General features: G+C 72.6%; 95 protein-coding genes, 3 tRNA genes and 1 pseudogene (1 of these 99 running past the window's edge). 33 read left to right on the top strand and 66 right to left on the bottom strand.

Annotated features, from left to right (window positions below; genetic code table 11):
• From HGB44_RS08170 to HGB44_RS08140, 7 genes are all read right to left on the bottom strand, one after another.
• Positions 1-353, bottom strand: the 5' portion of a protein-coding gene (locus HGB44_RS08170) for a proteasome assembly chaperone family protein (protein ID WP_061078389.1). The gene continues 565 nt to the left of window position 1, outside the view; the window shows 353 of its 918 coding nt (coding positions 1-353); it begins with the start codon at positions 351-353; its stop codon lies off the left edge, out of view.
• Positions 354-830: 477 nt separating this feature from the next.
• Positions 831-2582, bottom strand: coding sequence for an ABC-ATPase domain-containing protein (locus tag HGB44_RS08165; protein ID WP_061078388.1), 1752 nt, complete (start codon positions 2580-2582; stop codon positions 831-833).
• 560 nt (positions 2583-3142) lie between these two features.
• A complete protein-coding gene (locus tag HGB44_RS08160; protein WP_061078387.1) occupies positions 3143-3934 on the bottom strand; it encodes a PhzF family phenazine biosynthesis protein in 792 nt (263 codons plus the stop codon).
• Positions 3935-4012: 78 nt separating this feature from the next.
• A complete protein-coding gene (locus tag HGB44_RS08155; RefSeq protein ID WP_017565636.1) occupies positions 4013-4450 on the bottom strand; it encodes an Lrp/AsnC family transcriptional regulator in 438 nt (145 codons plus the stop codon).
• Between the two features lie 765 nt (positions 4451-5215).
• A complete protein-coding gene (locus tag HGB44_RS08150) occupies positions 5216-6106 on the bottom strand; it encodes a hypothetical protein (protein WP_061078385.1) in 891 nt (296 codons plus the stop codon).
• A gap of 745 nt (positions 6107-6851) precedes the next feature.
• Positions 6852-8090 carry a kynureninase gene (gene kynU / locus HGB44_RS08145; RefSeq protein WP_061078384.1) on the bottom strand — a complete coding sequence of 413 codons (1239 nt, stop codon included), beginning with the start codon at positions 8088-8090 and terminating at the stop codon, positions 6852-6854.
• A 37-nt stretch (positions 8091-8127) separates the two neighbouring features.
• Entirely contained in the window at positions 8128-9015 is an 888-nt protein-coding gene (locus HGB44_RS08140; protein ID WP_082768176.1) for a tryptophan 2,3-dioxygenase, read from the bottom strand.
• Between the two features lie 208 nt (positions 9016-9223).
• Between HGB44_RS08140 and HGB44_RS08135 the strand changes: the two genes are divergently transcribed.
• Complete coding sequence (locus tag HGB44_RS08135; RefSeq protein WP_061078383.1) at positions 9224-9697, top strand: Lrp/AsnC family transcriptional regulator; 474 nt, start codon at positions 9224-9226, stop codon at positions 9695-9697.
• Positions 9698-9863: 166 nt separating this feature from the next.
• Complete coding sequence (locus HGB44_RS08130) at positions 9864-10139, top strand: DUF4031 domain-containing protein (RefSeq protein ID WP_061078382.1); 276 nt, start codon at positions 9864-9866, stop codon at positions 10137-10139.
• 223 nt (positions 10140-10362) lie between these two features.
• Here the strand turns inward: HGB44_RS08130 and HGB44_RS08125 are convergent, their stop codons facing one another.
• From HGB44_RS08125 to HGB44_RS08115, 3 genes are read right to left on the bottom strand one after another with little or no spacing between them, the layout of a single operon-like run.
• Positions 10363-11019, bottom strand: coding sequence for an HD domain-containing protein (locus HGB44_RS08125; protein WP_061078381.1), 657 nt, complete (start codon positions 11017-11019; stop codon positions 10363-10365).
• Between the two features lie 44 nt (positions 11020-11063).
• On the bottom strand, positions 11064-11726 hold the full coding sequence (locus HGB44_RS08120) for a response regulator (protein ID WP_061078380.1): 663 nt from the start codon (positions 11724-11726) through the stop codon (positions 11064-11066).
• Between the two features lie 40 nt (positions 11727-11766).
• A complete protein-coding gene (locus tag HGB44_RS08115; RefSeq protein ID WP_061078379.1) occupies positions 11767-13386 on the bottom strand; it encodes a sensor histidine kinase in 1620 nt (539 codons plus the stop codon).
• 300 nt (positions 13387-13686) lie between these two features.
• Between HGB44_RS08115 and HGB44_RS08110 the strand changes: the two genes are divergently transcribed.
• On the top strand, positions 13687-14940 hold the full coding sequence (locus tag HGB44_RS08110; protein WP_061078378.1) for an MFS transporter: 1254 nt from the start codon (positions 13687-13689) through the stop codon (positions 14938-14940).
• 108 nt (positions 14941-15048) lie between these two features.
• Complete coding sequence (locus HGB44_RS08105) at positions 15049-15516, top strand: VOC family protein (RefSeq protein WP_061078377.1); 468 nt, start codon at positions 15049-15051, stop codon at positions 15514-15516.
• A gap of 96 nt (positions 15517-15612) precedes the next feature.
• Here HGB44_RS08105 and HGB44_RS08100 read toward each other — a convergent pair whose 3' ends face one another.
• Entirely contained in the window at positions 15613-16383 is a 771-nt protein-coding gene (locus tag HGB44_RS08100; protein WP_013151829.1) for a DeoR/GlpR family DNA-binding transcription regulator, read from the bottom strand.
• A 255-nt stretch (positions 16384-16638) separates the two neighbouring features.
• Between HGB44_RS08100 and HGB44_RS08095 the strand changes: the two genes are divergently transcribed.
• Both HGB44_RS08095 and HGB44_RS08090 read left to right on the top strand, forming a co-directional pair.
• Positions 16639-17358, top strand: a complete 720-nt coding sequence (locus tag HGB44_RS08095) for a glycerophosphodiester phosphodiesterase (protein WP_061078376.1) — start codon at positions 16639-16641, stop codon at positions 17356-17358.
• 83 nt (positions 17359-17441) lie between these two features.
• Positions 17442-18062, top strand: a complete 621-nt coding sequence (locus HGB44_RS08090) for a TetR/AcrR family transcriptional regulator (protein WP_061078375.1) — start codon at positions 17442-17444, stop codon at positions 18060-18062.
• Between the two features lie 33 nt (positions 18063-18095).
• Here the strand turns inward: HGB44_RS08090 and HGB44_RS08085 are convergent, their stop codons facing one another.
• Together HGB44_RS08085 and HGB44_RS08080 are read right to left on the bottom strand one after the other, a co-directional pair.
• Entirely contained in the window at positions 18096-20015 is a 1920-nt protein-coding gene (locus tag HGB44_RS08085; RefSeq protein ID WP_061078374.1) for an SGNH/GDSL hydrolase family protein, read from the bottom strand.
• Positions 20016-20672: 657 nt separating this feature from the next.
• Positions 20673-20746, bottom strand: a tRNA-Ile gene (locus HGB44_RS08080).
• 267 nt (positions 20747-21013) lie between these two features.
• Here HGB44_RS08080 and HGB44_RS08075 point away from each other — a divergent pair.
• The 3 genes from HGB44_RS08075 (at position 21014) to HGB44_RS08065 (ending at position 25322) form a co-directional block, all read left to right on the top strand.
• Positions 21014-22003, top strand: a complete 990-nt coding sequence (locus tag HGB44_RS08075) for a malate dehydrogenase (RefSeq protein WP_061078373.1) — start codon at positions 21014-21016, stop codon at positions 22001-22003.
• Between the two features lie 146 nt (positions 22004-22149).
• The gene (locus HGB44_RS08070) at positions 22150-24642 is read left to right on the top strand and encodes a DEAD/DEAH box helicase (RefSeq protein WP_061078372.1); all 2493 of its coding nucleotides are present in this window, start codon (positions 22150-22152) and stop codon (positions 24640-24642) included.
• A gap of 335 nt (positions 24643-24977) precedes the next feature.
• Positions 24978-25322, top strand: coding sequence for a hypothetical protein (locus HGB44_RS08065; RefSeq protein ID WP_061078371.1), 345 nt, complete (start codon positions 24978-24980; stop codon positions 25320-25322).
• Between the two features lie 25 nt (positions 25323-25347).
• On the opposite strand, the gene HGB44_RS31855 is transcribed toward HGB44_RS08065, so the two are convergent.
• Positions 25348-25818 carry a cytidine/deoxycytidylate deaminase family protein gene (locus tag HGB44_RS31855; RefSeq protein WP_231972208.1) on the bottom strand — a complete coding sequence of 157 codons (471 nt, stop codon included), beginning with the start codon at positions 25816-25818 and terminating at the stop codon, positions 25348-25350.
• Between the two features lie 15 nt (positions 25819-25833).
• Positions 25834-26517 (bottom strand): annotated as a pseudogene (locus HGB44_RS31850) (RibD family protein); the annotation flags it as partial.
• Between the two features lie 562 nt (positions 26518-27079).
• Here HGB44_RS31850 and HGB44_RS08055 point away from each other — a divergent pair.
• On the top strand, positions 27080-27967 hold the full coding sequence (locus tag HGB44_RS08055) for an SAM-dependent methyltransferase (RefSeq protein ID WP_061078369.1): 888 nt from the start codon (positions 27080-27082) through the stop codon (positions 27965-27967).
• 584 nt (positions 27968-28551) lie between these two features.
• Here HGB44_RS08055 and HGB44_RS08050 read toward each other — a convergent pair.
• The 3 genes from HGB44_RS08050 to HGB44_RS08040 all read right to left on the bottom strand — a co-directional run bounded on the left by HGB44_RS08050 (position 28552) and on the right by HGB44_RS08040 (position 31052).
• Complete coding sequence (locus tag HGB44_RS08050; protein WP_061078368.1) at positions 28552-30162, bottom strand: glucuronyl esterase domain-containing protein; 1611 nt, start codon at positions 30160-30162, stop codon at positions 28552-28554.
• Between the two features lie 553 nt (positions 30163-30715).
• Positions 30716-30788 (bottom strand) — tRNA-Asn (locus HGB44_RS08045).
• Positions 30789-30979: 191 nt separating this feature from the next.
• Positions 30980-31052, bottom strand: a tRNA-Asn gene (locus tag HGB44_RS08040).
• Positions 31053-31207: 155 nt separating this feature from the next.
• Between HGB44_RS08040 and HGB44_RS08035 the strand changes: the two genes are divergently transcribed.
• Both HGB44_RS08035 and HGB44_RS08030 read left to right on the top strand, forming a co-directional pair.
• A complete protein-coding gene (locus tag HGB44_RS08035; protein ID WP_061078367.1) occupies positions 31208-31549 on the top strand; it encodes a hypothetical protein in 342 nt (113 codons plus the stop codon).
• Positions 31549-32070 carry a hypothetical protein gene (locus HGB44_RS08030; RefSeq protein WP_061078366.1) on the top strand — a complete coding sequence of 174 codons (522 nt, stop codon included), beginning with the start codon at positions 31549-31551 and terminating at the stop codon, positions 32068-32070. The genes HGB44_RS08035 and HGB44_RS08030 overlap by 1 nt, the downstream gene beginning before the upstream one ends.
• Positions 32071-32158: 88 nt before the next feature.
• Here HGB44_RS08030 and HGB44_RS08025 read toward each other — a convergent pair whose 3' ends face one another.
• The 5 genes from HGB44_RS08025 to dnaG form a co-directional block, all read right to left on the bottom strand.
• Positions 32159-33052 carry an endo alpha-1,4 polygalactosaminidase gene (locus HGB44_RS08025; RefSeq protein WP_061078365.1) on the bottom strand — a complete coding sequence of 298 codons (894 nt, stop codon included), beginning with the start codon at positions 33050-33052 and terminating at the stop codon, positions 32159-32161.
• A 304-nt stretch (positions 33053-33356) separates the two neighbouring features.
• Positions 33357-36386, bottom strand: coding sequence for an FAD-binding and (Fe-S)-binding domain-containing protein (locus HGB44_RS08020; RefSeq protein WP_061078416.1), 3030 nt, complete (start codon positions 36384-36386; stop codon positions 33357-33359).
• A 181-nt stretch (positions 36387-36567) separates the two neighbouring features.
• Positions 36568-37887, bottom strand: a complete 1320-nt coding sequence (locus tag HGB44_RS08015) for a glycoside hydrolase family 18 protein (RefSeq protein ID WP_061078364.1) — start codon at positions 37885-37887, stop codon at positions 36568-36570.
• Positions 37888-38163: 276 nt separating this feature from the next.
• Entirely contained in the window at positions 38164-39258 is a 1095-nt protein-coding gene (gene rpoD, locus HGB44_RS08010) for an RNA polymerase sigma factor RpoD (RefSeq protein ID WP_061078363.1), read from the bottom strand.
• 119 nt (positions 39259-39377) lie between these two features.
• Positions 39378-41249: a DNA primase gene (gene dnaG, locus HGB44_RS08005; protein ID WP_061078362.1), complete on the bottom strand. Its 1872-nt coding sequence runs from the start codon at positions 41247-41249 to the stop codon at positions 39378-39380.
• 229 nt (positions 41250-41478) lie between these two features.
• Here dnaG and HGB44_RS08000 point away from each other — a divergent pair, with 229 nt between their 5' ends.
• On the top strand, positions 41479-42651 hold the full coding sequence (locus HGB44_RS08000) for a hypothetical protein (RefSeq protein WP_061078361.1): 1173 nt from the start codon (positions 41479-41481) through the stop codon (positions 42649-42651).
• 33 nt (positions 42652-42684) lie between these two features.
• On the top strand, positions 42685-44349 hold the full coding sequence (locus HGB44_RS07995) for a VWA domain-containing protein (RefSeq protein ID WP_061078360.1): 1665 nt from the start codon (positions 42685-42687) through the stop codon (positions 44347-44349).
• Positions 44350-44390: 41 nt separating this feature from the next.
• On the opposite strand, the gene mmsB is transcribed toward HGB44_RS07995, so the two are convergent.
• The 14 genes from mmsB to ppdK form a co-directional block, all read right to left on the bottom strand.
• Positions 44391-45689 (bottom strand): multiple monosaccharide ABC transporter permease, encoded by a 1299-nt coding sequence (mmsB, locus tag HGB44_RS07990; RefSeq protein WP_061078359.1) that lies wholly within the window; start codon positions 45687-45689, stop codon positions 44391-44393.
• The gene (locus tag HGB44_RS07985) at positions 45686-47266 is read right to left on the bottom strand and encodes a sugar ABC transporter ATP-binding protein (RefSeq protein ID WP_061078358.1); all 1581 of its coding nucleotides are present in this window, start codon (positions 47264-47266) and stop codon (positions 45686-45688) included. Before HGB44_RS07985 ends, mmsB begins: the two co-directional genes overlap by 4 nt.
• Positions 47263-48357 carry a multiple monosaccharide ABC transporter substrate-binding protein gene (gene chvE, locus HGB44_RS07980; RefSeq protein ID WP_061078357.1) on the bottom strand — a complete coding sequence of 365 codons (1095 nt, stop codon included), beginning with the start codon at positions 48355-48357 and terminating at the stop codon, positions 47263-47265. Before chvE ends, HGB44_RS07985 begins: the two co-directional genes overlap by 4 nt.
• Before the next feature lie 66 nt (positions 48358-48423).
• On the bottom strand, positions 48424-49947 hold the full coding sequence (gene arfA / locus HGB44_RS07975; protein ID WP_061078356.1) for an arabinosylfuranosidase ArfA: 1524 nt from the start codon (positions 49945-49947) through the stop codon (positions 48424-48426).
• A 34-nt stretch (positions 49948-49981) separates the two neighbouring features.
• Complete coding sequence (locus tag HGB44_RS07970; protein WP_061078355.1) at positions 49982-50875, bottom strand: carbohydrate ABC transporter permease; 894 nt, start codon at positions 50873-50875, stop codon at positions 49982-49984.
• A 6-nt stretch (positions 50876-50881) separates the two neighbouring features.
• Positions 50882-51820 (bottom strand): carbohydrate ABC transporter permease, encoded by a 939-nt coding sequence (locus tag HGB44_RS07965; protein ID WP_061078354.1) that lies wholly within the window; start codon positions 51818-51820, stop codon positions 50882-50884.
• Positions 51821-51831: 11 nt separating this feature from the next.
• Entirely contained in the window at positions 51832-53160 is a 1329-nt protein-coding gene (locus HGB44_RS07960; RefSeq protein ID WP_061078353.1) for an extracellular solute-binding protein, read from the bottom strand.
• A gap of 91 nt (positions 53161-53251) precedes the next feature.
• On the bottom strand, positions 53252-54688 hold the full coding sequence (locus tag HGB44_RS07955) for an L-fucose/L-arabinose isomerase family protein (RefSeq protein WP_061078352.1): 1437 nt from the start codon (positions 54686-54688) through the stop codon (positions 53252-53254).
• A gap of 12 nt (positions 54689-54700) precedes the next feature.
• Positions 54701-55393, bottom strand: a complete 693-nt coding sequence (locus HGB44_RS07950) for an L-ribulose-5-phosphate 4-epimerase (RefSeq protein WP_061078351.1) — start codon at positions 55391-55393, stop codon at positions 54701-54703.
• Positions 55393-57063, bottom strand: coding sequence for a ribulokinase (araB, locus tag HGB44_RS07945; RefSeq protein ID WP_061078350.1), 1671 nt, complete (start codon positions 57061-57063; stop codon positions 55393-55395). Before araB ends, HGB44_RS07950 begins: the two co-directional genes overlap by 1 nt.
• 91 nt (positions 57064-57154) lie before the next feature.
• Entirely contained in the window at positions 57155-58165 is a 1011-nt protein-coding gene (locus HGB44_RS07940; protein WP_061078349.1) for a LacI family DNA-binding transcriptional regulator, read from the bottom strand.
• 172 nt (positions 58166-58337) lie between these two features.
• Positions 58338-59588 (bottom strand): deoxyguanosinetriphosphate triphosphohydrolase, encoded by a 1251-nt coding sequence (locus tag HGB44_RS07935; protein WP_061078348.1) that lies wholly within the window; start codon positions 59586-59588, stop codon positions 58338-58340.
• 51 nt (positions 59589-59639) lie between these two features.
• A complete protein-coding gene (locus tag HGB44_RS07930; RefSeq protein WP_061078347.1) occupies positions 59640-60749 on the bottom strand; it encodes a YdcF family protein in 1110 nt (369 codons plus the stop codon).
• Between the two features lie 391 nt (positions 60750-61140).
• A complete protein-coding gene (gene ppdK / locus HGB44_RS07925) occupies positions 61141-63837 on the bottom strand; it encodes a pyruvate, phosphate dikinase (RefSeq protein WP_061078346.1) in 2697 nt (898 codons plus the stop codon).
• A gap of 420 nt (positions 63838-64257) precedes the next feature.
• Here ppdK and trhA point away from each other — a divergent pair, with 420 nt between their 5' ends.
• Complete coding sequence (gene trhA, locus HGB44_RS07920) at positions 64258-65070, top strand: PAQR family membrane homeostasis protein TrhA (RefSeq protein ID WP_061078345.1); 813 nt, start codon at positions 64258-64260, stop codon at positions 65068-65070.
• Between the two features lie 182 nt (positions 65071-65252).
• Here the strand turns inward: trhA and HGB44_RS07915 are convergent, their stop codons facing one another.
• The 6 genes from HGB44_RS07915 to HGB44_RS07890 form a co-directional block, all read right to left on the bottom strand.
• Entirely contained in the window at positions 65253-66635 is a 1383-nt protein-coding gene (locus HGB44_RS07915; RefSeq protein ID WP_061078344.1) for a permease prefix domain 1-containing protein, read from the bottom strand.
• Positions 66635-67009: a PadR family transcriptional regulator gene (locus tag HGB44_RS07910; RefSeq protein WP_061078415.1), complete on the bottom strand. Its 375-nt coding sequence runs from the start codon at positions 67007-67009 to the stop codon at positions 66635-66637. The genes HGB44_RS07915 and HGB44_RS07910 overlap by 1 nt, the downstream gene beginning before the upstream one ends.
• Positions 67010-67282: 273 nt before the next feature.
• Positions 67283-67843: a pyridoxamine 5'-phosphate oxidase family protein gene (locus HGB44_RS07905; RefSeq protein WP_061078343.1), complete on the bottom strand. Its 561-nt coding sequence runs from the start codon at positions 67841-67843 to the stop codon at positions 67283-67285.
• Positions 67844-67967: 124 nt separating this feature from the next.
• On the bottom strand, positions 67968-69356 hold the full coding sequence (locus HGB44_RS07900) for a glycine--tRNA ligase (protein ID WP_210751324.1): 1389 nt from the start codon (positions 69354-69356) through the stop codon (positions 67968-67970).
• Between the two features lie 222 nt (positions 69357-69578).
• Positions 69579-69875, bottom strand: coding sequence for an antibiotic biosynthesis monooxygenase (locus tag HGB44_RS07895; RefSeq protein ID WP_061078414.1), 297 nt, complete (start codon positions 69873-69875; stop codon positions 69579-69581).
• A 90-nt stretch (positions 69876-69965) separates the two neighbouring features.
• Complete coding sequence (locus tag HGB44_RS07890; protein WP_061078341.1) at positions 69966-73667, bottom strand: CDP-glycerol glycerophosphotransferase family protein; 3702 nt, start codon at positions 73665-73667, stop codon at positions 69966-69968.
• Positions 73668-73992: 325 nt separating this feature from the next.
• Between HGB44_RS07890 and HGB44_RS07885 the strand changes: the two genes are divergently transcribed.
• From HGB44_RS07885 to HGB44_RS07870, 4 genes are all read left to right on the top strand, one after another.
• Positions 73993-74364: a DUF6703 family protein gene (locus tag HGB44_RS07885; RefSeq protein WP_061078340.1), complete on the top strand. Its 372-nt coding sequence runs from the start codon at positions 73993-73995 to the stop codon at positions 74362-74364.
• Between the two features lie 72 nt (positions 74365-74436).
• Entirely contained in the window at positions 74437-75270 is an 834-nt protein-coding gene (locus tag HGB44_RS07880; RefSeq protein ID WP_061078339.1) for a metal ABC transporter ATP-binding protein, read from the top strand.
• Positions 75263-76165: a metal ABC transporter permease gene (locus HGB44_RS07875; protein ID WP_061078338.1), complete on the top strand. Its 903-nt coding sequence runs from the start codon at positions 75263-75265 to the stop codon at positions 76163-76165. Before HGB44_RS07880 ends, HGB44_RS07875 begins: the two co-directional genes overlap by 8 nt.
• Positions 76162-76533: a Fur family transcriptional regulator gene (locus HGB44_RS07870; protein WP_061078337.1), complete on the top strand. Its 372-nt coding sequence runs from the start codon at positions 76162-76164 to the stop codon at positions 76531-76533. Before HGB44_RS07875 ends, HGB44_RS07870 begins: the two co-directional genes overlap by 4 nt.
• A gap of 103 nt (positions 76534-76636) precedes the next feature.
• Here HGB44_RS07870 and HGB44_RS07865 read toward each other — a convergent pair whose 3' ends face one another.
• The 4 genes from HGB44_RS07865 to recO form a co-directional block, all read right to left on the bottom strand.
• A complete protein-coding gene (locus tag HGB44_RS07865; RefSeq protein WP_210751323.1) occupies positions 76637-77449 on the bottom strand; it encodes an SGNH/GDSL hydrolase family protein in 813 nt (270 codons plus the stop codon).
• Positions 77450-77541: 92 nt separating this feature from the next.
• On the bottom strand, positions 77542-78339 hold the full coding sequence (locus HGB44_RS07860; protein ID WP_061078335.1) for an SGNH/GDSL hydrolase family protein: 798 nt from the start codon (positions 78337-78339) through the stop codon (positions 77542-77544).
• Complete coding sequence (locus HGB44_RS07855; protein ID WP_061078334.1) at positions 78339-79160, bottom strand: isoprenyl transferase; 822 nt, start codon at positions 79158-79160, stop codon at positions 78339-78341. The genes HGB44_RS07860 and HGB44_RS07855 overlap by 1 nt, the downstream gene beginning before the upstream one ends.
• On the bottom strand, positions 79157-79888 hold the full coding sequence (gene recO / locus HGB44_RS07850) for a DNA repair protein RecO (protein WP_061078333.1): 732 nt from the start codon (positions 79886-79888) through the stop codon (positions 79157-79159). Before recO ends, HGB44_RS07855 begins: the two co-directional genes overlap by 4 nt.
• 320 nt (positions 79889-80208) lie before the next feature.
• Here recO and HGB44_RS07845 point away from each other — a divergent pair, with 320 nt between their 5' ends.
• On the top strand, positions 80209-81087 hold the full coding sequence (locus HGB44_RS07845) for a CAP domain-containing protein (protein ID WP_061078332.1): 879 nt from the start codon (positions 80209-80211) through the stop codon (positions 81085-81087).
• Positions 81088-81511: 424 nt separating this feature from the next.
• Here the strand turns inward: HGB44_RS07845 and HGB44_RS07840 are convergent, their stop codons facing one another.
• Positions 81512-83716, bottom strand: coding sequence for a TerD family protein (locus HGB44_RS07840; RefSeq protein WP_061078331.1), 2205 nt, complete (start codon positions 83714-83716; stop codon positions 81512-81514).
• Positions 83717-83910: 194 nt separating this feature from the next.
• On the opposite strand from HGB44_RS07840, the gene HGB44_RS07835 reads away from it, so the two are divergent.
• Complete coding sequence (locus HGB44_RS07835) at positions 83911-84621, top strand: DUF2625 family protein (protein ID WP_061078330.1); 711 nt, start codon at positions 83911-83913, stop codon at positions 84619-84621.
• A 79-nt stretch (positions 84622-84700) separates the two neighbouring features.
• Here the strand turns inward: HGB44_RS07835 and leuA are convergent, their stop codons facing one another.
• Both leuA and HGB44_RS07825 read right to left on the bottom strand, forming a co-directional pair.
• Complete coding sequence (gene leuA / locus HGB44_RS07830; protein ID WP_061078329.1) at positions 84701-86401, bottom strand: 2-isopropylmalate synthase; 1701 nt, start codon at positions 86399-86401, stop codon at positions 84701-84703.
• Between the two features lie 522 nt (positions 86402-86923).
• Complete coding sequence (locus HGB44_RS07825) at positions 86924-87985, bottom strand: alkene reductase (protein ID WP_061078328.1); 1062 nt, start codon at positions 87983-87985, stop codon at positions 86924-86926.
• Positions 87986-88208: 223 nt separating this feature from the next.
• Between HGB44_RS07825 and HGB44_RS32685 the strand changes: the two genes are divergently transcribed.
• Complete coding sequence (locus HGB44_RS32685; protein WP_061078327.1) at positions 88209-88424, top strand: type II toxin-antitoxin system VapB family antitoxin; 216 nt, start codon at positions 88209-88211, stop codon at positions 88422-88424.
• On the top strand, positions 88421-88840 hold the full coding sequence (locus tag HGB44_RS07815; protein WP_061078326.1) for a PIN domain nuclease: 420 nt from the start codon (positions 88421-88423) through the stop codon (positions 88838-88840). The genes HGB44_RS32685 and HGB44_RS07815 overlap by 4 nt, the downstream gene beginning before the upstream one ends.
• Before the next feature lie 102 nt (positions 88841-88942).
• Here HGB44_RS07815 and HGB44_RS07810 read toward each other — a convergent pair whose 3' ends face one another.
• The 4 genes from HGB44_RS07810 to HGB44_RS07795 form a co-directional block, all read right to left on the bottom strand.
• A complete protein-coding gene (locus HGB44_RS07810) occupies positions 88943-89293 on the bottom strand; it encodes a hypothetical protein (protein WP_061078325.1) in 351 nt (116 codons plus the stop codon).
• Positions 89294-89529: 236 nt separating this feature from the next.
• Positions 89530-91245: a glyoxylate carboligase gene (gene gcl, locus HGB44_RS07805; RefSeq protein WP_061078324.1), complete on the bottom strand. Its 1716-nt coding sequence runs from the start codon at positions 91243-91245 to the stop codon at positions 89530-89532.
• A gap of 270 nt (positions 91246-91515) precedes the next feature.
• On the bottom strand, positions 91516-92406 hold the full coding sequence (locus tag HGB44_RS07800; protein WP_082768172.1) for a 2-hydroxy-3-oxopropionate reductase: 891 nt from the start codon (positions 92404-92406) through the stop codon (positions 91516-91518).
• An 86-nt stretch (positions 92407-92492) separates the two neighbouring features.
• Positions 92493-93290: a hydroxypyruvate isomerase family protein gene (locus HGB44_RS07795; protein WP_061078323.1), complete on the bottom strand. Its 798-nt coding sequence runs from the start codon at positions 93288-93290 to the stop codon at positions 92493-92495.
• Positions 93291-93699: 409 nt separating this feature from the next.
• Between HGB44_RS07795 and uraD the strand changes: the two genes are divergently transcribed.
• The 6 genes from uraD (at position 93700) to alc (ending at position 99925) form a co-directional block, all read left to right on the top strand.
• The gene (gene uraD, locus HGB44_RS07790) at positions 93700-94251 is read left to right on the top strand and encodes a 2-oxo-4-hydroxy-4-carboxy-5-ureidoimidazoline decarboxylase (protein WP_061078322.1); all 552 of its coding nucleotides are present in this window, start codon (positions 93700-93702) and stop codon (positions 94249-94251) included.
• On the top strand, positions 94248-94586 hold the full coding sequence (gene uraH, locus HGB44_RS07785; protein ID WP_061078321.1) for a hydroxyisourate hydrolase: 339 nt from the start codon (positions 94248-94250) through the stop codon (positions 94584-94586). Before uraD ends, uraH begins: the two co-directional genes overlap by 4 nt.
• A gap of 260 nt (positions 94587-94846) precedes the next feature.
• Positions 94847-95743 carry a factor-independent urate hydroxylase gene (pucL, locus tag HGB44_RS07780; RefSeq protein WP_061078412.1) on the top strand — a complete coding sequence of 299 codons (897 nt, stop codon included), beginning with the start codon at positions 94847-94849 and terminating at the stop codon, positions 95741-95743.
• A gap of 426 nt (positions 95744-96169) precedes the next feature.
• A complete protein-coding gene (locus tag HGB44_RS07775) occupies positions 96170-97678 on the top strand; it encodes a nucleobase:cation symporter-2 family protein (protein ID WP_061078320.1) in 1509 nt (502 codons plus the stop codon).
• Positions 97679-97781: 103 nt separating this feature from the next.
• Positions 97782-98708, top strand: coding sequence for a LysR family transcriptional regulator (locus HGB44_RS07770; protein ID WP_061078319.1), 927 nt, complete (start codon positions 97782-97784; stop codon positions 98706-98708).
• An 89-nt stretch (positions 98709-98797) separates the two neighbouring features.
• Complete coding sequence (gene alc, locus HGB44_RS07765) at positions 98798-99925, top strand: allantoicase (RefSeq protein ID WP_061078318.1); 1128 nt, start codon at positions 98798-98800, stop codon at positions 99923-99925.
• A 99-nt stretch (positions 99926-100024) separates the two neighbouring features.
• On the opposite strand, the gene allB is transcribed toward alc, so the two are convergent.
• A complete protein-coding gene (gene allB, locus HGB44_RS07760; protein WP_061078317.1) occupies positions 100025-101374 on the bottom strand; it encodes an allantoinase AllB in 1350 nt (449 codons plus the stop codon).
• Between the two features lie 5 nt (positions 101375-101379).
• A complete protein-coding gene (locus HGB44_RS07755; protein WP_061078316.1) occupies positions 101380-102684 on the bottom strand; it encodes a DUF6986 family protein in 1305 nt (434 codons plus the stop codon).
• Between the two features lie 285 nt (positions 102685-102969).
• Here HGB44_RS07755 and HGB44_RS07750 point away from each other — a divergent pair, with 285 nt between their 5' ends.
• Complete coding sequence (locus tag HGB44_RS07750; protein ID WP_061078315.1) at positions 102970-103704, top strand: IclR family transcriptional regulator; 735 nt, start codon at positions 102970-102972, stop codon at positions 103702-103704.
• A 148-nt stretch (positions 103705-103852) separates the two neighbouring features.
• Here the strand turns inward: HGB44_RS07750 and era are convergent, their stop codons facing one another.
• The 6 genes from era to HGB44_RS07720 all read right to left on the bottom strand — a co-directional run bounded on the left by era (position 103853) and on the right by HGB44_RS07720 (position 108976).
• Positions 103853-104821, bottom strand: a complete 969-nt coding sequence (gene era, locus HGB44_RS07745; RefSeq protein ID WP_061078314.1) for a GTPase Era — start codon at positions 104819-104821, stop codon at positions 103853-103855.
• Between the two features lie 9 nt (positions 104822-104830).
• Positions 104831-105175, bottom strand: coding sequence for a hypothetical protein (locus tag HGB44_RS07740; RefSeq protein WP_017565543.1), 345 nt, complete (start codon positions 105173-105175; stop codon positions 104831-104833).
• Positions 105172-106569 (bottom strand): hemolysin family protein, encoded by a 1398-nt coding sequence (locus HGB44_RS07735; RefSeq protein ID WP_061078313.1) that lies wholly within the window; start codon positions 106567-106569, stop codon positions 105172-105174. Before HGB44_RS07735 ends, HGB44_RS07740 begins: the two co-directional genes overlap by 4 nt.
• Complete coding sequence (gene ybeY / locus HGB44_RS07730) at positions 106566-107054, bottom strand: rRNA maturation RNase YbeY (protein ID WP_061078312.1); 489 nt, start codon at positions 107052-107054, stop codon at positions 106566-106568. The genes HGB44_RS07735 and ybeY overlap by 4 nt, the downstream gene beginning before the upstream one ends.
• 144 nt (positions 107055-107198) lie before the next feature.
• A complete protein-coding gene (locus tag HGB44_RS07725) occupies positions 107199-108317 on the bottom strand; it encodes a PhoH family protein (protein ID WP_061078311.1) in 1119 nt (372 codons plus the stop codon).
• Between the two features lie 308 nt (positions 108318-108625).
• Positions 108626-108976: a histidine triad nucleotide-binding protein gene (locus HGB44_RS07720; RefSeq protein WP_061078310.1), complete on the bottom strand. Its 351-nt coding sequence runs from the start codon at positions 108974-108976 to the stop codon at positions 108626-108628.
• Positions 108977-109299: 323 nt separating this feature from the next.
• Between HGB44_RS07720 and HGB44_RS07715 the strand changes: the two genes are divergently transcribed.
• Both HGB44_RS07715 and HGB44_RS07710 read left to right on the top strand, forming a co-directional pair.
• Complete coding sequence (locus tag HGB44_RS07715; protein WP_013151757.1) at positions 109300-109830, top strand: SigE family RNA polymerase sigma factor; 531 nt, start codon at positions 109300-109302, stop codon at positions 109828-109830.
• Positions 109827-110594: a prolipoprotein diacylglyceryl transferase gene (locus HGB44_RS07710; RefSeq protein WP_061078309.1), complete on the top strand. Its 768-nt coding sequence runs from the start codon at positions 109827-109829 to the stop codon at positions 110592-110594. The genes HGB44_RS07715 and HGB44_RS07710 overlap by 4 nt, the downstream gene beginning before the upstream one ends.
• A gap of 142 nt (positions 110595-110736) precedes the next feature.
• Here the strand turns inward: HGB44_RS07710 and HGB44_RS07705 are convergent, their stop codons facing one another.
• Genes HGB44_RS07705 through hrcA form a run of 3 tightly spaced genes read right to left on the bottom strand, consistent with a single transcriptional unit; the run spans position 110737 to position 113631 of the window.
• The gene (locus tag HGB44_RS07705) at positions 110737-111474 is read right to left on the bottom strand and encodes a 16S rRNA (uracil(1498)-N(3))-methyltransferase (RefSeq protein WP_061078308.1); all 738 of its coding nucleotides are present in this window, start codon (positions 111472-111474) and stop codon (positions 110737-110739) included.
• Positions 111471-112613 (bottom strand): molecular chaperone DnaJ, encoded by a 1143-nt coding sequence (dnaJ, locus tag HGB44_RS07700; protein ID WP_061078307.1) that lies wholly within the window; start codon positions 112611-112613, stop codon positions 111471-111473. Before dnaJ ends, HGB44_RS07705 begins: the two co-directional genes overlap by 4 nt.
• Positions 112614-112617: 4 nt before the next feature.
• Positions 112618-113631: a heat-inducible transcriptional repressor HrcA gene (gene hrcA / locus HGB44_RS07695; RefSeq protein ID WP_061078306.1), complete on the bottom strand. Its 1014-nt coding sequence runs from the start codon at positions 113629-113631 to the stop codon at positions 112618-112620.
• A 169-nt stretch (positions 113632-113800) separates the two neighbouring features.
• On the opposite strand from hrcA, the gene HGB44_RS07690 reads away from it, so the two are divergent.
• Complete coding sequence (locus tag HGB44_RS07690; RefSeq protein WP_061078305.1) at positions 113801-114640, top strand: DUF3097 domain-containing protein; 840 nt, start codon at positions 113801-113803, stop codon at positions 114638-114640.
• Between the two features lie 142 nt (positions 114641-114782).
• Here the strand turns inward: HGB44_RS07690 and HGB44_RS32405 are convergent.
• On the bottom strand, positions 114783-115343 hold a 561-nt coding region (locus tag HGB44_RS32405), incomplete at its 5' end, for a hypothetical protein (RefSeq protein WP_210751319.1).

Genomic DNA, 115343 nt, shown 5'->3' with positions numbered 1-115343 from the left:
CCCACGGCGGCGACGAAGGCCTCCCACTCGCGGTCCGGCTCCGGGCCGTGCAGGACCAGGAAGGGGGCGCCCTCGTCGTCGTGCATCCGGTACAGGGCGAGCTTGGGCGCCTCGTAGGCGGTCCAGGTGTTCTCGACGAAGGTCATCGTCGGGCGGCGCGAGCGGTAGTCCACGAGGCGGTCGGCGTCGAAGGTCGCGACCTCCTCCGCGGTGAACCGCTCGAACAGCGACGTGATCATCTGGCGCCCGGCGTGTCCGGCGTCCACGAAGCCGTCCAGACAGACCAGCATCGCCAGTCCGGCGACATCCTCGAAGCCTGGGTGGAGTTCGTACAGATCTGCGGAATCGCGCACCGGGTTCTCGTCTCCAAAACTGGTCGGGATCACAGGGTCGCGCTCACGCGGCGGTCGGGCGCCGGGGTACGGCCGGAGAGGCCCGTTTCGCACCGCCTGGGAGGCTGTGCCCTGCTTCTCCACAATACCGACCGGGGCCGCATGTAGCTGAGCCATGAAAGGACGCCCACCCCACACGCCCCCAACAACCCCGGCCGGTGAGAGTGGGACCGCATGCAGCTGAGCCATGAAAGGACGCCCACCCCACACGCCCCCAACAACCCCGGCCGGTGAGAGTGGGACCGCATGTAGCTGAGCCATGAAAGGACGCCCACCCCACACGCCCCCAACAACCCCGGCCGGTGGGAGTGGGACCGCATGCAGCTGAGCCATGAGAGGACGCTCCCCCCATACCCCCTATCAACCCCGGCCGGTGGAGGGAGCTTCCTGCAACCGGGGCATGAGAGGACCACCACACCGCGGCCCCGTCCGGGTGGCTCAGCGCAGGTCGGCCACCAGCAGCGAACGCAACCGGTTGAGGACGGCGGCGACCTCGAACCGGCGCGGCAGGACGTAGTCACCGCCGAAGTCGGCGCCGAGCAGGGTGACGCCCCTTCTGTCCAGGGCCTCCTCCAGGGAGTCGAGCGCCTCGGCGAGGGTGCGGCTGCCGTCCAGGTGGCGTCCGGCGACCAGCTCGCGCAGGGCCAGCCCGGCACCGGTGATCTGTCCGGGGTCGACGAACTGCTCCACCGCGCGCACGTCGACGTCGTGGTCGCCGAACACCAGCACGTCCATGTCGCGGCGCTTGATCCGGCCCCGGCCCCGCGGGGTGCTGTCGTCCACGGAGCCGGGGTCGACCACACGGGGGCGCGGCAGGGCGAAGTCCGCGTCCACGCGCTCGCGGGCGAGTTCGCGCGCCCGCTCGGTGACGTCGTGCGGGTGGTAGGCGTCGAGCATGATGACGTGGTCGGCGACGTCGAAGTAGTCGCCGCTGCCGCCCATGACCAGGACCGTGGAAACCCCGTGGTCGCGGCGCAGGGGCCGGACGAGGTCGATGAAGGGGACCAGGGGCTCCCGGTCGCCGTGTACGAGGGCCTGCATGCGCTCGTCGCGGATCATCAGGTTGGTGGCGGTGGAGTCCTCGTCCACCAGCAGGGTGCGCGCCCCCGCCTCGACGGCCTCACAGATGTTGGCCGCCTGCGAGGTGGACCCCGAGGCGTTCTCGGTGCGGAAGTCGCTCGTGTCGGCGCCGGTGGGCAGGTTGCGCACGAAGGGGCTCACGTCCACGCGCTCGACCCTGCGGCCCTCCTCCGCGCGGATCTTGACGGCGTCGTTCCTGGTCACCACCAGTTCGCGCCCGTCGCCGGGCACGTGGTCGTAGACGCCGCGCTCCAGGGCGTGGAGCAGGGTGGACTTGCCGTGGAAGCCGCCGCCGACGATGAGGGTGATGCCCTCGGGGACGCCCATGCCGCTCACCGTGCCCCGGTGCGGCAGGTCGACGCTGACCCGCAGACCCTCGGGGGAGGTGAAGGGCACGGCGCCGCCGGTCATGGGTTCGTCGCTGACGCCGCTGCGCCGGGGCAGTACGGCGCCGTCCGCGACGAAGGCCACCAGGCCCCTCTCCCCCAGCTGGGCGCGCAGGGCGACCGTGTCGGCGACGGTGTCGGCGAAGGCCGCGGCCTCCTCGGTGTCGATCTCCTCCCAGTCCAGGTCGTCCACCAGGCCGGGCAGCGTGCGGCACAGCTCCCGCTCGGCGGTGCGGCCGTCGATGCGGCGGCCGTGTCCGGGCAGGTCGATGCCGATGCGCAGGTCGATGCCGCCGTCGGTGAGCTGGCAGGAGGAGCGTTCGATCACCTCCTGGCCGCCGGTGTCGATCTTGAGCAGCGATCCGCGCAGGAGTCGGCGTGCGCGCCGCCCCAGGTAGTCGGCGGTGGCGCGGCGGCGCACCGGGTCGCCCCAGGCGCTCTTGGGGATGCCTGCGTCCGGGATGAGCACGCGCACCCGCGAGGGCGGCGCGAAGGGGTCGGCCTGGACCCGCTGCACGGTCAGGGTGAAGTCGCCGAAGTCCCAGTCGCCCTTGAGGGACTTGTAGCGGCCGTAGGAGGCGCCGTCCATGCGCAGGAGCTCCTCGGAGAGCCGGGCCTCGTCGCGGACGCCGCGGATCGGCTCGGGCTCGGGTCTGCGCCCGCCGCCGCGGCCTCCGCCTCCGCCGTACCGGCGCCCCTGGCCGCCCCCGTACCGTCCCGTCATCGCTCTGTCCCCCAGACGTCGTTTCCTCTGCTCCGGCCAGGTTAGGCGTTTGGCGGATCCGTCGCGGAGGACCTGTGGACAACCGCGTCCGCCCTGTCCGGGGCGAGGGCTGGTGCGACTGGCTCGGCCCCCTCGACGGCGGGGTGCCGTGGCTGGGCCACGACCCGTCGCCGGGGGCGGAGGTCCACGGCCCCGGGGTCCGCCTGTGGGCCGGGTGGCCCGGGTGGGCCGGGTGGGCCGGGTGGGCCGGCTCCGCCGACAGTCCCGGAGACGGTGGCCGTCCGCCGGAGAGGACCGGCCCCGCTGGGGCGGCGGGGCCGGTCTTCCGGGGGGTGCGCCGCGGCCCCCGATACCAAGGGGGTGTGCCGGGGGGACCGCGGCGGGCACCTCCCCGGGAGGGGTGGGGAGGTGCCTCGGACCAGTTCTACCGGAACTCGGGGCCCGGTGAGGGGGAAACCCGGATTCCTCCTTCCCCGCGCCCGCATCCGGCGTCCGCCGGACACCGCGGCCCGCACGGTCGGCTCGGCGCTCCGGGGCGGCCCGCTGGGCCCGGTCGGAACCTAGAGGTACAGCGTGCCGGTGGCCACGGTGACCGCCTCACCGCCGATCAGCACGCGCCCGTTGCGCTCCTCCACCAGCAGGTCGCCGCCGCGCGCGGAGGCCTGGTGCGCGCTCAGCGCGCTGCGGCCCAGGCGGTCGGCCCAGAACGGGGTGAGCACGGTGTGCGCCCTGCCGGTGACCGGGTCCTCGGGCACGCCGACGTTGGGGCCGAAGACGCGGGAGACGAAGTCGGGGCCCTCGTCGGCCCGGGCGGTGACGATGACCAGGTGGTACGGCATCCGCCCCAGAGCGGCGATGTCGGGCAGCAGCCCGCGCACGGCGTCCTCGTCGGCGAGCTCGACCAGCAGGTCCTCTCCCCCGAGGCCCAGTCCGGTCCACAGGGGGCGCGAGCCCAGGGCCTCGGCCAGCCCCTCGGGTTCCTCGACGCGCTTGGGCCACGCGGCGGGGAAGTCCATCCACAGCCGTCCGTCCCGCTCGGTGACGGTGAGGACGCCGCTGTGGGTGGTGAAGCGGTAGGGGCCGGGAACGCCGAGTTCGGACAGGGTGTGCGCGGTGGCCAGGGTGGCGTGTCCGCACAGGTCGACCTCGACGGTGGGGGTGAACCAGCGCAGTTCGTAGTCGGCCCCGGACTCGTGCACGGGCCGGACGAAGGCGGTCTCGGACAGGTTGAACTCGGCGGCCACACCCTGGGCCCAGTCGTCGGAGTAGGTCTCGTCCAGGACCAGGACGGCGGCGGGGTTCCCGGCCAGGGGCCGGTCGGTGAAGGCGTCGACCACGCGGTACTCAGGCATGGGGCCAGAATAGGAGCCTTTCCCGCGCCGCCCCAAGGGCCGTTTCCCGGGGCGGCGGCCCTTTCCCGTCGGCCCCGTCTAGAGCGGCGGCTCGTCGAGGATGAACATGGTCTGCGTGCTCTTGACCTCGGGGATGCGCTGGAGGCGTTCGAGGACGAAGGTGCGCAGGGCCGCGGCGTCGGCGACGCGGACCAGCAGGAGCAGGTCCACGTCCCCGGAGACGAGGGCGGCGTGGTCGACCTCGGGGATGTCGCGCAGGTAGCCGCGGAAACGCTCCCAGGAGTGCTGCTCGATGCGCACGGACACGTAGGCCGACAGGGCGGTGCCGTACTTCTCGGGGTCGATGACGGCGGTGAAGCCGCGGATGACGCCCTCCGTGCGCAGGCGTTCGAGGCGCGAGTAGGCGTTGGCGCGGGAGATGTGCGCCTGTTCGGCGACCGCGCGGATGGACATGCGCCCGTCGTCGCGGAGCAGGGAGATGATGCGGCGGTCGGTGTCGTCCAACTGCACGGCCATGTGTCTTACCTCATACCGCTCACACGATCATCGACGGAGAACATCCGGGTCGCCGCACCGCACTACTGAGCAGTTCGTCCAGTATCCGGATGGACTTCTCGACAATATGGGGTAATTCACCTCATATTCAAGACATGAAGCACACCGATGAGCGATCCGACCCGGCTCCTCCACTCCCCCCGACGGAGCCGGTGCGCCTCGCGGACCGGCACGGCCGGCGTGTGGAACACCCGCGGTCCACCGCTCCCGACCGCACCCGGCTCGCCGGCCTCCACCGCGCCGGGGTCGTCGGCCGCCGCTTCGACCGACAGGACCGGCTGTTCCCCGTCCACCGCGACAGCTTCCGGTGCCCCGCCCCGGTCCCCGGACCGCGGGAGGCCTGAACAACGAGCATCCGATACGGACCTCCGTGCCGCGGACGCGGGAGGGCTCCGGATCCGCGGGCGGCGACGGCGCCGCCGGGACGGCGGACACGGACGCCGGACCGAGGGGCCACGGCACGGGACAGGGCGCGCGGACCCCGTGTCGGCGCGCCCGCGGGGCGGACGGGCCGACACGGTCAACGGCGACCGGCGGCCCGTCCACAACCCCGGGCAGGAGTCCCCGGCCCAGGGCCAGCACGTCCGCGGACCCGGACGGGGTTTCCCGCGGGGCGCGCCGGTTCGCACGGCGCCGCGGACGCGAACGGGGGCCGCGGCCGGTCGGCCGCGGCCCCCGCGGTGCACCGGGACCCGTGTCCCGGCTGGTGGGCTGCCCGGGTGCGGGTCAGCGCCCGCCGCGCAGCCGGTCGATCACGGAGTTCAGCCGCGAGCTCAGACCGTGGCGGCCGCTGCTCGCGTCCGTCAGGCTTCCGCCGTCGTCCTCGGCTCCGGCGTGGGCGCCGGACGGGCGGCGGGTCCAGGCGAAGAACACGGCGAGCAGGACGGCCGGGATGAGGGCCAGGGCCAGCAGCCCGGTGCCGCTGATGACGCCGTCGGAGCCCATGAGCTGGAAACCGGAGAGGTCGTTGGCCGCGGTCTCGGCGGTCACACCGCCGTCACCGTCCTCGCTCCCGTCCTCGGCGGCGCCCTCCTCGGGCTCCTCCTTGGCGCTCTGCTCGGCCTCGCCCTCGGCCTTCTTCGGGGCGGGCTCCTCGGACTCCTCGGTCCTCTGCGCGCCCTCCTCGGCGGACTCCTCCGGCTCCGAGGACTCCTCCTCGGGGAGAGCGTCCTCGGGGATCGGGGAGACCGCGTCCTCGCACTTGTTGCCGGGCTGCTGGAAGGGGTGCGGTGCGCCCTCGGTGCCCGCGCCGTCGCCCCACTTGGTGATGTAGTACTCCACCTCAAGGTGGCCGTTGCCACCGCTGACGGTGTAGTTGCTGTCGTTCCAGGTCTCGCCCGTGATCTCGGCGAAGGTCTTGCCGTCCATGTCGAGGAGGACGTCACAACCCTCGGAGGGGGCGCCCGGGCCGCGGTCTCCGATGAAGAACTCGGCTTTCTTGCCCTCGTGGACGACATAGCCCTCGGTGCCGAGCGGCCAGCTGGGGCTGGAGAAGAGCCCCTTCTGCATGGGTTCTCCGCCCGCGGGGGCTCCGGTGTCCCCGTTGATGCCGGAACCGTCGTCCCAGAAGTAGGTCGCGGTGACTTCGCCGTGCTGAATGGGAGTGTCGTTGCTCATAAGTAGGAAGCCAGGTTGACGACAGGGCCGAGAAGACCGTGGGCATGACTCACCCGGCGTGCGGGCACGCTCGGTGCGCCCCCGCGAGGGCGTGGTCAAGGCAGGGTTCTCCCGCGTCGCTGGCGGCGAGTGGCGGGCGGGAACGGGATGTACCGATGGGATTCGGCGTCTCCGCTGGCGCAGGCGCGTGGATTCGCGCGGCCCTGTTCCCGGGGAAAGAGGTCTCGACTCCCTTGCGGCTCTCAGCCGGTCAAGGGCTCGGCATCGGTTCGTCAAACAGCAATAACGAACCGATCACGAGGACACTAACCCACGTTTAGGCAAAGCGCGCAATCCCCGCAGGTAAAATGACCTTGCGTGTCTCTCGCAATACGTTACGAAACAGGGCGCACGAGGGGCCGAAAACGCGAAAGGCCCCGTTGGCAGGGGATTTACGGACCGACCTGAGGATGACGGACGGGCCTTCCGTGGCCCTCGTCATAGTTTCGGCCCCGCCCGGCCGAGGACGGCCGCGAAGCGGCACGGGTCCGTGCGGGGAGCCGCGGACCACGGGTCGCGGCGGCGGAGGCACCGGATACCGACGAATGTGGTCAGGACCACGCAATCCCCACACCCGGGAACGGTCAGCGGCGACCGGGGCGGCCCCGGGCGCGGGCAGGGGAACCCCGGAAGGCTGCCCGTCCGACGGCCGGGGCCGCGACCGGCCGGCGGTCCGGCCCCGGGGGGTGGGGCCGGACCGCCGGGCTCAGGTCACCTGGCCGCGACGGGCGAAGCGCTCCTGGCGCCACTCCCCCGTCTCCACGACCTCCAGCAGGGCCTGCGCGGCGTCCCACACGTCCGCGTAGCGCAGGTAGAGCGGGGTGAACCCGAACCGCATGACGTCGGGGGCTCGGAAGTCGCCGATCACACCGCGCGCGATGAGCGCCTGCACGATCGGGTACCCGGCGCCCTCCTCCGGCTGCACCAGGGCCACCTGGCTGCCGCGCCGCGCGTGCTCCGCCGGGGTGATCGAGGAGATGCCCGCCTGAGCCGCGCGCTCCAGGAACAGGTCGGTCATGGCCAGGCTCTTGGCGCGCACCAGGCCCATGTCCGCCCGGGCCCACACGTCCAGGCTCGCCTCCAGGGCGGCGTCGGCCACCAGCGGCTGCGAACCGCTCAGGAAGCGCGACACCCCCTCGGCGGGCTCGTAGTCCGCGGTGAAGTCGAAGGGGCGGGCGTGCCCGTGCCAGCCGCTCAGGGGCTGGTCGGCCACGGCGTGGTGGCGGCGGGCGGCGTACAGGAACGCGGGGGCGCCCGGCCCCGCGTTGAGGTACTTGTAGGTGCATCCCACCGCGAAGTCGGCGCCGCTGCCGGACAGGTCGATCGGGACCGCGCCCGCGCTGTGGCACAGGTCCCAGACCACCAGGGCGCCGTGCTCGTGGGCCAGGCGGGTGATGCCCGGCATGTCGCGCAGGGTGCCGCTGCGGTAGTCCACGTGGCTGAGCAGCAGGACCGCGACGTCGCCCCGCTCCAGGTCCCGGGCCAGCGCGGGACCGTCGGGGTCCACGCGCCTCTGGGTGGCGCCCGTCAGCGCGGCCGCGCCCTCGGCGACGTACAGGTCGGTGGGGAAGTTGCCCGCCTCGCCCAGTACCACCGAACGGTCGGACATGCGCAGCGCCGCGACCAGGGTCTTGAACAGGTTGGCCGAGGTGCCGTCGCCGACGACGACCTCGTCGGCCGCCGCGCCGACCAGCGGCGCGACCTTGGCGCCCAGGGTGCGCGGCTTGTCCCACCACCCGGCGTCGTTCCAGCTGCGGATGAGGTCGCGCCCCCACTCGCGTTCGATCATGTCGGCGACCCGGCCGGGGGTGGAGCGCGGAAGCGCGCCCAGCGAGTTGCCGTCCAGGTAGACCACGCCCTCGGGGAGGACGAACTCCTCCCTGAAGGGGGCGAGGGGGTCGGCCGCGTCGAGCGCGACGCATTCCGCGCGGGTGGCGGGGGTCATCGGGTCCTGCTTCCTCGTGGCAGCGGGTGGGAACGGGTCAGACGGTACTGCGGAGGGACCACAGCTCGGGGAAGACGTCCTGCTCGGCGTTGCGCGCCAGCCAGTTCAGGCCGTTGGAGCCGCCGCTGCCGGGCCTTCCGCCCAGGGTGCGCTTGACGGCGACCAGGTGGCGCTGGCGCCACCGGGTGACCCTCTCGGCGACGTCGAGCAGCGCCTCGGCCAGCAGGAACAGCTCGTTGCCGGGCACGTCGTCGGCGTAGACGGCCTTCCAGGCCTCCTCCACGCCGGGGCTGGCCTCGTAGGACAGGGTCCAGTCGCGCTCGACGCGGTCCTTGGGCACCGGCAGGCCGCGGCGGTGCAGCAGCCGCAGCGCCGCGTCGTAGAGCCCGGGACGCTCCAGCAGGGTGGTGAGGTCGTCGACGACGCCGTCCATGGCCTTGTGCGGGCGGATCATGGCGGCGGACTTGTTGCCGAGCAGGAACTCCAGCTTGCGGTAGCCGTAGGACTGGAAGCCCGAGGCCTCGCCGAAGGAGTCGCGGAAGCGGTTGAACTCGGTGGGCGTCATGTCGGCGAGCAGGCCCCAGGAGTCGTTGAGCACGTCCTGGGCGTTGCGGGCGCGGCGCAGCCAGGCCAGGGCGCCGGGCACGTCGTCGGACTCCAGCGCGTCGCGGGCGGCCTCCCAGCGCTCCTGCACCAGGGCGAACAGCAGCTCCATGACCTGGGTGGCGATGATGAACGAGGGCTCGGCGGGCTCGGCGGTGCGCGGCCTCTGGAGGGACAGCAGGGTGTCGATCCCGGCGTAGTCGACGTAGGGGGTCGCGCGCTCGAAGGACAGGGTCGGGCTGTCGGCCCCGGCGCTCCGGGCCGCCTCGGCCCCACCGGGGTCACCGGCGTACGGACACTGCTGGGCGGTGGTGGAGAGCATGCGGAACCCCTTGTCGGAATCGCGTGTACGGCAGGGCGTCAGCGGCGCCGCGGGCGGAGGGATCCGCCCCCGCGCACGGCCGCCGGGCGCGTGAGGTGACATCATCGGGCACCCGCACCCCGGACAGGAAGGGCTGACGGACACGCTAAGGGGACATTGGCCTAGCATTCGCAAGACATTGTGACTTTCGACTTTGGGAACGCAAAGCATGGCATCACGGTTGGCAACCCCGCTGGACAGCGTCGACCAGCGCATCCTCGCCGAGCTCCAACAGGACGGGCGCCTGTCCTTCAACGAACTGTCCCGCCGGGTGAACCTGTCGGCGCCCGCCGTCGCCGACCGCGTACGGCGCCTCACCGACCGCGGGGTGATCACCGGCTACCACGCGCACGTGGACCCGGCCGCGGCCGGACTTCCCGTCACCGCCCTGGTGCGCATGGAGTGCTTCGGCGCGCACTGCCTGCTTCGCGACGAGGCCTCGCTGGAGATGCCGGAGATCCTCCAGGTGCACCGGGTGACCGGCGACGACTGCTGTGTCCTGCTCATCGCGGTCCGCTCCATGGAGCACTTCGAGGAGGTCATCGACAGGCTCGCCGAGCACGGGCGCCCCTCCAGCACCATGGTGATGTCCAGCCCCGTGCCCTGGCGCCCGGTGAGCGCTCCGGTGACCGGACGGCCCTGACCGTGCGACCAGGTGCGGGGAGCCGTCGAGGGCAAACGGCTGAGAGCCGCACCCGCGGCCCCCCCGGGGGGATCGCCTCGCCGCGCGGAGCGCGGCAGGCCGCGCCTCACGCGCCGCTCCCCCACACGACCGAGAACCAGGACGGCAGGGGCTCTAGGCTTCTGGGATGAGCGTTCTCATCGACACCCCGGTCTGGCCGGGGCCGCGCGGCTGGCTGTTCGCGCACCTGGTCAGCGACAGCTCCTACGACGAGCTGCACGCCTTCGCCCGCGCGCTCGGGGCGGACCCGCGCGCGTTCGAGCGCGACCACTACGACATCCCCGAGCACCTGCACGCCCGGGCCCTGGAACTGGGCGCCGAGCACGTCAGCGGCCGCGAGCTGGTCACGCGCCTGCGCGCGTCCGGGCTGCGGCGGCCCAAGGCCGCCCGGCTGACCGGCTGACCGGCACCGCCCGACGGGACCCGCCAGGCCGGCAGGACTCGGTTCCACAGCCGCCGACAGGTGAGCACCGCCGCCGGAAGCAGTCGGGTTCCGGTGTCAGGCCGTGCCCCCGCCGGTCGGCCGGGAGGCCAGACCGCTGACGGGGCGGCGTGCCCGCCCCACCCGGCGTGAGCACCGGATCCATGAGGCCGCGCGTCGCTTGGTCCGCCGGGCGGCGGGCGGTTCAGGGCGGAGGCGGCTCCACCGGGGGCGGGGCGTTCAGCCGGTCGAGTTCGGCGAGCACGTTCACCCGCGCACGCGCCTCCCAGCGCGCCCGCCCGGACGGGGTGTGGAACAGGTGGGGCGCCTCCAGCAGCGACCGCAGCACCGCGGTCCGGCCCGTGCGGAAGTCCTCGTCGGGAACGTGCCGGTACTCGGCGCGCACCGCCGTGGTGTAGGCCAGGTACTCGTCGGCCGGGGCGGCCAGCACCGACAGGTCGGCGTCGCAGAGCACCGCGCCGTCGGCGTCCCACCTCCCCGGCCGGTGCGTCGCGGTCACCCCGACCAGGCGCACGACCTCGCGGACCCGCGCGGCCTCCATTCCCATCAGGGACAGCAGCCGCTCGGCGAGCCGAGCGCTCTCACGCTCGTCCCGCCCCGGGACCCCCTCGTAGACGGCGTCGTGGAACCAGACCGCGTGGCGCACGAGGTCGGCGTCGCGCACCCCCTCCTCGCGGAGCAGCAGGTCGACCGCGCGCAGTACGGCCTCCAGGTGGGCGAGCGTGTGGTAGCGGCGGTGCGGCTCGTTCCAGCGGACCAGGAGTTCGGTGCCGACCGCCACCGCCTCGGGGCCGTCCCCGGCGAGCCCGCGCCAGGCGGCGTCCAGCCACGCGTCGTTCATGACCCCCAGTCTTCCCCACCGGGACCGCTTCTCCCGGCACCGGGTCAGGTGGCGGAGGTGTCCACGAGTCCGGCCTCGTGGGCGAGGATGGCCGCCTGCACCCTGTTGCGCATCTCCAGCCGGTTGAGGATGGCGCTGACGTAGCTCTTGACGGTGCCCTCCACGAGGAACAGCCGCTCGGCGATGTCCGCGTTGGACAGGCCCGCCCCGACCAGGGCCAGCACCTCGCGCTCGCGCTGGGTGAGCTCCTCGACGCGGGCGACGGCCGCCGCCTCCCGGGCGGCCCGGGGACCGCCGAACCGGGCGATGACCTGGCGCGCCACCTGGGGGGACAGGTAGGCGCCGCCGTCGGCGACCGCGTGCACCCCGGCGATCAGCTCGCGGGGGTCGCCCGCCTTGAGCAGGAAGCCGCTGGCGCCGCCGCCGAGCGCCTGGGAGATGTAGCTGTCCTCCCCGAAGGTGGTGAGGATGACCACGGCGGTCTCGGGCGCGACCCTGCGGATCTCCGCCGTGGCCGCGAGGCCGTCCATCCGGGGCATCCGGATGTCCAGCAGCGCCACGTCGGGGCGGTGGGAGAGCACCAGGTCCACGGCCTCACGGCCGTCGGCGGCCTCGGTCACCACCTCGATCTCCGGGTCGCTGCTCACGATCGCCCGCACTCCGGCGCGGATCATCGCCTCGTCGTCGGCGAGCAGCACCCTGATCACGTCTGTCCCTCTTCCCTGTGTCCGTTCTGGGATCGCGTGGTCACCGTAGCGGCGCCTCCTCCTTGGTCAACAGGCGCCCCTCGGCGAAGCACAGCTGGTAGAACGTCATCTCACCGCCGAACAACACGCTGTCGCCGCGGTAGTAGCTGCACGCGGCGCCCGGGGGGACGGCGTCCTCCTCCAGCATGCCCGCGTCCATGTACACCGAGTCCTCGGGCAGCACCGCCTCGACCTCGGCCTGGGAGTCGCCGACGGTCAGGGCGGCGAACTCCTCGGGGGTCAGGGTGGCCCGCTCCATGTTCGTGACGCTGATCCAGCCCAGTGTGGACACCACCACCGCGGCCGCGACGACCGGGACCAGCGCCAGGGCCAGCGTCCAGCCGCGCACCCTGCGGCGGGCGGCGAGCTGGAGCTGGTCGATCTGGGCCGCCTCCCCGACCTCGTCGGGCTCCGCCCCCGCGGTGCCGTCCAGCGGCATGGTCGCGCAGACCTCCCAGCCGCCGTCGCCGTCCGGTCCGGCGGCGAAGGAGCCCCCGGTCAGGCGGACGCGCTCGCGCAGGCCGATGAGCCCGCGCCTGCCGCCCGGACCGGTGTCGGGGCACGGCCCCGAGGGCGCGGAGTTGGTGACCCTCGCCTCCACCCGTTCCCCGCTCGTGGTCAGCCACACCGTCACGTCGGCGCCGGGGGCGTACTTGGCGGCGTTGGTGAGCGACTCCTGGACGACCCGGTGGACCGCCCGGTCGACCATCGGCGGCAGGCCGCCGGTCTCCCCGTCGCGCACCAGCACGACCCGCATACCGGAGTCGCGGACGCGCTCGACCAGGGCGGGGACGCCCTCGCCCGCGGGGGACATGGGCGCGGGTTCGGTGTCGGCGCGCAGCACTCCGATGATCTCCCGCAGGCGGTGGGTGGCGTTGACGGCGGTGACCCGCAGCTCGGCCGCCGAGCGGCGGTGCTCCCCGTCCAGGTCGGGGCTGACCTCCAGGGCCCCGGCGCGCAGGGCGATGAGGCTGAGCTCGTGGCCGAGGGAGTCGTGCATGTCCTGGGCGATGCGGGAGCGCTCGCGGAGCCTGGCCTCGTCGACGGTGAGACGGTGCTCGCGCTGGAGCTGGCGGGCGTGCTCCCATCCGGCCTCGGCCAGGGCCACGTGCTGGCGCCTGTAGACGCCCACCAGCCAGGGGAGCACGACGCTGAACACCATGGTGCTCACGGTGGCGGTCATGGAGGTCCACCCCGCCGGTTCGTCGGGCCACAGCAGCGCCGCGACCACCGTCCACAGGACGGTGGCGGACGTGAAGAGCACCAGCGCCGCCCAGACCGTGGGGAGGCGGCGGCCCGCCAGGTAGGCGACGCACAGCAACAGGATGCCGAACCCGTACACCCAGAACGAGCCGAGCAGGGCCACGACCAGGGCGAGCAGCGGGTAGAGGCGGCCGAGCAGCACGGTCAGCGCGGTCAGCGCGACGGCGGCGCCCGCGGTGGCGAGCGCCTCGGCGGCGGGCATCCCCCCGGAGAGCCAGCGGACGGACACCTCCCCCAGGCACAGGGCGGCGATCGCGGCACCGAACAGCACGTCGCGCCAGACGGCGCCCCGGGTGGGCCAGCCCCCGAGCGGGGACAGCGCGCTCCGAAGGCCCGCGCGCGGTACGGAGAGGTCCATGCCGGGAAACCTACACACCGGGGGCGGGTCGGCGGCACCGACGAAAGTCAGGGTGGGGCCTCCCCCTCCGGGGAGCGGTGCGTGCGCGTGCGCCCGTCCGCCCTTGCCCGCGCGGCGCACCCGGTGCGGGCGCGGGGGCCCACCGGAACCCCGCGAGTCCCCGCACGGGTACCGGAAGGGCTTCCACCCGCGAACGCCAGCCATATCATGGGATGAATTTTGGCCCTTCCGCGATGACCCGAGCCGCACGGCCGTGCCGGGATCCGGGGGTCGGGAACCACGACCGCGGACAGGGGCCGGATGTCACCTTTGGACACGCTGCGACGCATGCACCACATCGCCGGGTGGCCGCTGCTCCTGAGCACCTTCCTCGCCCGCCTGCCCATCTCCATGTCCCTGATCGGCCTGCTCACCCTGGTCACCACCACGACCGGGAGCGTGGCCGCCGCCGGTGCGGTGACCGGGGCCTTCGCGCTCGGGGAGACCGTGGGCGGCCCCGTCATCGCCCGGTTCGCCGACCGGCGCGGGCAGCGGGTCCCGGTGCTGGTCACCTCGCTCGTGGACGCCGTGCTCGTCACCGTGCTCGTGTTCGCCGTCCTCGCGGAGGCCTCCGCCCCGGTCCTGGCCGCGCTGGCCGCCGTGGCGGGCCTGTGCATGCCCCAGATCGGCCCCATGGCGCGCACGCGCTGGGTGGTGCTCATCCGGAGGGGACCGCACAGGGGCGAGGAGCGCGAGCGCTCGGTGTCCGCGGCGATGTCGGTCGAGGGCGTGCTGGACGAGGCCGCGTTCGTCCTGGGCCCCGCCCTGGTGGGACTGCTCACCGTGACGCTCTCGCCGGCGGCGAGCGTGCTGGGCGCGGCCGTGCTCATCGGCGTGTTCGGGACCGTGTTCGCCCTGCACCCCACCGCTCCGCCCGGGACCCCTCCGGCGCGCGGCGCCGGGGGCCGCATCGCCACGCCCGCGCTGCTGGTGCTGGCCGTCCCCATGTTCTGCCAGGGCCTGTTCTTCGGCGGCATGTCCACCGGTGTGACCGCCTTCTCGGCCGCCTCCGGGCACGGGGACCTGTCCGGGCTGATGTACGCGGTGATGGGCACCAGCAGCGCCGTCGCGGGCCTGCTGATGGCCTCCGTCCCCGTGGGCTTCCCGCTCACGGCGCGGACCCGGATCGCGGCGGGCGCGCTGTTCCTGCTCACCCTGCCGCTGTACGCGGCCCACGGCGCGGCCGCTCTGGCGGTGGCCATCTTCGTCCTGGGCGCCGCGATCGGCCCGCACATCGTGAGCCTGTTCGGGCTGATCGAGAGGGCCGCCCCGGCGAGCCGCCTGTCCCAGTCGATGGCCGTCATCCTGAGCTGCCTGATCCTGGGCCAGGCGCTGGGGTCGACGGTCGCGGGCGTCCTCGCCGACGCCCACGGCCACCAGGGGGCGTTCGTGCTGGCCACCCTGGGCGGCCTGGTCTCCCTCGCGGTGACCGTCCTGGTGATGCGCACCCGCTGGTACGTCCGCGGCGAACCGTCCTCTCCTGCGGTGGTGACGCGCTCCACTCCGGGCCGCTGAGGGGCGCGACCGGGCAGGTCAGGGAGCGTGTTCGGGTGATTCGGGGAACATCAGGCGTTAAACCCGCGTTAAAGAGGGACCCATCATTCTGACTCCGACCTAGGCTCGATGATCGTGCTCGATCTACTGGCCACCATCGGCCCCCGCCGCAGAGAGGTGCCCGTGCCCCAGCTCAACGGGCTCGCCCGCGTCACCCTGTCGGTCCGCGACCGCGACGAGAGTGTGCGCTTCTACCGCACGGTCCTGGGTTTCCAGGTCCTCGGCAAGCGCGACCACGAGGGCACACGGCGCACCGAGTGCCAGCACCCGGCCACCGGGCTGCTGCTGGCGCTCATCCAGCACCGCGACAACTTCAAGGGCAGGTTCGACCGCAGGCACTGCGGCCTGGACCGCCTCACCCTGGGCGTCGAGAACCTGGGCGAACTGGAGGCATGGGAGGAGCGCTTCGCGGAGATGGACGTGGAGCACTCCCCGGTGATGCACGGCGAGGAGGGCTCCACCCTGCTCTTCTACGACCCGGACGGCACCGAACTGGCCCTGTTCGCCCACGCCGAGCTCGACGCCGGCGAGGACTGAGCCGCGTCAGGCCGCGACCGTGGCCTCCGCGGTCCGCGCCGCGGACCGGGCTCCGGCGGACCGGCGCCGTCGGAGGCGCCCGGCGGACGCGCGGCCCTACTCCACCTCGACCAGCTTCAGGCGCACGTCGCGCTCGGCGAGGTCGTCCACGGCCGAGCGCGGGAGCCGGTCGTCGGTGATGATCAGGTCGAACTCCTCCAGGCTCGCCACCCTGAAGGTGCCGAACTTGCCGTACTTGGTGCTGTCGACCGTGAGCACGCTCTTGGAGGCGATCCGCAGCAGCGCCTGCTTGGCGACCACCTTGGCCTCGGAGGGCGTGGTCGACCCGCGCTCGGCGTCCCAGGAGCTGCTGGCGATGAAGGCCAGGTCGACGTTCACCTGGCGCAGGAAGTCGGCGGTGAAGCGCCCGACCGAGGAGTGGTCGGAGTGCGAGACCACCCCGCCGGTGTGGATCAGCTCGATCCCCGGGTACTCCATCAGGTGGCCCACGACGTTGAAGTCGCTGGTGATGACCGTCAGGCCGACCTTGTCGGTGAGCAGGGGGACCATCTGCAGCGTGGTCGTGCCCGCGTCCAGGTAGATGGTGAAGTTCTCCCGGACCAGGTCGGCCGCCGCGCGCGCTATGGCCCGTTTGGCGGGTACCTCCAGCTGTGCCTTGGCCAGGTAGGAGGGCTCGCTCTTGAGCCGCGCCGCGAGCCGCACCCCCCCGGTGACCGACAGCACCTTGCCGTCGTTCTCCAGCGCCTGGATGTCACGCCGAACCGTCATGTGGGACACGGACAGCATCGACGTGAGCTCGTTGATGCTCAGCACGTGGCGCTCCTGAAGGAGCTTGAGGATGTGCTCTCGTCTCTGGTCCGGAATCATCGTTCGCCTCACACTCCAGGGACGGTCATGGGGCACCGTGCGGTCACGATGCCGTGTAACAAAGTTTCCCAGCTCGCCGCACCCCGTCGGCGTCCTCACGACGTGAGTCCGCTCGCAATCGTGGCACCACGTAACGGGATCGGTGACGGCGGCACCGGTCCGCGCCGGGGCCGCCCGCTCGGCCGCGCCCGCCCACGGTAGGCGTTTTTCCTGTTTGCACCACGTAAGGCGGAAGTCTTTGCCACCCTTGACGGCATGACGTTGTCCATCGCACTGCGCGGAGACACCGCACGCTTCCCGGGAAACACCCTCCCGGCCCTGCGTTCAGCCTCGCTTGCCGGGGCGGACCTGGTCAAGATCGACGTCCACCTCACCTCCGACGGCTATCCCGTCCTGGTTGACGAACGGCTCGTGGCCCTTCCCGGTTCCCCGCCCCGCCCCGTGGGGGAACTGACCCTGGCCGAACTGGCCTCCGCCCGCGACGACGTGGAGCGGCGCGTGCCCACCCTGATGGAGGTGCTCGCCGAGTACACCGGCGACGCTCCCCCTCCCCTGCTCGTGGACGCCTGCGCGCCCGAGGCGGCGCTGGCGGCGGACGGGCTGCTGCGGGCGCGCGGGTTCGGCGACCAGGTGCTCTTCACCGGTTCCACCGAGACCCTCGACGCCCTGCGGGGCCGCAGCCCCGAGGCCCGGCTGATGCTGGCCTGGGACAAGCCGGGCCCGCCTCCCGAGGACGTGGTGCGGACCCTGCGGCCCGCCTACCTCGGCACGCACTACACGCTGCTGACCCGGGACCTGGTCTCGGAGATGCACCGCCGCGGCTACCTCGTCACGGCGTGGACGGTGAACGACTTCCCCGAGATGGCACGCGTGGTGGGCATGGGCGTGGACGCGCTCGCCACCGAGCGGATCGAGGACCTCGTTTCGCTGACCAGCGGCCGGGATCGGCGGACACCGGCCGCCGGTCCGGCCTGAGGACGGAGGCCACGGAACCGATCCGATGAAGACCGCACGCCCTCCCTCTCTCCGGGGGCGTACTCGAAGCGATGAGACACCACATGACGGCCGACGCATCCCCTCACGCGCTCCGCACCGCGGCCCCCGTCCTGGACTGCGCCGCGCACCTGTTCGCCCAGCACGGCTCACAAGGACTGGCCATGTCCGAGCTGACCTCCCGGATCTCGGACGAGACCGGGGCCGACCCCGCCGCGCTCAGACGCGCCTTCCCCACACGGTTCGACCTGGCCTACGCCGTCGTGCTGCGCTCCACCCGGGAGCGGGTGCACGGGCAGCTGGCCGCGGACCGGCCGGACCGGCCCGCGATCGAACGCATGTCGACGCTGGTCAGGCGACACGTGGAGACCGGTTGGCAGCACCGCGCGGCGACCGCGCTGGGGTACGAGCTGCTGCCGGTCTTGCGCGCCATCCATCCGGCCCGCCACCGCGAGGTCAGCTCCCTGACGCGGACGTACCGCGAGCACGTCCGCGGCATCATCCTGGACGGCGTGACCCGCGGGGTCTTCGGAGTGCGCGAACCCGGGCGGGTCGCCGACGACGTTCTGGAGACCTTCGACTCCCTGCTGCACTGGTACGACCCCGGGGCCGGGCTGAGCCTGGACGACCTCGGCGCCGTCTACGTGGACCTGGTCATCCACCACCACCTGGGGTGTCCGCGCTGACCGGGCGGCCGGGGGCCGCCCCCTGCGCTCCCGCTAGCCGCCGACGAGCTGGTAGAGGTCCACGGACTCGGCCAACGCGCGCAGTCCGGCGTCCCCCGGGTGGAGGTGGTCGCCCGAGTCGTAGGCGGGCAGCATGCGGCTGGGGTCCTGCGGGTCGCGCAGGACCGCGTCGAAGTCCCACACGCCGTCGAAGGGCGAGAGGGGGTCGTACGCCTGCGCCCGCAGGTGGGTGTTGACCTGCTGGCGGGCACGGTCGACCTCCTCGGTGCAGCGCAGCTCTCCCCCGCAGGGGCCGAGCGTGGCCGCGAACACCCGCATGCCGTGCTCGCGGGCCAGCCCCGCGATCTCCTCGATCCCGCTGATCACCGACTCGGGCGGGGTGCTCCAGCGCAGGTCGTTGATCCCGGCGAAGATGACCAGGGTGTCCACCCCGCTCTGGGCCAGCACGTCCCGGTGCACCCGGTGGGTCAGCGCCACCCCGGTGGGGTTGGTGGAGACGCCCTCCCCCGGGTAGCCGTCCCTGATCACGTGGTTTCCGGCCACGCCGAGGTTGAGCACGCCCGGGTTGGGCAGCCCCGACTGCTCGGCCAGACGGGCGCTGAGCACGTCGGGCCAGCGGGCGTGGGCGTCGGGGGTGGAGCGGATCCCGTCGGTGATGGAGTCGCCGAAGGCCGCGATCGCGCCCGGCCCCCCGGAGACCTCCACCGCCGCGAGGAAGGGCCACTGCGCGACCCGGCCGGTGAACGGCTGCCCCGTGGTGTCCAGGGTCAGGTCGCCGCTGCCGGGCGCGCTGGTGTAGTTGGTGTCCACCGAGGCGTAGTGCACCGGCGCGGTGGTCACCTGCTCGGGCACGTGGATGCTGACCAGCATGTCGGTCTGCGGCGGCAGGAGCATCTCGACGGGGTCGCTGAACACCTGTCCCCCGGCCGGGATGACGGTGTCGGAACGTCCCCCGAAGGTGAGCGGGACCGCGGCGCCGCGGGTGTCGGCACCGGTCCCGCGCAGCGCCACGGAGGCCGCGCCCACGGTGACGGGGGCGGCGGCGAAGGTGTTGTCCAGGCGGATCCGGACCGTGTGGCCGCCGGTGGTGGTGCGCACCGCCAGCCGCAGGGTCTGGTCCCGCCAGGGGCCGACCTCCATGTAGCCGGAGGTGGCGCGCGCCCAGGTGCCCGTCCACTCCGTGTCCGCGGCGCGCCCGCCCACGGAGAACACGTGGATGCGTCCCGAGTCGTCGGCGGTCTCGGGCAGCACCACGTGGGAGATCTCGCGGGCGGGGTCCACGGTGACGCCGCGCGCGTACAGGCGCGCCGCGCCGAGGGTGGGGCTGGGCCCGGCGTGCCGCGCGGAGTTGGCGTAGGGCAGGGTGAGCGCGGCCTCGCTCGCGGGTCCGGCGGTCCAGTGCGGGACGGACAGGGTGAACTCCTGCTCCCGGCCGTCGGCGTAGACCACGCGGCCGGTTCCGGTGACCTCGGCCTCGATGCCGTCGGTGCGGGTCGCGGTGGCCAGGAAGGCGAGCGACCGGTAGCGCTCGTCCGCGAGCCGGAGGAACTGGCCGTCCGAGACCAGGTGGTCGGGGCGGCCGGGGGCGTAGTCGGGCAGTTCCATGGGCGTGCCGAGCAGGACCACCTCGCGGCCGGGCGTCCACCCCGCGGCGGCCAGCGCCTGGGAGGACAGGCTGTTCCCGGCGCCGTCGATGTCGACGGTGGCGACGGAGGTGTCCCGGGAGACGCCGATCCGGTCGACGAGGCCGCGGAAGGGGACGGCGTTCACCGCGGGGACCGTCTGCTCCCTGGGTTCGGAGGGCCCGGCGCCGTCGTCCCGGGAGACCGCGGTGTTGACCACGACCACGAGGAGCACCGCCACGGCCGCCGCGGCCAGGCCGCGCAGCAGGCGGGGGCGGGGGTTCGCCCGTTGCCGGTGGGTTCCGCGCCGCCGTGTGCCGTCCGCTCCCAACGCTCGTCCCTCCCCCCGAATGCATCCGTCCACCGACTGTCGGACTCCGCCGGGCGCGCGGTGGTTGCTGAGACGTGGACCACCGCGTCCCTCGGAACGGCCGCCAGTGTAAACGAGCCGCCACCGCCGGGCGCGGAGGTTCCGGGATGTACTGGACGGCGGGTCGTATGGCCTGCGACCTGCACGGAACGGGAAAACGCGAAGGAGCGTCGGATTCGGGCAGGAGTGCCGCCACATTCATCCGATGTCGGACCGGAAAACCGGACGTCCGTTATTCGGATACCGCAGCGAGGACTTCTCCTGAGGGAAGGAACATACCAAAGGCCCTATAAGCAGACAAAATACAAGCGGAGAAACGGACGCCGCGGCTTCCCCGTCCCGTGGCGCCGCCACTCCCGTCCTCGCCCGGAGGACGGCGGGGCACGGGTGCGCGGCGGAGCCGGCACCGCACGTGGCGCTCGTGCTGGGCGCCCTTTCCGGGAACGGACGGCCGCCGCGCCGTGGAACGGCGCCGCCGACCGCGCACCGTCCAAACTCCGGCGCCTATTGCACGGTCTCCGGACCTCGGTGGCGGTTCCCGGGCACAGCCCGCGGCAAAGAAAGCGCCGCTGACCTGTATCCACAGGTCAGCGGCGCTTTTTTGGTGTTCGGAGAGGGTAGGCCGGGCAGGACTCGAACCCGCGACCCAGGGATTATGAGTCCCCTGCTCTAACCAACTGAGCTACCGGCCCGCCGTGATCGGCAAACGCCATCCTAACAGGGTGGGTCCGACGTTTCCCCGCCCTAAATCCGTTACCGGACGGGGCCTCCCGGCCGCCCTCGCGGAGCGGCCTGAGAAGACGTACCGAGCCCCTGGGTCACAGCACGCGGGAGCACGCGGTCTAGGGTGGTGAGGTGCGGCGCGCGCCTGGACGGCCCCCAGCGCCCGGCACCGAAGCCGCGTCGAACCCGTTGTGAGCATCGCGGGTCGCGAAACGTCGTCAGGGAGAGTTCACGTCATGTCCAAAGCACCCGTCAACGTCACCGTCACCGGCGCCGCCGGCCAGATCGGCTACGCGCTGCTGTTCCGGATCGCCTCCGGCCAGCTGCTCGGCGCCGACACCCCGGTGAAGCTGCGCCTGCTGGAGATCCCGCAGGCCGTCAAGGCCGCCGAGGGCACGGCGATGGAGCTGGACGACTGCGCCTTCCCGCTGCTCCAGGGCATCGACATCTTCGACGACGCCACCCAGGCCTTCCAGGGCGCCAACGTCGCCCTGCTGGTCGGCGCCCGCCCGCGCAGCAAGGGCATGGAGCGCGGCGACCTGCTGGAGGCCAACGGCGGCATCTTCAAGCCCCAGGGCGAGGCGATCAACGCCGGCGCGGCCGACGACATCCGCGTGCTGGTGGTGGGCAACCCCGCCAACACCAACGCCCTCATCGCCCAGAGCCACGCCCCCGACGTCCCGGCCGAGCGCTTCACCGCGATGACGCGTCTGGACCACAACCGCGCGCTCACCCAGCTCGCCAAGAAGCTCGACGTGTCGATCAACGACATCAGGAAGCTCACGATCTGGGGCAACCACTCCGCCACACAGTACCCGGACGTGTTCCACGCCGAGGTCAACGGCGCCAACGCGGCCAAGGCCGTCGGCGACCAGGCCTGGCTGGAGAACGACTTCATCCCGACCGTCGCCAAGCGCGGCGCCGCGATCATCGAGGCCCGGGGCGCCTCCTCGGCGGCCTCCGCCGCCAACGCCGCCATCGACCACGTCCACGACTGGGTCAACGGCACCCCCGAGGGCGACTGGACCTCCGCGGCCATCCCGTCCGACGGCTCCTACGGCGTGCCCGAGGGCATCATCTCCTCCTTCCCCGTCGTCTCGCGCGACGGCAGGTGGGAGATCGTGCAGGGCCTGGAGATCGACGACTTCTCCCGCGCCCGCATCGACGCCTCCGTCAAGGAGCTCGTCGAGGAGCGCGACACCGTCAGGCAGCTCGGCCTGATCTGACCGCCGCGACGCCGGTGACGCGACGGGCGCGCCCCCGCACGGGGTGCGCCCGTCGCCGTCCCATGGTCCGGGGCGTTCCGCACGACGGGCACCGTCCCGAAGGGGGCCGGGAAGCAGGCAGTATAGAGACCGTGAGTCTCATCGATGTGCTTCCGGCCGAACCAGAACCCGACTCCCTCTTCGAGGCGTTCGCTTTGTGGGCCGAGGAGCGGGGCCTCACCCTCTACCCGCACCAGGAGGAGGCCCTCATCGAGGTCGTCTCCGGGTCCAACGTCATCCTCAACACCCCCACCGGTTCGGGCAAGAGCATGGTGGCCACGGGCGCGCTCTTCGCGGCGCTGGCCCGCAACGAGTGCGCGTTCTACACCGCGCCCATCAAGGCGCTGGTGTCGGAGAAGTTCTTCGACCTGTGCAAGATCTTCGGCACCGACAACGTGGGCATGATGACCGGCGACGCCAGCGTCAACGCCGACGCGCCCATCGTGTGCTGCACGGCGGAGGTCCTGGCCCAGATCGCCCTGGCCGAGGGCGCGGACGCCGACATCAACACCGTCGTCATGGACGAGTTCCACTTCTACGCCGAGCCCGACCGCGGGTGGGCGTGGCAGGTGCCGCTGCTGGAGATGCCGCAGGCGCAGTTCCTGCTGATGTCGGCCACCCTGGGCGACGTCAGCCGCTTCGAGGAGGACCTGGAGAAGCGCACCGGGCGCTCCACCGCCGTGGTGGCCTCGGCCGAGCGCCCCGTCCCCCTCTACTACGACTACCGGGTCACCCCGCTGCACGAGACGCTGGAGGAGCTGCTCGGCAGCGGCAACGCCCCCGTGTACATCGTGCACTTCACCCAGGCGCAGGCGGTCGAGCGCGCGCAGTCGCTGACCAGCATCAACATGTGCACCAAGGAGGAGAAGGCGGCGATCGCCGCGGAGATCGGCAACTTCCGCTTCACCACCAAGTTCGGCCGCAACCTGTCCCGGTACGTGCGGCACGGCATCGGCGTGCACCACGCGGGCATGCTGCCCAAGTACCGGCGCCTGGTCGAGCGCCTGGCCCAGTCGGGGCTGCTCAAGGTCATCTGCGGCACCGACACCCTCGGCGTGGGCGTCAACGTGCCCATCCGCACGGTGCTGTTCACCGCGCTGAGCAAGTACGACGGGGTGCGCGTGCGCCGCCTGCGCGCCCGCGAGTTCCACCAGATCGCCGGGCGCGCGGGACGCGCCGGGTTCGACACCGTCGGCAACGTGGTGGCCCAGGCGCCCGAGCACGTCATCGAGAACGAGAAGGCCCTGGCCAAGGTCGGCGACGACGCCAAGAAGCGGCGCAAGGTGGTGCGCAAGAAGGCCCCGGAGGGCTTCGTCTCCTGGGACGAGGCCACCTTCACCAAGCTCATCGAGGCCGACCCCGAGCCCCTGACCTCGAGGTTCAGGGTCAGCAACGCCATGCTGCTGAGCGTGATCGCCCGCCCGGGCAACTGTTTCCCGGCGATGAAGCACCTGCTCACCGAGAACCACGACGACCGCCCGAGGCAGCGCCGCCACATCAGCGAGGCCATCGCCATCTACCGGTCGCTGCTGGACGGCGGGATCGTGGAGGCGCTCCCCGAGCCCGACGCGCAGGGGCGCACCGCGCGGCTGACCGTGGACCTCCAGGCCGACTTCGCGCTCAACCAGCCGCTGTCCACCTTCGCGCTGGCCGCACTGGACCTGCTGGACAAGCAGTCGCCCACGTACCCGCTGGACGTGCTCAGCGTGGTGGAGTCCACCCTGGACGACCCGAGGCAGATCCTGGGCGCCCAGCTCAACAAGGCCCGCGGCGAGGCCGTCCAGCAGATGAAGATGGACGGCATCGAGTACGACGAGCGCATGGAGCGGCTGGAGGAGGTCGACTACCCCAAGCCGCTGGAGGAGCTGCTCGGCCACGCCTACGAGGTGTACCGGCGCGGGCACCCGTGGGTGGGCGACCACCCGCTCCGGCCCAAGACGGTGGCCCGGGACATGTACGAGCGGGCGATGACCTTCGTCGAGTACGTGGGCTACTACGAGCTGGCCCGCTCGGAGGGGCTCGTGCTGCGCTACCTGGCCAGCGCGTACAAGGCGCTCAACCAGACGGTGCCCGACGACGCCAAGACCGAGGAGCTGCGCGACCTCATCGAGTGGCTGGGCGAGCTGGTCCGCCAGGTGGACTCCAGCCTGCTGGACGAGTGGGAGCAGCTGACCAACCCCGAGGTGGAGGTGCCGCAGGACGCCGCCGCGGCCGAGGAGAAGGTGCGGCCCGTCACCACCAACGAGCGGGCGTTCCGGGTGCTGGTGCGCAACGAGATGTTCCGCCGCGTGGAGCTGGCCGCCCTGCGCCGCCACGACGAACTCGGGCGGATGGACGAGGACGGGGAGTGGGACGCCGAGGCCTGGGAGGAGGCCCTGGACGCCTACTTCGAGGAGCACGACGCGATCGGGACCGGCCCGGACGCGCGCGGCCCGGCGATGCTGCTCATCGAGCAGGAGCCGGAGCTGTGGCGGGTCCGCCAGATCTTCGCCGACCCGGCGGGCGACCACGACTGGGGCATCAGCGCCGAGGTGGACCTGGCCGCGTCCGACGTCGAGGGGCGCGCGGTGGTGCACGTGGCGGACGTGGACCGGCTGTAGGGCGGGCGGTACCGGCCGCGGGCGGTGAACGGTCGACGGGTGCCACCGGCCGCCGCGGCGAACGCGGTCTGCCGCGGGCGCCGCTGGCCGCGCGGGAGCGGCCGTTTCCGGGCACGCCCATGCCGCCCCGGGGGGAGGACCCCCTGTACCAAGCAAACACGCCCGGGCCCGAGCCGCGCCACAGCCGGATCCGGCCTGTGTACGACCCGGGGCGGGCTGCCTCCGGCGGGTAGAAAGGACGACACAGGGTCCGGCGCCGCCGGACCCGCTCACCTGCCCGCCGACCCCTCCCGCTCCAGCGGTCGTGCGGACCTTCACACACAGGAGGTTCGACCATGCCCCTTCCCCTGATCGCCTGGGCCGTCGCCGCGGGAGGCGCCGCGGCCGCCGCCTACGTCGCCCGCCGGATGTCCAGGGACGAGGAGTTCGCCGGAAGGGTCCGCGAGGTCGCCGGTTCCTTCGGCAGGACGGTGTCGGCCAGCGACGAACTCGACGGGCTCCTGGAGATGGAGGAGCCCGTCGCCATGCGCCACCTCGACGCCAGGGCGCCCCGGATGAGCGCCCAGGAGTGGGACGACTTCTCCGGGGCGGTGCACGCCCGCGTCACCAACCCCTACGAGGACGAGGGGACCAAGGCCCGGACGCGCCGCCTGTACTCCTACGCGGGCAACCTCAGATGACGCAGCCGCCCCGCCGGGCTCCCGCTCAGTCCAGCAGGTGGGCGTTGACCTCGCGCACGCCCCCGGCCAGGTCGGGCCTTTCCACGACCGTCCGGCCCGCCGCGCGCAGGCGCTCGGCGCCGTCGCAGTCCACGAACACGGAGGGCTCGCGCCAGGCGAACACCACGCGCGCGAGGGGTGTGGCCAGGATCAGGGCCGAGCAGGGCAACGGCCGGGAGGAGCGGGAGCTGCACGGTTCCAGGGACGAGTACAGGGTGGCGCCGGCCAGCCGGGGGTCGTCGGCGTCCACCTCCCGCAGGGCCGCCTCCTCGGCGTGGTCGTGCGGGTCGTCACGGCGCGAGTAGCCCTCGCCCAGGACGGTGCCGTCGGCGGCGACCACGGCGCAGCCCACCGAGAACGCCGTGTCCGAGGGCGGGCAGGAGCGGGACAGCTCGACGGTGCGGCGCAGCCACCGGGCGTCGGACTCCCCCTCGGCGGGGGACGGACCGGCGCTCACGCGCGCTCCCTGGTCCAGCCGGTAGCGCAGGACGGCCACGTCGCCCAGCGCCCTGGCCTCCACCAGCCGCATCGGCGCGTCGGGGGTCTGCGGGAAGGCGCCTGGCACGACGAAGCGCGGGGCGTCCTCCTGCCCCACCAGGAAGGGGGCCACCGCCAGCCGGAGTTCGTCGACCAGCCCGGAGGTGAGGAAGAGGGTGTGGACGTGCCCGCCGCCCTCGACCAGCAGACGGGCGACGCCCCTGCCGGCCAGGTCGGCCAGCACGGCCCGGGCGGTGGGGGGATCCCCGGCGTCCACGACCTCGGCGGGCGGGTCGGCGGCGGGCCGGTCGGCCAGCGCGCGCCGGGCGGTCTCCACGCCCTCCCCGCCGGTGTAGACGACGGCGCCCGCGTCCCCGGTGGAGAAGAAGCGGGCCGCGGGGTCGATCTCTCCGCCTCGGGTGACCAGGGCCTTGAGCAGGTGCGCGGTGCGCCCGCGCTCCCGGCGGCGTTCGCGCAGCTCCGGAGAGCGCACCAGCAGCCGCGGGTTGTCGGCGCGCAGGGTGCCCGCGCCGACGAGGATGGCGTCGCACTCCGCCCGCAGTTCGTCGATCTCGGCGAAGTCGGCCTCGTTGGACAGGCGCAGCCGCTCGGGCCCGGTGTCGTCGATGCGTCCGTCGACCGACATGGCGCAGCTGAGGATGGTGTACGGGCGGTCCATGGTCCCAGGCTAGCCACAGCGCGGAGCCGGGCGGGTCTGTGTGCGGCCGGGTCGGTGTCCGGGAGAGTCGGCGTCCGAACGGTGTTCCGCTGTTTTCGGACCGCCGCTCCGCCCTTCACCGGTTGCGCCGCATTCCTGGGCCCGCCGGGGAATTTTCGCAGGTGGCGACTACGGGCGCGGAATTTCCCTCCGATATGCGCGGGGAACGCTTTTCGCCGTTCCCTCGGCTGGAACACGCCCGCGGTCCCGCCCCGGGGCCGGGACACAACCACCCGTACCCACACGTCTCTCCCGTCACACGCGCGTACTCGCGGGACCCGGGAAGCCCGTATCCACGGGCTTACGGCCTCCGGGACCCCGTCCCGATTCCTCTCATAATGGACATTAGGCGTATAGCACCCAGCCCGCCCAGGATCGCCCTTCGCCACACCCCGCAGTACTTCCCGGGCACCGCGAACACCGGTTTTTATGACCGGTGTCTGTGACTCGGTTAACAACACCGCTCACGCGGAATACAATCCAGTGGTCGACCACTCTTCCCACCTCAGACAAGAGGACGGCGATGTCTCGATTCACCTCTCCCGCTTTCCTGAGGCAGGCGGGGGGCAAACACCTCCGCGCCCACCCACCGCCCGCCGTCGACCTGACCCGACCCAGCGTGGCGCGGCTGCACTCCTTCCACCTCAAGGGCAAGGACCACTTCGAGGCGGACCGGGACCTGGCCAGCCGCGCGGAGCGGGCCGCTCCGGGGTTCCAGGACCTCGTGCTGGGTGAGCGGGCCTTCCTCCAGCGCGCCGTCCGCCACCTGTGCGCGGACCTGGGCATCCGGCAGTTCATCCAGTTCGGCGCGGGCCTTCCCGCACCGGGCGATCCGCACGAGGTCGCGCACGAGAGCGACCCCCGGGCCCGGGTCGTCTACGCCACCGACGACCCGGTGGTCCTGACCCACCACCTCGCCCTGCTCCGCGACCGGCGCACCACCACCGCGGTGCACGCCTCGCTCACCCGTCCGGAAGAGCTCCTGAACAGCTCCGAGACCCGGAGCTTCCTCGACCTGGACGAGCCCGTCGGCCTGCTGCTCACCGGCGCCGTCACGCACACCTCCGACGCCGACCACCCGGCCGAGCACATCGCCGCCCTGCGCGACGCGCTGGCTCCGGGCAGCCACATGGTCCTCAGCCACTACTGCCGCCCCGACCCGGCCGTCTACCCCAAGGACGCGGCGCGGGCCGAGCAGCTGGACCAGGTGTTCGCCGAGCGCCTGCGGTCCGGCCGCTGGCGCTCCCGGCAGGCCATCCTCGGCTTCTTCGAGGGCTGGCGCGTCGCCGAGCCCGGCGTGATCGAGGTCCAGCGGTGGCGCACGCTACCCGTGGCCCCGCCCGTACCCGGCTGCTACCAGATGCCCCAGCGCAACCGCCGACTGCTCATCGGCGGTGTCGGCGGGATCTGAGGCGTTCCTCCTCCCCGCGTCGCAGCCGCCCCGGACCGGCAGCGGGCGAGGTTCGCCACCGCGCACACCCGGCCCCTCAGCCCAGGGGCCCCGACACCGAGCGGTCCCGTGTCCCGACCACGGGGACCGTCGGAGTGCCTCAGCGGCCCCGAACCGCTGGCGCGGGTGGTGGATGTCCGGCCGGGGAACCCGATCGCCCCGTCGCCGAGGATGGCGTCCGAGAGCACGGGCGCGGAACCGCTGTCGCTCCCCTCTCCGGTGAGCGGGTGCACGTCGCCCCCGGACCGTGGCCTCTCGGCCGCGCCTCCCCCGACAACCCGGGCCGCCGTCCCACCGGACCGCGAAGCTGGTCGGACCGGGCCCGGCGCCCACACGCGCGCCGTTGCCGTGTCACGCGCTGTGATGGAAGGGCGCCCCCTACCTGCGCCCACACTCGCCCCGACCGTCGAGCGTCCCGTCGGCACCGGCCGGCCAGGACCCGGCGCACGGGTCGTCCCCCGATCGTCCCCCACTCGTCCGCCGCTGTGCCCGCCCCGGCGGACGCAAGCGCGCCGGGGCGGGGTCTCATCGGGGTGCGGGAGGGGTCAGGGGCTGGTGCAGCTGATAGCGCTGGGTGCCGTGGAGGAATCTCCGGTGGCGACGAAGCCGAAGGTGACGGTGTCGTCGGCCGCGATGGCGCCGTTCCAGGGGGTGTTGCGCACCGTGACGGCTCCGCTGGTGCCGGTGCTCACCCCGTTCCAGATGTTGCCCACGGACTGCCCCGGGGCCAGGGTCATACTGACGCTCCAGCCGTCGAGCGTGCTGGCACCGTTGTTGCGGACCGACACCTCGCCCTGGAAACCGCCGGACCAGCTGTTGACCGTCCGGTAACCGGCCGTGCAGGCGCCGTCCGTGCCGCCGTCGTCACCGCCGCCGTCATCGTCGCCGCCGCCACCGTCGTCACCGCCGCCACCGTCGGCCAGGGCCGGGGTCCGCCAGTCCCTCCACTCGGACAGGTCGCCGGACCTGCCGGGCGCGACCCGGAACACGCCGGGGGCCCCGCCCGTCCCGTGCAGGAACGCCTCGATGCTCTGTCGCAGCGGGGCACGCCACTCGGGCCTGGTGGCGCAGTGGGTGCCGTCCTGGACGTCGGACCAGTAGCTGATGTTGTCCTGGGCGCCGAGCGCCTGGTAGACCTGCGCTCCGCCCAGGGCCGCCACGCTCCCGGACCGGGCGCCCAGCCAGTCGATGTGGGGGTTCTCCATGACGAACAGCCCGCGCGGCGCGATCATGCCCAGGATCTGGTGCGTGTCCACCGACAGCGTGCTCGGGTTGCCCGTGTGGGAACCGAAGGCGTCGCCCAGCCACGGCTGCTCGCCGTAGGCGCTGCTCAGGGGCTGGGCTCCGCTCTCCTGGGCGACCCCGCGGAAGACGGGGACCCCGCCGGTGCCCGACTCGATGGGCATGGTCAGATCGATGCGCTGGTCGAACGCGCCCGCCACGAGGGCGCCCTTGCCGTAGCGCGAGCACCCGGTGACGCCGGTCGCGTCCGCCCGGAGGACGCTGCCGCCCGACTGCTCGACGACGTCGATGATGCGGCTCGCGCCCCAGGCCCAGGCCATGAGCAGTCCCGTGCCGCTGGAGGAGCCGTAGATGTCGTAGAACGCACCCTGTTTGTTTCCTCGCGAAGTGCCCTCGGCCCCGACCGCGAAGGGATCGTAACTGATGACGGCGGCGCCCGCGGCGTTGATGGTGGCCGTGTCCGCCCCGAACCCGCCGTAGACGATGACGGCAGGGAAGGGTCCGGAACCGCTCGGCAGGTCCACCGACGCCGAGAAGCTGGTGCTGCGGCCCTGGTCCGTCACGTTCACGGTGATGCCGGACGAGGTGACCGTGCCCGTGACGCTGTCGGGCGGCGCGGGCTTCTCCCCGTAGACGGAGCTCTCCGCCAGTTCGTGGATCTCCGCCCGGCGGCACTCCCAGTCCTCCCGGGTGGAGACGCGGGTGCCGTCCAGCCTGGTGAAGGGGTCGGGGAGCAGGGGGTCGGCGGCCGAGGGGCCGGGGTCGGGCACCGCGCAGTCGGCGCCGTTGTGCTCGGCTGCGGGTTCGACCTGCGCGGCGGCGCCGGTCGGCGGGACGAGGATGGTGGCCAGGCTGGCCGCGGCCACGAGGGCTGTGGCCGCCCACACCCGGGATCGGTGGCGGTGGAAGCGCATGAGGACCTCCGGTGGGAGGGCGCGCGGTCGGCCGGAACGTCCCCCGCCGGATGGCGTCGGGTCGCGTACCCGCCGGTGCACGCCGGACGGGGGGTTGTGCCGGTCCGGCCCGACGGGAGCGCCGCCGCGCGTGCGGCGGCCGGGAGCAGCATGCGGACTTCCGGTGGGGGGTGGGGGTCGCGGGCCGGAACCAGCAGTGCGAGCCTCCATGGCAGGAAGAGCTTTCGGCTGTTTTCCAGTGGAGTAACGGAAGTTTTCCGGAAGGATCTCGGAAACGAGGTCCGAAGGTACGGTCCCGTGAGACAGCCGGGGCAGCTGGAAACTCCGGGGGCCTGGGGCCGCGAGCGCGAGTGTGCGAGGCAGTCGGGGCGGGTGGGGCCTTGGGGAATCCAGGGTCGCGAGAGCGCGAAGACAACCGACCGGAGCAAGAGCCGGGGAGCCCGCCCCGAAACGCCGCAGGGGCTCCTGACCGCCGGGGCTCCTGCGGAGCGAAAGGCCGGGCACGACGACGACAGGGCCCCTCCCCTGGTGGGGAAGGACCCTGTCCTTGCTGCTCCCGCGATTGGACTCGAACCAATAACCTGCCGGTTAACAGCCGGCTGCTCTGCCGATTGAGCTACGCGGGATCGCGCTGGCCCCAAGCCCGGGGGCTCGGCGACATCCCTTAGCCTAGCGCCTTCCGGAGGGTGCTCGCGACGGGTTTTCGCCTCCCGCACCGGCTCCGACCACCCGACCGACCACCCAGCCAACCACCCGGCCGGCCAGCCGCCCGAAAGGCCGAGGGCCCGCCGGATGCTTCCGACGGGCCCTCATGGTGCTCCCGCGATTGGACTCGAACCAATAACCTGCCGGTTAACAGCCGGCTGCTCTGCCGATTGAGCTACGCGGGATGGCATCCGCCCCACGGCCGGGCCGTGGCGACACATCAAGCGTAGCGTCCCCGCGGAGTGCTCGTGACCGGTGTCGGCATGTGTGGCGGAGTCGCGACGGGGTAACGTCGAGCACGGATCACGCCGATCGTCTCCAAAGGGTGAAGAGGTAGACCATGCGTTACCGGATCACGTTCGCCGCCGGACTCGCCATCGGTTACGTCCTGGGAACACGGGCGGGCAGGGCCCGCTACGAGCAGCTCGCGCGCACCGCGCGCAAGGTGGCCGACAGCCCGGTCGTCCAGGAGGTCGCCGGCCTGGTCGGCGCCCAGGTCAGCAACGCGGGCCGCACCGTCTACGACAAGGCCGTGGACAAGATGCCGGTCACGTCCGTGCGCGACTTCCTCGCGCGGCCCACCGACGAGGAGATCGAGCTCGTCGAGTGGGAGAACCACAGGTCCAACGGCACCCAGCCCCCGGAGGAGAACGGCTCCCCCGGCAACGGCGGGAACCGCTAGTGGCCCTGTTCTCCAGGGGCGTACCCGCGGCGCTGCGCGCCCGGCTGGAGCGGGGCGAGCGCGTGCTGGCCCACGCGCCCGTCGCCTCCCCCGCCGGGGAGGCGGCGCCCGTCCTGGCCGCCACCACGCGGGCCCTGCACCTGCCCGACGGGCGCGCGGTGCCCTGGCAGGACATCGACCGGGCCAGTTGGAGCCCCGACACCTTCACCTTCCTGGAGGAGGGCACGGGCGAGCACACGGTGCGGCTGCGCTCGGACCCGGGCACCGACGGGGTGGACTACCGCCGTCTGGCCGCGACCGTCTCCGAGCGGGTCACCGCGACGATCCTGGTCAACCGCTTCGTGCCCTTCCCCGACGCGGACTCCTCCACGGGTTTTCGCCTGGTGGCGCGGCGGCCGCCCGGCGGCGCCGACGTGGCCTGGCGCATCCACCTGGGCGAGGGGGTGGACCAGCGGGACCCGCGCCTGCCCGACGCCGTCTCCCGCGCCCTGGACGCCCTCCACGACCAGATGGGCGTGTGAGCCGCACCCGAGGGCCCCTCACGCCGTCCGGCCGGTGCCGGGCGGCCGAGGAGGCCCCGCACGCCCGGCACCGGCTGACCGGGACCGGTCAGCAGACGTCGAAGACGTAGTCCCCGTGCTCGGGGCCGACCAGGTCCAGGTCGCGCAGGATCATCCGGGAGGGCGCGCCCGGAGCCGCGCAGGCCTCCTCGAAGGTCATCCCCTCCTCCTCCAGCGCGTGGGGGTACTCCACCGCCAGGACGGCGTCGCCGTAGACGTCGGTGTAGGCCTCGCACTCGTTCCACACCGCGCACTCCTCCGTCATCGCGAAGTCGAAGCCGACCTCCTCCCTGGCGCGCTCGGTGACCTCGGCGGAGTTCTTTTGGCCCGCGGCCATGCCGTGTCCGTGCGTGAGCCCGACCAGCTCGGCGGCCAGCGCGAGGTTGTCGTCGACCGTGAGCAGACCCCGGGAGCGCAGGTCCGAGTCCAGGTTGTCGAACTCGACCGCGTCGAAGCCCCTGTCCGCGCAGGCGGCGACGGTCTCGGCGAGGATGTCGGCGATGTCGGAGCGCTTGTCCTCGGTGGAGGTGTCCAGGAGGCGCTCGTCGGGCCAGTCCTCGTCGACGACGGGCTCGCCCGAGGCGTCGCGCAGGATCAGGTCCGGGTGCTCCTCCAGCCACCACTCCAGGTCGCCGGGCTGGGTCTGGAAGCCGTTGACGTAGCAGACGGAGTACATTCCCTCCGCCGGTTCGGAGGTGGAGTCGCGCACCACCGTGCCGACGCCCGGGGGCGGGGCGTAGGAGGCGCCGAGCTGGTAGTCGAACGTTCCCTCGGGGAAGCCGTCGAAGGCGGCCGCGGCCGCCTCGGAGGCGGTGTCCGAGGTGTCCGAGGTGTCCGAGGTGGAGGAGGCGAGTTCGTCGCCGCCGCCCTGGCTCGCGCAGCCCGCGGCCAGGAGCGCCGCCAGGCCGACGGCGACGGCGCGGAGCCCGGTGGGTGTGGACATGGAGGAACCCCGTTCTGCGGCGGTGGGGTGGCCCGCCGCCTGGTGGTCGGCGGTCCCGCCGCACGGGCGGGACGACGCCTACGGTAGGTGCTCGCGCCCGGTGCGGGGCCCGGTCCGCGGGGCGCGGAGGGGGTCACGGGCGCGGCCCGCGCCGGAACGCACGGTCACCCTAGCCACGGTCGCGGTCCGGCGAAAGGCCCGGTCTCTCGGCCACCGACCGGACGCGTCCCCGGGTCGGCCCGGAACTGCGGGAACTCCCCGGGGATGTCGGCAGGGTCACACGCTTCCCACGACACGACAGGAGTCACACGCGGTCGGGGTGTCCTGCGGACTTTCGCGCGTCGCGTTCCGCCAGCCCCCGCGCGAGCACCTCGGCCAGGTGCAGCGCCCTGCGGCCCGCCCCCTGTTCGATCTGGGTGCGGCAGCTGTAGCCGTCGGCCAGCACCAGCGTGTCGGGGGAGGCGCCGCGCACCCGGGGCAGCAGTTCGCGCTCGCCGATGGCCGCGGACACCTCGTAGTGGCCCTCGGTGAACCCGAAGTCGCCCGCCAGTCCGCAGCAGCCCGAGTCCAGCACCTCGCCGTCGATCCCCGCGCGGGCGATCAGCTCGCGGTCGGCCTCGAAGCCGATCACCGCGTGCTGGTGGCAGTGCACCTGCGCCAGGGCCGAGGCCGCGATCCGGGGCGGCCGCCAGTCGGGCGCGTACTCGTTGAGGAAGCCCGCGAGCGTGTGCACGGACGCGGCCACCCGCTCACTCCGCTCTCCCGGGAGCAGCTCGACCAGGTCGTGGCGCAGCGCGGCGGTGCAGCTGGGCTCCAGGCCCACCACGGGCAGCCCCTCCTCCACCAGCGGCTCCAGCGCCCGCACCGCGCGGCGCATCACCGCGCGGGCGGTGTCCAGCTGCCCTGTGGACACCCACGTCAGGCCGCAGCACACCTGCCCCCGGGGCAGCACCACGGTGAACCCGGCGTCCTCCAGCACGCGCACGGCGGCCGCGGGCACGTTCGGGTTGAGGTGGTTGCCGAAGGTGTCCGGCCACAGCACCACCCTCGGTCCGCCGACGCGGGCCTGCCCGCGCGCGGCGCGGCGCCGGAACGCGCGGGTGAAGGTGGTGCGGGCGAACGAGGGCAGGTCGCGCTGGGCGGCCACCCCCGCGACCCTCTTGGCCAGGCGCGACACCCCCGGCAGCCGGGCGGCGCGGTTGGCCTCGGCCGGGGCGAGCGAGGCCAGGCGCGCCCAGAGGGGCAGCCAGCCCATGGAGTAGTGGGCGGCCGGGCGCACCCTGCCCCGGTAGTGCTGGTGCAGGAACTCGGCCTTGTAGGAGGCCATGTCCACGTTGACCGGGCAGTCGCTCAGGCAGCCCTTGCAGGACAGGCACAGGTCCAGGCTCTCGCGCACCTCCTCCGAGCGCCAGCCGTCGGTGATGACGTCGCCGCTGGCCATCTCGAACAGCAGGTGGGCACGGCCGCGGGTGGAGTGCTTCTCCTCCTGGGTGACCTGGTAGCTGGGGCACATGACGCCCGGCCCCTCCTGACGGCGGCACTTGCCCACCCCGGAGCAGCGGCGCAGCGCCTTGGCGAGGTCGCCGTCGTCCTCGCGGTAGGCCAGTTCGGCCCGCGAGAGCAGCGGCAGCACCGGGCCGGACCGCTCCGGAGGCGTCGTTCGGGGGCTGTGGGACGCGGTGGCAGGCCCGGGGACGGAGGGACCGGAACCGGTGGGGCCGGGAACGGCGGCCACCCGGACGTCGGCGTCCAGGGGCAGCGGGTCGACGATGATGCCGGGGTTCATGAGGCCCGCCGGGTCCCAGATCCGCTTGAACTCGCCGAATGCGCGGATGAGGGAGGCCGGGTACATGCGGGCCAGGAGCTCCGAGCGCGCCTGGCCGTCGCCGTGCTCGCCCGACAGGGAGCCGCCGTGCCGGACCACGGTGTCGGCGGCCTCCTCCATGAACTCCCGGTACTCGCGGCGTCCCCGCTCGGTGGTGAGCTCGAAGTCGATGCGCACGTGCAGGCAGCCGTCGCCGAAGTGGCCGTAGACCACGCCGAAGCGGCCGTGGCGCTCCATGAGCGCCTCGAAGTCGCGCAGGTAGCCGCCCAGGTTCTCGGGCGGCACCGCGGCGTCCTCCCAGCCCGACCAGGCCTCGGACCCGGAGGGCGTGCGCTGGGTGAGCCCTGCGCCCTCCTCACGGATGCGCCAGAGCGCCTTCTGGTGGGCGGGGTCGGAGACGACGAGGGCGTCGCTGGGGCAGGAGGCGCCCGACAGGGCGGCGAGCATGCCCTCCGCGGCGTCGGCGGCGTCCGCGGGATCCTTCCCGGCGACCTCCACCAGGAGCCAGGCGCCGCCCTCGGGCAGCGGCACGCGCGAGCCGGAGCCGAACCGGTCCAGGGAGGCGACCATGCGGTGGTTGATGCCCTCGACGGTGAGCGGGCGGTGGCCGAGCAGGTCGGGGACGGCGTCGGCGGCCGCGGGTGCGTCGGGGTAGCCGAGGACGGCCAGGGCTCGGGCGGGCGGCGACTCGACCAGGCGCACGGTGGCACCGAGGACGAACACGCAGGTGCCCTCGGTGCCCACGAGGGCGGCGGCGACGTCGCGTCCCTTCTCCGGCAGCAGGCGGTCCAGGGAGTAGCCGGACACGCGGCGGCGGAAGTCGGGCATCGCGGTGCGCAGCTCGGCTCGGTGGGCGTCCACGAGGCGGGCGAGGGCGGCGTGGATCTCGCCCTCGCGTCCTGGGCGCGCGGCCAGGGCGCGGTGCTCCTCGTCGCCTCCGCCGGAGCCGACGGTGAGCCGGGTCCCGTCGCTGAGCAGCACGTCGAGGGAGACGATGTTGTCGGCGGTGGTGCCCCAGGCGACCGAGTGGGAGCCGCAGGCGTTGTTGCCGACCATGCCGCCCACGGTGCAGCGGCTGTGGGTGGAGGGGTCGGGGGCGAAGGTGAGCCCGTACTCGGCGGCGGCGCGGCGCAGGTCGTCGAGGATGACGCCGGGCTGCACGGTGGCGGTGCGCGCCACGGGGTCGATGCCCTCGATGGCGCGCAGGTGGCGGGAGGTGTCGATGACGACGCCGGTGCCGATGGCGTTGCCCGCGATGGAGGTGCCGCCGCCCCGGGGGACGATCGCCACCCCGTGCTCTGCGCAGGCGCGGACCGCCGCCACGCAGTCCTCGACGGTCTCGGGGACGACCACGGCGAGCGGGACGCGGCGGTAGTTGGAGGCGTCGGAGGTGTAGAGGGCGCGTGTCCCCGCGTCGAAGGCGACCGTGCCCCGGACGCGGCTCTCCAGGTCTCGGCGCAGGGCGGCGACGTCGGTTCGGGCTGTGGTGCTGCTGTGCGGGTCGGCCATGGTGCCAGCGTGGCGGCTGCGGCCGCGGCGCCGCAAGCGTGCCGCGCTGCCCGACCGCACTGCCCGGACGCGCCGTCCGGAGCCGGGCGCCCGCCCCTCCCGGGTCCGCCGCCCGGACCGCCGCGGGCCCGGGGGCCGGGCTCCTCCCCGGGGCCGGTGTCCGCGCCTGGCGCCCCGGGGCTCAGCCCCCGAGGGACTCGTCCATGGCCCGCACCAGCTCACCGCGGGGGTCCATGTCCAGGTTCCACACCATGAGCCCGCCCAGCCCCTGTTCGAGCACGTACTCGCCCTTGAGGCGGATCACCTCGGGGTTGTCGTAGGTCCACCACTCGTCGCCGTCCAGGACCCAGTAGGCGCCCGCCTCCTCGTCCAGGGCGCGGGGGCCTCCGATCTCCTGGAGTTCGGAGAAGGCCATGGTCGGGCCGTCGTAGCGGTCCTCCGCGGGCCCCGCGACCGGCTGCCCCGGCCCGGGTTCGGAGGGGTCCTCCAGCTGCCAGCCCCGACCGAAGGCCGGAACGCCCATCACGAGCCGGTCCGGGGGCGCGCCCAGGTCCACGTAGCGCCGCACGGCCCGGTCGACGCTGTTGGCGTCGGCGTCGGAGGTGTACAGGTTGGAGTGGTAGGCGGTCCGCCCGCTCCACGGACCGGCGAAGTCGTAGCCCTGCACGGTGGCGAAGTCCAGGTGCTCGAAGACCCGCGCGTCGTAGGCCTCGCTGGCCGCGGCGCCGCCGGGCAGCGACGCGGACAGGACGTACTCCTCGCCGGTCTCCCGGGACAGCGCGTCCATCTGGCGGCGGAACTCGGCCACCAGGAGGGTGAAGTTGGCCGCGTCGTCGGGGTGCTCCACGTTGTCCGGGTGGCCCGCTCCCCCGGGCCACTCCCAGTCCAGGTCGATGCCGTCGAAGATCCCTGCGGCCACCCCGTCGCCGCCCTGCGGCTCGCCCTCGAACACCGGCAGGTCGCCGCGCAGCCACAGGTCCAGGCAGGAGGACACGAAGGCCTCCCGGGACTCGGGGGTGCGGGCCGCGGTGGAGAAGTGCGTGGACCAGTTCCAGCCGCCCAGGGACAGGCTGGCCCTCAGGTGGGGATGCCTCTCCTGGAGCTGGCGCAGCTGGTTGAGGCTGCCCGCGAGCTCCTGCTCGTACTCGTCGGCCTGCCCGCTGACGCTCTGGTCCGCGTCGTAGCGGCGCTGGTACAGCTCCCAGGGCTGGTCGTGGGTGCCCGGGACGTGGCACAGGCCCTCGGCGCTGATGTCGCCGAACGCCCACATCAGGCGGGTCAGGTGCTCGGGGGCTCCGCTGTCCTCCAGCTCCTTGACGGTGTAGCCGCGGTTGGCCACGTTCCAGTCGGCGAAGTACCCGAGCCGCTCGGGGTTCCTTCCGGTCGCGGTCACGAAGACCCCCGTGATCAGCACTGCGGCGGCCACGACCGCACCCAGGACGAGCAGGGGGCGGCGCCGCGGGGGCGGTGCGTCGCCCGGCGGGGCTGGCGTGGCTCTCACTCCTACGACGTTAGACGCCGGGCGCGCCGGATACGGCGGGTCGACACCAGGTCGGCCACATCAGGCCGACCGTCCGACGGACGGGAACCCTGGGGGCGGCCCACGCGTTGGTGGTGACCGCCGTCCCATGCACCGTGACCCTGTACCTATGGCGAGGTTCGTTGCGACAGACACTAGGAACCACCGCGCCCAACCTCGCCATGGGTACAAGGTCATCCCGTGTCAGGACCCCTCGGTTCCGGCCGGGCCGGACTCAGCGCCTGCAGCCGGACGCTCTCAGTCGGTGCGGATGAAGTCGCGCAGGCTCCCGGCCCGCGAGGGGTGGCGGAGCTTGGCCAGGGTCTTGGCCTCGATCTGGCGGATGCGCTCACGGGTCACCCCGAACTCGCGCCCCACCTCCTCCAGCGTGTGCGGGTGGCCGTCGGCCATCCCGAAGCGCAGCCGGATGATGCGCCGTTCACGGTCGGACAGGCCGCCGAGGATGGCCCCCAGCTGCTCCTGGAGGACGGTGAAGGCCGCCGCCTCGACCGGGGCGACCGCGTCGGCGTCCTCGATGAAGTCGCCGAAGTCGGACTCCTCCTCGCCGATCGGCGACTGGAGCGAGACGGGCTCGCGGGCGATCCGCTGGATCTCCAGGACGCGCTGGCCGACGAACCCGGCCGCCGAGGAGATCTCCTCGACGCTGGGTTCGCGGCCGAGCTGCTGGTGCAGCTGGTGCTGGACCCGGACGACCTTGTTGATCGTCTCGACCATGTGCACGGGGATGCGGATCGTGCGCGCCTGGTCGGCGATCGCCCGCGTGATGGCCTGGCGGATCCACCACGTCGCGTAGGTGGAGAACTTGAAGCCCTTGCCGTAGTCGAACTTCTCGACGGCCCGGATCAGGCCGAGGTTGCCCTCCTGGACCAGGTCGAGCAGGAGCAGGCCGCGGCCCATGTACCTCTTGGCGATGGACACCACGAGGCGCAGGTTGGCCTCGATCAGGCGCCTCTTCGCCCGCCGCCCCTCCTCGACCAGGCAGGCCAGCTCCTCCGCGGTGCGCACGCCCTCGGCGGGCGCGCAGTGCTGCGCGTAGAGGCCGACCTCGATCGCCTTGGCCAGTTCGACCTCCTGCTCGGCGCTCAGCAGCGGCACCCGGCCGATCTCGCGCAGGTAGAGGCGGACCAGGTCCGACCCGGAGCGCCTGCCGCCGTCGGCGACGGGGCCGGTGTCCTCGGGAGCGGTGTCGTCGGGGCCCGAGACCTCCACGCCGATCCGGGCGAGGTGGGCGACCGCCTGGTCCAGGTAGTCCGGGGGCGCGTCCAGCCGGTCCAGGGCCGAGGCGACCTCGCCGCGGCTGACCGACCCCGTTTCGGGGAGCAGCCGGACCACCTGTCGAATGGACGGATTTTCGTTGGTCACAACTGTTGGAGCCACCCGCCCATTGTGCCCTTTCGGGTACCTCGGAAGGGAGAACTACTATTGTCACCCCGGTGCTACATACCGCCCCGTCACATCTCCTGGAGAGCGCGTTTTTGCTGTTGGAGCGCCATGAGTTCGGTCAGCAGACGCTGTTGTTCCTCCACCTGGGGAGTTCCCTCCAGGCGGGACAGTTCCGATCTCAGGTTTGACTCGCGCCGGTTGATGGAATGAGTCTTGATTGTGCCCAGTATTTGCCGGGCGTAATGCTCGTCGAGTTCTCCGTAGAACTCCAGCTGTTCCACCACCAAACGGGTGAGGAAATCACGCTGCGTGTCATTGGGGGCGGCCTCGCGCAGGCCGTTCACCCACGCGGCGGGGTCGTGCGCGGCGGCCACCCCGCCCGCGGCGGTGATGAGCTTGAGCACGGCCCTGTGCTGGGGGACGGTGAAGTCCTCCTCGGTGAACGCGTCGAAGCCCACGGCCAGCGAGGGGAACTGCAGGGCGATCTTGAGCGCCTGGCGCTCGCGCTGCACGGAGGGGTCGCCCACGTCGTAGGGGGCCTCCTGCGCGTCCGGGGTGGGCACGGGCCGCGCGGGGGCCGTCCGCGGCCCGGGGCCGCGGCCCCGGGCCGCGCGCATGTGCTGGTTGACCCGGCGCAGCACGAAGGCCTCGTCCAGGATGCCGATCCAGCGGTCCAGGTTCCTGCCGTAGTCGCGGCGCACGCCCTCGTCGCGGATGCTGGCGACCACCGGGGCGGCCGCGTCCAGGGCTGCCATCCTGCCCTCGGGGGTGGACAGGTCGTAGCTCTCCATGACGTTGCGGATCATGAACTCGTACAGCGGGGCGGCGTCCTTGACGAGGTCGACCACGGCCTGCGGCCCCTGCTGGAGGCGCAGGTCACAGGGGTCGAGCCCGTCGGGCTGCACGGCGACGAAGGTCTCGGAGGCGAACCCGTGCTCCTCGGCGAAGGCGCGCACGGCGGCCTTCTGGCCCGCCTTGTCGCCGTCGAAGGTGAACACGACCTTGCCGCTCTGGTTGGTGCGGCCCAGCAGCATGCGGCGCAGGATCTTGACGTGGTCCTCGCCGAAGGAGGTGCCGCAGGTGGCCACGGCGGTGTCCTCTCCGGCGAGGTGGCAGGCCATGACGTCGGTGTAGCCCTCGACGATGACCGCCTTGCCCTCCCGGGCGATGTTGCGCTTGGCCAGGTCGAGCCCGTACAGCAGCCGTCCCTTGTGGAAGACGGGGCTCTCGGGGGAGTTGAGGTACTTGGGCCCGTCCTCCTCGGGGTCGAGCTTGCGGGCGCCGAAGCCGACCACCTCGCCGGTGACCTCGCGGATGGGCCACAGCAGCCGGTTGCGGAAGCGGTCGTAGGCGCCGCGCCGTCCCTGGCTGGCCAGGCCGCCCTCGACGAGCTCTGCGTCGGTGAAGCCCTTGCGGCGCAGGTGCGCGGTGAGGTTCTCCCATCCTGCGGGGGCGTAGCCGAGGCCGAAGTGCTCGGCGTGCGTGCGGTTGAACCCGCGCTCGTCCAGGAAGCGCCGGGCGGTGACCGCGCCCGGGGAGAGGAGCTGCTCGGCGTAGAACTCGGCGGCGGCGCGGTGGGCGTCGAGCATGCGCTGGCGCTTGCCCGTGTCGTGCCTGGCGGCGCTGCGGCCGCCCTCCTCGTAGCGCAGGGTGATGCCGACCTGGCGGGCGAGCGTCTCGACGGCCTCGGTGAAGCTGAGGCTGTCGATCCTCTGGAGGAAGGAGATGGTGTCCCCGCCCTCTCCGCAGCCGAAGCAGTACCAAAGGTTTTTGGAGGGGGTGACGTTGAAGGAGGGGGACTTCTCGTCGTGGAAGGGGCACAGTCCCTTCAGCGACCCGCCCCCGGCGTTGCGGAGCTGGAGGTACTCGCCGATCACGTCGGCGATGGGCGCGCGCTCGCGTACGAGGGCGATGTCTTCGTCTCTGATCCGGCCTGCCACGGTCTCCAGGGTAGTTCGCTCCGCCGACGTCGCGACCGCCGTCCGCGGCCCCTCCCCGGGCCGCCCGCACCCGCGCCGCGAGGGCGCCCGTCCCACACCGCGAAGGCGCCAGCGCCCGGGGTTCCCCGTCGCGCCACCGGACGGCCACCTGACGGTCGGCTCCGCGCCGGTGGACCCTGGGACCATCGGGCTCCCCCGATGATCGGTTCCCCGAGGAGGCTCGGCACAGGTGCGCGGACTCCCCCACACGTCCGGCCGCGGCGCTTTCTGGTTCGTCGTGGTCGCCTCGGTCCTCGCGGTGGTCCTGGCCGTGGCGCTCGGCTTCGTTGTGGTCAACCGCCTGACCGGCGGCGGCACGGCCCTCGTGGAGGGTGTGGTGGGCTCCGAGAAGGTGGAGCTGTTCGAGGACGAGCGGGTCGTGGAGCGCTTCGCCGAACTCGGGTACGAGGTGCGGGTGCGACCCCGGGGCTCGCGCCTGATGGCCGAGGACGCAGAGGGAGCCGACTTCGTCTCCCCCGGTTCGGGCCCGGCCTCCGAGCACGTGCGCGAGCGGCACGGGATCTCCACCGAGTACCGGCCCTTCAGCACCCCGATGGTCCTGCTGAGCTACCAGCCGATGGTGGACGCCCTGGAGGGCGCCGGTGTCGCCGAACAGTCCGAGGACGGCACGTGGTCGCTGGACCTGGCCGCCTACCTGGAGCTGACCGAGGAGCGCACCCGCTGGCGGGACCTGCCCGGGGACGCGGTCAGCTCCAGCAACCGCAACGAGGTGCTGGTGCGCACCACCGACCCGCGCACCTCCAACTCGGCGGCGATGCACGTGGCGGCCCTGTCCTACCTGCTCAACGGCGAGGAGGTGGTCGCGCCGGGCGCGGTGGACGAGGAGCTCACCGGGACGCTGTCGCGCCTGTTCCTCTCCCAGGGCCAGCCGCCGGAGTCCTCCCAGCAGCCCTTCGACCAGTACCGCGACCTGGGGGCCGGGCACACGCCGCTGCTGTGGGCCTACGAGGCGCAGTACGTGAACGCGATGGTCAACGGGCCCGCGCTCGCCGACGACGCGGTGGTGCTCTACCCGGGACCGACCGTGTACGCGGTGCACACCGTCGTGCCGTTCACGGAGGCGGGCGACGCGGTCGGCCGCCTGCTCACCGAGGACCCGGGGCTGCAGGAGCTGGCCGCGACGCACGGGTTCCGCACCGAGGGCGGCGCCCAGTTCGAGGACCTGGTGGCCGAGCACGGGCTGCCGGTGCGCGTCCGGGTGGGAGACGTGGTGAACACGCCCACCTACGAGGTCCTGGAGACCCTGCTGACGGGGATCGAGGACTCCTACACCAGCAACGGGGTGCGCCCGCCCGCCCCCGACGCGTCGGTACGCGACGGCGGCGCCGGAGGCGGGGGCTAGGGCATGGCGGGCGGACACGGAGGCGGGACGGCGATGGCGGCTGGAACGGGGACCGGAAGGGGCCGAGGGGGCAGCGGGGTCCACAGGGGCCGAGGGGTCGGCGGCGCGTGCGCGGCGGTACTCGCGGCGGCCCTGGCGGCGGCGGGCTGCTCCGCCCCGGGGTCGGACCCGGACGTGACGCTGCGGATCCTGGCCGGGAGCGAGATCGCCGACCTGGAGCCGCTGCTGGAGGAGGCCGGGGAGCGCACCGGGGTGACGGTGGAGCTGGAGTACACCGGCACGCTGGACGGCATGGCCCGGATCGCCGCGGGCGACCGGCAGGGCGAGGGCGGGGAGTACGACGCGGTGTGGTTCGCCTCCAACCGCTACCTCAACCTGGACGGCGAGGGCCGGTCGGCGGTGCACGTGGAGACGCCGGTCATGGTCTCCCCGGTGGTGCTGGGCGTGGCCGCCGACCGCGCGCGGGAGCTGGGGTGGGACGAGGGCGCGGAGGTGACCTGGTCGGACGTGCACCGGGCGGTCGCGGAGGAGGACTTCACCTACGGCATGACCAACCCGGGCGCCTCCAACTCGGGCTTCTCCGCGCTGATCGGGGTGGCCTCGGCGATGGCCGACACGGGCGCGGCGCTGCGGGCGGAGGACGTGGAGCGGGTGGGGCCCGACCTGGCGGAGTTCTTCGCGGGCCAGGAGGTGACGGCGGGGTCGTCGGGGTGGCTCACGGACGCGTTCGTGCGGCGCGCTGAGGGCGGCAGCCCGGTGGACGGGCTGGTCAACTACGAGTCGGTGATCCTGTCGCTGAACGCCTCCGGTGTGCTGGAGGAGCCCCTGACGGTCGTGTACCCGGCCGACGGCGTGGTGACGGCCGACTACCCGCTGACGCTGCTGTCGGACCCCTCCGAGCAGGCTCTGGACGGGTACGGGCGGCTGGTGGAGGACCTGACGTCGGAGGGGACCCAGCAGCAGATCGCCGACCGGACGCGGCGGCGCCCGGTCGCGGCCGGGGCCGAGCTGTCCCCGCCGGTGCCCTCGCTGGTGGAACTGCCGTTCCCGGCGAGCCGGGCGGTCGTGGACGGCCTGGTGGCGGACTACTCGGCCTCGCTGCGCCGTCCTGCGCGCACCGTGTACGTGCTGGACGTGTCGGGGTCGATGGAGGGCGGCCGGCTCACCGAACTCCAGTCGGCCCTGGGCGCGCTGACCGGCGCGGACGGCGGTTCCCTGGCGCGGAGCACGCAGGCCTTCCAGGAGCGGGAGGTGGTGACGCTGCTGCCGTTCTCCACGTGGCCCGCCGACCCGTTGACCTTCGTGGTGGAGACGGGTTCGGTGGACGAGGTCAACGCGGACCTGTCCGCGGCGGTGGAGGGGCTGGAGGCCGAGGGCGACACGGCCGCCTACGACGCCCTGGTGCGGGCGTACTGGCTTCTGGAGGAGGAGTACACGGGTCCAGACGACGAGCACCTGATGTCGGTGGTGCTGATGACCGACGGCGAGGTGAACCGGGGAGCCGGCCTGGACGGCTTCCGGGAGACGCTGCGGACGCGGTCGGACGCGGTGGCGCAGGTGCCGGTGTTCACGGTGCTGTTCGGCGAGTCGGACGTGCCGGAGATGACCGAACTGGCGGAGCTGACGGGCGGCCGGGTGTTCGACGCCCGTGAGCAGGAGCTGGAGCAGGTCTTCCGGGAGATCCGGGGCTACCAGTAGGCCCCGGACCCCCCGGAGGGGCCCGTCTCGGGAGGGCCTTCTCAGGAGGAGGCCCGTGTTCGGTCCGCCGTGGGCGGCGAACCCTGGGCCCCGCCCCCGCCCCGGCGGGTCCCGGAGGAGGACGGGGGGACGGAGACGGTGACGGGCCCGGCGCTGACACGGCGCTTGTTGTAGATGTCGAAGGCGACCGCCAGGAGCAGTACCAGCCCCTTGATGAGCTGCTGCCAGTCCACGCCCAGGCCGATCAGGGACATGCCGTTGTTGAGCACGCCCATGACCAGGGCGCCGATGACGGCTCCGACGACGGTGCCCACGCCCCCGGAGGCGGAGGCGCCGCCGATGAAGGCCGCGGCGATGGCGTCGAGTTCGAACATGGTCCCGGCGCCGGTCGTGGCGGCGTTGAGCCGGGCGGTGAAGACGAGCCCGGCCAGCGCCGAGAGCACGCCCATGTTGACGAACACCCAGAACGTGGTGCGCTGGGTGCGGATCCCCGACAGAGCGGCGGCCTGCTCGCTGCCGCCGACGGCGTAGACCCGCCTGCCCATGGTCGTGGAGCGCATGACGAACGAGTACCCGGCGATGAGCGCGACGAGCAGCACGCCCACGATGGGCAGCCCGTTGTAGTCGGCGAGCACGTAGGTGAACGCCAGGATGGCGGCGACGAGCACGGCCGAGGCGGCGGCGGTGACCGGCGCGGACTGGACCGGCAGCCCGTAACCGAGCGAGCGGGCGCGCGAGCGCCACTGGATCCACACCAGGGCGGCGGCCCCCGCGGCGCCCAGCAGCAGGGTGGGCAGGTGGGGGCCGTCCCCGGCCTGCCAGGGCAGGAACCCGCTGGCGATGTTGCGCAGGGAGGGCGGCAGCGGCGCCACGGACTCCCCGCCCAGGACGGCCAGGGTCGCGCCGCGGAAAACGAGCATCCCGGCGAGGGTGACGATGAACGCCGGGACGCGCACGTAGGCCACCCAGAAGCCCTGCCAGGCGCCGATGAGCGCGCCGAGCAGCAGGGCCACGGGCACGACCACGACCGTGGGCAGCCCCCAGGTGGTCAGCATGATCGCCGACACCGCGCCGGTGAAGGCCACCACCGAGCCGACCGAGAGGTCGATGTGGCCGGTGACGATGACCAGCATCATCCCGATCGCCAGGATCAGGATGTAGGAGTTCTGCATGATCAGGTTGGTGACGTTGAGCGGGGTGAGGAGCAGGCCCCCGGTGAGGATCTGGAACAGCACGATGATGGCCACCAGGGCGGCGGCCATGCCGTACTGGCGGGAGTTCCCTCGGGTCAGCGCGCCGCCGAGCCGTGAGAGTCGGGAGGTTGCGGTGGGCTCTTTCACGGGTGTCCCCCGGTTCGCGTCATCAGTCTCATGAGGGTTTCCTGGTCGGCCCCGTCCCCGGGGACCTCTCCGGTGATGCGCCCCTCGCACATCGTGTAGACCCGGTCGCACATGCCGAGGATCTCGGGGAGTTCGGAGGAGATCAGCAGCACGCAGGCGCCCTCCGCGGCGAGGCGGCGGACGATCAGGTAGATCTCGTACTTGGCGCCGACGTCGATGCCGCGGGTGGGCTCGTCGAGGATCAGCAGTTCGGGCCGGGTGAACATCCACTTGCCCAGGACGACCTTCTGCTGGTTGCCGCCGCTGAGGGTGCGCACGGTCTGGGTGGTGCCCTGGCTCCTGACCCGCATGCTCCCGCTCATCCGTGCGGCCTCCACCGCCTCCAGCCCGGGGTCGAGGACACCGCGCGCGGACACGCGGTCCAGGGCCGCCAGCGTGGTGTTGTGGCGGATGTCGTCGTCGAGGATCAGGCCGAGGGACTTGCGGTCCTCGGGCACGTAGGCGAGGCCGCCGCGGATGGCGTCGGCGACGCTGGCGGTCGCGAGTTCGACGCCGTCCTTGAGCAGGGTGCCGCGGACGTGGCGTCCGTAGGAGCGGCCGAAGAGGCTCATCGCGAACTCGGTGCGCCCGGCGCCCATGAGGCCGGCCATGCCCACGACCTCACCGGCGCGCAGGGTCAGGCCGACCCCGTCCACCACGCGCCGTCCGGCCTGGGTGGGGTGGTCCACCGTCCAGTCCCGGACCTCGAAGCGCACCCGGCCGACCTCACCGGTGCGCGGGGGGTGGCGCTGGTCCAGCGCGCGGCCGACCATCCCGCGGATGATGCGGTCCTCGTCGACCGAGGGGGTCCCGTCGGCGTCGCGCTCCACGGCGAGGGTCTCGATGGCGCGCCCGTCGCGCAGGATGGTGACCTCGTCGCAGACGCGCACCACCTCGCCGAGCTTGTGCGAGATGAGGATGCACGTGACGCCCTGGTCGCGCAGGTCCAGGAGGAGTTCGAGCAGCCGGGTGCTCTCCGCCTCGTTCAGCGCGGAGGTGGGCTCGTCCAGGATGAGCAGCCGCACCCGTTTGGCCAGGGCCTTGGCGATCTCCACGAGCTGCCTGGCGCCCACGCTCAGCGCCGAGACGGGCGTGGCCGGGTTCTCGTCCAGTCCGACCCGGCGCAGGAGCTCGCGGGCCCGGGCGTGGGTGGCGCCCCAGTCCAGGACGCCGTACCGGGCCTGCTCGTGGCCGAGGAAGACGTTCTCGCTGATGGACAGCTGCGGGATGAGGGCGAGTTCCTGGTGGATGATGGCGATGCCCGCGCGCTCGCTGTCGGCCACGCCGGAGAAGGCGCAGGGCTGCCCGTCCATGAGGATCTCGCCGCTGTGGGAGCCCGTGGGGTGGACCCCGCTGAGCACCTTCATCAGCGTCGACTTGCCCGCGCCGTTCTCCCCCATGAGGGCGTGGACGCGGCCGTGGCCGACGCTCAGCGACACCCCGTCCAGGGCCCGCACCCCGGGGAAGTCCTTGCGGATGTCGCGCATCGTCAGGAGCGGTCCGCCCCCGGGGGCGGACCGCGTCTGGTCCTGTCTCATTCGAGCTCGGACTCCTCGTAGTAGCCGCTGTCGACCAGGACCTCGTGGTAGTTGTCGGCGTCCACCGAGACGGGCTCCAGCAGGTAGGAGGGAACGACCTTGACCCCGTTGTCGTAGCTCTCGGTGTCGTTGACCGGGACCTCCTCGCCCTGCACCACGGCCTCGACCATGTCCACGGTCTGGGTCGCCAGGGTCCGGATGTCCTTGAAGACGGTCTGGGTCTGCTCCCCGGCGATGATGGACCGGACCGAGGCGGCCTCGGCGTCCTGTCCGGTGATGACGGGCAGCGGCCGGTCCGCGGTGCCGTACCCGCCGGCGCGCAGGGACTCGATCACGCCGAGGCTGATGCCGTCGTAGGGCGACAGGACCGCGTGCACGTCCTCGTCGGAATAGTGGGCGCTGAGCAGGTTGTCCATGCGGTCCTGGGCGACGGCGCCGGACCACTCCTGGGTGGCGATCTGCTCCATGGAGGTCTGGCCGCTGCGGACGACGAGGCTGCCGTCGTCGATGTGGGGCTGGAGGACCGACATCGCCCCGTCGAGGAAGTAGGAGGAGTTGTTGTCGTTGGGCGATCCGCCGAACAGCTCGATGTTGAAGGGCCCCTCCTCGTTCTCCAGGTCGAGGGAGTCCGCGATGTACTGGCCCTGGAGGACGCCGACCTGGAAGTTGTCGAAGGTGGCGTAGTAGTCGACGTGCTCGCTGCCGAGGATGAGGCGGTCGTAGGCGATGACGGGGATGTCGCTGGAGGCGGCCATGTCGAGCACGTCGCCGAGGGCCTCGCCGTCGATGGAGGCGATGACCAGGACGTCGGCGCCGCGGGTGATCATGTTCTCGATCTGGGAGACCTGGTCCTCCACGACGTCCTCGCCGTACTGGAGGTCGGTGCCGAAGCCGCGGGCCTCGAACTCGGCGACCATGTTCTCGCCGTCGTTGATCCAGCGCTCCGAGGACTGGGTGGGCATGGCGATGCCGACGACGCCGGCGTCGCCCTCGGGCCGCGCGGCGTCGCCGACGCCTCCGCAGGCGGTGAGCAGGAGTGTGCCGCACAGCGCGGCCGCCAGGAGGGGTGTGCGTCGGGGGTGGGGGGTCATGCGTTCGCCTTTCTGGGCGTTGTCCGGGCGCGGGCGCGCACCGGAGGGCCGGTCAGTTCCGGTCGGTCATTTCCGGTCGGTCGAGACGGTGATGACGGACCAGGACACGGGGGGCAGGACCGCGGAGAGCCTGCCGCCGTCCAGGGTCACGTCCCCGGCCGGTCGCGGGACGACCCGGTCGGGGGCGTCCATGGTGTTGTGGGCGTAGGGGTCCTCGTCGCTGAGGGTCCGGGCGTCGGTGACGGCCGTCGGGGCCAGGCCGCGCAGGTCGGCGTCGAGGGTGAGGTGCTGGTCGGTGGAGCGGTTGACCGCGAACAGCGACGCGGTGCCCTCCCCCTCGTCGAAGGTGACGACGGCGTCCAGGAGCGGGATCTCGCCGTGGCTGGTGGTCGTGTACCGGGGCGCCGTGACGCCGGTGTGCAGCACCCGGCCGCGGGCGGCCCGCGCGGTCAGGGAGAAGGGGTGGAAGATGGTCTGGCGCCACGCGGGGCCGCCGGGCTCGGTCATGATCGGCGCGATGACGTTGGCGAGCTGGGCCTGGCTGGCGGCGGTGACCCGGTCACCGTGCCGGAGCAGGCTGATGAGCATGTTCCCCACGACGACGGCGTCGGCGACGTTGTAGCGGTCCTCGATGACGCGGGGCGCCACCTGCCAGTCGTCGGCGGGCTGCGCGGCGGCCAGGGCCTGGTGGCGGCTCAGGTACCACACGTTCCACTCGTCGAAGGAGAGCTGGATGCGTTTGGGGTCGCGCAGGCGCGCGCCGACGGCGTCGGCGGTGGAGACGACGGAGTCGATGAAGTGGTCCATGTCCGTTGTCGAGCCGAGGAAGTCGGCCAGGTCCCCGTCGCGCTCCTCGTAGTAGGCGTGCAGCGAGATGTAGTCCACCGCATCGTAGGTCTCCTCCAGGACGGTGGCCTCCCACTGGCCGAAGGTGGACATGCCCGACCCGGAACTGCCGCAGACGACCAGTTCGAGGTCGCGGTCGGCCATCCTCATGGCGCGCGCCACCTGCCCGGCCTTGCGTCCGTAGGAGCGCGCGTCGAGGTGGCCGATCTGCCAGGGGCCGTCCATCTCGTTGCCCAGGCACCACATGCGGATGCCGTGCGGGTCGGGGTGCCCGTTGGCGGCGCGCTGGTCGGACAGGTGGGTGCCGCCGGGGTGGTTGCAGTACTCCAGCAGGTCCAGGGCCTCGGCCAGGCCGCGGGTGCCGAGGTTGACCGCCATCATCGGTTCGATGTCCAGGCCGCGGCACCAGGCGGCGAACTCGTCGAGGCCGAACTGGTTGGTCTCGATGCTGTGCCAGGCCAGGTCGCGGCGGACCGGGCGGTGCTCCCTGGGGCCGACGCCGTCCTCCCACCGGTACCCGGAAACGAAGTTCCCGCCGGGGTAGCGCACGGTGGTGACGCCCAGTTCGCGGACCAGGTCGGCGACGTCGCGGCGGAAGCCGTCGGCGTCGGCCGTCGGGTGCCCGGGCTCGTAGATGCCGGTGTAGACGCAGCGGCCCATGTGCTCGACGAACGAGCCGAAGACGCGGCGGTGCACGGGGGAGACGCTGTGGTCCTTATCGACGGTGACGGAGGCTCGGAGCATGCGTTCTCCTTCGGTGGTGGGGGTCGGGCGGGGGTCAGCCCTTGATGCCCGCTCCGGCCACACCGGTCACGATGTGGCGCTGGAAGAGCAGGAAGACGATCAGCAGCGGGACGGCTCCCAGCACGGCCGAGGCCATGACCTGGGCGTACTGGACCCCGTACTGTCCGGCCACGGTGCCCAGCCCGACGGTGAGCGTCATCATCTCGGGGTCGTTGGTGACCAGGAAGGGCCACAGGAAGTTGTTCCAGGCGCCGATGAAGGCGAAGATGCCGACCGCGGCCAGGACCGGCCTCGACAGGGGCAGGATCACGTTCCACAGGACGCGCAGCGCTCCGGCGCCGTCCATCCTGGCGGCGTCCTCGTACTCGCGTGGGATGGCGTCGAAGAAGCGTTTGAGGATGAACACGAACACCGGCGCGACCACCTGCGGCAGCGCGACCCCCCAGTAGGTGTCCACCAGTCCGAGCTGGGTCATCAGGACGAACTGCGGCACGATCAGGGTCTGCGGCGGGATGAGGATGCCGCCGATGACGAGCGTGAACAGCCACGGCCTGCCGCGGAAGTCGAAGCGGGAGAAGCCGTAGGCGGCCAGGACGCAGACCACCAGGGTGAGCGCGGTGACGATGACCGTGGTGATGAGGGAGTTGGCCGTCCAGCGCAGGATGTCCCCGCGCCCCAGCACGAGGGCGTACGCCTCGAAGGTGGGGTTGTCGGTGAGCCAGGAGGGCGGCATGACGGTGGTCTCGCCCTCGGGTTTGACCGAGGTGGCGAAGGCCCACAGGAGGGGGACGAGCCAGAGGGCTCCGGCCAGGGCGGAGACCGTGTGGAGGGCGATCGTTCCGGGGGAGGGCGCGCGCCGGGGCCGGTGGACGCGCCGCGCGGGCGCGTCGGCCGCGGGGGGCGTGGCGGGTGCGGTGGGAACTGCCATGGCCGGTCAGGCCTCCTTCCGTGCGAAGAGGCGGAACTGGACTATGGAGGCGACGACGACCAGGGCCATGAAGACGTAGGCCATGGAGGAGGCCAGTCCGATGCGCAGGCCCACGAACCCGGAGTCGTAGATGTACTGGATCGCGGTCCTGGTGGCGAAGTTCGGGCCGCCCGAGGTCATGAGGTAGATCTGCTCGAACACGCGCAGGGAGCCGATGAGCTGGAGCACGGAGATCAGCGCGGTGGTGCGCGCCAGCAGGGGCAGGGTGATCCGGCCGACGCGCTGCCAGGCGCCCGCGCCGTCGATGGCGGCGGCCTCGTACACGTCCTTGGGGATCGACTGCATCGCCGCGAGGTAGAGCAGGTAGTTGAAGCCGACCTGCCACCACGCGGTGGCGACGACCACCGAGAGCATCGCCGTGTCCTCGCTGAAGAGCCACTCGACGCCGTCCAGCCCGAGCTGTCCCAGGACGCCGTTGAACAGGCCCAGGCTGGGGTTGTACATCCAGTTCCAGATGAGGGTCATCACCGCGACCGGAAGTACGAACGGCGCGAAGAACGACAGCCTCAGGAACCACCCCAGACGCCGGGCGTGGTCGGTCAACAGGGCGAGGGCGAGCGCCAGCGCGACCATGAGGGGGACGCTCAGCACCGTGAACCACAGGGTGTTCCACAGCGCGTCCCACATGTCGGGGTCGGTCAGGCTCTCCCGCCAGTTGTCCAGCCCCACGAAGGAGACCGGGCCCCCGGCCAGGCTGCGGTCGGTGAAGGAGTAGACGAGCCCGACGAGCGCGGGCCACAGGAGGAAGAGCAGGTAGAAGGCGAGGAAGGGCAGGGCGAACCACAGTCCGGTCCACACGGCGGGCCTGCGGCGCACGTCCACGAGGCCGCGGCCGGAGGGGCCGGGCGCCGTGGTCCTGGAGGGCACTGGGGTCTGGGCGGTCATGGCGGGCTCCCTCACACCGGTGACGGCACGGTCAGCAGGTCGCGGATGGCTCCCTTGAGCTGTTCCAGCGCCTGTTCGGGTGTCTGGGTCCCCTGGTGGAGGGTGGTGAGCGGGCCGTTGGCCTCCTCCTGGAGGCGCCCGGCCGAGCCGCTGAACCACGCCTCGGGCTCGAACTGCACGTTCTCGGCCGCCTCGCGGTACTCGGACTGCGGTGTGAGCGCCTCGTACTCGGCGCTCTCGACCACGGGCTGGTAGGCGGGGATGTGGCCGCCCCCGGCCCAGGTGATGCTGTGGCGCAGCATCCAGGCGGCGTATGCGACCGCGGCCCGGATCCGCTCGGGGTCGGGGTCGCGCTGGTGCGGGAACACGTAGCAGTGCGAGTCGCCCCGGGTGCGGTGGTTGCCGAAGACGTCGGGGAACTGCCCCGCCGAGAAGGCCGTTCCGGCGGCCTCCAGCGTCGGGATCTCCCAGTTGCCGTGGATCATCAGTCCGGCCCTGCCGTTGGAGAGGTTGGCCGCGGTGTCTGCCAGCATCGAGTGGCGGGGCGCCAGTTCCTCCTCGGAGAGCCGGTACATCACCTCCATCGCCGCCAGGGCCTTGTCGTCGTCCATGGTGAAGTCGTCCTCGCCCAGGACGAGCTCCCCGTCCTGCTGGCGGTAGAGCGCCCAGAAGTTGGGCCAGGGCTGCCAGGTGTCGACCGACAGGCCGTAGGCCCCGGTGACCGCCTTGATCTCACGGAGCATGGCCATGTAGTCGTCCAGCCCGTTGACCTCGACCAGCCTGTCGTCGGCGTCGAGCAGTCCGGCCTCGCGGCACACGTCGAGGTTGTGGTACTGGATCAGGACGTGCGTGTCGATGGGGACCGCGTACAGCTGTCCGTCGAAGAAGCACTTCTCCCAGACGTTGGGCAGGATCACGGTGTCGTCGATCCCGGCCTCGGCCAGCAGCGCCGGGTCGATCGGGTCCAGCAGCCTCCCGGGGGCCAGGCTCTCCAGGCGGGAGACGTGCACGGTGGCGATGTCGGCGCCGCGCCCTCCCGCCGCGCCCATCGCGACCTTGGTGTAGAAGGGGGAGCCCCAGGTGAAGGTGGTCGCCCGGAAGTCGACCTCCGGGTGCTCGGCCCGGTAGGCGTCGTGCATCTCGATCATCCGCAGGCCGTCGCCGCCCGAGAAGAGGTTCCACTGCCGCAGGCGGGTCTCACCGGACAGCAGTGCGTCGGGGGGCGCGCAGCCCGCGGCGGCCAGCCCTGCGGCGGCCAGGGCCCCGGTGAGCAGGGACCTGCGTCCGGGGCCCCGGGGGGCGGCGTGCGGTGGGGGTTGGTGGGGGGTTGCCTCGCGCACGGTGTTCTCCTTGCGCCTGGGGGGTCGGGAGGGCCCGCCCGGGGCCCTCCGTCTGGGGGGTGTGGACGCGCCGGGGCGCCTGGTGCCCGGGTCAGACCCGGACGTACTCGATTCCGGACAGCTCGCACAGGACCCGCCAGTCCTCCGCGCGCGCCCCGGTGTTCATGACCATGTGGTGGGTGCCGCCCGCGCGGAGCCAGGCGTCCATACAGGCCCGCACACCCGTCTCGGGGCGGAACTGGCCGTAGGGCATCTCCAGGGACGGCAGCTCGGGCGCGTCGATGACCTCGCCCTCGGCCACGACCAGGCGGAACTCCTCTCCGCCGAGGGCGACCAGGGAGGCCAGGGTGGCCGGACCCGGCCGGTAGCGGAACACGATGGTGGGCGGGTCGCCCAGGCCGCCGATGCCCAGCGGGCGCTTGACCAGCCGGACGGGCTCGTCCTCGCGCGCCACCCTCCAGTTCCCCTCGCCCATGTGGCTCATGAGGATGGAGTCGCTGGGGAAGTCCATCGCGTACATCTCGGTGAAGTGGCCGTCCCCGGCGAGCTGGTGCCCGGCGTAGACGATCGAGGCGGCCAGGACGTCGCCCTCGCCGGCGAACCCGTACCCCTGGGCCATCAGGGTGGAGGCGGCGGCCATCGGCAGCCGGGCGAAGCGGCCGTCCTCCCCGATCGCGTCGAAGTGGGTGGAGTAGGCACCGCACCCGGACTCCTCCAGCAGCCGTTCGATGCCCAGCTGCATGCGGGCGTGGTCCTCGCGCTCCTCCTTGGACAGGCGGCCGTCCACCTCCAGGGCCCCGTCCTCCCAGTCCATGAGGTCGCGCACGGCCTGTTCGGGCAGGTCGGCCATGGTCCGGTGCAGGGCCCCGGGCGCGATGACGTGGACCTCGGGGCCGAGCCTGCGCAGCAGCGCGGTCTCGTCCACCCGCGCGTCGCCCATGCCGTTCATGGGGTAGCCGAACACGCCGACCCGCAGTCCGCGCAGGGCGGTGACGGCGCGGGCCGCCCGCGCCCAGCGGTCCACGCGCGCGGCGAACTCCGGGCTCTGCCACTCGCCGGTGAGGACCTCGAAGGGCAGCCCCGCCCGCACCATGGCGTTGGCGGTGTCCTGGGCCCCGTGGATGCCCTGGTTGTAGGTCATGTCGTCCATGTCCCAGGACGGGCTGACCGCGGGGTCGGGCTGGATGTTGGCCAGCGCCAGGGGCAGGTGGGTGCGGCCGAGCGCGCGGGTGACGCGCAGGGAGGGGCCGTAGGTGAGCATGACGACCAGGACCCCGTCGAGTCCGGCGGCCTCGAAGCCGCGGATCGCCTCCTCCGCGTCGGCGCGTCCGCGCACCGGCGGGGCGACGGTCCACTCGGCGACGTCGGAGAGCCGTTCGGCCACCCGGGCCGCGTACGCCGCCTGGTGCTCGGTGATGCCGGGGATCATGTCGTCGTAGAGCGGCTGCATGATGCCGAGCAGGCCGACGCGGGGGGCGCGGGCGCGCACGGGAGGGTGCTCGGTGGCGGGGGGTGTGGGTACGGTCACGGTGCTTCTTCCTTACTGGCCGTAGACGTTCTGGTAACGGTCGTGGAGCGCGTCGATGTGCTCCTGGGGAAGGCGCTGGAGGGGGCCGCCCTGGCGGGCGATGTGGACGGTCCGGGCGACGTCCTCGCACATCACGGCGGCCTTGACCGCCGCCTTGGCGCCCGCTCCGACGGTGAACACGCCGTGGCCGCGCATGAGGACGGCGGGCGAGCGGTGGCCCTCCAGGGTGGCGACCACCCCCCTGCCGATGTCGTCGCCGCCGATGAGGGCGAACGGGCCGACGGGGATGTCGCCGCCGAACTCGTCGGCCATCGCGGTGATGGCGCAGGGGATGGCCTCGCCGCGCGCGGCCCACGCGGTGGCGTAGGGGCTGTGCGTGTGCGCGACGCCGCCGACGTCGGGGCGGGCGCGGTAGACGTAGGCGTGGGCGGAGGTGTCGCTGGAGGGCCTGTGGTCGCCCTCGACCGGGCGGCCGTCCAGGTCGCAGACGACCATGTCGGCCGGGGCGAGGTCGTCGTAGGAGACGCCGCTGGGCTTGATCACCATCAGGTCGGCGCCGGGGACGCGGGCGGAGACGTTGCCGCTGGTCCAGGTGACGAGGTTCCACCGGGGCAGTTCGGCGTGCAGGGCGCACACCAGGGTGCGCAGGCGCTCCACCTCCTCCCGGTGCTCCTCGGGCACGGCCGTGGGCGTGGTGGCGGTCATCAGACTCCTTCCCCGCCGCTCGCGGCGGCGGCCAGGGCGGTGTTGCGCAGGGCCCGCAGGCGGTGCAGGCTGCTGCTGCCGCCCCGGCCGAAGTGGTCGTGGAGCTCGGTGTAGAGGGCGAAGAGCCCGTCGTAGGCGGCGGCCCGGACCGGGTCGGGGTCGACGGTCTCCTCCCGTACCCCGCCCATGGCGGCGGAGGCGGCGTGGATGTCGGGGTAGGCCCCGGCGGCGACCGCGGCGTGGATGGCGGCCCCCACCGCGCAGCTGTGCTCGGAGGCCACCATCCGCAGCGGCCGGTTGAGGACGTCGGCGTAGACCTGGAGGACGAAGGGGTTGCGGACCATGCCTCCGCCGATGGTCAGGTCGTGCACGGGCACCCCGGCGTCGGCGAAGGCCCCGACGATGGTGCGGGTACCGAAGGCCGTGGCCTCGACCAGGGCCCGGTAGACCTCCTCGGGCCTGGTGGCCAGGGTCAGGCCGACGAGCACGCCGGACAGGTCGTGGTCGACCAGGACCGAGCGGTTGCCGCTGTGCCAGTCCAGGGCGACGAGCCCGTGCTCGCCCACCGCGGCGTCGGCGGCCCGGGCCGAGAGCAGGTCGTGGACGGACAGGCCGCGTTCGCGGGCCTCGTCGTGGTAGGCGGGGGGCACGTAGGAGTCGGCGAACCAGGCGAAGATGTCGCCGACGCCGCTCTGGCCCGCCTCGTAGCCCCACGCTCCGGGGGTGATGCCGCCGTGGGCCAGGCCGCACATGCCCGGGACCTCGGCGAGGACGTCGGAGTTCATGACGTGGCAGGTGCTGGTGCCCATGATGGCGAGCATCCGGCCGTTGCCGGTGGTCTGGGCGGTGGCGGCGGTGACGTGCGCGTCGATGTTGCCGACCGCGACGGGGACGCCCTCGGGCAGTCCGGTCCAGGCCGCGGCCCGGGCGGTGAGGCCGCCAGCGCGCTCTCCGAGCTGGGACAGGGGGTGGGCGAGTTTGTCCTCGGCGAAGCGGGCGAAACGCGGGTCGAGGGCGGCCAGGAAGTCCGCCGAGGGCCAGGCGCCGTCCTGGTGGATGCCCTTGTAGCCCGCGGTGGCGACGTTGCGGGTCTCGTGTCCGCACAGCTGCCACACGATCCAGTCGGCGGCCTCGATCCAGCGGTCGGTGCGCTCGTACACGCCGGGGTCGTCGCGCAGGACCTGGAGGGCCTTGGCGAACTCCCACTCGGAGGAGATCTTCCCCCCGTAGCGGGCCAGCCACTTCTCACCGCGCTCGGCGGCCAGGGCGTTGATCTCGTCGGCCTCGGGCTGGGCTGCGTGGTGGCGCCAGAGCTTGGGCCAGGCGTGCGGGCGCCGGGCCAGGTCGGGCAGCTCGCACAGGGGCGTGCCGTCCGCGGTCACCGGCAGGACCGTGCAGGCGGTGAAGTCGGTGCCGACGCCGACGACCCGCTCCGGCGCGACCCCGGCCGCGCGCAGCGCCTCGGGGACGGCGGTGCGCAGGACCTCGCGGTAGTCCTCGGGGTGCTGGAGCGCGCTCTCCGGTTCGAGGGGGTCGGCCGATCCGGGCAGGCGCGCGGTGATGACGCCGTGCCGGTAGGTGGAGGCCGCGGAGCCGAGTTCGGCGCCGTCGGAGACCCGGACCACGACGGCGCGGCCGGAGAGGGTGCCGAAGTCGACCCCGACGACCACCGGATCGGTCGAACGTGAATAGTTAGCGCTAACATTCTGGGCCAAGGGAAGCTCCTCCATGAGGGGGTGGACAGGGAGGTGTCTCAGGGGGTCACGGTGGCGGGGGCCCGCTGCTGCCGCGCACCCGCAACCGCGCCGGGACGACCCGGCGCTCGGCCCCGGACGGGTCGGCTGGGGCCTCCCGGGCGATCTCGGCGAGCAGCAGCGCCAGGCTCTCCCTGCCCACCTGGGCGAAGTCCTGGTAGACGGTGGTCAGGGACGGGGTCAGGTACTCGGCCTCGGGGATGTCGTCGAAGCCGACCACGCTGACGTCCCCGGGGACGCGCAGGCCCGCCTCGTGCAGTGCGCGCAGCACGCCGATGGCCATCTGGTCGTTGCCCACGAAGATCGCCGTGACGCGCTCCCCCGCGGCGCGCCTGCGCACCAGCGCCAGGCCCAGCTCGTAGCCGGACCGGGGGCTCCAGTCCCCCTGGAGCGGTTCGGGGACCGGCGCCCCGGCCTCCTCCAGGGCCCTGCGCCACCCGACCACCCGGGCCGCGGACTCCAGCCACAGGGGGTCGCCCTCCACGTGGTGGACGGTCGTGTGGCCCAGGTCGAGCAGGTGGCGGACGGCGTCGTGGGCGCCCTGGACCTGGTCGACGCAGACGACGGGAAGGCCCGAGCCCTCGCCGCCCTCGACCGCGACCAGGGGCCCGGGGCCGGGCAGCGCGGCCAGCGCCTCCACGAGGGCGCGCTGGGGGGCGATCGCCACACAGCCCTCGACCGACTGCTGGATCAGGTAGTCGGCGGCCGCGACCACACCCTCCGGCGACACGTCGTCGAGGCTGACCATGCTCAGGAAGTAGCCCGCCTCGCGCGCGGCCCGCTCGATCCCCGCCAGGGTCTGCGCCGGACCGAAGAGCGTGGAGTCGAAGGCGATGACGCCGAGCACGTTGGTGCGGCGGGTGACCAGGGCGCGCGCGGTGGAGTTGCGGTGGTAGCCCAGCTCCTCGATGGCGTCGCGCACCCGGAGCACCGTCTCCTCGCGGACGTTGGGGTGGCCGTTGACCACGCGCGACACCGTCTGGTGGGAGACTCCGGCCAGCCGGGCCACGTCCGCCATGACGGGGGTACGGCCACCTGGGGGTTTCACCGGGACGACACCTCCGGGCACGAGAGGGGGGACTTCTGTGATGTGCGCAACATTGTTAGCGCTCACATCGATGAAGTCAACCCCCTGCCGCCCGTTCTCCGGGGACGGGGGCGACCCGGGCGCGCGTGCGCGGCCCCCGCGCTCAGCGCGTGAGGCGTGCGTGCAGCGAGGTCGCGGAGGTGTCGGTGAGCGAGGCGACCTGGTCGATGACCACGCGCAGGGCGGCGGAGTCGTCGGCGGCCTCGGCGAAGGCGGCGCGGAACTGCGGGTCCAGGCCCTCGGGGGCGTTCTTCCACAGGAGGCCGACCAGTTCGGTGATCAGTCGGCGCTCCTCGGCCTGGTAGGCCCGGGCCTCCTCCCGTGAGAGCACGAAGTGGGCGGCGACCGCCTTGAGCAGGGCGCACTCCAGCAGGGGGCGGCGGGGCACGAGGAGGTCGGCGCCGTAACGGGTGAGGCGCCCGGGGCCGTGCGCGGCGCGGGTGGCCTCCTCCGCGGCCCGGCAGAAGCGGCCGATGAGCCCGCTCGTGAGGTTCTTGAGGGCGGCGAGGGAGGCGAGGTCGCCGGTGAACTCGCGCGGCCACGCGGGGTGGGCGATGAGGTCGGTGAAGACCTCGTCGAGTTCGGCGGGGTCGGCGTCGCAGTAGTCGGCGGCGGCGATCCGCACGACCTCGGCGCGCTCGGCCGCGCCGCGCAGGGCCGCGGGGTCCACCAGCCCGGCGTGCAGGGCGTCCTCGACGTCGTGCACGGAGTAGGCGACGTCGTCGGCCCAGTCCATGACCTGGGCCTCGAAGCAGGTGCGGCCCGGGGGCGCGTCCCGGCGCAGCCAGTCGAACACTTCGGTGTCGTCGGGGTAGCAGTTGAACTTGTGGGTGTCGCCGCCCTCACCCCGGAGCCAGGGGTACTTGACGGTGGCGTCGAGGGTGGCGCGGGTGAGGTTGAGCCCCGCGCTGCGCCCGTCGGGGTCGATGACCTTGCCCTCCAGGCGCACGAGCAGGCGCAGGCTCTGGGCGTTGCCCTCGAACCCGCCGCAGCCGGCGGCGGCCTCGTCCAGGGCGCGCTCGCCGTTGTGGCCGAAGGGCGGGTGGCCCAGGTCGTGGGACAGGCAGGCGGCCTCCACCAGGTCGGGGTCGCAGCCCAGGGCCTGTCCGAGTTCGCGGCCGATCTGGGCGCACTCCAGGGAGTGGGTGAGGCGGGTGCGCGGGAAGTCGCTCACACCGGGCTGGACCACCTGGGTCTTGGCGGCCAGGCGGCGCAGGGCGGCGCTGTGCAGGACCCGGGCCCGGTCCCGCTCGAAGGGGTCGCGGGCCCGGTTCTTGCGGTTCTCCAGGGCCCTGCGCTCGGTGTCCTGGTGCGTGTAGCCGAGTGCTCCGCCCTCGCGGGGATTGTTCGTCATGGTGTCTGCGACCCTACTCCCCGGCTACGACCCGGTCGCCGTCCGCGCTGGTCAGGCGGCATCGACCTGGATGTCGCTGCTGTCGTCGAAGATCCAGTAGTACCAGAGCGCCGCGGTCTCCCTGGTGATGTACCACAGCTGGGTGCGGCGCTCGATGACCGCGGGCCCCGACCGGGAGGGCGAGGTGCCCGCCTCGATGCCGTGGTCGGCGGCCATGCGTTCGGAGCGCAGGCTGTGCCAGGGGTCGGAGACGAGGATGGCGGTGTCCCAGGAGTTGGCCTCGAAGACCTCGGCGACGGCTTCGATGCTCTGGAGGGTGTCGCGCCCCTCCTCCACCGCGACGACCTGGGCGCCGGGGATGCCCACCTCGACCAGCCAGTTGCGCCCGGAGGCGGCCTCCGTGAAGTTGTCGCCGGGCAGCTTGCCGCCGACGGTGACGATGACCGGGGCCACGCCCTCCAGGTAGAGGGCCTGGGCGTGGCGCAGCCGGGCCTCGAAGACGGGTGAGGGCACGCCGTTGTACTGGCTGGCGCCGAGCACGACGATGGCGTCGGATGTGGCGCGCTCGTCCTGGCGGGCCACGTACCAGACCCAGGCCCAGGTACCGGCCGGGACGGCCAGGACGGTGACCAGCAGCAGGCTGACCAGCCAGCGCAGGCGGAAGCGGCGCCGACGCGGTCGGCGCGGCCGGGAGAAGGACGGCGGCTCGGGGCGGCGGCCTCGGCGCGGCGCGGGCTCCGGGGCGCGCGGGAACTCCTCCTCCGGGAACCCCTCCTCGGGGAGTTCGGGTGCCGGGGGCGCGGGCGGGGAGACGCGGGTGCGGGGCCGCGGGCGCTCGCGGACGAAGCGGCGGGTGAAGACGGCCTCGTCGGCCGCCGGCCGGTCGGCGGGCACGCCCTGCGGGGCGGGCGCTCCGGGTGCCAGGACCTCGTCGCGCCGGAACTCCCGCGTGGTCTCGTCGTCGGCGGAGAACGTGCGGGTGGCGTCGTCGGAGGCGGAGAACGCGCGGGTGCTCTCGGCGCCCCCGGCGCTCTCGGTGCCGGGGGCCGCGGGGGCGAAGGACCCGCGGGAGAAGACCTGGGTGGCCTCGTCGTCGGACGAGGGAGCGGTGGTCGGGTCGTCCCACGGCTCGTCGCCGCGGCCGTCGTTCGCCGTTCGCACCGGCTCACCTCCGCACGTTCTCTGGTCAGGGGGCGTGTTACCCCCACTGGGACGGCCTCCGCCCGTCGCTGGTTCTCAGCGATCCGGTCCGTGGGAGGACCGTGGCGGAGGGTGGTGTCAGCGCGCCCCGTACCTGTTTCGCGGGCACGGGAGGGCGGGCGGGGAAGCGGTGGCCCGGCTGGCGGCCAGAATACATCACGGACAGATCACAGCGCATATCCGCGCGTGTGGCCGACCGGGATGCTCCCAGGGCGTTCGGGGGGCGCCGTTTCCCCTCTGGGCAGGGACTTCACGCGCGGAGACGGAGCGGAGGGGGCGTGGGAGGGAACACGGCGGGAGGCGCGGCGGGTGCGGCGGTCCGCGGGGGCCGCCGCACCCGTTTCGCCTTCGGTCAGGGCGCGGCGTGTCCGGCGGCCCGGCCCGCCTCCAGGCGGGCGACGGGTACCCGGAACGGGGAGCAGGAGACGTAGTCCAGACCCGCCCGGTGGAAGAAGTGCACGGAGGCGGGGTCGCCGCCGTGCTCGCCGCACACCCCGAGCTTGATGCCCGGGCGGGCGGCTCGCCCCTCCTCCACCGCGATGCGGATCAGGCGGCCGACGCCGTCCACGTCCAGGGACTCGAACGGCGAGACCCCGAACACGCCCTTCTCCAGGTAGGCGGAGAAGAAGGAGGCCTCCACGTCGTCGCGCGAGAAGCCCCAGACCGTCTGGGTGAGGTCGTTGGTGCCGAAGGAGAAGAACTCGGCGTTCTCGGCGATCTGCCCGGCGGTCAGCGCGGCGCGGGGCAGCTCGATCATCGTGCCGACGGGGAAGTCGAGTTCGACGCCGTTCTCCCCGCCCACCTCGCGCAGCACGCGCAGCGCGTCCTCGCGGATGATCTCCAGCTCCTGCACGGTGCCGACCAGCGGGATCATGATCTCGGGGCGGGGGCGCCCGCCCGCGGCGATCCGGTCGACGGCGGCCTGGGCGATGGCGCGCACCTGCATGGTGAACAGCCCCGGCACGACCAGGCCCAGGCGTACGCCGCGCAGGCCCAGCATCGGGTTCTGCTCGTGCAGCTTGTGCACCGCCTGGAGGACCCGCAGGTCGTTCTCGTGGCTCTCCCCGCGCGCCTCGGCCACGGCCACGCGCACCGACAGCTCGGTGATGTCGGGCAGGAACTCGTGCAGCGGCGGGTCCAGCAGGCGCACGGTCACCGGCAGGCCGTCCATGGCCGCCAGGATGCCGCCGAAGTCCTCGCGCTGGAGCGGCAGCAGCGCGTCGAGGGCCTGCGTCTGCTCCTCCTCGGTGTCGGCGAGGATGAGCCGCTCCACGAGCTGGCGGCGGTCGCCCAGGAACATGTGCTCGGTCCGGCACAGGCCGATCCCCTGCGCGCCCATGCGGCGGGCCCGGGCTGCGTCCTCGGCGGTGTCGGCGTTGGCGCGCACGCGCATGCGGCGGGCGGCGTCGACGTAGTGCATGAGGCGGTCCACGGAGCGCACGAGGTCGTCGGCCTCGTCGGAGGCGGGGTCGATCTCCCCCTCGAAGTAGCGCACGACGGGCGAGTCCACCACGGGCACCTCGCCGAGGAGGACCTCGCCGCTGGTGCCGTCGATGGAGATGACGTCGCCCTCCTCGACCACCTCGCCGCCGGGCGCGGTCATGCGCCGGTTCTTGGTGTCGATGTCGAGTTCCTCGGCGCCGCACACACAGGTCTTGCCCATGCCGCGGGCGACCACGGCGGCGTGCGAGGTCTTTCCGCCGCGGCTGGTGAGGATGCCCTGGGCCGCGATCATGCCCTCCAGGTCGTCGGGGTTGGTCTCGCGGCGGCACAGGATGACCCTCTCGCCGCTGCGCGACCACTTGACGGCGGTGTAGGAGTCGAAGACGGCCTTGCCGACGGCGGCGCCGGGAGAGGCGTTCATGCCGCGGCCCAGGCGGTGGGCGTCCGTCCCGGAGAGGGCCTCCTCGTCGAAGCGGGGGAACATCAGCTGGGCGAGCTGGTCGCCGGTGACGCGCTGGACCGCCTCGTCCAGGGTGATCACGCCCTGGTCGACGAGCTGGTCGGCGATGCGGAACGCGGCGGCGGCCGTGCGCTTGCCCACCCGGGTCTGGAGCATCCACAGCCTGCCGCGCTCGATGGTGAACTCGATGTCGCACAGGTCTCGGTAGTGGTTCTCCAGGGTGTCCATGGCGGCCATCAGCTCGCCGTGGCTGCGGGCGTCGATCCGTTCCAGGTCGGCGAGGGGGACGGTGTTGCGGATCCCGGCCACCACGTCCTCCCCCTGGGCGTTCTGGAGGTAGTCGCCGTAGACGCCGGGCTGGCCGGTGGCGGGGTCGCGGGTGAAGGCGACGCCGGTGCCCGAGTCCATGCCGAGGTTGCCGAAGACCATGGAGCAGATGTTGACGGCCGTGCCGAGGTCGGCGGGAATGCGCTCCTGGCGGCGGTAGAGGACGGCGCGGGGGGCGTTCCAGGAGTCGAAGACCGCCCGGACCGCGAGCACCATCTGCTCGCGGGGGTCGCTCGGGAAGGGGCCGCCGGTCCGCTCGCGCACGACCTCCTTGAAGCGGTCGACGAGTCGGCGCAGGTCGGCGGCGTCCAGGTCCAGGTCGCTGGTGACGCCCTTGGCGGCCTTGACCTCCTCGATGGCGTTCTCGAAGAGTTCGCCGTCGATGCCCTGCACGGTCTTGCCGAACATCTGGATCAGGCGCCGGTAGGAGTCCCAGGCGAAGCGTTCGTCACCGCCACGGGCGGCGAGGCCCACGACGGACTCGTCGTTGAGCCCGATGTTGAGGACGGTCTCCATCATGCCGGGCATGGAGAACCTGGCGCCCGAGCGCACGCTCACCAGGAGCGGGTCGTCGGCCTGGCCGAGGCGGCGCCCCATGGCCTTCTCCAGCTCCTGGAGGTTGGCCTCGATCTCGGCGTCGAGTCCGGCGGGCGTGCTGCCGTGGGAGAGGTAGTGGCGGCACGCCTCGGTGGTGATGGTGAACCCGGGGGGAACGGGCAGGCCGAGGTTGGTCATCTCGGCGAGGTTGGCCCCCTTACCGCCGAGGAGATCCTTCAGGTCCTTGTTGCCCTCGGTGAACGTGTAGACGTACTTGGCCACGGGGGTGCTCCCTCGCTTCTCGACGGCGCAGCGCTGGGTCGGCGCCTGTGCCCGGATGGGCGCGACTCTATCCACACTCCGCATCATCGCTCGCCCATGAACTCCCTTTTTTCGATATACCCCCAGTTCACAGCCATTGAAAAGGTCTATACCAATGGTTCAGCAAAAGAAGAGCGACCTGGCTCCCCGATCCGGTGGACGGAGGCACCTGCGAGCACGACTCCGCTGGTCACGGAGGCGCAGATGCGCCCTGAGACCACCGGACCCCGGCGAACGCCGCCACGGGAGCGCGCACGACCAATCCGACGCCACACCAGCCACGGGAGAATGCCTGTGCCGCGAAACACAGGACTACCAACGAGTAACCTACGGAGCCGTAGGTTAGGCTTCGGATGGGCCCGCAGCGACGCGGACCGCGGGATGGAGGAGTGCAGCGTGTCGGAGGAACAGGCGCGGGGTACCGGACGCACGGAGGCCGACCGGGACGACCGCGGACACCCAGGCGACGACGGGACCGACCGGGACCCGGGTCCCGGCGTCCCCGCGGGCGCGTCCGTGTCCGAGAGGGCCGCGGCGGCGGCCGAGGACCTGCTGGAGGCGGTCAAACCGCGGCTGCGCGGCTGGCTGCACCTGGGGACGGCGCCGCTCGCCCTGGCCGCGGGCATCGTTCTGGTGTCCCTGTCCCCCACCGTGCCCGCCATGATCGCCAGCGCCGTGTACGCGCTCAGCGCGGTGATGCTCTTCGGCACCTCGGCGGTCTACCACGTGGGGCGCTGGTCGCCGCGCGCGCAGAAGGTGCTGCGCCGCATGGACCACTCCAACATCTACCTCATCATCGCGGGCACCTACACGCCGTTCGTGCTGCTGGTGCTCGACGGCACGCTGCGCACCGCCATGCTGGTGCTGATCTGGGGCGGGGCGATCGCCGGGGTCGGCTTCAAGATGCTGTGGCTCAACGCGCCGCGCTGGCTGTCCACCGCGCTGTACCTGGCCATCGGCTGGGTGGCGGTGCTGTTCATCCCCCAGCTGATCGGCGGCACCCATCCGGCGACGTGGATCCTCATCCTGGTGGGCGGGGTGCTCTACAGCGTCGGAGCGGTGGTCTACGGGCTCAGGTGGCCCGACCCGGCGCCGCGCTGGTTCGGTTTCCACGAGATCTTCCACTCGCTGACCATCGCGGCGTTCGCCTGCCACTATGTCGCGGTGTCGTTCGTGGTCTACACCACGGGCTGAAGGACGGGGCACCGCGACCGGGGTGTGCCGTCCGCGGTCCACACCACGGGCTGAAGGACGGGGCACCGCGACCGGGGGTGCGCCCCGCGGTCCACTGAGCCACGGGGCGCCCGCCCCGCCCCGGGTCCCTCCCGGCTCGGGGAGGAACCCGGGCCAACGCGAGGACGCGGCCCCCACCCGGGTCAGGCGAAGCCGAACACCGGCGGGAACACCACCACGACCAGCGCCGCCCAGGCCGCGTAGACCGGCAGGTAGGCCGTCTGCCACCGTTCGAGCGCGGCGAACGGGCGGGTACCCCGCACGAAACCCGCCATCAGCCGCGCCGACCACGCCAGGTGCACCAGCAGCACGAGGTTGAGACCGAGCGCGGCGGTCTTGTTGGCGGTGAACCCGAACTCGGCGATACGGGTCAGCATCGCCGTCAGCGCGACGGCGTCCACCGCGAGCGCCGCCCCGACCAGCGCGAGCTGGAGCCAGTCGAACACGCCCGGCGGGGACAGCGGGGCACGGGCGGAGACCGAGTACAGCAGCAGGAACAGGACGAGCACCAGGACGGCGTCCATGATGATGAGCAGTTCGCGGTCCACCGTGGTCAGCGGACCGTTCACCAGGAGCGCCACCAGGTCCGCGAGCAGCATCAGGACCGCCAGCGGGGTGAAGACCCTGGTCAGGACGGGCGCGATGTTCTCCACCACGCTCTTCTTGGCCTCCACCAGCCACGCGGCCACCAGGAGCGCGCCGGGCACGCCGAACGGCAGCAGCCAGTCCTCCATGAACGGCTCCAGGTCGACGTCGACCAGGGCGAGCACCCCGAAGGTGAGGCCGACGAGGACCACGGACCCCAGCATGATCAGCGCCAGGTACATCACCAGCTCGCCCATGAACCGCACGAAGTCCATACGCCGGTCGTGGGACCGCCACTGCCCGCCCGTGTGCAGGACGCCCACGAGCAGCCACAGGAGGACCGGAGCGTGCGTGAACGCGAGCACGGCGGTCATGCCGGGGCCCGGGAACGGCCCGGAGGCCGTCTCGAACGGGTAGAGGTTCACGGCCAGGGCCGGTACCGCCGCGACGGCGGCCAGCGCCGCGCACACACGCCACGCGACCCGCCGCTTCCAGGCAAACCATCCCGCCAGGAACGGGAGCACCACGAAGGCGGCGTTGCGGATCTGCGCGAACTCGTCGTCGACCGCCGTGAACAGGAGCTTGACCGCCAGCCCCGCGCCGACCGCGAACGCGAGCACCACGCCGAGCTCGCGCCAGCGCGCGAGGCCGCCCGCCCCGTCGTCGGCCTCGGGGACGAGGACCAGCTGCTTCCAGAGCCGGTGTGAGTGCTCGCGCGCGAACTCCCGCGACACCTCGTCCAGACTGCCCATGCGCCTGACCGCGACGAGGAAGGCCTCCTCGTCGTCGAGGCCGTTCGCCCCCAGGTCGGCGATCTGTTCGCGCAGGTGGTCCTCCATCTCCTCGATGTCGGACGGCGAGATGACCCTGCGGCGGCGCACGAAGCCGCGCCACTGGTCGATCTGCTCCTCCAGGACGTCACCGCGTGTGGGCTCGCTCATCAGGCGATCCCCCCTGCCGCGGCGTCCCCGAGGACCGGGGGCCGCGACGCGGCCTGCCACACCTGCTGGAGGGCGTCGGCGACGACGCCCCACTGCTTCCGCCGTTCGGCCAGCGTCTCCAGCCCGGCCTCCGTGATCGCGTAGTGCTTGCGGCGCCGGCCCGTCTCGGACGCGCCCCAGGACGCCCGGACGTAGCCGTTGCGCTCCAGACGGTGCAGCAGGGGGTAGAGCATCCCGTCCGTCCACTGCATCCGCCCGTCGGAGAGCTCCTTGACGCGTTTGACGATGGCGTATCCGTAGGACTCGCCCTCGGCCAGGATGCCCAGGACGAGCGGTGTGGCCGAAGCCGCGACCAGGTCCTTGTCGATGTGCACGCGCACTTCCCATACCTAGTTCCGCTAGGGTTATTTACCCTAGCAGACCTAGGCATAGAAGAGCGAGGTATCCCAACAGGCCTCCGCCGGTGTCACGATTCGCTCACACGGTAGGACAAGGCACACCAAACGACCGCGTACCGCGCACCCCCTACCGCTAGGTTGGGAACCGGATTCCGCGGTCGTGTGCGGCCGGGGAGTCCAAGAGGCGGTCGGAGACCAATCCCCCCGGGTCCGGCCGTCTCGCCGTGCCGTCGGCTCCGCCCTCTCCCCTCAGGAGGTCGGCGGGAGGCCCGGCAGGCCGTCCACGCTGGCGGAGTTGCGGGTGAGCCGGTGGTCGTCGAAGTAGGCGGGGTCGCGGCGCTCGTGGTAGCGGTCCAGCAGGTCCCGGTCACCGCGCAGGTCCATCAGCGGCACGGAGAACCCGCAGGAGTCGGAGATACGCCGGACGTCCACCACGACGACCGCGCGCTGGCCGAGGGTGCGCTCCTTGGGGAAGTGTGCGCGCAGCCCGTCGAACCCCGGCTCCTCGGGGAGCACGGCCCGGCCGGTGCCGTGGAGGCGGACGATGTTCGGCGGCCCGTCGAAGGCGCAGAACATCAGCACGATCCGACCGTTCTCCCGAAGGTGGGCGATGGTCTCGACGCCGGAACCGGTGTAGTCGAGGTAGGCCACCCGGTGGTCGTCGAGCACGGCGAACGTCCCGCTCATCCCCTTTGGTGAGACGTTGACGTGGCCGTCTCCGGCGAGCGGTGCGGTGCCGACGAAGAAGACCGGTTGGGCGAGGAGGAAGCGCGCGAGCCGGTCATTGATGGCGTCATGGATTTTTCCCATGGCGCCGAGCCTCCCACCCCGCCGGTTCCGCGCCCCGGCTCACCCCCCGCCGACCGGTCCGCACTCCGGAGAGCACGACGGCCGCCGCCCCACCCGGGGACGGCGGCCCTCATCGGTCCGGTGCTCAGCAGCCGGGCAGGCGCTCGAACAGGTAGGTCTCCACCCGGTCCAGGGACACGCGCTCCTGGGACATGGTGTCGCGCTCGCGCACGGTCACCGCGTCGTCCTCAAGGGTGTCGAAGTCCACCGTCACGCAGAACGGGGTGCCGATCTCGTCCTGGCGGCGGTAGCGGCGGCCGATCGCTCCGGCGTCGTCGAACTCCACGTTCCAGCGCTTGCGCAGCCTGGCGGCCAGGTCGCGGGCCTTGGGCGAGAGATCGGCGTTGCGCGACAGCGGCAGCACCGCGGCCTTGATCGGCGACAGGCGCGGGTCGAGGCGCATGACGGCGCGCTTCTCCAGCTTGCCCTTGGCGTTGGGCGCCTCGTCCACGTTGTAGGCGTCCAGCATGAACGTGAGCACCGCCCGGTCGACACCGGCCGCGGGCTCGATGACGTAGGGGATGTAGCGCTCGTTGCTCTCCTGGTCGAAGTAGGACAGGTCGACGCCCGAGGCCTCGGAGTGCGTCCTGAGGTCGTAGTCGGTGCGGTTGGCGATGCCCTCCAGCTCGCCCCACTCACCGCCCTGGAAGTTGAAGCGGTACTCGATGTCGACGGTGCGCTTGGAGTAGTGGGACAGCTTCTCCTGCGGGTGCTCGTACAGGCGCAGGTTGTCCTTGGCGATGCCCAGGTCGACGTACCACTGGTGGCGGATGTCGATCCAGTGCTGGTGCCACTCCTCGTCGCTGCCGGGCTTGACGAAGAACTCCATCTCCATCTGCTCGAACTCGCGGGTCCGGAAGATGAAGTTGCCCGGGGTGATCTCGTTGCGGAACGACTTGCCGATCTGGCCGATGCCGAAGGGCACCTTGCGGCGGGCGCTCTGCTCGACGTTCTTGTAGTTGATGAAGATGCCCTGGGCGGTCTCCGGGCGCAGGTAGGCCAGGCCCTTCTCGTCCTGGACCGGGCCCAGGTAGGTGCGCAGCAGGCCGTTGAACATGCGCGGCTCGGTGAAGGAGTCCTTGGCGCCGCAGTTGGGGCAGGCGATGGCGGCCAGGCCCTCGGCGGGCTCGTGGCCGTGCTTCTCCTCATAGGCCTCGACGAGGTGGTCCGCCCGGAAGCGCTTGTGGCAGGACTGGCACTCGGTGAGCGGGTCGACGAAGGCCGTCACGTGGCCGGAGGCCTCCCAGACCTCGCGGGCCAGGATGACGCTGGAGTCCAGGCCGACGATGTCGTCGCGCTCCTGCACCATGGAGCGCCACCACTGGCGCTTGACGTTGTTCTTGAGCTCGACGCCGAGGGGGCCGTAGTCCCAGGCGGCTCGCAGACCCCCGTAGATCTCGCTGGAGGGGTAGACCAGACCTCGGCGCTTGGCGAGGTTGACCAGTGCGTCCATTGCCTCTGACTTGGCGGCCATGAGGAACTCTCCATCCGGCTGGGTGTCGGTGGATCGCGTGCGCGATACATCGGTTGGTGTGGAAACGCGGCGCTGCCGGAACCGGGGAGGGGCAACGACGGCGACCGCGTCCACCCAGGCTAGAGCAACCAGGGGTGCACGCACGCACGTTTCGAGGGTGCGGCAACCCTCTTCAGGGGTGCGGGAACCATCCCTGGAGGTGCGGAAACCGTCCCGGGGACCTCAGAGCGGGGCCCCACCCCCGGTCACGAGTTCGAACGCGGTGGGCTCGTCGATGGCACGCGAGAGCAGCGGCACGGCGTTGACCTTGACGTCGAAGTCGGACAGGGCCCTGCGGTAGAAACCGGCGCCGTCCCACTCGGTGACCACGGTCCACAGGCAGGGGTCGTCCGCGGCGCGGCCCACCCGGTGGCAGCGGAAGCCGGGGCGGCGGGAGAGCACCTCGATCGCGGCGGCGGCGTCGGTCTGGAAGGCCGCGGTGTCGGCCTCGGGCACGGAGTATCGGGTGATGACGATCACGGTCCCATTGTGGCCCACCCGGGAGGCCGCCGGACGGTTGTCCACAGGCGCCGGTCCCGCTCCGGGCGACCCTCCCCCGGGAGGCACGGATCACTCCCCGCCGAAGACCCGGTCCACGACCCGGGACGCGGCGTGGCCGTCGTCGAGCGGGCAGAACCGCTCCACGAACGACCGGTAGGCGGCCCCGCTGCGCCGGGCCACCTCGTCGATGTCCAGCAGGGCCTCGACGACCTGGTCGGACTCGGTCAGCAGCGGGCCCGGCGCGGTCTCCTCGAAGTCGAAGTAGAACCCGCGCAGGTTGTCCCGGTAGCTCTCCAGGTCGTAGGTGAAGAAGAGCATCGGCCGACCGGTGTTGGCGAAGTCGAACATCATCGACGAGTAGTCCGTGACGAGCACGTCGGTGATGAGGAAGAGCTCCATGATCTCGGGGTAGAGGGACACGTCGTAAACGAAGTCCCTGCCCACGATGGGCACGCTGTCCACCACCCGCGGGTGCCTGCGCACCAGCAGCACGTGGTCGTCGCCGAGCTTGTCGTACATCCGGCGCAGGTCCAGGTGCAGGTCCAGCTTGTGCCTGCCGCGCGTGTAGTACTTGTCGTCGCGCCAGGTCGGCGCGTACAGCACCACCTTCTTCCCCTCCGGCAGGCCGAGCCTTCGGCGGGTGCGCTCGGCGACGGCCTCACGGTCGGGTGCGAAGAAGATGTCGTTGCGCGGGTAGCCGGTCTCCAGCACCTCGCCCTCGAAGCGGAAGGCGCTGCGCAGGATCGGGGTCGCCCACGGGCTCGGCGAGACCAGGTAGTCCCACTGCGCGGTCTCCCAGGCGAGCTTGTCGAAGTAGTCGCGCGACTTGCCGCGGATGTTCTCGATGTCGAAGCCGATCCGCTTGAGCATCGAGCCGTGCCAGGTCTGCACGACCACCTGGTCGGGGCGGCGGTGGAACCACGGGGGCTGGCGGGAGTTGGTGACCAGGTAACGGGTGCGGGCCAGCTCCTCGTAGTACTCCCTGCCCCGGTGCCGGACCGCGGTCAGGTCGTCGGGCAGGCGCACCTGGCCGTCGGCGACCAGCCACGACATCGGGTACTCCGCCCAGCGCGCCCTCCCCCGCAGCTCCGCGTAGACGCTCCGCGGGCTGTCGGAGCACTGGCGGCCGGTGTAGCTGTCGAAGAGCACGCCCTCGGTGACGGGCTCGCGGCGCCGGGCCGGGTAGTGGCGCTCGCGCAGCTCGCGCTGGGCGAAGGTGCCGCGCTCGGCGGGGCGCAGGTCGCTGCCCACCCGGAGCACGGGGACGCCGCGCCCCTGGCAGGAGAGGGTGTAGGCGCGCTCGCTGGTCTGCATCTCCAGCGGCAGGCCGGGGATGAGCGCGTCGGAGAACTCCACGCCCACGTCCGTCGCGTCGGCGCCGCCCCCGGCGGTGTCGCTGACCCGGCCCCACAGCTGGTAGGTGCCCGCGGGCAGGGACAGCCCACCGGACAGGGTGGGGATGTCGGCGGGGGCGAACCGGGCCGTGAAGCGGCTGCCGGAGCGCTCCACCCGCAGCGGGTGCTCCTCGTCGCGGCCGCGCGCCCGGGCGACCAGGCCCAGGTCGGCGTCGGCGGAGAACTCCCCCTCCAGCAGCAGGGCGCGTCCCTCCCAGCGGGCGCGGTCGACCACGGGTCGGGCGTGGCCCGCGCGCAGCTTGAGGTGACCGGTCGCGGTGCGCAGCACGGCCAGCTCGCGGTGGCGGTCCTCTGCGGTGTAGGCGGTGGTGGCCGCCTCGTCGGGCAGGATCAGGGCTACGGCCTGTCCGTCCGGGGTGACCAGGTGGGCGTCCCACTCCTCCTGGCGGATCACGCCGCCGCACTCGGTGACGCTGCGGTCGAAGAGCTCGTCGGCGCGCACGCGGGCGGTGACGCGGCCGCCGTGGACGGTGGCCGGGTAGGTGAGCACGGCGGTGCCGGGGCGGCGGGTCAGGCGCAGCCCGGTGGCCTCGGCCGCGGGCGCGGACACCAGCTCCCCCTCCAGCTCCAGCGCACCGGTGCGGGCGTCGAAGCGGTGCTCGGTGACGCGCGCACGGGCCGGTTCGACGCTGATCAGCAGCTGGCGGTCCCTGCTCCAGTGCGGGCGCACCCACACGTCCCCGTCCACACGGTGGTAGCCCGGGCGCTCGGGCGGACCGGGGACGGGGTTGGCGACGATCCTGCGGCGGGTGATCCCGCGGTTGAGGACGACCAGCTCCAGCTTCCAGTCGCCGGGCTCCCACCCGCCGGAGGAGCGCAGCTTGCGGGGGTCGACGACGACGGTGAAGCCCCCGTGGTCGTGGCGGGCGGCGTCGATGACGTCGGGGAGGCGGTACTCGGCGGCGAGTCGCACGTGCACGGGCACGCGGACGCGGCGGCGGGTGGAGGTGTTGACGGCGAAGGCCGCCAGGTGCTGCTGCCAGCGTCTGCGGGCGCGCAGGTGGCGGATGCCGACGCGGCCGCTGACGTGCAGGCGGCCGTTCGACCAGCGGACGTCCTCGGTCTTCTGGCGGACCCGGATGTCCTCTCGGAGCCGGTACACCTCGCGCGGCACCGCCCGGGCGGGGTCCCGCGACTCGAAGAAGGGGTAGCTGACGTAGTAGCCGAGGCCGCGCCGCACGACGGTGGCCTTCTTGATCTCGACGCTCTTGGCGAAGGTCGCGACCTCCAGGACGTCGGCCGTGCGCCGCTTGCGCACCAGGTGGTACAGGAGTCGGTCGAGCACGTTGAGGCCGCGCAGGAGGCGCGCGGGCACGTGGTCGAGGTAGGCGTTGAGCAGGTCGACGACGGCCTCGCGGACCTCCTCGTCGGCGTCGTCCAGGCGCATGAGGAGCTGGTGCAGCTCGCCGCTGAGCAGGGTGCGGTCCCACAGCTCGCGGTCGGTGCTGGCGAGGTCGGCGGCGAGGTCTCCCATCGCGGTGAGGCGCCGTGTGAGCACGGCCTTGTCCAGGGGCGGGAGGGCGGCCTCGCGCCGGCGCATGAGCAGGACGGGGCCGGGCAGGGTGTCCACGGTCTCAGCGGACAGGGCGGCCCGGCGCAGGCCCAGGTCGGCGTCCTCGGGATCGAGGGCGTGGTCGGGCAGGGAGTCCCAGAACCCCCTGCGCCAGAGCTTGTTGCCCAGGGTGGCGTCCGCGGCCAGCCCGGGGACGGCGCGGGGGTCCTCGGCCATGCGGTGCCTGCCGCAGGACCTGCGGTGCGCCTTGGAGGGGGAGGCGCCCAGTTCGTCGAACCTGTACGCGTTGCCGACGACCAGGTCCGAGCGGGTGTCGCCCGCGCTGCGCAGGAGGTAGGCCAGGGCGTAGCCGGTGAGGGCGTCGGAGCCCTCCAGGAAGAGCAGGTGGGTGCCGTGCGCGGCGGCGGCGCCGCGGGCGCGGGCGGCGGGGCGGTCGGGGGCGGGCCCGCCGGGCAGGAGCACGGCGGTGAGGCCGGGCGGCGGCGAGGCGGCGAACGCGGCGGCGACGGCGAGCGCGTCCTCACGGGCGGGCTCGACGGCCTCGTCCCCCTGCTCGTCCTCCTCCCCGCGGGTGTCGGCGTCGGGGGTCTCGGCGGTGTCCTCGTCACCGCCGGACTCGGCGTCGGGGGTCTCGGAGGCGGGTTCGACCGCGGGTTCGACCGCGGGCTCGGCTCCGTCGGCGCGGAGGCGGTCACCGTCGCGGACGGGGACCAGGACCACCTGCGTGTCCGCCCGTGGCTCGCCGGTCCCGCCGTCGTCGCGCTGGCGGGCCAGGGAGTCGAGGCAGTGCTGTAGGTGGGGCTCGGTGACGTCGAACGTCACGATGACAGTGGCTTCGGGCACGGAAGTTGACACCCTCCGGAGGGTTCGACGGGCCGCGCGGGCGACTGGGCGCGCTGGCCGCGTGCATCATACGACTAACAACTGAAAGCGAAACTTTTGTGACTAAGAGTCAACACGGTACCGATGACCGTGCACCGCACGGAAGGCGGGGGAAGACATCCGGCGGACCCGCACCGGCGCCCGGCGGCGGGCCGGGGCCCTGCACTAGGGTTCAGGACACAACTATCACAGGCCCGGCGGACCCAGCGCCCACCCTTTCCGGATGGGCGCGCCCCCGCGCGGACCTGTCCGGCGGCGGCACGGACCAGAAGCGGACACGGACAGCATGGCCCCTCCCGAACACGGTGACGAGAAGCGGCGTCCAGAGCAGGACCGGCCCCGGCGCGAGGGGGACTCCCCCCGCGCGAGGGGGGCGGGCGGACTGCGCAGGGCGGTGGAGGAGCGCAGCGCGGTGCCGCTCGTGTGGCTGCACCAGGGCCCCCGGTGGCTGGCGCCGCTGGTGGTGGGCGCCCTGTTCATCGCGGGGCTGATGGCGCCCGGCCCGGTCGGCGCGGTGTGCCTGCTGCTGGTCGCGGTGTTCGTCGCGTGGCTGGCCTTCCTGACCTGGCCCTCCCTCGGCGGCCAGCCGCGGGCGGCGCGGGTGCTCATGGTGGTGGTCGTGCTGGTGCTGGCGGTGGCGCGGGTCCTGGGCTACTGACCCGGCGGCACCGAGAAGATCACGAATCCGTCATATTTTGACAATCATTTTCGTTTTCGTGATAATGGAACGGTGTCTGACCAGTTCACGGCCGTAGCGGGCGACGCGCCGCCCGCCTTCCAGGCCGTCGACGCACGCGTGGCCTACGACGGGGTCCCCGTACTCGACGGTGTGAGCGTCGACGTGCCCGCGGGCCAGACGATGGCCGTGCTGGGTCCCAACGGCTCCGGCAAGTCCACCCTGATGCGGTCGATGCTGGGCATCGTGCCCCTGATCTCCGGCGAGGTCCTGGTGCACGGCGTCCCGCTGCGCAGGTTCCGCTCCTGGCGCCGGATCGGCTACGTGCCCCAGCGGCTCACCGCCGGAGGCGCCGTCCCCGCCACCGTCCGCGAGATCGTCGCCTCCGGGCAGGTCGCCTCGCGCCGCCGCCTGTCCCTGCCCACCCGCGCCGACCGCGCGGCCGTCGACGAGGCCCTGGAGACCGTCGGACTGGCCGACCGGGGCCGCGACGCGGTACGCGAGCTCTCCGGCGGCCAGCAGCAGCGCGTGCTCATCGCCCGCGCCCTGGCCGGGCGGCCCGACACCTTCGTCATGGACGAGCCCATGGCCGGTGTGGACGCCGAGAACCAGCGCGCGCTGGCCGAGACCATCGCCCGCCTGCGCGAGCGCGGCGCGACCGTGGTCCTGGTCCTGCACGAACTGGGCCCGCTGGAGAACGTGATCGAGCGCGCCGTGGTGCTGGAGTCGGGCCGCGTGGTGCACGACGGCGCCGCCCCCGCTCCCACCGGCGAGTGCGCGCGGCCCGGACACGAGCACCAGCATCCCCACCCCGACCCCAACGCTCCCGACTCCGCGGGCGCCACGGCCGCGGAGATGATCCGACTAGAGGTGCCCGGCCGTGACTGAGCTGCTCCACTACGAGTTCATGCGACGCGCGCTGATCGCGGCGGTGCTCGTCGGCCTGGTCACCCCCGTCATCGGCACCTACCTCGTCCAGCGGCGCCTGGCCCTGCTGGGCGACGGGATCGGCCACGTCGCCCTGACCGGGGTGGCGCTGGGCCTGCTCACCAGCACCTCGCCGGTGCTCACCGCGGCCGTGGTGGCCACGCTGGGCGCCGTGCTCATCGAACTGGTGCGGGTGCGCGCCCGCACCAGCGGGGACGTGGCCCTGGCACTGCTGTTCTACGGCGGCATCGCGGGTGGCGTGCTGCTCATCGGGCTCACGCCCGGGGCGAGCAACGCCACGCTGGTCTCCTACCTGTTCGGTTCGGTGAGCACGGTGGAGGAGTCCGACCTGTGGGTGGTGGGCGTGCTCGCCGCCGGAGTGGTCGCGGTGGTGGCGGTGTTCGGCCGCGAGCTGTTCGTGCTCTGCCAGGACGAGGAGGTGGCGCGGGCCCACGGGCTGCCGGTGCGCTTCCTGAGCGTGCTCCTCGCCGTGACCGCCGCGCTGACGGTGGTGATCGCGATGCGCGTGGTCGGTGTGCTCATGGTGAGCGCGCTGATGATCGTCCCGGTCGCCGCAGCCCAGCAGCTCACCAAGAGCTTCCGGGTGACGATGCTCCTGGCCGTGCTGATCGGACTGCTGTCCTCGGTGGGCGGCCTGACCACGTCCTTCTACGCCGAACTCTCCCCCGGCGCGACGATCGTGCTACTGGCCCTGGCCGTCTTCGGCGTGGCCGTGGCAGTCGGCGGCGTGCTGCGCCGCACCTCCGGGCGCCGCTCCGCGGCGTCCTTCGATCCCGCCGGTGAGGGTTTGACCGGTACGATGCCCCAGACTGAGCGGGGGAGGGTGAGACCATGAGTACACGACGCGAGGCGGTCCGCGAGGCGCTGACCGGTTCCACCGGTTTCCGCAGCGCCCAGGACCTGTACGCGGACCTGCGCGCCGACGGTTCCAAGATCGGCCTGACCACCGTCTACCGGGCGCTCCAGGCGCTGAGCGACTCCGGTGAGGTGGACGTGCTGCGCACCGATGAGGGCGAGGCCGTCTACCGGGCGTGCGACACCGAGAGCCACCACCACCACATCGTGTGCCGGGTGTGCGCGACCGCGGTGGAGATCGAGGGCCCCACGGTGGAGAAGTGGGCCGCCGAGATGGGCGCCCAGCACGGCTTCACCGGTGTGACGCACACCGTCGAGGTCTTCGGGACCTGCGCCAACTGCTCCTAGGCGGAGCCGCGGTCACGGCCGGTCGGTCCGCTCCGTGATGACCGAGGACACGGCGACCGGTTCGCCGTACCGGGGCGGCGCGGCGCGCCGCCCCGGTACGGCGTCAGTCCCGGCGCAGCGGGTCCAGGCTGGGACGCTTGGGACTGACGTTGTCTCCCGAGGAGCGCCCGGTGAGGCGGCGGCCGATCCACGGCACCAGGAACTCGCGCGCCCAGTGCAGGTCCTCCTGGCGGGCGGAGCGCCAGTCACGCGGGTCGGCGGGCGGCCACGGCTGCTTCCAGTCGCCTTCGACGGGCACCCCGAGCACCTCGGCCACGCGCAGCGCCATACGGCGGTGGCCCTCCGGGGACAGGTGCAGGCGGTCCCAGCTCCAGGCGCGGGCGTCGTCCAGGACCCGCATGCTCCACACGTCCACCACGTCGCAGCCGTAGCGGTCCGCGATGGCCCGCAGGTGCATGTTGTACGTGGCGATCCGGCCGCGCATGTGGCGCATCACCGGCTGCCAGTTGGTGTCGAACCCGGTGAAGACCACGATGCGCGCGCCGGTCCGGCTGAGCTCCTCCACCGCCGCGGCGAAGGCCACGGCCACGGCGTCGGGGTCGCTGCCGGGGCGGATGATGTCGTTGCCGCCCGCGCACAGCGTGATCAGGTCCGGCGAGAGCTCCACCGCCCGGGGGACCTGCTCCTCGGCGACCTGGCCGATGAGCTTGCCGCGCACCGCGAGGTTGGCGTAGCGCACCTCCGCGACGTGGTCGGCGAGGTGCTCGGCCAGGCGGTCGGCCCACCCCCGGTAGCGGCCGTCGGGCGCGCCGCCGCCGTCCGGATAGGGGTCGCTCATGCCCTCGGTGAAGCTGTCACCGAGGGCGACGTAGGACAGGATGTCCCGGTGCACCAAGTTCGTCCCAAAACCGCTCATAATGCCCGATCATCCAACTCCGCGCCAGGGTTACGCGACAGTAGGTTGATCGTTTCCGGCGTTTTGGGAGCCACCTCACACCGGAGCGACGGTCAGCGGTCCTTGGTGATCCGGGTCAGCTCCGGGCGCTTGGCGGTGACCGTGTCGCCGGAGGAGCGCCCCGTCAGACGGCGGCCGATCCACGGGCCGAGCGACTCCCTGACCCAGGTCAGGTCCTCCCTGCGCGCACGGGCCCAGCCGACCGGTTCGCTGTCCGGCCACGGATCGTCCCAGCGCTCCGCCACCGGTACGCCCAGCACCTCGGCCACGCGCAGCGCCAGGCGGCGGTGCCCCTCGGGGGACATGTGCAGCCGGTCATCGTCCCAGGCGCGGGAGTCGGTGAGCACCTCCATCGGCCACTGGTCCACCAGGAGGCAGCCGTGCTTGTCGGCGACGGCGCGCACGTGCATGTAGTAGCGCGCGAACAGGCCGATGGTGCCGCGCATGTAGCCCGTGGTGACGTTGACGCCGGTGAAGAGCACGACCTGGCTCCCCGCGGCGCGCAGGCGGCCCACCGTGTGGTCCAGGATCCTGGCCATCCGCTCGGGGTCCCCGCCAGGGCGCAGCAGGTCGTTGCCGCCCGCGCTCAGGGTGACCAGGTCCGGGGCCATCGCCAGGGCGGGCGGGATCTGGTCGGTGACGATCTGGCGCATGAGCTTGCCGCGCACCGCCAGGTTCGCGTACAGGACCTCGCCCAGGTCGTCCGCCAGGTGCTCGGCCAGCCGGTCGGCCCAGCCGCGGAAGCCCGCGCCCGGCTCCGGGTAGGGGTCGCCCACGCCCTCGGTGAAGCTGTCACCCACCGAGACGAGCGACATGCCCGGCCTGAGCAGCGGACCGTCCGAACCTGCCATCACTTCTTCTCCTCCGACACGGGGTTGGGCACGGCACCGCCGTAGCGGCGGTCCCGGCTCGCGTAGATCTCACAGGCCCGCCACAGGTCGCGGCGGTCGAAGTCGGGCCAGAGCGTGTCCAGGAAGACGAACTCGGCGTAGGCGGACTGCCAGAGGAGGAAGTTGGACGTGCGCTGCTCGCCGGAGGAGCGCACGAACAGGTCCACGGGCGGCACGTCGGGGGCGTAGAGGTGCTGTGCGAGGGTGTCCTCGGTGATCTTGTCCGGGGAGATCAGTCCCGCCGCCGCCCTGCGGGCCAGCTCGCGCGCGGCGTCGACGATCTCGGCCTGGCCGCCGTAGTTCACGCAGAACTGGAGGGTGAGCGCGGTGTTGTCCTTGGTCATCTCCTCCGCGTCCTGGAGCTCGCGGATGACGCTCTTCCACAGCCGACCCGCGCGCCCGGCCCACCTGATGCGGACCCCGCGCGCGTGCATCTCGTCGCGGCGCCTGCGGATGGTGTCGCGGTTGAAGCCCATGAGGAAGCGCACCTCGTCGGGCGAGCGCTTCCAGTTCTCGGTGGAGAAGGCGTAGGCGGACAGGTTGGCCACGCCCATCTCCAGGGCGCCCTCGATCACGTCGAAGAGCGAGGACTCACCGGCCTTGTGACCCTCGGTGCGCGCCAGGCCGCGCTCCTTGGCCCAGCGGCCGTTGCCGTCCATGACCACGGCCACGTGCCGGGGCACCAGCTGGGCGGGGAGCTCGGGGGGACGCGCGCCGCTGGGGTGCGGGACGGGCGCGGTGTACTCCCGCCGTTTACCGGTGTCGAAGCTGAACAGACTCAAGAACGCTCCACATGGCGCAGTGATCGGATTCCGTTTTCCAGGTGCCACTGTAGGTAGGCCGCGACCAGCCCGCTGCACTCGGAGCGCTGCCTGTCCTCGCTGGCGTCCGCGCTCTCCCAGTCCCCTCCGAGCAGGGCCGACATCAGCCGGAGCGTGTCCGGGGACGGGTGCACGGAGCCGTGGGGACGGCACACCGTGCAGACCATACCTCCGGCGTGGACCGCGAACGCGCGGTGCTCCCCCCGGCTGCCGCAGCGGGCGCACTCGGCCAGCGAGGGCGCGTACCCGGCGACGGCGAGCGAGCGCAGCAGGTAGGCGTCCAGGACCAGCCGGGAGTCGTGGCTTCCCTCACCCAGGGTACGCAGTGCGCCGATGAGCAGGAGGAACTGGCGCAGCGCCGGGTCCTTCTCGACCGCGACGACCTTCTCCGCGGTCTCCAGCATCGCGGTGGCGGCGGTGTAGCGGGAGTAGTCGGACACCACCGCCTCGCCGTAGGCGCGCACGGTCTCGGCCTGGGTGATCACGTCCAGCGTGCGGCCCGCGTGCAGCTGGAGGTCGACGTGGGTGCACGGCTCCAGGCGGGCGCCGAAACGGGACTTGGTGCGGCGCACCCCCTTGCCGACGGCGCGGACCAGGCCGGTGCGCCGGGTCAGGAGGGTGATGATGCGGTCGGCCTCGCCCAGCTTCTGGTTGCGCAGGACGACACCCTCGTCGCGGTAGAGACTCACCTCCCCATTGTCGCGGATGCCGCGGACCGTCCACGCGGACGGTGCAGCACGAAACCCCTCCATGACCAGCTTTATTACAGTTTGGTTTCCCTTTTTGCGACATTTGCTCTACTCTCACGCGCTAGGCGCTCCGCGTCGGGCCCGCCGCCCTTCCCCCGCGGCACTCTCCCGGAGCAGCCGCGCGCATCCCGCGCGCTCCCCGACACGGGTTCACCCGAGACCCGCGGGGCACGAGCGAGGGCCGCCCGCAGCGCGGACCCCGCGCGAGCGGCACCCTGTCGCGCCCGTGCCCCGACGTCCCACTTCCCGAGGAGGGCCCCATGGCGCGTGGTCGCCGAGGCAGGCGCAGGAAGAGCGCCGACCGACACCGCCGTACCGGGCGCGGACTGCGCTCGATACCGCTCGCGGTGCCCATGGCCGCGGTCCCCGTCGGCCTGGTCGTGGCGGGCGCGCTGCTGTTCACCGGCGCGGGGTCCGGCCTCGACCCCTTCCAGAACACGGCGGACGGCCAGGCGCGGGAGGGAGGGCTCGGCACCGCGGTCACCGACGACTCGCTCGTGCCCGAGGCCTCCGAGGACGCCGACTTCTTCGCCTCGCCCACCGCGACGCCGGAGCGGGAGCCCGCGCCCTCCGGGGAGGGCGGCGGGCCGCAGAGCGCGCAGGCCTCCTCCGTGCCCGAGGACGGCGAGGACACCGGGGGCGGTGACGGCGGCGGATCGGAGTCCGGCGGCGGAGGTTCCGGCGGCGGTGACGGCGGCGGAGGCTCCGGGAGCGGTGACGGTGGCGGAGGCAGCGGCGGTGGCGACGGCGACAGCGGTTCCGACGCCCCCTCCAGTGGGGTCTCCGAGCAGGTCGTGACCCTGGTCAACGCCCAGCGCGCGGACGCCGGGTGCGGTCCGCTGCGGGTGGACTCGCGGCTGGCCGCCGCCGCCCAGGAGCACAGCGAGGACATGGACCGGCGCGACTACATGAGCCACCAGAGCCCTGAGGGCGAGGGCCCCGGGGACCGGGCCGACCGCCACGGCTACGACGCCTGGGGCGCGGAGAACGTCGCCAAGGGGCAGACCAGCCCCCAGCAGGTGATGGACGCCTGGATGAACAGCGACGGGCACCGCAGGAACATCCTCAACTGCGACCTGGTCGCGATCGGCGTCGGCGAGTCCGGCAACGCCTGGACCCAGATGTTCGGCTGGGAGTAGTCCCGCAACGCGCGTCGGGCCGCTCTCCCCAGGGGGGAGGGCGGCCCGACGCGTGCGAGGAGAGCGCGGCGGCTGGGCTCTGGTGGAGAAGGAAGCCGCCGCTGTGCCTCGCCGGTGGGGGGAGCCCGGGGACTCGATGGGAAAAAGGGTGCCTCGCGGCGAGGAGAAGGAAGCCCCCGGAAGGTGCCTCACCGTACCGGGCGGAGAGCGCGGAGACTGCGTACCGTGTGAAAGGGGATTCGAACCCCGAGAAGGAAGCCTCCGCTGTGCCGCCCGGGGACGAGGCTAGCGTGCCCTTCCCCGGGCGTCACGCGGTTTTCCGGGCGGAGAGCGCCGGAGCCGGGCACCGGCGGTGCGGTGGTACCGTCCGCTCACGGTGCGCCCGGGAGAAGGAGGCCCCGGCAGGTGCCGCCCGGAGTCGGTTCTACGGACTCACCGCCTCGGGGTCGGGCAGCAGGGAGGGCAGGTCCGCCAGCGCGGTCACCCCGACCCCCTCGGGCAGCCCCTCCGGGCGCTCCAGCCCCAGGTAGGCCACCTGGCGCCCGGCGACCTCCTCGGCGGTGGGCGGCTCCCGGTACTCCCGCACCTCGGCGCCCGCGCCCGCCATCAGGTCCACCAGGTGCCGGACGGTGAGGTAGCGGCGCTCCACCACGGCGCGGGCCATCAGCCGGGCGGACGCCCCCGTCTCCTCGACCCGGTTGAAGTGCTGGCGCCCCCGCAGGAACAGGTGCGTCCAGCACGCGTTCCACCGGCCGCCGCTCCCCCGGCTGAACACCAGCGGGACCAGCACCCGGGACTCGCCCTCCAGGTCCGAGCGCACGCGCACGGTCCGCGGCTCGAAGGGCATGCCGCCCTGTTCGCCGTCCCTGGTCATGTAGCCGAAGAAGGCCTCCGGCAGGAAGGTGAACCGGTCGCCCTCGTAGACGAGCACCTGCGGCACCACGTGCCGCACCCGCTCGTCCAGAGCGGACAGGTCCAGGTCGATCATCTCGGTGGCGCCGCCCGGCGCGGGCGCCGCCACCAGGTCGCCGGAGTGGACGGTCGCGCCCTGCCCGAGGTTGGTCCAGGACACCTGGCCGACCGGGGCGAAGTCCTGGTCGAGCAGCTCCACCGACAGGTCCAGGTCGGTCTCCCGGGTCTCCGTCTGCGTCCAGTGCACGAAGAACCGCAGCCTGTCCCCCTCCACCTCGGTCCGGCTGCCGCGCGGCAGCACGCCCATGCCCTTCGCGGCGCCCCTGCCCGAACGCGGCACGGCCACCGAGAGCACGGCCGGATCCACCAGGAGCAGGTCGTGGAGCGGCAGGCGCCGGGCGATCAGGCCGTCCAGGGCCTCCAGCACGGCGGCGGTGCCGGCTCGGGGCAGCGGCGGACGGGTGTCGGGTGCCGTGTGCCCGCGCGCGGACTGGTTGGCGAACAGGCGCACCAGGCCGGGGGCGTCCCGGTTGGCGAGCTGTTCGCGCGCGGAGACCAGCACCCGGCCGGAGACGCGGTCGCCGACCTCGCGCAGGCGCGCGGCCAGCGGCTCCCCGGTACCGGCGCCGCCCACCGCCAGGATCCGGTCCAGGGCGCGCACCAGCATGCCCGGCGCGGTGGCCAGCAGGTCCACGGCGGCGGTCACGTCGCCGTCCAGGAAGGCCGCCTCCACGCGGGCGTCGAAGGTGCGCACGCGGCGGTCGCCGCGCGCCACCGCGAACACCTCGCGGGCGTGCTCCCACGCCGGGTACTCGTGCGGGTGCAGCCCCTCCCCCAGCCGCTTCCAGGCTTCGGTGTGGCGGCCCACGTCGGCGAGCTTGCCGGGGTTGTCGGCGATCACCGCGTCCAGGGCGGCGAGCAGCGCGCGCCGCTCACGGCGGCGGAAGGAGCGCGGGCGGGCGGGCCGCGCCAGGGTGGGGTCGCCGTCCGAGAGGGCCTGGGCCAGGCGCAGCACGTCGGTGGCGGTGTCCGCGCGCGGGGCGTGGCCCGCCCGCACGCGGGCGGCGTTGACCACGGCGCGGTTCTCCCGCACGGGGATGACCCGCGGCGGTTCCCCGTCGGCGCACTCGTCGGCGAGCACGGCCAGGAGCGCCAGGTCGCCCTCGCCGAGCGGGACCGGGCTGCCCGCCAGGTCCGCGTACAGCGCGCGGGTCTCCTCGGCCAGGGACGCGCCCAGGTGGAGCGGGGTGAGCCGGTCCTTGGCCCCGGGGACGAACGCGTCGCGGGCGGCGGCGAGCGCGGCGTAGGCGTGCTGGTAGCGGCCGTAGGAGGGCAGGTCGAGCAGGTTGACCCGCCCCTCCGGGAGCGCCAGGTGGACCGGGCCGGCCGGATCGCCGATCGCCTTGGCCAGGCATTCCGCCCAGAACTCGACGGTGTCGGGAACGTTGTCGGGGAAGTCGCGGAAGTAGACGTTGCGCTCGGCTGCGGCGCCGACGAGCCGCCGGACCGCGTCCAGGAGGAGCCCGGCCTCGCGCAGCACGGCCTCGGGGGCGAGCCCTTCGAGGCGGGCGCGCAGCCCGCCGGTGAGCGTGAAGCCCACGGACAGCAGGGCGGCGTCGAGCCGCCGGGTCGCGGCGCAGCCGTCTCCGGGCGCGCCGGAGGGCTCGGGGACGCGCAGGGTTCTCTGGATGATCTCGCCGTACACCATGCACGGCATCGTGGCACTCCCCCGACCACCGCCGCCACGGCTTTTATCCGCTCCGTCCCTTCCGTCCCTTCCGTGCGCGGGCCGCGCCCGCGCGTACCGCCGCCCCGCGGCCCCGCCCCCGAAGGCCTCCGCGAACGCGTCGGCGCCGACCGGTAGTGTGGACCGCCGTCGCGACCCCTCGCGGCCCGACGGGAGGTGGCCCTGTGCGCGAGCTGAGTGAACTGGTCGAGGTGGACGAACCCGCCTGGCCACTGCTGTCCGAACGCATGGAGCGGGGCGCGGCCTCGGTACGCGCCCTGCCCGTGGACCCCGAGCGCGGCCGCACGTGCCTGCACCGCCTCCAGGTGACCGCACGGTCCTTCCTGGGCGCGATGGCGCTGGAGTCCGGCGGCCTGCTCCTGGACGGCGGGTGGCTGCGCGTGCACGGCGGCGGCGGGGCGGAGCTGCCCGGACTGGGCGAGGTCAACGACCTGAGCGCCGCGGTGGTGTACGGCCCGCCGCCGCGGCTGGTGGTCGCCCACGACGTGCTGGGCGGGGTGTTCGCCCTCAACGGGCCCGCGGCGGAGGGCGGGGACCACCCCGGCAGGCCCGGGGAGATGGTCTACTTCGCGCCCGACTCCCTGGAGTGGGAGCCGCTGGAGACGGCCTACTCCGGCTGGATTCTGTGGCTGCTGGAGGGCCGTCTGGAGGACTTCTACCGCGCCCTGCGCTGGCCGGGCTGGCGCGAGGAGGCCGAGGCGCTGGACCTGGCGCAGGGGTTGTCGCTGCACCCCCTGCCCTGGACGGCCGAGGCGCGCGGGGACATGGCCGCGACCTCGCGCAGGCCGCTCGCGCTGGGCGAGCTGACCGGCGCGCACCGGGAGTCGTGCACCGCCCTGGGCCTGCCCGACCCCGGGCCCTTCGGCCTGCTCTGAGGGGCCGGGAGACGGGCCGGGGCCGCGACCTGCCGGTCGCGGGCCCCGGATGCCCGCCCGTGGGCGGGGTGTGTACGCGTCAGACGCGCGCGATGGCGCTGCACAGCGCCTTGAGCGAGGCCGTGGTGATGCTGCTGTGGATGCCCACGCCCCACACCACGCGGCCGTCGATCTCGGCCTCCACGTAGGCGGCGGCGCGGGCGTCGCCGTCCCCGCCCATGGAGTGCTCCACGTAGTCCATGACGCGGACCTTGACGTCGACGTCGGTCAGGGCGTCGCAGAACGCGGAGATGGGACCGTTGCCGGTGCCGGTCAGCTCGCGGATCTCGCCGTCGACCCGGGCGTCGGCCTCGATCCGGTAGGTGCCGTCGCTGTCGGTGGTGGAACGGTGCGCCAGCACCGCGACCGGGCCGCCCTCGGCCAGGTAGGTCCGGGAGAAGATCTCCCAGATGCGCCCGGCGGCGAACTCGCCGCCCTCGGCGTCGGTGAACTTCTGGATCACCTGGGAGAACTCGATCTGGAGGCGGCGCGGCAGGTCCAGCGAGTGGTCGCGCTGCATGATGTAGGAGACGCCGCCCTTGCCGGACTGGCTGTTGACCCGGATGACGGCCTCGTAGTTGCGGCCCACGTCCTTGGGGTCGATCGGCAGGTAGGGCACGTCCCAGACGTACTCCTCCACCGGGGCCCCGGCGGCGTCGGCGGCCTCCTGCTGGGCGGTGAAGCCCTTCTTGATGGCGTCCTGGTGGGAGCCGGAGAAGGCGGTGTAGACCAGGTCGCCGCCGTAGGGGTGGCGCGGGGCGACCGGCAGCTGGGTGCAGTGCTCGACGGTGCGGCGGATCTCGTCGATGTCGGAGAAGTCGATCCCGGGGTCCACTCCCTGGCTGAACAGGTTCATGCCCAGGGTGACCAGGCAGACGTTGCCGGTGCGCTCACCGTGCCCGAACAGGCAGCCCTCGACGCGGTCGGCCCCGGCCATGACGGCCAGCTCGGCCGAGGCCACGCCGGTGCCGCGGTCGTTGTGCGGGTGCACCGAGACGACCACGTGCTCGCGCCGGGACAGACTGCGGCTCATCCACTCGATCTGGTCGGCGTAGACGTTGGGCGTGGAGCGCTCGACGGTCGCGGGCAGGTTGAGGATGATCTCGCGGCCCGGTCCGGGCTGCCAGACGTCCATGACGGCCTCGCAGACCTCCAGGGCGAAGTCCAGCTCGGTGTCGACGAAGATCTCCGGCGAGTACTCGTAGCCGAAGTACTCGGTCTCGCCCAGGTACTGCTCGGCGAAGCGCATGACGTGCCGGGTGCCCTGGACGGCGATGTCCTTGCAGGCCTCGCGGTCCACGCGGAAGACGACGCGGCGGAAGGTGGGCGCGGTGGCGTTGTACAGGTGCACGGTGGCGCGCCTGGCCCCGACCAGGCTCTGCACGGTGCGCTCGATGAGGTCCTCACGGGCCTGGGTCAGCACCGAGATCTGCACGTCGTCGGGGATCGCGTCCCCCTCGATCAGGGACCGGACGAAGTCGAAGTCGGTCTGGCTGGCGGAGGGGAAGCCGACCTCGATCTCCTTGTAGCCCATCCGCACCAGCAGCTCGAACATCTCGCGCTTGCGGGCGGGGTCCATCGGCTCGATCAGCGCCTGGTTGCCGTCGCGCAGGTCCGTGGACAGCCAGCGCGGAGCCTCGGTGATGCTCTTCGAGGGCCAGGTGCGGTCGGGCAGGTCCACCGGCGCGAAGGGCTTGTAGCGGTGGAAGGGCATGGGGCTGGGCTTTTGCTGCGGCACCATCTCGGTGGCTCCTCGGGTGGATCTGGCGCTTGGTCATGGTCGACCAGGACAAGCCGAAGTCCCGCGGCGAGGGAGCCGACCTTTTAACGACCCCCGCCGCGGCCGCTAAGGAGAAGCAGCTCGCGCAGCATAACGTTCTTCACGCTAGCAGACGGCCCGCCGGAACTGGTACCCGGTGTCCGCATGCTGGGACGCGCCTCACATGACCTGGAGGTCCGCCTCACGGAGGGCGCGCACGGCGGAATCCGCCCCACTACCGGTACCTCGATTTCAAGAGACCGGCGGGGGGTCTGTAACATTTTCGGTGAACCCTTCAGTGCTAGGGGGGTTGTTCCAGATCCCGTCGACGGGGCCCAGGGTGCGGCCAACACCCGAGGCCGCCACCGGTAGCGCGGTCACCGCGCACCGGCGGCCGGGCCGGTCCCGTCGACGGGATTTCGCGTTCCCGGTCCCCGCCGGAGCGGTGGCGCCTCCGCCCGGGTGCGCCACCGCTCCGGCGACCCGGCTCGTCGGCGGTCGGGCTCAGGCGTCCAGGGCCGGGTAGTCGGTGTAGCCGCGGTGGTCGCCGCCGTAGTAGGTGGCCCGGTCCGGGACGGCGACGGGACCGCCGGCCCTGATCCTGGCCGGCAGGTCGGGGTTGGCGATCCAGGCCGAGGCCATCGCCACGGCGTCAGCCCGCTCCTCGGCCAGGGCCGCGGTGGCGGGTCCGGTGTCGGTGCCGGAGGCGGGGTTGAGGACGAAGATCCCCGGCCACTCCTTGCGCAGCGCCTCGGTGTACTCGGCCGAGGCCGACTCCGTCAGGTGCAGGTAGGCCAGCCCGGGACGGCCGCGCAGCCCGTCGAGGAGCGCGAGGTACTGCTCCAGGGGGTCGCTCTGGCTGATGCCGTTGAGGGTGCTGGCCGGGGAGATGCGCAGGCCGGTGCGGTCGGCGCCGACGGCTTCGGTGACCGCGTCCACGGCCTCCAGGGCGAAGCGGGCGCGGTTGGCGGCGCTGCCGCCGTACCCGTCGGTGCGCCGGTTGCTGCCGTCGGAGAGGAACTGCTCGATGAGGTAGCTGTTGCCGCCGTGCAGCTCCACCCCGTCGAAACCGGCGGCGATCGCGTTGCGCGCGGCCGCGGCGTGGTCCGCGAGGGTCTGGTCGATGTCGGCGGCGGTCATCTCCCTCGGCACGGGGTGCGCGAGCTTCTGCCCGCCGTCGTACATGGACGCGCCCGAGGCGATGGGAGAGGGGCCGAGGGGCAGGCCGCCGTCGGGGTAGAGGCTGGGGTGGCCGACCCGGCCCGCGTGCATGAGCTGGGCGAAGATGTGCCCGCCGCGCTCGTGCACGGCGTCGGTGACGCGCCTCCATGCCCGGACCTGCTCGTCGCTGTGCAGCCCCGGGGTGTCGGTGTAGCCCTGGCCGCGGACGCTGGGCTGGATGCCCTCGGTGATGATCAGCCCGGCCGAGGCGCGCTGGGCGTAGTACTCGACGGCGAGGTCGCCCGGCGCGCCCCCGCGGGAGCGCGCACGCGTCATCGGGGCCATGAACAGGCGGTTGGGCAGGTGCAGGCGGCCGATCCGGACGGGATCGAACAGGTCGCTCATGGCGGGCTCCGTGGTGTGCGTGTCGGGAGGGGTCATGCCCTCGGGAACGCACTCACGTTAGGAGGACCCGCCGCGGGGCCGTCGACCGGGTACGTACTTGGCCAGGTCACGCACACGCGCAGCCGCCCCGGGGCCGGTGTCGCCTGCCCGGGTTCCCGGAATCCAGGGCACGGCCGCACAAGAAAGATATACTGTTCTCATTTCGATATATACGGAGGCTGCCGTGACCAAGGTTCTCATCGATGTCGATGACGAGGCACTCACCAGAGCCGCCGAGCTGTACGGAACGAAGACCAAGAAAGACACGGTGAACACAGCCCTCCGGGACGCCGTGAAGAGACTCGACCGCTCCGCGGCGCTCTCCGAGATGCGCGAGCTCGTGGCCGAGGGTGGAGTGGACCTGGAGGTCCTCGCCGACAAGAGGAACTATCGCCGGTGAGTCCAGCCCGCTACCTCGTGGACACGAGTGCCCTCGCCCGTGTCTACGAGCAGACAGGCTCTCCGGAGTGGGACGACGCGATCACGAACGGAGTGGTCGCGGTCTGTCCCGTGACCGAACTGGAGTTCCTGTACAGTGCGCGGTCCGTCAGTCACCGAGATCGCGTTGTGTCCCTGCTCAACAGGATGCTCCTTCCTGTCGACCTGGATGACAGGGACTATCGACGGGCGTGGGAGGTTCAACGCATCCTCACCTCACGAGGCGAGCACCGCAGCGCTGGCCCCGTGGACCTCTTGGTGGCCGCCTGTTCTGAACTCCGCGGGCTCACACTGTTGCACTGCGACAACGACTTCGAGACGATCGCCCGCGTGACAGGGCAGAGAACCTGTCGTATCGACCCCAAGTCCGGAACCTGATTCACCACCTGGTGGCGTGCACTCCGGCACCGCGTTGGCGAGGAGACGCCCACCGCGGCTGACGGGCCCGGCCCCGGGCGGCGCGCCCGGGGCCGGAGGCGGTCAGAACTCCCCTTGGCAGGCCTGCTGGACCCTGCCCTGGCCGAAGGACTCCACGTAGGTCTCGTCCGGGGCCAGCTCCAGGTAGCCGTCCGTCTGGGCCCCGTAGACCAGCACCGGGTCGGTGCCGTTCCACTTGAACTGCAACTGGCAGTCCTCCGTGGCCTCGTAGGTGGCCCACCAGAACCCTTCGGTGTCCGGCGCGGTGATCCTGAGTTCGTCACCGGGCAGGCCGCTCTCCACCAGGAGTTCCTGGAACTCCTCCTCGGACCCGCTCTGGGAGGAGCAGGCGGAGGAGGCGAGCGCGACGGCCGCGACGGCGGCCGCAGAGAGGAAACGCGCGTGGGGGGACATGCTTTTCCAACTTCCGAGAGTGCCGACGACGGCTCCGTTGCGTTCTCCCGCTCCCTGGCACGGCGGGTCCGTCGTCAAGGTGACTCCACGTTTGCGCAGGTGCGGGCCGGAGAAAACGCACGTCGCGACACACTCCGGACACAACCCTGTAACGACGGGTTCATATGTGCCTGGTGCTCCCGGTGTGCCCCGTTTGGCCCGCTGTGGCAGGCGTTCCGCACGGGGCACACTCGCCGTCAGGCCCCGGGAACCGGCTCGAACTCCCGGACCGCGTCGATCGCGGGCCCGTGCGGCGTGTTGGCCTCGCGTTCGATCATGATCTCCACGAGCACCGGCCGCGACGTGGCCTGGGCCTGCTTGCGGGCCCACTCCAGGGACTCGCGGATCTCCCCGGGGTCCACAACACGGCGTCCGGAGCACCCGTAGGCCTCCATGAGCTTGACGTTGTCGGTGCCGTACTCGTCGTAGTGGATGTCCACCTGGTAGTTCATGTCGAACGGGATCGATGCCTGGCGGATCAGGCCCAGGTACTCGTTGTTGAGCATGATGATGACGTAGGGCACGTCGTACTGGGCGGCGACGGCCAGTTCCTCGACCATGTACTGGAACCCGTAGTCGCCGACGATCCCGACGACCTCCGCGTCCGGCTCGGTGTCCTTGAGCGCCTTCTTGACGCCGATGGCGGCGGGGATCTCCCAGCCGAGCGGGCCCGCCTGGCCGCAGATCTGGTAGTGGCGCGGCTTGTACGCCTTCTGGTGCTGGCCTCCCCAGATCTGGTAGAGACCGATCGCGGTGACGAAGTAGGTGTCCTCGCCGAAGACCTCGTTGATCTCCTTGTAGACGCGCGGTGCCTTGACCGGGACCGTGTCGAAGTCCTCGCGGCGGGTCAGGGTGGCCTTGAGCTCGGCGACCCGGTCGATCCAGGGCCGCACCTGGGCCGTGGCCCCGCGGGCGCGGGCGGCGGCGAGCAGCTCGCGCAGGAACAGCCCCGCGTCGGAGACCACGCCCAGGTCGGGCTCGAAGACCCGGCCGATCTGGGTGGCCTCGATGTCGACGTGGATGAACCTGCGCTCGCCCCGGTAGACGTCGATCTGCCCGGTGTGGCGGTCGGCGAAGCGCGCGCCCACGGCCAGGACCAGGTCCGACTCCAGGAAGGAGGCGTTGCCGTAGCGCTGGGAGGTCTGCACGCCGGTCATGCCCGAGTACAGGGGCGAGTCCTCGTCGAAGGAGCCCTTGCCCATGAGGGTGACCTGCACCGGCACCTGGAGGTGCTCGGCCAGCGCGCGCAGGTCGTCGGAGGCCTCGGCGGTGATCACGCCGCCCCCGGCCAGGATCAGGGGGCGCTCGGCCTCCAGCAGCATGTCCAGCGCGCGCTCCACCCGGGGCGGGTGCGGCTCGACGGTGTTGACCTTCAGCGGGGCGTCGATGGCGGGGTCGTAGTCGATCAGCTGCTGGGCGACGTCCACCGGGATGTCCACCAGGACGGGGCCGGGGCGTCCCTCCCGTGCGATCCGGAACGCCTCGCGGAAGATCCAGGGAGCGGTGGCGGCCTCCTTGACCTGGACGGCCCACTTGGTGACGGGCTTGGCGATCTCGACGATGTCGACCGCCTGGAAGCCCTCCTTGTCCAGCAGGTCGGTGCGCTGCTGGCCGGTGATGCACACGATCGGGACCGAGTCCGCGATGGCCGTGTACAGGCCGGTGATCATGTTGGTCCCGGCGGGACCGGAGGTGCCGATGGCCACCCCGACCTTGCCGGTGGTCCGGGACCAGCCGTCGGCCATGTGGGTGGCGCCCTCCTCGTGGCGGACGGTCAGGTGCTCGATACCGCCGACCTGTTCCATCGCCTTGTAGAGGGGCAGGATGGCCGCGCCGGGGCAGCCGAAGGCCGTGTCGACGCCCTCGTCCTTGAGGACCTCCACGACCGCGTTCATCGCGGGCATCTGTGGCATGGGAAGCGAACCCTTCAGTGCTGGGGGTGCTGGTGGCTGTGTGGTGACAACGCTGTGTGGTGGTGGCGCTGTGTGGTGACAACGCTGTGTGCTGGTGGCGCTGTGTGCTGGTGGCGCCGGGTAGTGGTGACGCTGTGTGCCAGGGGTGGTGCCGGGGTGCGGGTGGGACCGGACGGCACGCGCGGGCCGGGCTCTCCCCCGGTGCGGCCAACACCGGGGACGGACCGCGCGGGACCGGGCGCGGACCCTGTTGTCCGCAGTGCCGGTCCGCTACCGGTCGGAGCGGTCGGAGAGCTGTTCGACGATCTTCAGCAGCGCGGAGTGGTCGAGGCCGCCGTGTCCCTGGTGCTTGAGCGCGCCGACGTACTGCGCGACCTGCGAGCCCAGCGGGATCGCGACCCCGGCGGCGCGCGCGGAGTCGGTGACGATGCGCATGTCCTTGTCGTGCAGGGCGATCCGGAAGCCCGGGGCGAAGTCGCGCGCGCGCATGGCCGCGCCCTTGCGCTGGAGCACGGTGCTGCCCGCGAGCCCGCCGCCCAGGACCTCCAGGCCGGACTCGGTGTCCACCCCGTGCGCCTCCAGGAAGACCAGGGCCTCGGCCAGGAGCTGGAGGTTGCCCGCGACGATGAGCTGGTTGGCGGCCTTGACCGTCTGGCCGGAGCCGCTCGGGCCGACCAGGACCGGGGTGGTGCCCAGGACGTCGAAGAGCGGCCGGGCCGCCTCGAAGTCCTCCGCCGCGCCGCCGACCATGATGGAGAGCTTGGCCTCGACCGCGCCCGCCTCGCCACCGCTGACGGGGGCGTCCAGGACGCGCAGGCCGCGCTCGGCCCCGGCCGCGGCCACCGAGCGGGACACGTCCGGGCGGATGGTGCTCATGTCGATGACCAGGGTGCCGGGCTTGACGCTCTCGAAGACGCCGCCCTGGCCGAGCATGAGCTCCTCCACGTCCGGGGAGTCCGGGACCATGGTGATGACGGCGTCGGCGTCGGCGACGGCCCCGGCGACGCTGCCCCCGCGCAGGCCGCCCTCGGCGACCAGCGCGTCGACGCGCTCGGGGGTGAGGTTGTGGCCGGTCACGGTGTATCCGGCGCGGACGAGGTTGACGGCCATGGGCAGGCCCATGATCCCCAGGCCGATGAAGGCGATCTTCTTGACGGGCACGACGGCCCCCTTCGTAACTGGTGGTGCGTGGCTGGTGCTGTGTGGCTGGTGCTGTGTGACTGGCGGTCGGACGCGCGGCTGTGGAGTCAGTTGAGCCAGCCGAAGCTCTGGGCGCTGGGCACGGTCGGCTTGTACTCCAGGCCGACGAGTCCCCGGTAGCCCCCGGCCTGGGCGGCGGTGAGGAGTTCCCCGATGGGCAGCCGTCCGGTGCCGGGCTCGCCGCGTCCGGGGGTGTCGGCGATCTGGATGTGTCCGAACTCGGCGGCGTGGTCGCGGACCGCGGCGGCGAAGTCGTCGCCGTTGACGGCGAGGTGGTACAGGTCCGCCAGGAGGGCGACGTTGTCCGCGCCCGCCTCCCCCGCACGGGCGACGAAGGCGAGCCCGTCCGCGGCGGTGGTCAGGGGGTAGCTCTCGGCCCCGCTGATGGGCTCGATGAGGACGGTGCCGCCGACCGCGGCCACGGCCTCGGCCGCCGCGACGGTGTTCTCCAGGGCGGTCCGGTCCTGTTCGCCGGGGTCGACCCCCGGCTGACGCAGGCCGTAGAGGGCGTTGAAGCCCGTGGCGCCCGTGCGCTCGGCGATGCGCACCACGACGTCGATGTTGGCGCGGAACTCGGCGCTGCGCGAGGGGTGCGAGAGCACGCCGCGGTCGGGGCCGGGCAGCCGGCCCGCGAAGAAGTTGAGGCCGCTGAGGCGGACCCCCGCCCTGTCGAGGGCGGAGACGAAGGAGTCGACCTCGTCCTGCGGCGGGGTCGGGCTCTCGAACGGCCACCAGAACTCGACGGCGTCGAAGCCCGCCTCCCGTGCCGCCCGGGGGCGGTCGTTGAGGGGGAGCTCGGTGAACAGCAGCGAGCAGTTCACCGTGTACCCCAGGGTGTGGCTCATACCTTGCCTCCAGCATCTACTTCCACAATGTGGAAAGTAGTTTTCGCTTTAAGGAATGATTGAAGTGTGTGCCGAGGCACCCCCGCTTGTCAACCACTCCGGATTCCGGCCGTCTGACGCGCCAGATGCCACCTCCAGCCGCCCCAGCCCCATGAACCCCACGAATCCCGCCACGAACTCTGAGTGACGACGAGCAGGTCGGGGCTTCTTTGTGCTCGGGCACAGATCGGGTTATTTTTCGCAGATCTCCCCTTGCGAGTGTTGACAAGGTCACACTCGCATCAACTAGAGTCCCTCCAATCCGTAATACGGAATTAGGTATCTGCACTACGAAAATTCTTGGCGGGAACCGCGGTACGCCGTCCCACGGACGGGAGACCCGGGGTCGCGCCGAGTCACGGGAGACCACATGAGCACCCCGGAGGAGCCGAAGAGCGGGCCCGACCCCGGTCTGGCGCGACTGAACGCGCTGTCCGCACAGGAGCTGCGCGCGGCACTCGCGCAGTGCCTGGACGTGGACCGCTGGGTCGCGGCCGTCGCGTCCGAGGCGCCCTTCTCCGACCGCGCGGCCCTGCTGGCCTCTGCCGACGGGCACGCGCGCGCGGTCACCGCCGACGAGGTCGCCTCCGCGCTGGCCCGCCACCCCCGCATCGGGGAGAAGGCCGAGGGCGCCGGCACCGAGGCCGCCTGGTCGCGCGGGGAGCAGTCCGCCTTCGCCTCCGACACCGACGACGCCTCCGTGCGCGTCCAGCGGATCTTCGCCCACGCCCAACGCGAGTACGAGGACAGGTTCGGGCAGATCTACCTCGTCTGCGCGAGCGGGCGCTCCAGCCGCGAACTCCTCGCGGACCTGGTCGCACGCCTGTCCAATGACCGCGACACCGAACTGGCCGTGGTCGGCGGGGAGCTGCGGCGGATCGCCGGGCTCCGCCTCGTCAAACTCCTGGAGGAGGACGCATGAGCCACGTCACCACCCACGTCCTGGACGCCGCCCTGGGCCGACCCGCCCGCGGCGTGCCCGTGCGGCTGGAGGTCGCCGACGGCCCCGGAGCCTGGCGGACGGTCGCCGAGGGGCGCACCGACGACGACGGGCGCGTGCCCGACCTGGGCCCCGACCGGCTCCCCGCGGGCTTCCACCGGGTCGTCTTCGACACCGCCGCCTACTTCGGGGCGACCGGCCAGCGCGGCTTCTACCCCGAGGTCTCCATCGTCTTCGACCTCGCCGACGAGGAGGCCCACTACCACGTCCCGCTGCTGCTGAGCCCGTTCGCCTACTCGACCTACCGGGGCTCCTAGGGCATGTCCGGCGGACACACGCCCTGACCGGGCGGGCGCCCCGCGCCCTCCCCCTGGACACCACCCACACAGACCACCGCGGCGGCACGGCCGACCGGGAAGGGAGCGGCGGGCAGGAGATCCTCGCCGGCCAGAGCAAGCCTGAATCTTCGAGTGCGCGACAGGTCCTTCCGCACGACCACAGCGGTCCTCCCTCGTAGCACTGCGCCACGGCGCGAACGATGACGACTTCACGCATCACACGGATGGAGTTCACCCTGATGGGCATCCGACTCGGAGAAAACCAGTACGGCAAGGCCGAGGTCCGCCTCGTCCACGTCAACCGCGACACCGACGTCCACCGGATCAAGGACGTCAACGTCACCTCCCAGCTGCGCGGAGAGCTGGAGACGGTGCACACCCGCGGCGACAACAGCACCTGCCTGCCGACCGACACCCAGAAGAACACCGTCTACGCCAAGGCCCGCGAGTGGGGCGGCGTCGGCGCCGTCGAGGACTTCGCACTGCGCCTGGCCCGCCACTTCGTGGACGAGCACGAGTACGTGCACGGGGCCCGCCAGGAGGTGCAGGAGTACTCCTGGGAGCGGATCGAGACCTCCTCCGGGCCGCACGACCACGCGTTCTCGCGCAGGGGCGCCGAGACCCGCACCACCGTCGTCACCAAGACGGGCGGGCGGGAGTGGGTGGTCTCGGGCTTCGAGGGCTTGTCCGTGCTCAAGTCCACCGGCTCGGAGTTCCACGGCTTCCCCAAGACCAAGTACACGACGCTGCCCGAGACCACCGACCGGATCCTGGCCACCGACGTCACCGCCCGCTGGCGCTACGTCGGCGTGGAGCACGACTTCGACAGGGCCTACTCCTCGGTCCGCGCCCTGTGTCTGGAGGCCTTCGCCCGGACCCACAGCCTGGCGCTGCAACAGACCCTCTACGAGATGGGCAGGGCCGTCCTGGAGGCGCACCCGGAGATCGCCGAGATCCGCTTCTCCATGCCCAACAACCACCACTTCCTGGTGGACCTGTCCCCGTTCGGCCTGGACAACCCGAACGAGGTCTTCTTCGCCGCCGACCGCCCCTACGGCAAGATCGAGGCCACCGTGGAGCGCGACGACGCCCCCGAGCCCGGCGACGCCTGGAAGACCGTCCCCGGCTTCGTCTAGGGGCGCACCCCCCGGGACGCCGCCGCCCGCCGCCCCTCCCGTCCCCGGGCGGCCCGCGGCCGTCCCGTGTCCGCACGCCCCGAGGGCGGCAGCCCCCGGCGCCCGGACGCCACCCCCGACGAAGCCCCGCCCCACCCCGTGTCCGGGCGCTCCCCGGTGAGCGCTCCGGCAGTGCCCCGCGGGCGGGACCGCCCTCTCCTCGCGGTCCCGTCCGCGGCCCCGGCGCCCTGTCTGGCACACGCACCGACACTCCCGTGACCCGCGCGCACAGCCGTGCCACGGGCCCTGGCCCGCCGCGGCAGGCCCTCCCCCGGCTCCGGCGCCCCCTGACGGGGGTGTCGGGCCGGTGCGACACCACCGGGCCCAGTGCCCGAGAGTTCGGCCCCCTCCGGGGTGGCCGCCGATCGCAAAGGCTGGAAACTGGCCATGTCGAACAGTCCGTCCGCGAAGGACTCGGCCACAACGAACGCCGCCTCCTCTCCCCGCCCCGAGGACGAGAAGCTGCCCGCGCGGCTGCTCCTGGTCTACGGGCTCCAGCACATCCTGACCATGTACGCCGGCGCGGTGGCGCCGGCCCTCGTCATCGGCGCCGCCGCCGGGCTCGCGAACGACCCTGCCGCCATGGGCATCCTCGTCAGCGGCGCGCTCCTCGTGGCGGGGTTCGCCACACTCATGCAGACCGTGGGCCACCGGCGCGTCGGCGCGCAGATGCCGATCGTGGTGGCCTGCTCCTTCGTCCCCGTCAGCGCCATCACCTCCCTGGCCGCGGGGCAGGACGGCGAGAACCTGCCCGTGGCCTTCGGCGCCTCCCTCGCCGCCGGGCTCTTCGCCCTGGCGCTGACACCGTTCTTCGGGCAGCTGATCCGCTTCTTCCCCCCGATCGTCACGGGCACCATCATCACCGTCATCGGCGTCAGCCTCATGCCGGTGGCGGCGCGGTGGATCATGGACGGCGGCGTCCGCACCCTGGAGGACGGCTCCGCGGTCCCGGCCGCGCCCCTGGCCAACCTCGGGCTGGCCGGGCTCACCCTCGGGGTGATCGTGCTCGGCTCCCGGGTCCTCCCCGGCATCTGGGGACGGCTGTCCATCCTCCTGGGCCTGCTCGTGGGCACCCTGGTCGCCGTCCCCCTGGGCATGGCCGACTTCAGCCGGGTGGGCGAGGCCGACATCGTGTTCGACCCGACCTCGGTGTTCTACTTCGGCGCGCCCCGCTTCGAGGTCGCCGCGGTCGTCACCATGTGCGTCATCATGCTCGTGGTCCTGACCGAGGGGGCCTCGCACATCATCGCGGTCGGTGAGATCACCGGCTCGAAGGTGGACGCCAAGCGCATCTCGGCGGGCCTTCGCGCCGACGTGAGCGGCTCGCTCATCGGACCGATCTTCAGCGCCACCCCCACCAGCTCCTTCGCGCAGAACATCGGGCTGCTGGCCCTGACCAAGGTGCGCAGCCGCTACGTGGTGGCCACCGGCGCGGGCATCCTCGTCGCGCTGGGGATGTTCCCGGTGCTGGGCGGCGCCATGGCGGCCATCCCCACGCCCGTGCTCGGCGGCGCGGGCCTGGTCCTGTTCGGCAGCGTGGCCGCCAGCGGCGTCAAGACCCTGGCCAAGGTCGACTTCACCAACAACCTCAACCTGGTGCTGGTGGCCGCCTCCGTGGGCGTGGCGGTCATCCCGCTGGCCTACCCGACCTTCTACGCCTTCCTGCCCGAGTCGGTGGAGCTGGTCGCGCACTCGGGCATCATCGGAGCGGCCGTCGTCGCGATCGTGCTCAACGTGTGCTTCAACGTGATCGGCCGCGGGCGCTCCGCCGCCCCGGCCGAGATCGACGCCGAGGAGATCGGCAGCGCCGGTCCCGGGGAGGCCAAGTACACCGACCAGGCCCGGGAGGCCTACCGCGACGGGGGCTCCGAGCCGCTGGACCAGCCCCGGGCGTGACCCGTCGCCGGGGGCCGCGCCCCCACCCCCGGAGCCGGTGTCCGCGCGATCCCCGCGGACACCGGCGTTCCGTTCAGGGCTGCTGAATGGTATTCCTGACAGGGTGACCGACTGGGATCTTCGCAAACTCCGCGTCCTGCGCGCCCTGGAGGAGTTCGGGACCGTCCGGGCCACGGCGGAGGCCCTGTGCATGACCCCCTCCGCCGTCTCCCAGCAGCTGTCCTCCCTCTCCCAGCAGGTGGGGGTCGCCCTGCTGGAGGCGCACGGGCGGCGGGTCCGCCTCACCGACGCGGCGTACGCCCTGCTGCGCCACACCGACATCGTCCTGGCCCAGCTGGAGCGGGCCGAGGCCGAGCTGGAGGGCTTCGCCCGGGGCGAGGCCGGGCACGTGCGCGTGGGCGCCTTCGCCACCGCCATCCCCAGCCTCGTGGTGCCCGCGCTGGGCGCCCTGCGGCGCGCCTACCCCGGCCTGACCACGCGGGTGCACCAGGCCGAGGCGGCCGAGGTCTACGACCTGTTGTCAGCGGGCGAGATCGACGTCGGCCTGTCCCTGGCCGCCCAGACCCCCACCGGCCACGACGGCCGACACGACCGGCGCGAGCTGCTCACCGACCCCCTGGACGCGGCCCTGCCCGTCCACCACCGCCTGGCCGGCGCACGCGCCCTGCGTCTGCGCGACCTGGCCGAGGAGCCGTGGATCTACGGGGCGTCGGGCCCCTGGCACGACATCACCGTCGCCTCGTGCGCCCAGGCGGGGTTCGTCCCGGGGCAGGCGCACGTGGCCTCCGACTGGAGGGCCATCCTGGACATGGTGGCGGCGGGCATGGGCGTCGCACTGATCCCCCGGCTGGCCGCCGCGGACGACACCCCCGGGGTCAGCCTGCGGGTGCTGCGCTCCGACCAGCCGCGCCGCCACGTGGTCTCCGCCGTGCGCTCCGGGGCGGGCGGTCGCCCCCAGGTCGCGGCGGTGCTGCGCGCCCTGGCCGACACCGCCGCGGACCTGGGCCGCCCTTCTGTTCAGTTCAGCTGAACAGAGTGATCAGAAACTTTCGCTGGTAGTAACCGTTTTCTCTTGGGACTCTGGACATGTCCGACACGTCCACTTTTCTCAGGAGCAACATGAGCGGGGCCCAGCCCACCGATCCACGCGCCTACAACGCCCGCCCCTACGCGGGCGGCGACCCCTACGCCGACTACCGGGGCACCGACCTCGACTTCTCGGCCCTGGTCGACCTGGCCGACCGGCGCCTGGGCGCCGGGGTCGTGGCGGCCAACGACGAGTTCTTCGCCCAGCGCGAGAACCTGCTGCTGCCCGAACCGGCCGTGTTCGACCCGCACGCCTTCGGCCACAAGGGCAAGGTGATGGACGGCTGGGAGACCCGCAGGCGCCGCGGTGTGAGCGGCGACCAGCCCCACCCCGCGGCCGACGACCACGACTGGGCCCTGGTCCGCCTCGGCCTGCCCGGCCTGGTCCGCGGCGTGGTGGTGGACACCGCGCACTTCCGCGGCAACCACCCCCGCGAGGTGAGTGTCGAGGCCGTCCACCTGGAGGGCACCCCCACCACCGACGAGCTGCTCAAGGCGGAGTGGACCGAGATCGTCCCCCGCGCCTTCGTGTACGGGCACGCCGCCAACGGCTTCGAGGTGGACGCCGGGCGCCGGTGGACCCACCTGCGCCTCAAGCAGTTCCCCGACGGCGGCGTCGCCCGCCTGCGCGTGTACGGCGAGCCCGTGCCCGACCCCGACTGGCTGACCGCCCTCGGCGGCTTCGACGTGGCCGCCCTGGTCAACGGCGGCATGGTCGAGGACGCCTCGGACCGCTTCTACTCCTCACCGGACAACATCATCGCCCCCGGCCGCTCACAGAAGATGGACGACGGCTGGGAGAACCGGCGCCGCCGCGACACCGAGCACGACTGGGTGCGCTTCCGCCTCACCGCCCAGGCCACGGTCCGCGCCCTGGAGCTGGACACCGCCTACCTCAAGGGCAACGCCGCGGGCTGGGTGGCGGTGCTGGGACGCGACGCGCACTCCGACACCCCCGACGCGTGGTTCGAGATCGTCCCCCGCACCCGCCTGGAACCCGACAGCGCCCACCGCTTCGTCCTGGACACCCCGGTCACCGCCACCCACGTGCGCACCGACGTGTTCCCCGACGGCGGCATCGCCCGCCTCAACGTCTTCGGCTCCCTGACCGGGGCCGGGGCCGACCACCTCCGCGACCGCTGGAGCGAACTGCGGGGCTGACCTCCGCGCCCGCGCTGCCCGCGCCAACCGCGCGGGCAGCTGGGCGGACAACGACCGGGCCGCCGCCGGGATGCTCCCGGCGGCGGCCCGTCGCCGTTCCTACCGACGGACGAGCATCCGCCCGGCCCTGTCCTCTGGCCCCACGTCCCGGCCGCGCAGGACGGTGCGGCGCACCCGCCCGAGCAGTTCGGCCCCGTCGTAGGGGCTCACCGGGTTGCGGTGCTCCAGCGCGCGCACGTCCACCCGGAAGGACTCCTCCGGGGCGACCACGGCGAAGTCGGCGTCCGCGCCCTCGGCGATGGCGCCCTTGCCGCGCAGTCCGGCCACCCGCGCGGGCCCGGACGACATCCACCGCACCACGTCCGCCAGGGAACCGCCGCGGCGGCGGGCCTCGGTCCACACCGCGGAGAAGCCCACCTGGAGCCCGGACACCCCGCCCCACGCGGTGCCGAAGTCGCCGGTGTCCAGGTCCTTGAGGTCGGGGGTGCTGGGCGAGTGGTCGCTGACCACGCAGTCGATCAGCCCGTCGGCGAGCGCGCGCCACAGCAGGTCGCGGTTGGCCGCGTCCCGGATGGGCGGGCAGCACTTGTACTGGGTGGCCCCGGCGGGCACGCCCTCGGCCTCCAGGGTGAGGTAGTGCGGGCAGGTCTCCACCGTCAGCGGCACCCCGTCGGCCCTGGCCTGGGCGATCAACGGCAGCGCGGAGGCGCTGGACAGGTGCAGCACGTGCGCGTGGGTGCCGGTGGCCCTGGCCACGTCGATCACCCGGGCGATCGCCTCGTTCTCGGCGGTGTCGGGCCGCGAGGCCAGGAAGGCGGCGTAGTCGCGTCCGGCCGCGGGCGGCGCCCCGTCCAGGACGCCGGGGTCCTCGGCGTGCACGATGAGCCGGCCGCCGAACTCCCCGATCGCCTCCGCGGCCGAGTACAGCTCCTCCGGGGACAGGTGGCCGAACTCCTCCACCCCCGACGGGGACAGGAACGCCTTGAACCCGAACACCCCGCGCTCCCACAGCGCGGCGAGCTCCTTCGTGGCGCCGGAGCGGCTGTTCTCGGGGACCGCCCCTCCCCAGAAGCCCACGTCCACGGCGAGCTTGCCCTCGGCGGCGGCCTGCTTGGCGTCGAGCCCGGCGACGGTGGTGGTCGGCGGCACGCTGTTGAGCGGCATGTCGACCAGGGTCGTGATCCCGCCCAGGGCGGCGGCCCGCGTGGCGGTGGCGAAGCCCTCCCACTCGGTGCGCCCGGGCTCGTTGACGTGCACGTGTGTGTCGACCAGGCCGGGCAGCAGCACCTCGTCCTCGGCCAGGGTGATCTCGCGGCGGGCGATGAGCGGCGCGGACTCCCCCTCCAGGACGTTGACCACGCGCCCGTCGCGCACCCCGACGGTGACGGGCCTCTCTCCCTCGGGGGTGAGGGCGCGGCGGGCGCGGACGGCGAGATCGTGCTGGGTCATGTGTGTCACTGCTCCTGTCCCACCCGTCGACTGGCCAGGCCGACGAGTGTGCGGGTGTCGGTTCCGGCGGCGTCGGCCACCTCGGCCTCGTCCAGCGCCCCGCAGCGTACCCCGCTCACGAGGGCGGCGGCCAACGCCTGGGCGGTGGCGGGCTCGTCCAGCACGCCGCCGGCGACGGCGCCGAGGTAGGCGCGCAGGCGCGCGGCGGCGGGCGCGAAGGCCTCGCGGTAGAAGACGTAGGTGGCCAGGTAGCGGGTGGGCAGCTGGTGCGGGTGCAGGTCCCAGCCCTGGTAGAAGCCGCGCTCCAGGGAGCGGCGGACCAGGGAGGCGTGCAGGCGCCAGGCGGCGTGCACCTCCTCTGCCGAGCCCACGGGCAGCACGTTGGTGGAGCCGTCGGAGAGCCACACCCCCGTTCCGGCCGCGGCCACCTGCATGACGGCCTTGGCGTGGTCGGCGACCGGGTGGGCCATGCTCTGGTAGGCGGCGGTGATCCCGCAGGCGGCGCTGTAGTCGTAGGTGCCGTAGTGCAGGGCGCTGACCCGCCCCTGTCCGGCGCCGATCATGCGGGCGACGGCCACCGTGCCGTCGGGGAGCAGGACCGACTGCGGGGTCTCGATCTGCAACTCGAACCGCAGCCGCCCCTCGGGCAGCTCCAGGCGCCGCTCCAGCTCCTCGGCGAGCCAGACCATCGCCTCGACCTGCTCCACGGAGGTGATCTTGGGCAGGGTGAGCGCGAGCCCGTCCGGCAGGCCGCCCAGCTCCTCAAGGAGGGTGTGCAGGAACAGCGCGAGGCTGCGGGCGCCGCGGGCGCGTCCGGCCGCCTCCATGCCCTTCATCCGGACGCCGAGGACGGGCGGGGCCTGTCCGGCGCCCAGGTCGGAGCACAGGGCGCGGGCGGCGTCGACGGTGTCGCGGTCCTCCTGCGCGTCGCCCCGGTCGCCGTAGCCGTCCTCCAGGTCCACGCGCAGGTCCTCGACCGGCTCGCGGACGAGCTTGTCGCGCAGGCGGGGCAGGACCCCGGCCACCGCCTCCTCGTCCACACCGGTGGCGGCGGCCAGTGCCGCGGCGTCGGACGCGTACTCGTCCAGGCTTCGCAGGGCGGCCTCGCCCCACTCCCGGACCAGGCCGGTCCGGACGCGGTCCGCGGGGACGTAGACGGTGTGCACCGGCTGGCGGGCCCCGGAGGAGCCCGGGTAGTCGCGGACGAGCCGGGCGTCGGCGTCGGCCAGGCGGGCGTTCAGTCCGGCGGTGAGTACGTCCAGACCGAGATCGGGTTCCCTGCGGCGGTTCTCGGACCGGTCCTGTTGCACGTGTATGTCCTCTCCCAGGCTAGTTTTTCCTATCGTGGATAGTAACTTTTGCTATCCGGAATAACAAGAGAGCCCGAGGTGTCCAAGATCCCGGGACGCAGGTTCCCGGAGCACCGGAACGCCGCCGTTCCACGTGCTATAGAAGACAGTGAGCCGGAAACCGTCCTCCCCCCGCGGAGGCAGGACCCCGAACCCACGGCCCTCAGCATGGGAGCACGATCCTTGTCAGCCCCACAGACCTCTCTACACCCTGAAGACCAGGGCAAACGCGGACGCCCCGGCGGCGTGCAGTCCCTCGACCGCGCCTTCTCCCTGCTGGAGATCATGGCCGAGGCGGGCGGCGAGACCTCGCTGAGCCAGCTGGCCGAGTCCTCGGGCCTCCCGCTGCCGACCATCCACCGCATCATCCGCACCCTGGTCGGCAACGGTTACGTACGCCAGCTGCCCTCCCGCCGCTACGCGCTGGGCCCCCGGCTGATCGGGCTGGGCGACAAGGCCTCGCAGATGCTGGGCACCTGGGCGAGACCGCACCTGGCGCAGCTGGTGGAGGACCTGGGCGAGACCGCCAACCTCGCCATGCTCGACGGCGACAAGGTCGTCTACGTCGCCCAGGTGCCCTCACAGCACTCCATGCGCATGTTCACCGAGGTGGGGCGCCGCGTGCTGCCGCACTCGGCGGGCGTGGGCAAGGCGCTGCTGTCCCAGCTCGACGACGAGGAGGTGCTGGCCACGGTCCGCCGCACCGGCATGCCCGCCGCCACCGACCGCACCATCACCGACCCCGACGACTTCCTCACCGAGCTGCGCCGGGTCCGCTCGCAGGGCTTCGCCGTGGACGACGGCGAGCAGGAGGTCGGCGTGCGCTGCGTGGCGGTCCCCGTCGCGGGTGCGCCATCGGGGATGGCGGTGTCGGTGTCGGGCCCCGAGGCCCGGGTGAGCTGGGAGTTCGTGGACCGCGCCGCCCCCATCGTGCGGCGCTGCGCCACCCTGCTGGCCACCGACCTCAACAACCAGACGTAACAGGCCGGGCCGGGGAATCCCCGGCCCGGCCTGTTCACGGTGATCTTGTGCCCACAGCCGACGTCGGCGCCCCGGCCTCGCTGCGAGTACAGGACCCGCGCGGGCCAGAACCCCGTGCGTCACACCGGCGACACTTCCGGCCGACCCGTCAGGTGGGCTGGTCGAAGCCCAGCTTGCGCAGCTGCTTGGGGTCTCGTTGCCAGTCCTTGGCCACCCGCACCCGCAGGTCCAGGAACACCCGGCGGCCCAGCAGGGCCTCGATCTGCTTGCGGGACCGCGAACCCACGTCGCGCAGACGCGAGCCCTTGGACCCGATCACGATCGCCTTCTGGCTGGAGCGCTCCACGTACAGCGACGCGTAGATGTCCATCAGCTCCTTGCCCGGGCGGGTGTTCTCGCGTTCGTACATCTCGTCCACGACCACCGCGATGGAGTGCGGCAGCTCGTCGCGCACGCCCTCCAGTGCCGCCTCGCGCACCAGCTCGGCCACCAGCATCTCGTCCGGCTCGTCGGTGAGGTCGCCGTCCGGGTACAGCGGCGGCCCCTCCGGCAGGTGCGAGCACAGCACGTCGGTGACGGTATCCAGCTGGAAACCCCCCTGGGCCGAGACGGGGACGATGTCGGCCCAGTCGCCCAGCTCGTTCACCGCCATCAGATGACGGCCCACGGCGTCCCGGTCCACCAGGTCGGTCTTGGTGACCAGGGCGACCACGGGGGTGTTGGTCTGCTCCGCCAGCTCCTTGGCGATGTAGGTGTCGCCCCGCCCGATCGGCTCGTTGGCCGGCAGACAGAACACGATCACGTCCACCTCGACCAGGGTGGACCGCACCAGCGAGTCCAACCGCTCGCCCAGAAGGGTGCGCGGCTTGTGCAGGCCGGGCGTGTCCACGATGATCAGCTGCGCGTCGGGCCGGTGCACGATTCCGCGCACCGTGCGCCGCGTGGTCTGGGGCCGGTTGCTGGTGATCGCCACCTTCTGCCCGACCAGCGCGTTCATCAGGGTGGACTTGCCCACGTTGGGGCGGCCCACGAAGCACGCGAAACCGCTGCGGAAGCCTTCCGGGTGGGAGGGCATCTGCAACGGCAGGCGCAGCTTCTCCAGGTCGAGCTCGTTCATGCGTCCTTCTCAGCGCCGGGTGATGCTCGCGGGCACCCCGTCAGGGGCGGCGATCACCACCACCTGGGTCTTCAGGTCGTCCGCCACCGCGCGGTCGTCCTCGGTCAGCTCCGCGGCCTCGGTGACCACAACGGCGGCCTCCAGCGCGGCGGCCTCACCCGAGACGGCCGCGGCCACGGCCGCCTGGAGTGCGGACAGCCGGAGCGAGGGCAGCGACACCGTCGTGGCCACGTACGTGCGTCCGGTCTCGTCGCGCACCGCCGCGCCCTCCGCCGCCGCGTTGCGGGCACGGGAAGCCCGCGCGAGCGTGATGAGCTTGCCGTCCTCGGGGCCGAGCCCCGTCGTCTCCGTCACTGCTCCGTGCTCCTCACGTCGTCGTTCCCCTCCTGCGGCGCCCCTGCGGCGTCGGCGGGCAGGCGCTCCACCAGGACCGTGGTCATCCGGCTCCGGCGGCTGTTCTTGCCCTCGAGGGTGAGTCGGAGACCAGCGTATTCGGCCCGGTCCCCTCCCGCGGGCACCCGGCCCAGGACGAACGCCACGAGTCCGCCGACGGTCTCCACGTCCGTCACGTCCAGGTTCCGGTCCGGGAACAGCTCGTCCAGCTCACCCAGCGGCAGGCGGGCGGTCACCCGCACCCGGTCCGCGTCGAGCCAGGCCACCGGCGGGATCTCGTGGTCGTACTCGTCGGTGATCTCACCGACGATCTCCTCCACGATGTCCTCCAGGGTGACCAGGCCCGCCGTGCCGCCGTACTCGTCGATGGCCACGGCGACGTGGTTGCGCTGCTGCTGCATCTCGCGCAGCAGCTCGTCGATGGGCTTGGTGTCGGGGACGTAGTTCGCCTGGCGCATCACGTCGCCCGCGGTGAGCGGCACCTCGTCGTCGGTGCCCGCGGCCGCGGCCCAGCGGTCGCGCAGCTGGTACACCAGGTCCTTGAGGTAGACGATGCCGACCACGTCGTCCTCGTCCTCACCCGTCACCGGGATACGCGAGTACCCGCTGGCCAGCGCCAGGGTCAGCACCGCGTCGGCGTCGGCGTCACGGCTGGTGAACACGATGTCGGGGCGGGGCACCATCACCTCTCGCACGGGCGTGTCGTCGAGCTTGAACACCGAGTGGATCATCTGGCTCTCCTCGGGGTCGATGACCTCCCCCCGCTCGGCCAGGTCCACCAGCTGGCGCAGCTCCACCTCGGTGCTGAAGGGGCCCTCGCGGTCGCCCTTGGCGCGCGGGGTGAGCGCGCGGCCCGCCCCCACGAACAGCTGGGCGATGGGGCCCACCACGACCTGGACCGGGTAGACCACCGCCGCGCTGGCGCGCGCGAAGGCCCCGGAGAACTGGCGGCCGAGGATGCGCGGCGCGATCGCGATCAGCACCGACTCCACCACGACCATCGCCGCGGCGGTCAACCCGAGGGCGGGCCAGCCCAGTCCCAGCAGGAACACCATGCCCACGGCGGCGGCCAGCACCGCGCACACCTCGCACACCACGCGCAGGAACAGCAGCACGTTGAGGTGGCGGGTCGGGTCGGCCGACACCCGCTCCCAGCGGCGCCCGGCCTTGGCCACGCGCTCACCGGGGCTCGCCTCGGGCAGGCCCACGGACATCACACGGGTGACGGCGACCTCCGCGGCCACCAGGAAGCCCGCGACGGCGGTCAGCACCAGGGCGACCGCGAACGCGCTGATCCACTCCCCGGGCTCACCGGTGGTCAGCGGGGCGATGTCAGGCCAGGCCGACGGAGTCATCGGGCGTTCTCATCCCCTTCGGCCCCGGGCGCCTCGCGCTCGCGCCAGGCGGCGAGGATCTCGCCCTGGAGGCCGAACATCTCCTTGTGCTCCTCGGGCTCGGCGTGGTCGTAGCCCAGCAGGTGCAGGATGCCGTGCGTGCACAGCAGGTCGATCTCCGCCTCGGTGCCGTGCCCGGCCTTCTCGGCCTGGCGCTCGGCCACCTGCGGACAGATGATCACGTCCCCCAGGACGCCCGGCTCGCTCGTGCGGCCGGGGCCGCCGGGGCGCAGTTCGTCCATCGGGAAGGAGAGCACGTCGGTGGGACCCGGTTCGTCCATCCACCGCACGTGCAGGTCGGCCATCGGCTCCTCGTCCACGAGCACGACGGACAGCTCGGCCAGCGGATGGACGCGCATGGCGTCGAGCACGTGGCGGGCCAGACGGGAGAGCCTCTCCTCGTCCACGGTGGTGACGCCGGACTCGTTGGCGACGTCGATACTCATGGTTGCGGCTGCCTTACCTAGGGATCGCGGGGCCGGGCGGCGCGCCCGGCCGGTGGTGCGGCGCGCCGGTCGGGCGCGCCCCGGCAACCGAACCGGTGGACCCGCCTGTCGCGGACCCACCGGTTCGAACGCCGTACTACTACCTCAGTCTGCCTGTTCCCCGCCATCGGCGCTCTCCGACTCCGGCGCGGTCGGGGTGTCGGAGGCGCCCCGGCGCGCGGGTCCGCGGCGGGGACGGCCGCCTCCGGCGGGGCCCCTGCGGTCGTCGCGTGTGTCGCCCTGGGCGGCGTCGTAGCGCCCGTAGGCGTCCACGATCCTGCCGACCAGCTTGTGCCGGACGACGTCCTCACTGCTCAGGCGGCAGAAGGCGATGTCGTCGATGTCACTCAGGATGGACTCGATCGTGCGCAGGCCGCTGGTCTGCCCGCCGGGCAGGTCGACCTGGGTCACGTCACCGGTGACCACGATCTTGGAGCCGAACCCCAGCCTGGTGAGGAACATCTTCATCTGCTCGGGCGAGGTGTTCTGGGCCTCGTCCAGGATGATGAAGGAGTCGTTGAGGGTGCGACCGCGCATGAAGGCCAGGGGGGCGACCTCGATGGTTCCCGCCGCCATCAGCCTGGGGATGGAGTCGGGGTCGAGCATGTCGTGCAGGGCGTCGTAGAGCGGGCGCAGGTAGGGGTCGATCTTGTCGTAGAGGGTGCCGGGCAGGAAGCCCAGCCGCTCTCCGGCCTCCACCGCGGGGCGGGTGAGGATGATCCGGTTGACTTCCTTGTCCTGGAGCGCCTTGACCGCCTTGGCCATGGCCAGGTACGTCTTGCCGGTACCGGCGGGACCGATGCCGAACACCACCGTGCGCTGGTCGATGGTGTCGACGTAGCGCTTCTGGTTGAGCGTCTTGGGGCGGATGGTCTTGCCGCGGTTGGACAGGATGTTGGTGGTCAGCACGTCCGCGGGGCGCTCGGCGCCGGGCGAGCGCAGCATGTGGACCATGCGTTCGATGGTGTCGGGGGTGACGTGGGTGCCGCTCCTGGCGAGCTCGATCAGCTCCTCGACGAGGCGGACCACGACGGCGGTCTCCTCCGGGGAGCCGCTGATGGTGAACTCGTTGCCGCGCACGTGGATGTCGCTGTCGAAGGCCCGCTCCAACGCCCTGAGGAGTTCGTCCCTGGAGCCCAGCAGGCTGACCATCGTGTGCTCGTCGGGCACCACGACCTTGACCTGGGTGTCCCGTGGCGGGTGCGTGTGCGTTGTCTCGGACATGGTGAGGCCGTGCGGCCGCTGTCCCTACCCTTCGGTCGGGCGCCTGCCCGACCCCTGCGGGAGGCGCACCTGGTGGACGGTCCCGGCGCCGCGGGCGGTGCCGGGTCGGAGCTTCCTCGCCGGTGTTCCCAACGGTCACACCGAACCCTCGAAGCCCACAGCGACGAGTCTACCAAGGCGCCTCCGCCCGACTCGATCCGTTATTTCCGCCTGTGGAGAACCTGCGGGAGGAGTGCTCAAAGGGGTGCGGACGTGGCGGCGCGGGGGGGCGGCTTCCGCCCGCCCGCGGTCCGGGGGCCGCTTGCGGCCTACCCGGGGGGCCAGTTCAGCCCGCGGCCGCCGAGCAGGTGCCCGTGGAGGTGGAAGACCGTCTGCCCGGCGCCGCTGCCGGTGTTGAACACCAACCGGTAGCCCTGGTCGGCGACGTCCTCGGCCGCTGCCACCTCGTGCGCCACCCGGACGATCTCGTCGAGCAGGCCGGTGTCCGCGGCGGCGGCCTCGGCGGCGGTGGGATAGTGCTCGCGCGGAATGACCAGCACGTGCGTGGGCGCCTGGGGGTTGATGTCGCGGAAGGCGACCGCGCGCTCGCTCTCGCGCACGATCTCGGCGGGCACCTCCCCCTTCACGATCTTGCAGAAAAGACAGTCTTCCTGGGCCATCGCGCACCTTTTTCCGTCTGCGCGGCCGCCGGAACGGCCGCCTTCTCGGGTTCGTCCGGGACCATGATGCCGCAGGTCCCGGCCGGGCGGGCCAACGGCGAAGGGCTCCCGCGGCGCCGCGGGCGAGCGGGTTCGGCGACGCCCGGCGCCCCGGGCGCGATAGGCTTTCCACCCGTGCGCGTCAGGTCGTCGGCTCCGTCCGGCCTCGGCCATATTCCCGCGTGTTCGGATTGAAACGCACGTCTACCTGGAAAAGAAGAGGTATGCCCTTTCGTAAACCCCGCGACAAGGGTGTGCGTCGAACTGATGTGACGACAGAAACCATGGTGGCCGGTGCCACCACGGCACCGCTCTCGGTGGAGTGGGACGCCGACCACGCCGTGACGGAGCTCTACCGGGAGCACTACCGTCCACTCGTTCGGCTCGCCGCCCTGCTCGTCCGCGATCACGCGACCGCGGAAGAGGTCGTCCAGGACTCGTTCGTCGCCATGCACGGAGCGTGGCGCCGCCTGCGTGACCCGAACAAGGCGCTGTCCTACCTGCGCCAGGCCGTGGTGAACAAGGCGCGGTCCGTGCTTCGCCACAGGGCGGTCGTGGAGAAGCACGCACCCAAGGCCCTGCCCGACGCGCCCAGCGCCGAACACGGCGCGCTGAGCCTGTTGGAGCGCGAAGCCGTCATCCGTGCCCTGCGCAAACTACCCACCCGTCAGCGAGAGGCCATCGTGCTCCGGTACTACGGCGACCTGTCCGAGGCACAGATCGCGGACGCCATGGGGATCAGCCGGGGCGCGGTGAAGAGCCACACGTCCCGCGGTATCTCCGCGCTCCGCTCTGTTCTGGAGCAGACGACATGACCAGCCCCACGAACCCCACGAACGATCCGTTCGAGGATCAGCTCCGCCACCTGCTCAAGGCCGAGGCCGACACGGTCACGACCTCTCCCGAGGCGTTGAACCTGATCCGTGAGCGCACCGAGCGCAACCGCGGTTCGGCCTGGTTCGGTATGCCCTGGCTACGTCCGGCGGTGGCGGTGGCGGGAGCCGCCCTGATCGCCGGGTCCGTGGCCATCTCCAGCCCCCAGGTCCGCGACCACGTGCTGGAGATCGTCCCCGCGGGCGCCGACCGCGAGGGCGCGCCCGCCGAGGAGGAGGGAGGGGGCGGCGGTGTCGCCGTACCCGATGCCTCCACCGGCTCCGTGGACGGCACCACCCAGCAGGAGGAGGAGCCGCCGCTGGACCCGGCCGCCTCCCCCACCCCGAAGGACGACGAGGAGGAGCCCGCTCCCTCCGAGGAGGGCGTCACGGCCACCTCCACGTGTCCGGCGCCCGGGGAGTCCGTCTCTCCGGCCCCGTCCGGTTCCTCCGAGGAGGACAAGGACGAGAAGGCCGCCTCCGAGGAGGAGTGCGAGCCCAGCGACGAGCCGAGCAGCGGCGCCGGCGACGGGCCCGCCGGTGAGGACGGCGGCGGCGACAGCGGCGGCGGGACCGGCGGGGAGGAGCCCTCCGGCGGCGGTGACGGTACCGGCGGCGAGGGCGGCGGCACCGGCGGCGAGACCGGCACGGGCGGCACCGGCACCACCGGAGGCGACAGCGGCGCCAAGACGGCTCCCAGCGGCTGACGCGCCCCTCCCGGGGCCGGCCCCGAACATCGGCCGCGAACAGGAGCACACGAACACGCGGGAGGCGCCCGGACAGGTCCGGGCGCCTCCCGCGTGTTCGGCGTTCGGCCGTGTGCTCTACCAGCCGTGCGCCCTACGCGCCCTACCAGCGGCCGGTGCGGGCCTGGAGCACCGACAGGGCGGCGACCCCGGCGGTGGAGGTGCGCAGCACGCTCGGCCCCAGCAGCGCCCGGACCGCGCCCGCGGCGTCGAACGCCTCCAGTTCGCCGTCGGAGAAGCCGCCCTCGGGGCCGACCACCACGACGACGCCGGGGCCCTGTCCGGCGGGCAGATCCAGCTGTGACAGGCGGCTGGCGCCGTCCTCGTGCAGCACGACGCCCAGGTCCGCCCCGGCCAGCAGCCCGGTCACGGCGGCGCGGTCGGCGAGGTCGGCGACCTCGGGCAGCCGCGCGCGCCGGGCCTGCTTGGCCGCCTCACGGGCGGTCGCGCGCCACTTGGCCAGCGCCTTGGCGGCGCGGTCGCCCTTCCAGCGGGTGACGCAGCGGTCCGCCGCCCAGGGCACGACCGCGTCGGCTCCGGCCTCGGTCATCATCTCCACGGCCAGCTCGCCCCGGTCGCCCTTGGGCAGCGCCTGGACCACGGTCAGGCGGGGACGGGGCGCCGGTTCCTCCCGGCGTCCCACCACCGCGCAGACGATGTGGTCCCTGCCCACGGCGGTCACCGTGCAGCGGGCGCGCAGGCCGCGTCCGTCGGAGAGGTCGACGGTCTCGCCCTCACGGATGCGGCGCACCACGGCGGCGTGACGGCCTTCGGCGCCGTCCACCGTCACCCGGTCGGCCGCCAGGTCGGCGGCCTCGACCAGGAAGACCGGCGGTGTCACTTGGCGCCGAAGGCGTCGCGGATCTTGGAGAAGAACCCGCCGTGTCCGGGGCTGAAGCGCCCCGGGGTCTGGTCCTCGCCGCGCAGTTCGGCGAACTTGCGCAGGAGGGCCTCCTGCTCCTCGTCCAGCCGGCTCGGGGTCTCCACGTCGACGCGGATGCGCAGGTCGCCCCGGCCTCCGCCGTCGAGGTGGCTGACGCCCTTGTTCGGGAGGGTGATGACGTGGCCGGAGTTGGTGCCCGGGCGCAGGTCGATGTTCTCGGTGCCGTCGAGGGTGTCGAAGGCGAAGGAGGCGCCCAGCGCGGCGGCCGTCATGGGGACGGTCACCGTGCAGTGCAGGTCGTCACCGCGCCGTTCGAAGGTGGGGTGCGGACGCTGGATGATCTCCAGGATGATGTCGCCGCGCGGTCCGCCGTTGGGTCCGACCTCGCCCTCTCCGGCGAGCTGGATGCGGGTGCCGTCGTCGACGCCCGCGGGGATCTTGACGGTGCGGGTGACCTTCTCCCGCACCCGGCCCTCGCCCGCGCAGTCGCCGCAGGGGTTGGTGATGACCGAGCCCTGGCCCGAGCACTGGGGGCAGGGGCGGGAGGTCATGACCTGACCGAGGAAGGACCGGGTGACCTGGGACACCTCGCCCTGCCCGTGGCACATCTCACAGGTGGTGCGGTGCGAACCGGCCGCCGTCCCCTCGCCCTGGCAGGTCTCGCACAGGATGGCGGTGGGGAAGGTGATCTCCTTGCTGACCCCGAACGCGGTCTCCACCAGGTCCAGTTCGACCCGGATCTTGATGCTGCGCCCGCGGCGGACCCGCTCCCGGGGGCCGCGCCCGCCGGGCTGGCCGCCGCCGAAGAAGGCGTTCATGATGTCGTCGAAGGCGAACCCGCCCGCACCGCCGAAGCCACCGGCCCCGCCGCCGCCGCCGGGCGCGTAGGGGTCCTGGCCCATGTCGAACATCCGGCGCTTGTTCTCGTCGGAGAGGACCTCGTAGGCCTGGGTCACCTCCTTGAAGCGCTCCTGGGTTGCGGGGTCCGGGTTGATGTCCGGGTGGAGTTCGCGCGCGAGCCGCCGGTAGGCCTTCTTGATCTCGTCCTTGGACGCGTCGCGACGCACTCCGAGAACCTGGTAATAGTCTCTGGCCACTGGGTTACTGTCCTGCCAAAATCTGTCCGACATAGCGAGCCACGGCGCGTACTGCTCCCATCGTCCCCGGGTAGTCCATCCGGGTGGGTCCCACCACACCGATCTTGGCGAGCGACTGGTTTCCCACACCGTAGTCCGCCGACACGATGGAGGTGGACCTCAGGCCCTCGTGGAAGTTCTCCGCGCCGATGCGCACCGTGAGCATCGACGGGTCCTTGGCCTCTCCCAGCAAACGGATGAGGACCATGTTCTCTTCCAGTGCCTCCAGGACGTCCCTCAGGCTGGCGGCGAAGTCGACGGCGGCGAGGTTGGCCGTCCCCGCGAGGACGATCTTCTCCTCGTGCCGTTCGACGAGGCTCTCCAGCAGGACGGAGAGGACCGACACCGCCATCTGGCGGTGCTCGGGCGGCACCTGCGGAGGCAGGTCCTCCACCGCGTCGGGCACGTCGCCGAGGTGACGTCCGGCGATGGCCCGGTTCAACATCGCGCGCAGGTCGTCGACGGCGGCCTCGTGGACCTCTCCCAGGCCGTCGATGACGCGCTGCTCGACCCGGCCCGTGTTGGTGATCACGACCATCATGATCCGCTGTCCCCCGAGGGGGACCAGCTCCACGTGCTGCACCGACGAGCGGGTCAGCGAGGGGTACTGGACGATCGCGACCTGGCGGGTGAGCTGCGCGAGGAGCCGCACGGTCCGGGCGACGATCTCGTCGAGGTCGACGGCGCCGGTGAGGAAGGACTCGATGGCGCGCCGCTCCGCGGTCGAGAGCGGCTTGACCGAGGAGAGCCGGTCGACGAAGAGCCGGTACCCCTTGTCCGTGGGGACGCGGCCGGCACTGGTGTGCGGCTGCGCGATGTAGCCGTCCTCCTCAAGGGCGACCATGTCGTTGCGGATGGTCGCCGGGGAGACGCCGAGCCGGTGCCGGTCGGCCAGGGCCTTGGACCCCACGGGCTCGTTGGTGTTGACGAAGTCCTCGACGACGGCACGCAGGACCGCGAGCTTGCGCTCATCCAGCACTCGCCACCTCCTGGCACTCCGTGGTCCTCAGTGCTAAGTCTATGCCCGGCCGCAAACCCTGACGGTTACCCGTGGGCCCGACGCCCCGCCGCCCCCGCCCCCGCGGGGCCCGCGGCGCGCGCCGCGGCCGACGGGGCGCCGGCTCGCGCCACCAGTAGACTGCACGACCGTGGCTACCAAGGGAACCGGCCGTTACGGCCGCGACGTGCTCGCCGGGGACTGGCGCCGCCCGAGGAAGAAGGCGGTCCGCGAGGTGCCCCTGGAACGGGAACTGGTCGTGGAGGACGCCGAGGAGGCGTTCTGCGGGGCGGTGGTGGCCTGGGACAAGGCCACCGTGACGCTGGAGGACCGGCACGGCCGCCGCCGCGTGTTCGACCTCGCCCCGGCCGCGTTCCTGGTCGACGGCGAGCCGGTGACCCTGGTGCGCCCCGCCGCGGGCCCGAGGGGACCGCTGCGCAGCGCTTCCGGGTCGGTGGCGGTGCCCGACGCGCGGGCGCGCACGGCCCGGGAGAGCCGGATCTACGTGGAGGGCGTCCACGACGCCGAGCTGGTGGAGAAGGTCTGGGGCCACGACCTGCGTGTGGAGGGCGTGGCCGTCGAGTTCCTGGAGGGGGTCGACGACCTGCCCTCGATCGTGGCGGAGTTCTCACCCGGGCCCGGCAGGAGGCTGGGCGTCCTGGTGGACCACCTGGTGCCGGGTTCCAAGGAGACGCGGATCGCCGAGCGGGTGCGCGGCGAGCACGTACTGGTGGCCGGGCACCCCTACGTCGACGTCTGGCAGGCGGTGCGTCCGGGTTCCGTGGGGATCGGGGCCTGGCCCGAGGTGCCGCGCGGCGTTCCCTGGAAGGAGGGGGTCGTGAGCGCCCTGGGCTGGCGGATGGAGACGGGCGAGGCGTGGCGCCGGATCCTGGGATCGGTGCGTACCTATGCTGACCTGGAGCCGGCCCTGCTCGGCCGGGTGGAGGAGCTGATCGACTTCGTCACCGGGCCGCACCCGGAGGCTCCCTAGCGAGCACTGCGCGCGGGAGGAGCGGCAGGACCTAGGATTTGACATGGGCGAGGCGTCGGACCCCGTGTCCGGCGCCGAGGTCGCCCGCCTCCGGCCCGCGCGGTCGTCGGTACAGCACGGTAGTACAGGAACCTCCCCCTCATCAGCGGAGCCAAGGAAGAGCATGAGCCAGACCCCGACGAACCCCCCGCCCCCGGAGGATCCCCACCGGGGCCCGCAGCCGGACCACGGGCAGGACGGGCAGCAGGAGTACGGACAGCAGCCCCAGCAGCCGGATCCCGGCCAGCAGTCCGCCTACGGGCAGCCCTCGGGCGCGCAGTCCCCGTACGCCCCGCAGCCCGACCAGGGCCACCAGGACCACGGCCAGCAGCCCTCCGGAGCCCAGCCGGGATACGGCCAGACCCCGGCGGCACAGCCCTCCGGCGGCCAGCCCGGATACGCCCCGCAGCCCGACCAGGGCCAGCAGGGCTACGGCCAGGCCCCGGGAGCGCAGCCCGGCTTCGCACCGCCCCCGGGCGCCCCGTCGCCGTACGCGCCCCAGCCCGGCCAGGACCAGTACGGCCAGGGCCAGCCCGTCTACGGGCAGCCCTCGGGCGCGCAGTCCCCGTACGCCCCGCAGCCCGACCAGGGCCACCAGGACCACGGCCAGCAGCCCTCCGGAGCCCAGCCGGGATACGGCCAGACCCCGGCGGCACAGCCCTCC

Source organism: Nocardiopsis alborubida (assembly GCF_012396365.1).
GTDB classification, from domain to species: Bacteria; Actinomycetota; Actinomycetes; order Streptosporangiales; family Streptosporangiaceae; genus Nocardiopsis; species Nocardiopsis alborubida.
This window is presented reverse-complemented; position numbering and strand designations above follow the sequence as displayed.

Coding starts and splice junctions, on each gene's coding strand:
- HGB44_RS08165 (WP_061078388.1), bottom strand. CDS start 2,582: ATGACGGGACGGTACGGGGGCGGCCAGGGGCGCCGGTACGGCGGAGGC.
- HGB44_RS08160 (WP_061078387.1), bottom strand. CDS start 3,934: ATGCCTGAGTACCGCGTGGTCGACGCCTTCACCGACCGGCCCCTGGCC.
- HGB44_RS08155 (WP_017565636.1), bottom strand. CDS start 4,450: ATGGCCGTGCAGTTGGACGACACCGACCGCCGCATCATCTCCCTGCTC.
- HGB44_RS08150 (WP_061078385.1), bottom strand. CDS start 6,106: ATGAGCAACGACACTCCCATTCAGCACGGCGAAGTCACCGCGACCTAC.
- kynU (WP_061078384.1), bottom strand. CDS start 8,090: ATGACCCCCGCCACCCGCGCGGAATGCGTCGCGCTCGACGCGGCCGAC.
- HGB44_RS08140 (WP_082768176.1), bottom strand. CDS start 9,015: ATGCTCTCCACCACCGCCCAGCAGTGTCCGTACGCCGGTGACCCCGGT.
- HGB44_RS08135 (WP_061078383.1), top strand. CDS start 9,224: ATGGCATCACGGTTGGCAACCCCGCTGGACAGCGTCGACCAGCGCATC.
- HGB44_RS08130 (WP_061078382.1), top strand. CDS start 9,864: ATGAGCGTTCTCATCGACACCCCGGTCTGGCCGGGGCCGCGCGGCTGG.
- HGB44_RS08125 (WP_061078381.1), bottom strand. CDS start 11,019: ATGAACGACGCGTGGCTGGACGCCGCCTGGCGCGGGCTCGCCGGGGAC.
- HGB44_RS08115 (WP_061078379.1), bottom strand. CDS start 13,386: ATGGACCTCTCCGTACCGCGCGCGGGCCTTCGGAGCGCGCTGTCCCCG.
- HGB44_RS08110 (WP_061078378.1), top strand. CDS start 13,687: ATGTCACCTTTGGACACGCTGCGACGCATGCACCACATCGCCGGGTGG.
- HGB44_RS08105 (WP_061078377.1), top strand. CDS start 15,049: ATGATCGTGCTCGATCTACTGGCCACCATCGGCCCCCGCCGCAGAGAG.
- HGB44_RS08100 (WP_013151829.1), bottom strand. CDS start 16,383: ATGATTCCGGACCAGAGACGAGAGCACATCCTCAAGCTCCTTCAGGAG.
- HGB44_RS08095 (WP_061078376.1), top strand. CDS start 16,639: ATGACGTTGTCCATCGCACTGCGCGGAGACACCGCACGCTTCCCGGGA.
- HGB44_RS08090 (WP_061078375.1), top strand. CDS start 17,442: ATGACGGCCGACGCATCCCCTCACGCGCTCCGCACCGCGGCCCCCGTC.
- HGB44_RS08075 (WP_061078373.1), top strand. CDS start 21,014: ATGTCCAAAGCACCCGTCAACGTCACCGTCACCGGCGCCGCCGGCCAG.
- HGB44_RS08065 (WP_061078371.1), top strand. CDS start 24,978: ATGCCCCTTCCCCTGATCGCCTGGGCCGTCGCCGCGGGAGGCGCCGCG.
- HGB44_RS08055 (WP_061078369.1), top strand. CDS start 27,080: ATGTCTCGATTCACCTCTCCCGCTTTCCTGAGGCAGGCGGGGGGCAAA.
- HGB44_RS08050 (WP_061078368.1), bottom strand. CDS start 30,162: ATGCGCTTCCACCGCCACCGATCCCGGGTGTGGGCGGCCACAGCCCTC.
- HGB44_RS08035 (WP_061078367.1), top strand. CDS start 31,208: ATGCGTTACCGGATCACGTTCGCCGCCGGACTCGCCATCGGTTACGTC.
- HGB44_RS08025 (WP_061078365.1), bottom strand. CDS start 33,052: ATGTCCACACCCACCGGGCTCCGCGCCGTCGCCGTCGGCCTGGCGGCG.
- HGB44_RS08020 (WP_061078416.1), bottom strand. CDS start 36,386: ATGGCCGACCCGCACAGCAGCACCACAGCCCGAACCGACGTCGCCGCC.
- HGB44_RS07995 (WP_061078360.1), top strand. CDS start 42,685: ATGGCGGCTGGAACGGGGACCGGAAGGGGCCGAGGGGGCAGCGGGGTC.
- HGB44_RS07985 (WP_061078358.1), bottom strand. CDS start 47,266: ATGAGACAGGACCAGACGCGGTCCGCCCCCGGGGGCGGACCGCTCCTG.
- chvE (WP_061078357.1), bottom strand. CDS start 48,357: ATGACCCCCCACCCCCGACGCACACCCCTCCTGGCGGCCGCGCTGTGC.
- arfA (WP_061078356.1), bottom strand. CDS start 49,947: ATGCTCCGAGCCTCCGTCACCGTCGATAAGGACCACAGCGTCTCCCCC.
- HGB44_RS07970 (WP_061078355.1), bottom strand. CDS start 50,875: ATGGCAGTTCCCACCGCACCCGCCACGCCCCCCGCGGCCGACGCGCCC.
- HGB44_RS07965 (WP_061078354.1), bottom strand. CDS start 51,820: ATGACCGCCCAGACCCCAGTGCCCTCCAGGACCACGGCGCCCGGCCCC.
- HGB44_RS07950 (WP_061078351.1), bottom strand. CDS start 55,393: ATGACCGCCACCACGCCCACGGCCGTGCCCGAGGAGCACCGGGAGGAG.
- HGB44_RS07940 (WP_061078349.1), bottom strand. CDS start 58,165: ATGGCGGACGTGGCCCGGCTGGCCGGAGTCTCCCACCAGACGGTGTCG.
- HGB44_RS07935 (WP_061078348.1), bottom strand. CDS start 59,588: ATGACGAACAATCCCCGCGAGGGCGGAGCACTCGGCTACACGCACCAG.
- trhA (WP_061078345.1), top strand. CDS start 64,258: ATGGAGGAGTGCAGCGTGTCGGAGGAACAGGCGCGGGGTACCGGACGC.
- HGB44_RS07915 (WP_061078344.1), bottom strand. CDS start 66,635: ATGAGCGAGCCCACACGCGGTGACGTCCTGGAGGAGCAGATCGACCAG.
- HGB44_RS07905 (WP_061078343.1), bottom strand. CDS start 67,843: ATGGGAAAAATCCATGACGCCATCAATGACCGGCTCGCGCGCTTCCTC.
- HGB44_RS07900 (WP_210751324.1), bottom strand. CDS start 69,356: ATGGCCGCCAAGTCAGAGGCAATGGACGCACTGGTCAACCTCGCCAAG.
- HGB44_RS07885 (WP_061078340.1), top strand. CDS start 73,993: ATGGCCCCTCCCGAACACGGTGACGAGAAGCGGCGTCCAGAGCAGGAC.
- HGB44_RS07870 (WP_061078337.1), top strand. CDS start 76,162: ATGAGTACACGACGCGAGGCGGTCCGCGAGGCGCTGACCGGTTCCACC.
- HGB44_RS07865 (WP_210751323.1), bottom strand. CDS start 77,449: ATGAGCGGTTTTGGGACGAACTTGGTGCACCGGGACATCCTGTCCTAC.
- HGB44_RS07860 (WP_061078335.1), bottom strand. CDS start 78,339: ATGGCAGGTTCGGACGGTCCGCTGCTCAGGCCGGGCATGTCGCTCGTC.
- HGB44_RS07845 (WP_061078332.1), top strand. CDS start 80,209: ATGGCGCGTGGTCGCCGAGGCAGGCGCAGGAAGAGCGCCGACCGACAC.
- HGB44_RS07840 (WP_061078331.1), bottom strand. CDS start 83,716: ATGCCGTGCATGGTGTACGGCGAGATCATCCAGAGAACCCTGCGCGTC.
- leuA (WP_061078329.1), bottom strand. CDS start 86,401: ATGGTGCCGCAGCAAAAGCCCAGCCCCATGCCCTTCCACCGCTACAAG.
- HGB44_RS07825 (WP_061078328.1), bottom strand. CDS start 87,985: ATGAGCGACCTGTTCGATCCCGTCCGGATCGGCCGCCTGCACCTGCCC.
- HGB44_RS07810 (WP_061078325.1), bottom strand. CDS start 89,293: ATGTCCCCCCACGCGCGTTTCCTCTCTGCGGCCGCCGTCGCGGCCGTC.
- gcl (WP_061078324.1), bottom strand. CDS start 91,245: ATGCCACAGATGCCCGCGATGAACGCGGTCGTGGAGGTCCTCAAGGAC.
- HGB44_RS07795 (WP_061078323.1), bottom strand. CDS start 93,290: ATGAGCCACACCCTGGGGTACACGGTGAACTGCTCGCTGCTGTTCACC.
- uraD (WP_061078322.1), top strand. CDS start 93,700: ATGAGCACCCCGGAGGAGCCGAAGAGCGGGCCCGACCCCGGTCTGGCG.
- uraH (WP_061078321.1), top strand. CDS start 94,248: ATGAGCCACGTCACCACCCACGTCCTGGACGCCGCCCTGGGCCGACCC.
- pucL (WP_061078412.1), top strand. CDS start 94,847: ATGGGCATCCGACTCGGAGAAAACCAGTACGGCAAGGCCGAGGTCCGC.
- HGB44_RS07775 (WP_061078320.1), top strand. CDS start 96,170: ATGTCGAACAGTCCGTCCGCGAAGGACTCGGCCACAACGAACGCCGCC.
- alc (WP_061078318.1), top strand. CDS start 98,798: ATGAGCGGGGCCCAGCCCACCGATCCACGCGCCTACAACGCCCGCCCC.
- allB (WP_061078317.1), bottom strand. CDS start 101,374: ATGACCCAGCACGATCTCGCCGTCCGCGCCCGCCGCGCCCTCACCCCC.
- era (WP_061078314.1), bottom strand. CDS start 104,821: ATGAACGAGCTCGACCTGGAGAAGCTGCGCCTGCCGTTGCAGATGCCC.
- HGB44_RS07735 (WP_061078313.1), bottom strand. CDS start 106,569: ATGACTCCGTCGGCCTGGCCTGACATCGCCCCGCTGACCACCGGTGAG.
- ybeY (WP_061078312.1), bottom strand. CDS start 107,054: ATGAGTATCGACGTCGCCAACGAGTCCGGCGTCACCACCGTGGACGAG.
- HGB44_RS07725 (WP_061078311.1), bottom strand. CDS start 108,317: ATGTCCGAGACAACGCACACGCACCCGCCACGGGACACCCAGGTCAAG.
- HGB44_RS07720 (WP_061078310.1), bottom strand. CDS start 108,976: ATGGCCCAGGAAGACTGTCTTTTCTGCAAGATCGTGAAGGGGGAGGTG.
- HGB44_RS07715 (WP_013151757.1), top strand. CDS start 109,300: ATGGTGGCCGGTGCCACCACGGCACCGCTCTCGGTGGAGTGGGACGCC.
- HGB44_RS07710 (WP_061078309.1), top strand. CDS start 109,827: ATGACCAGCCCCACGAACCCCACGAACGATCCGTTCGAGGATCAGCTC.